General features: G+C 60.3%; 104 protein-coding genes, 1 other RNA gene and 4 pseudogenes (1 of these 109 only partly in view). 45 read left to right on the plus strand and 64 right to left on the minus strand.

What is annotated here, in order from left to right; genetic code table 11:
- The 7 genes and pseudogenes from AABM52_RS28895 to AABM52_RS28925 form a co-directional block, all read left to right on the plus strand.
- On the plus strand, positions 1 to 1,076 hold the 3' portion of the coding sequence (locus AABM52_RS28895; RefSeq protein WP_347909597.1) for an insulinase family protein. It extends 217 nt beyond the left edge of the window; 1,076 of the gene's 1,293 nt are visible here — the last part of the coding sequence; the start codon falls outside the window, past its left edge; it ends in the stop codon at positions 1,074 to 1,076.
- A 114-nt stretch (positions 1,077 to 1,190) separates the two neighbouring features.
- Positions 1,191 to 1,421, plus strand: a pseudogene (locus AABM52_RS28900) (insulinase family protein); the annotation flags it as partial.
- Positions 1,417 to 1,512: pseudogene (gene rsmD / locus AABM52_RS28905) on the plus strand (16S rRNA (guanine(966)-N(2))-methyltransferase RsmD); the annotation flags it as partial. The pseudogenes AABM52_RS28900 and rsmD, both read left to right, overlap by 5 nt.
- Positions 1,513 to 1,638: 126 nt before the next feature.
- Positions 1,639 to 2,985: a pitrilysin family protein gene (locus AABM52_RS28910; RefSeq protein ID WP_347909598.1), complete on the plus strand. Its 1,347-nt coding sequence runs from the start codon at positions 1,639 to 1,641 to the stop codon at positions 2,983 to 2,985.
- The gene (locus tag AABM52_RS28915; protein ID WP_347909599.1) at positions 2,978 to 4,423 is read left to right on the plus strand and encodes a pitrilysin family protein; all 1,446 of its coding nucleotides are present in this window, start codon (positions 2,978 to 2,980) and stop codon (positions 4,421 to 4,423) included. Before AABM52_RS28910 ends, AABM52_RS28915 begins: the two co-directional genes overlap by 8 nt.
- 97 nt (positions 4,424 to 4,520) lie before the next feature.
- The gene (locus AABM52_RS28920) at positions 4,521 to 5,516 is read left to right on the plus strand and encodes a hydrolase (protein ID WP_347912703.1); all 996 of its coding nucleotides are present in this window, start codon (positions 4,521 to 4,523) and stop codon (positions 5,514 to 5,516) included.
- 3 nt (positions 5,517 to 5,519) lie between these two features.
- Complete coding sequence (locus tag AABM52_RS28925; RefSeq protein WP_347909600.1) at positions 5,520 to 6,359, plus strand: AraC family transcriptional regulator; 840 nt, start codon at positions 5,520 to 5,522, stop codon at positions 6,357 to 6,359.
- Between the two features lie 34 nt (positions 6,360 to 6,393).
- Here AABM52_RS28925 and AABM52_RS28930 read toward each other — a convergent pair whose 3' ends face one another.
- Positions 6,394 to 7,248, minus strand: a complete 855-nt coding sequence (locus AABM52_RS28930) for a sulfurtransferase (protein ID WP_347909601.1) — start codon at positions 7,246 to 7,248, stop codon at positions 6,394 to 6,396.
- 32 nt (positions 7,249 to 7,280) lie between these two features.
- A complete protein-coding gene (locus tag AABM52_RS28935; RefSeq protein WP_347909602.1) occupies positions 7,281 to 7,952 on the minus strand; it encodes a TetR/AcrR family transcriptional regulator in 672 nt (223 codons plus the stop codon).
- A gap of 145 nt (positions 7,953 to 8,097) precedes the next feature.
- Between AABM52_RS28935 and AABM52_RS28940 the strand changes: the two genes are divergently transcribed.
- From AABM52_RS28940 to AABM52_RS28960, 5 genes are all read left to right on the plus strand, one after another.
- Entirely contained in the window at positions 8,098 to 9,528 is a 1,431-nt protein-coding gene (locus AABM52_RS28940; protein WP_347909603.1) for a coniferyl aldehyde dehydrogenase, read from the plus strand.
- Between the two features lie 28 nt (positions 9,529 to 9,556).
- Positions 9,557 to 10,102, plus strand: coding sequence for a twin-arginine translocation pathway signal protein (locus AABM52_RS28945; RefSeq protein ID WP_347909604.1), 546 nt, complete (start codon positions 9,557 to 9,559; stop codon positions 10,100 to 10,102).
- Between the two features lie 92 nt (positions 10,103 to 10,194).
- Positions 10,195 to 11,790, plus strand: coding sequence for a GMC family oxidoreductase (locus AABM52_RS28950; protein ID WP_347909605.1), 1,596 nt, complete (start codon positions 10,195 to 10,197; stop codon positions 11,788 to 11,790).
- A 115-nt stretch (positions 11,791 to 11,905) separates the two neighbouring features.
- The gene (coaD, locus tag AABM52_RS28955) at positions 11,906 to 12,385 is read left to right on the plus strand and encodes a pantetheine-phosphate adenylyltransferase (protein WP_046039203.1); all 480 of its coding nucleotides are present in this window, start codon (positions 11,906 to 11,908) and stop codon (positions 12,383 to 12,385) included.
- Positions 12,386 to 12,487: 102 nt separating this feature from the next.
- On the plus strand, positions 12,488 to 12,739 hold the full coding sequence (locus tag AABM52_RS28960; protein ID WP_003195146.1) for a YfhL family 4Fe-4S dicluster ferredoxin: 252 nt from the start codon (positions 12,488 to 12,490) through the stop codon (positions 12,737 to 12,739).
- Positions 12,740 to 12,874: 135 nt separating this feature from the next.
- Here AABM52_RS28960 and mutM read toward each other — a convergent pair whose 3' ends face one another.
- Both mutM and AABM52_RS28970 read right to left on the minus strand, forming a co-directional pair.
- Positions 12,875 to 13,687 carry a bifunctional DNA-formamidopyrimidine glycosylase/DNA-(apurinic or apyrimidinic site) lyase gene (gene mutM / locus AABM52_RS28965; protein ID WP_007995486.1) on the minus strand — a complete coding sequence of 271 codons (813 nt, stop codon included), beginning with the start codon at positions 13,685 to 13,687 and terminating at the stop codon, positions 12,875 to 12,877.
- A 42-nt stretch (positions 13,688 to 13,729) separates the two neighbouring features.
- Positions 13,730 to 14,599, minus strand: a complete 870-nt coding sequence (locus tag AABM52_RS28970) for an HDOD domain-containing protein (RefSeq protein ID WP_347909606.1) — start codon at positions 14,597 to 14,599, stop codon at positions 13,730 to 13,732.
- A gap of 153 nt (positions 14,600 to 14,752) precedes the next feature.
- Here AABM52_RS28970 and AABM52_RS28975 point away from each other — a divergent pair, with 153 nt between their 5' ends.
- The 3 genes from AABM52_RS28975 to ilvD all read left to right on the plus strand — a co-directional run bounded on the left by AABM52_RS28975 (position 14,753) and on the right by ilvD (position 19,523).
- A complete protein-coding gene (locus tag AABM52_RS28975; protein WP_046039197.1) occupies positions 14,753 to 15,949 on the plus strand; it encodes a class I SAM-dependent rRNA methyltransferase in 1,197 nt (398 codons plus the stop codon).
- 160 nt (positions 15,950 to 16,109) lie between these two features.
- Complete coding sequence (locus tag AABM52_RS28980) at positions 16,110 to 17,306, plus strand: MFS transporter (RefSeq protein WP_347909607.1); 1,197 nt, start codon at positions 16,110 to 16,112, stop codon at positions 17,304 to 17,306.
- 375 nt (positions 17,307 to 17,681) lie between these two features.
- Complete coding sequence (gene ilvD / locus AABM52_RS28985) at positions 17,682 to 19,523, plus strand: dihydroxy-acid dehydratase (protein ID WP_008048311.1); 1,842 nt, start codon at positions 17,682 to 17,684, stop codon at positions 19,521 to 19,523.
- Between the two features lie 621 nt (positions 19,524 to 20,144).
- Here ilvD and AABM52_RS28990 read toward each other — a convergent pair.
- The 4 genes from AABM52_RS28990 to AABM52_RS29005 form a co-directional block, all read right to left on the minus strand.
- Complete coding sequence (locus AABM52_RS28990) at positions 20,145 to 20,762, minus strand: hypothetical protein (protein WP_347909608.1); 618 nt, start codon at positions 20,760 to 20,762, stop codon at positions 20,145 to 20,147.
- The gene (locus tag AABM52_RS28995) at positions 20,759 to 22,231 is read right to left on the minus strand and encodes a PAAR domain-containing protein (protein WP_347909609.1); all 1,473 of its coding nucleotides are present in this window, start codon (positions 22,229 to 22,231) and stop codon (positions 20,759 to 20,761) included. Before AABM52_RS28995 ends, AABM52_RS28990 begins: the two co-directional genes overlap by 4 nt.
- Before the next feature lie 190 nt (positions 22,232 to 22,421).
- A complete protein-coding gene (locus AABM52_RS29000) occupies positions 22,422 to 22,706 on the minus strand; it encodes a DUF6124 family protein (RefSeq protein ID WP_347909610.1) in 285 nt (94 codons plus the stop codon).
- 473 nt (positions 22,707 to 23,179) lie between these two features.
- Positions 23,180 to 24,235, minus strand: a complete 1,056-nt coding sequence (locus AABM52_RS29005; RefSeq protein ID WP_347909611.1) for a haloacid dehalogenase-like hydrolase — start codon at positions 24,233 to 24,235, stop codon at positions 23,180 to 23,182.
- Between the two features lie 242 nt (positions 24,236 to 24,477).
- Here AABM52_RS29005 and AABM52_RS29010 point away from each other — a divergent pair, with 242 nt between their 5' ends.
- Positions 24,478 to 25,869, plus strand: a complete 1,392-nt coding sequence (locus tag AABM52_RS29010; RefSeq protein ID WP_347909612.1) for an L-cystine transporter — start codon at positions 24,478 to 24,480, stop codon at positions 25,867 to 25,869.
- Positions 25,870 to 25,968: 99 nt separating this feature from the next.
- On the opposite strand, the gene AABM52_RS29015 is transcribed toward AABM52_RS29010, so the two are convergent.
- Entirely contained in the window at positions 25,969 to 26,481 is a 513-nt protein-coding gene (locus AABM52_RS29015; RefSeq protein ID WP_347909613.1) for a dihydrofolate reductase, read from the minus strand.
- A gap of 85 nt (positions 26,482 to 26,566) precedes the next feature.
- Here AABM52_RS29015 and AABM52_RS29020 point away from each other — a divergent pair, with 85 nt between their 5' ends.
- Positions 26,567 to 27,937: a DUF2868 domain-containing protein gene (locus AABM52_RS29020; RefSeq protein ID WP_347909614.1), complete on the plus strand. Its 1,371-nt coding sequence runs from the start codon at positions 26,567 to 26,569 to the stop codon at positions 27,935 to 27,937.
- Positions 27,930 to 29,306, plus strand: a complete 1,377-nt coding sequence (locus tag AABM52_RS29025) for a GTPase/DUF3482 domain-containing protein (protein WP_347909615.1) — start codon at positions 27,930 to 27,932, stop codon at positions 29,304 to 29,306. The genes AABM52_RS29020 and AABM52_RS29025 overlap by 8 nt, the downstream gene beginning before the upstream one ends.
- 133 nt (positions 29,307 to 29,439) lie before the next feature.
- Here the strand turns inward: AABM52_RS29025 and AABM52_RS29030 are convergent, their stop codons facing one another.
- The 7 genes from AABM52_RS29030 to AABM52_RS29060 all read right to left on the minus strand — a co-directional run bounded on the left by AABM52_RS29030 (position 29,440) and on the right by AABM52_RS29060 (position 38,406).
- Positions 29,440 to 29,997 (minus strand): phosphonate degradation HD-domain oxygenase, encoded by a 558-nt coding sequence (locus AABM52_RS29030; RefSeq protein ID WP_347909616.1) that lies wholly within the window; start codon positions 29,995 to 29,997, stop codon positions 29,440 to 29,442.
- A complete protein-coding gene (locus tag AABM52_RS29035) occupies positions 29,997 to 31,130 on the minus strand; it encodes a TIGR03364 family FAD-dependent oxidoreductase (protein ID WP_347909617.1) in 1,134 nt (377 codons plus the stop codon). Before AABM52_RS29035 ends, AABM52_RS29030 begins: the two co-directional genes overlap by 1 nt.
- A gap of 117 nt (positions 31,131 to 31,247) precedes the next feature.
- The gene (locus AABM52_RS29040) at positions 31,248 to 32,273 is read right to left on the minus strand and encodes a putative 2-aminoethylphosphonate ABC transporter substrate-binding protein (protein ID WP_347909618.1); all 1,026 of its coding nucleotides are present in this window, start codon (positions 32,271 to 32,273) and stop codon (positions 31,248 to 31,250) included.
- A gap of 38 nt (positions 32,274 to 32,311) precedes the next feature.
- Positions 32,312 to 34,036 (minus strand): putative 2-aminoethylphosphonate ABC transporter permease subunit, encoded by a 1,725-nt coding sequence (locus AABM52_RS29045; protein WP_347909619.1) that lies wholly within the window; start codon positions 34,034 to 34,036, stop codon positions 32,312 to 32,314.
- A complete protein-coding gene (locus tag AABM52_RS29050; RefSeq protein ID WP_347909620.1) occupies positions 34,036 to 35,112 on the minus strand; it encodes a putative 2-aminoethylphosphonate ABC transporter ATP-binding protein in 1,077 nt (358 codons plus the stop codon). The genes AABM52_RS29045 and AABM52_RS29050 overlap by 1 nt, the downstream gene beginning before the upstream one ends.
- Before the next feature lie 152 nt (positions 35,113 to 35,264).
- Entirely contained in the window at positions 35,265 to 36,128 is an 864-nt protein-coding gene (locus AABM52_RS29055) for a LysR family transcriptional regulator (protein ID WP_347909621.1), read from the minus strand.
- Between the two features lie 16 nt (positions 36,129 to 36,144).
- Positions 36,145 to 38,406: a heavy metal translocating P-type ATPase gene (locus AABM52_RS29060; RefSeq protein WP_347909622.1), complete on the minus strand. Its 2,262-nt coding sequence runs from the start codon at positions 38,404 to 38,406 to the stop codon at positions 36,145 to 36,147.
- Between the two features lie 93 nt (positions 38,407 to 38,499).
- Between AABM52_RS29060 and cadR the strand changes: the two genes are divergently transcribed.
- On the plus strand, positions 38,500 to 38,949 hold the full coding sequence (gene cadR, locus AABM52_RS29065) for a Cd(II)/Pb(II)-responsive transcriptional regulator (RefSeq protein ID WP_007995512.1): 450 nt from the start codon (positions 38,500 to 38,502) through the stop codon (positions 38,947 to 38,949).
- Positions 38,950 to 39,072: 123 nt separating this feature from the next.
- Here cadR and AABM52_RS29070 read toward each other — a convergent pair whose 3' ends face one another.
- The 3 genes from AABM52_RS29070 to AABM52_RS29080 all read right to left on the minus strand — a co-directional run bounded on the left by AABM52_RS29070 (position 39,073) and on the right by AABM52_RS29080 (position 41,780).
- Positions 39,073 to 40,044 (minus strand): thymidylate synthase, encoded by a 972-nt coding sequence (locus AABM52_RS29070; RefSeq protein ID WP_347909623.1) that lies wholly within the window; start codon positions 40,042 to 40,044, stop codon positions 39,073 to 39,075.
- 49 nt (positions 40,045 to 40,093) lie between these two features.
- Entirely contained in the window at positions 40,094 to 40,900 is an 807-nt protein-coding gene (gene lgt, locus AABM52_RS29075; RefSeq protein ID WP_347909625.1) for a prolipoprotein diacylglyceryl transferase, read from the minus strand.
- A 97-nt stretch (positions 40,901 to 40,997) separates the two neighbouring features.
- Complete coding sequence (locus AABM52_RS29080; RefSeq protein ID WP_347912704.1) at positions 40,998 to 41,780, minus strand: sulfite exporter TauE/SafE family protein; 783 nt, start codon at positions 41,778 to 41,780, stop codon at positions 40,998 to 41,000.
- Positions 41,781 to 41,914: 134 nt separating this feature from the next.
- Here AABM52_RS29080 and AABM52_RS29085 point away from each other — a divergent pair, with 134 nt between their 5' ends.
- Complete coding sequence (locus tag AABM52_RS29085) at positions 41,915 to 42,661, plus strand: NRDE family protein (protein WP_347909627.1); 747 nt, start codon at positions 41,915 to 41,917, stop codon at positions 42,659 to 42,661.
- A 129-nt stretch (positions 42,662 to 42,790) separates the two neighbouring features.
- Here AABM52_RS29085 and ptsP read toward each other — a convergent pair whose 3' ends face one another.
- Positions 42,791 to 45,070 carry a phosphoenolpyruvate--protein phosphotransferase gene (gene ptsP, locus AABM52_RS29090; protein WP_347909628.1) on the minus strand — a complete coding sequence of 760 codons (2,280 nt, stop codon included), beginning with the start codon at positions 45,068 to 45,070 and terminating at the stop codon, positions 42,791 to 42,793.
- A gap of 22 nt (positions 45,071 to 45,092) precedes the next feature.
- Entirely contained in the window at positions 45,093 to 45,572 is a 480-nt protein-coding gene (locus AABM52_RS29095; RefSeq protein ID WP_003229203.1) for an RNA pyrophosphohydrolase, read from the minus strand.
- Between the two features lie 143 nt (positions 45,573 to 45,715).
- Between AABM52_RS29095 and AABM52_RS29100 the strand changes: the two genes are divergently transcribed.
- Complete coding sequence (locus AABM52_RS29100) at positions 45,716 to 46,372, plus strand: HAD family hydrolase (RefSeq protein ID WP_347909629.1); 657 nt, start codon at positions 45,716 to 45,718, stop codon at positions 46,370 to 46,372.
- A gap of 93 nt (positions 46,373 to 46,465) precedes the next feature.
- Here AABM52_RS29100 and AABM52_RS29105 read toward each other — a convergent pair whose 3' ends face one another.
- Entirely contained in the window at positions 46,466 to 46,891 is a 426-nt protein-coding gene (locus AABM52_RS29105) for a DUF2269 domain-containing protein (RefSeq protein WP_347909630.1), read from the minus strand.
- Between the two features lie 40 nt (positions 46,892 to 46,931).
- The gene (gene ilvA, locus AABM52_RS29110; RefSeq protein ID WP_223445192.1) at positions 46,932 to 48,446 is read right to left on the minus strand and encodes a threonine ammonia-lyase, biosynthetic; all 1,515 of its coding nucleotides are present in this window, start codon (positions 48,444 to 48,446) and stop codon (positions 46,932 to 46,934) included.
- 222 nt (positions 48,447 to 48,668) lie between these two features.
- Here ilvA and rpiA point away from each other — a divergent pair, with 222 nt between their 5' ends.
- Positions 48,669 to 49,343, plus strand: a complete 675-nt coding sequence (gene rpiA / locus AABM52_RS29115) for a ribose-5-phosphate isomerase RpiA (RefSeq protein ID WP_347909631.1) — start codon at positions 48,669 to 48,671, stop codon at positions 49,341 to 49,343.
- A gap of 146 nt (positions 49,344 to 49,489) precedes the next feature.
- Here the strand turns inward: rpiA and AABM52_RS29120 are convergent, their stop codons facing one another.
- The 4 genes from AABM52_RS29120 to AABM52_RS29135 form a co-directional block, all read right to left on the minus strand.
- Complete coding sequence (locus tag AABM52_RS29120; RefSeq protein WP_347909632.1) at positions 49,490 to 50,407, minus strand: SdiA-regulated domain-containing protein; 918 nt, start codon at positions 50,405 to 50,407, stop codon at positions 49,490 to 49,492.
- Positions 50,408 to 50,500: 93 nt separating this feature from the next.
- Entirely contained in the window at positions 50,501 to 51,427 is a 927-nt protein-coding gene (locus tag AABM52_RS29125; protein WP_347909633.1) for an SdiA-regulated domain-containing protein, read from the minus strand.
- Between the two features lie 202 nt (positions 51,428 to 51,629).
- Positions 51,630 to 52,295 carry a fumarylacetoacetate hydrolase family protein gene (locus AABM52_RS29130; protein ID WP_056726437.1) on the minus strand — a complete coding sequence of 222 codons (666 nt, stop codon included), beginning with the start codon at positions 52,293 to 52,295 and terminating at the stop codon, positions 51,630 to 51,632.
- A 38-nt stretch (positions 52,296 to 52,333) separates the two neighbouring features.
- Positions 52,334 to 53,728, minus strand: coding sequence for an FAD-binding oxidoreductase (locus tag AABM52_RS29135; RefSeq protein ID WP_347909634.1), 1,395 nt, complete (start codon positions 53,726 to 53,728; stop codon positions 52,334 to 52,336).
- 204 nt (positions 53,729 to 53,932) lie between these two features.
- Here AABM52_RS29135 and serA point away from each other — a divergent pair, with 204 nt between their 5' ends.
- On the plus strand, positions 53,933 to 55,162 hold the full coding sequence (gene serA / locus AABM52_RS29140; RefSeq protein WP_095945603.1) for a phosphoglycerate dehydrogenase: 1,230 nt from the start codon (positions 53,933 to 53,935) through the stop codon (positions 55,160 to 55,162).
- A 61-nt stretch (positions 55,163 to 55,223) separates the two neighbouring features.
- On the opposite strand, the gene AABM52_RS29145 is transcribed toward serA, so the two are convergent.
- Entirely contained in the window at positions 55,224 to 55,649 is a 426-nt protein-coding gene (locus tag AABM52_RS29145; protein WP_347909635.1) for a DUF4399 domain-containing protein, read from the minus strand.
- Positions 55,650 to 55,784: 135 nt separating this feature from the next.
- Here AABM52_RS29145 and AABM52_RS29150 point away from each other — a divergent pair, with 135 nt between their 5' ends.
- Positions 55,785 to 56,369 carry a transporter substrate-binding domain-containing protein gene (locus tag AABM52_RS29150; protein ID WP_347909636.1) on the plus strand — a complete coding sequence of 195 codons (585 nt, stop codon included), beginning with the start codon at positions 55,785 to 55,787 and terminating at the stop codon, positions 56,367 to 56,369.
- A gap of 139 nt (positions 56,370 to 56,508) precedes the next feature.
- Here AABM52_RS29150 and AABM52_RS29155 read toward each other — a convergent pair whose 3' ends face one another.
- Both AABM52_RS29155 and AABM52_RS29160 read right to left on the minus strand, forming a co-directional pair.
- Positions 56,509 to 56,994 (minus strand): DUF523 domain-containing protein, encoded by a 486-nt coding sequence (locus AABM52_RS29155; RefSeq protein WP_347909637.1) that lies wholly within the window; start codon positions 56,992 to 56,994, stop codon positions 56,509 to 56,511.
- A gap of 2 nt (positions 56,995 to 56,996) precedes the next feature.
- Positions 56,997 to 57,629: a 2OG-Fe(II) oxygenase gene (locus tag AABM52_RS29160; RefSeq protein ID WP_347909638.1), complete on the minus strand. Its 633-nt coding sequence runs from the start codon at positions 57,627 to 57,629 to the stop codon at positions 56,997 to 56,999.
- A gap of 108 nt (positions 57,630 to 57,737) precedes the next feature.
- On the opposite strand from AABM52_RS29160, the gene AABM52_RS29165 reads away from it, so the two are divergent.
- Entirely contained in the window at positions 57,738 to 58,490 is a 753-nt protein-coding gene (locus AABM52_RS29165) for a DUF2059 domain-containing protein (RefSeq protein WP_347909640.1), read from the plus strand.
- A gap of 59 nt (positions 58,491 to 58,549) precedes the next feature.
- On the opposite strand, the gene AABM52_RS29170 is transcribed toward AABM52_RS29165, so the two are convergent.
- Positions 58,550 to 59,497 (minus strand): alpha/beta hydrolase, encoded by a 948-nt coding sequence (locus tag AABM52_RS29170; protein WP_347909641.1) that lies wholly within the window; start codon positions 59,495 to 59,497, stop codon positions 58,550 to 58,552.
- A 96-nt stretch (positions 59,498 to 59,593) separates the two neighbouring features.
- Between AABM52_RS29170 and AABM52_RS29175 the strand changes: the two genes are divergently transcribed.
- A complete protein-coding gene (locus tag AABM52_RS29175; RefSeq protein WP_347909642.1) occupies positions 59,594 to 60,175 on the plus strand; it encodes a DUF6436 domain-containing protein in 582 nt (193 codons plus the stop codon).
- A gap of 103 nt (positions 60,176 to 60,278) precedes the next feature.
- Entirely contained in the window at positions 60,279 to 62,678 is a 2,400-nt protein-coding gene (locus AABM52_RS29180; RefSeq protein WP_347909643.1) for a penicillin acylase family protein, read from the plus strand.
- Positions 62,679 to 62,752: 74 nt separating this feature from the next.
- Here the strand turns inward: AABM52_RS29180 and AABM52_RS29185 are convergent, their stop codons facing one another.
- A complete protein-coding gene (locus AABM52_RS29185; RefSeq protein WP_347909644.1) occupies positions 62,753 to 63,718 on the minus strand; it encodes a GlxA family transcriptional regulator in 966 nt (321 codons plus the stop codon).
- A gap of 192 nt (positions 63,719 to 63,910) precedes the next feature.
- Here AABM52_RS29185 and AABM52_RS29190 point away from each other — a divergent pair, with 192 nt between their 5' ends.
- A complete protein-coding gene (locus AABM52_RS29190; RefSeq protein ID WP_347909645.1) occupies positions 63,911 to 64,552 on the plus strand; it encodes an HD domain-containing protein in 642 nt (213 codons plus the stop codon).
- Positions 64,553 to 64,694: 142 nt separating this feature from the next.
- Here the strand turns inward: AABM52_RS29190 and AABM52_RS29195 are convergent, their stop codons facing one another.
- The 7 genes from AABM52_RS29195 to AABM52_RS29225 form a co-directional block, all read right to left on the minus strand.
- Positions 64,695 to 65,585, minus strand: coding sequence for an ABC transporter permease subunit (locus tag AABM52_RS29195; RefSeq protein ID WP_057712854.1), 891 nt, complete (start codon positions 65,583 to 65,585; stop codon positions 64,695 to 64,697).
- Positions 65,582 to 66,502 carry an ABC transporter permease subunit gene (locus AABM52_RS29200; RefSeq protein ID WP_347909646.1) on the minus strand — a complete coding sequence of 307 codons (921 nt, stop codon included), beginning with the start codon at positions 66,500 to 66,502 and terminating at the stop codon, positions 65,582 to 65,584. Before AABM52_RS29200 ends, AABM52_RS29195 begins: the two co-directional genes overlap by 4 nt.
- Positions 66,499 to 67,641: a polyamine ABC transporter ATP-binding protein gene (locus AABM52_RS29205; protein WP_347909647.1), complete on the minus strand. Its 1,143-nt coding sequence runs from the start codon at positions 67,639 to 67,641 to the stop codon at positions 66,499 to 66,501. The genes AABM52_RS29200 and AABM52_RS29205 overlap by 4 nt, the downstream gene beginning before the upstream one ends.
- Before the next feature lie 71 nt (positions 67,642 to 67,712).
- Positions 67,713 to 68,810: a polyamine ABC transporter substrate-binding protein gene (locus tag AABM52_RS29210; RefSeq protein WP_347909648.1), complete on the minus strand. Its 1,098-nt coding sequence runs from the start codon at positions 68,808 to 68,810 to the stop codon at positions 67,713 to 67,715.
- A 187-nt stretch (positions 68,811 to 68,997) separates the two neighbouring features.
- Positions 68,998 to 70,110: a polyamine ABC transporter substrate-binding protein gene (locus AABM52_RS29215; protein ID WP_046039115.1), complete on the minus strand. Its 1,113-nt coding sequence runs from the start codon at positions 70,108 to 70,110 to the stop codon at positions 68,998 to 69,000.
- A gap of 188 nt (positions 70,111 to 70,298) precedes the next feature.
- Entirely contained in the window at positions 70,299 to 71,663 is a 1,365-nt protein-coding gene (locus tag AABM52_RS29220; protein WP_347909649.1) for an aspartate aminotransferase family protein, read from the minus strand.
- Between the two features lie 59 nt (positions 71,664 to 71,722).
- Positions 71,723 to 73,081 carry a glutamine synthetase family protein gene (locus tag AABM52_RS29225; RefSeq protein ID WP_046039112.1) on the minus strand — a complete coding sequence of 453 codons (1,359 nt, stop codon included), beginning with the start codon at positions 73,079 to 73,081 and terminating at the stop codon, positions 71,723 to 71,725.
- A gap of 666 nt (positions 73,082 to 73,747) precedes the next feature.
- Between AABM52_RS29225 and AABM52_RS29230 the strand changes: the two genes are divergently transcribed.
- Together AABM52_RS29230 and AABM52_RS29235 are read left to right on the plus strand one after the other, a co-directional pair.
- Positions 73,748 to 75,124: a glutamine synthetase family protein gene (locus tag AABM52_RS29230; RefSeq protein WP_223455869.1), complete on the plus strand. Its 1,377-nt coding sequence runs from the start codon at positions 73,748 to 73,750 to the stop codon at positions 75,122 to 75,124.
- A gap of 160 nt (positions 75,125 to 75,284) precedes the next feature.
- Positions 75,285 to 75,917 carry a TetR/AcrR family transcriptional regulator gene (locus tag AABM52_RS29235; RefSeq protein ID WP_347909652.1) on the plus strand — a complete coding sequence of 211 codons (633 nt, stop codon included), beginning with the start codon at positions 75,285 to 75,287 and terminating at the stop codon, positions 75,915 to 75,917.
- A 122-nt stretch (positions 75,918 to 76,039) separates the two neighbouring features.
- Here the strand turns inward: AABM52_RS29235 and AABM52_RS29240 are convergent, their stop codons facing one another.
- From AABM52_RS29240 to AABM52_RS29280, 9 genes are all read right to left on the minus strand, one after another.
- Positions 76,040 to 76,255, minus strand: coding sequence for a molybdopterin-binding protein (locus AABM52_RS29240; RefSeq protein ID WP_007967989.1), 216 nt, complete (start codon positions 76,253 to 76,255; stop codon positions 76,040 to 76,042).
- A 34-nt stretch (positions 76,256 to 76,289) separates the two neighbouring features.
- On the minus strand, positions 76,290 to 77,096 hold the full coding sequence (gene ssuB, locus AABM52_RS29245; RefSeq protein WP_347909653.1) for an aliphatic sulfonates ABC transporter ATP-binding protein: 807 nt from the start codon (positions 77,094 to 77,096) through the stop codon (positions 76,290 to 76,292).
- On the minus strand, positions 77,093 to 77,875 hold the full coding sequence (gene ssuC / locus AABM52_RS29250; protein WP_347909654.1) for an aliphatic sulfonate ABC transporter permease SsuC: 783 nt from the start codon (positions 77,873 to 77,875) through the stop codon (positions 77,093 to 77,095). Before ssuC ends, ssuB begins: the two co-directional genes overlap by 4 nt.
- Positions 77,876 to 77,884: 9 nt before the next feature.
- Complete coding sequence (gene ssuD / locus AABM52_RS29255) at positions 77,885 to 79,033, minus strand: FMNH2-dependent alkanesulfonate monooxygenase (protein ID WP_095057518.1); 1,149 nt, start codon at positions 79,031 to 79,033, stop codon at positions 77,885 to 77,887.
- Positions 79,034 to 79,058: 25 nt separating this feature from the next.
- Entirely contained in the window at positions 79,059 to 80,054 is a 996-nt protein-coding gene (locus AABM52_RS29260) for a sulfonate ABC transporter substrate-binding protein (protein ID WP_347909655.1), read from the minus strand.
- 89 nt (positions 80,055 to 80,143) lie between these two features.
- The gene (gene ssuE, locus AABM52_RS29265; protein WP_347909657.1) at positions 80,144 to 80,737 is read right to left on the minus strand and encodes an NADPH-dependent FMN reductase; all 594 of its coding nucleotides are present in this window, start codon (positions 80,735 to 80,737) and stop codon (positions 80,144 to 80,146) included.
- A gap of 289 nt (positions 80,738 to 81,026) precedes the next feature.
- Positions 81,027 to 81,665, minus strand: coding sequence for a peroxiredoxin (locus AABM52_RS29270; protein ID WP_347909658.1), 639 nt, complete (start codon positions 81,663 to 81,665; stop codon positions 81,027 to 81,029).
- 291 nt (positions 81,666 to 81,956) lie between these two features.
- Positions 81,957 to 83,300, minus strand: coding sequence for an OprD family porin (locus AABM52_RS29275; protein WP_347909660.1), 1,344 nt, complete (start codon positions 83,298 to 83,300; stop codon positions 81,957 to 81,959).
- Between the two features lie 411 nt (positions 83,301 to 83,711).
- Entirely contained in the window at positions 83,712 to 85,052 is a 1,341-nt protein-coding gene (locus AABM52_RS29280) for an OprD family outer membrane porin (RefSeq protein ID WP_347909661.1), read from the minus strand.
- 364 nt (positions 85,053 to 85,416) lie between these two features.
- On the opposite strand from AABM52_RS29280, the gene tauA reads away from it, so the two are divergent.
- A complete protein-coding gene (tauA, locus tag AABM52_RS29285) occupies positions 85,417 to 86,406 on the plus strand; it encodes a taurine ABC transporter substrate-binding protein (RefSeq protein ID WP_347909662.1) in 990 nt (329 codons plus the stop codon).
- A 52-nt stretch (positions 86,407 to 86,458) separates the two neighbouring features.
- Here tauA and argA read toward each other — a convergent pair whose 3' ends face one another.
- Both argA and argE read right to left on the minus strand, forming a co-directional pair.
- On the minus strand, positions 86,459 to 87,757 hold the full coding sequence (gene argA, locus AABM52_RS29290) for an amino-acid N-acetyltransferase (RefSeq protein ID WP_347909663.1): 1,299 nt from the start codon (positions 87,755 to 87,757) through the stop codon (positions 86,459 to 86,461).
- Positions 87,758 to 87,954: 197 nt separating this feature from the next.
- The gene (gene argE, locus AABM52_RS29295) at positions 87,955 to 89,106 is read right to left on the minus strand and encodes an acetylornithine deacetylase (protein ID WP_347909664.1); all 1,152 of its coding nucleotides are present in this window, start codon (positions 89,104 to 89,106) and stop codon (positions 87,955 to 87,957) included.
- Between the two features lie 157 nt (positions 89,107 to 89,263).
- On the opposite strand from argE, the gene AABM52_RS29300 reads away from it, so the two are divergent.
- Positions 89,264 to 90,631 (plus strand): CYTH domain-containing protein, encoded by a 1,368-nt coding sequence (locus AABM52_RS29300; RefSeq protein WP_347909666.1) that lies wholly within the window; start codon positions 89,264 to 89,266, stop codon positions 90,629 to 90,631.
- Positions 90,632 to 90,718: 87 nt separating this feature from the next.
- On the opposite strand, the gene AABM52_RS29305 is transcribed toward AABM52_RS29300, so the two are convergent.
- Positions 90,719 to 91,189 carry an Lrp/AsnC family transcriptional regulator gene (locus tag AABM52_RS29305; protein WP_007993158.1) on the minus strand — a complete coding sequence of 157 codons (471 nt, stop codon included), beginning with the start codon at positions 91,187 to 91,189 and terminating at the stop codon, positions 90,719 to 90,721.
- Between the two features lie 126 nt (positions 91,190 to 91,315).
- Between AABM52_RS29305 and AABM52_RS29310 the strand changes: the two genes are divergently transcribed.
- The 5 genes from AABM52_RS29310 to AABM52_RS29330 all read left to right on the plus strand — a co-directional run bounded on the left by AABM52_RS29310 (position 91,316) and on the right by AABM52_RS29330 (position 95,378).
- Positions 91,316 to 91,654, plus strand: a complete 339-nt coding sequence (locus AABM52_RS29310) for a hypothetical protein (protein ID WP_347909667.1) — start codon at positions 91,316 to 91,318, stop codon at positions 91,652 to 91,654.
- A gap of 90 nt (positions 91,655 to 91,744) precedes the next feature.
- Complete coding sequence (locus AABM52_RS29315; protein WP_347909668.1) at positions 91,745 to 93,529, plus strand: ATPase, T2SS/T4P/T4SS family; 1,785 nt, start codon at positions 91,745 to 91,747, stop codon at positions 93,527 to 93,529.
- Between the two features lie 84 nt (positions 93,530 to 93,613).
- On the plus strand, positions 93,614 to 94,534 hold the full coding sequence (locus AABM52_RS29320) for an SPFH domain-containing protein (RefSeq protein ID WP_046039079.1): 921 nt from the start codon (positions 93,614 to 93,616) through the stop codon (positions 94,532 to 94,534).
- 8 nt (positions 94,535 to 94,542) lie between these two features.
- Positions 94,543 to 94,992: an NfeD family protein gene (locus AABM52_RS29325; RefSeq protein ID WP_347909669.1), complete on the plus strand. Its 450-nt coding sequence runs from the start codon at positions 94,543 to 94,545 to the stop codon at positions 94,990 to 94,992.
- 68 nt (positions 94,993 to 95,060) lie between these two features.
- Positions 95,061 to 95,378 (plus strand): DUF2388 domain-containing protein, encoded by a 318-nt coding sequence (locus AABM52_RS29330; protein ID WP_347909670.1) that lies wholly within the window; start codon positions 95,061 to 95,063, stop codon positions 95,376 to 95,378.
- Positions 95,379 to 95,574: 196 nt separating this feature from the next.
- On the opposite strand, the gene gcvP is transcribed toward AABM52_RS29330, so the two are convergent.
- Positions 95,575 to 98,448 (minus strand): aminomethyl-transferring glycine dehydrogenase, encoded by a 2,874-nt coding sequence (gcvP, locus tag AABM52_RS29335; RefSeq protein ID WP_347909671.1) that lies wholly within the window; start codon positions 98,446 to 98,448, stop codon positions 95,575 to 95,577.
- A gap of 153 nt (positions 98,449 to 98,601) precedes the next feature.
- On the opposite strand from gcvP, the gene AABM52_RS29340 reads away from it, so the two are divergent.
- Positions 98,602 to 99,744 carry a DegT/DnrJ/EryC1/StrS aminotransferase family protein gene (locus AABM52_RS29340; protein WP_347909672.1) on the plus strand — a complete coding sequence of 381 codons (1,143 nt, stop codon included), beginning with the start codon at positions 98,602 to 98,604 and terminating at the stop codon, positions 99,742 to 99,744.
- Between the two features lie 54 nt (positions 99,745 to 99,798).
- Here the strand turns inward: AABM52_RS29340 and gcvH are convergent, their stop codons facing one another.
- The 9 genes and pseudogenes from gcvH to AABM52_RS29385 all read right to left on the minus strand — a co-directional run bounded on the left by gcvH (position 99,799) and on the right by AABM52_RS29385 (position 108,848).
- On the minus strand, positions 99,799 to 100,182 hold the full coding sequence (gene gcvH, locus AABM52_RS29345; protein WP_347909673.1) for a glycine cleavage system protein GcvH: 384 nt from the start codon (positions 100,180 to 100,182) through the stop codon (positions 99,799 to 99,801).
- Between the two features lie 48 nt (positions 100,183 to 100,230).
- Positions 100,231 to 101,313: a glycine cleavage system aminomethyltransferase GcvT gene (gene gcvT / locus AABM52_RS29350; protein WP_347909674.1), complete on the minus strand. Its 1,083-nt coding sequence runs from the start codon at positions 101,311 to 101,313 to the stop codon at positions 100,231 to 100,233.
- A 156-nt stretch (positions 101,314 to 101,469) separates the two neighbouring features.
- Complete coding sequence (locus AABM52_RS29355) at positions 101,470 to 103,086, minus strand: iron ABC transporter permease (protein WP_347909676.1); 1,617 nt, start codon at positions 103,084 to 103,086, stop codon at positions 101,470 to 101,472.
- 137 nt (positions 103,087 to 103,223) lie between these two features.
- Entirely contained in the window at positions 103,224 to 104,228 is a 1,005-nt protein-coding gene (locus AABM52_RS29360) for an extracellular solute-binding protein (protein WP_347909677.1), read from the minus strand.
- A gap of 144 nt (positions 104,229 to 104,372) precedes the next feature.
- Positions 104,373 to 105,590 (minus strand): 2-octaprenyl-3-methyl-6-methoxy-1,4-benzoquinol hydroxylase, encoded by a 1,218-nt coding sequence (locus AABM52_RS29365; protein ID WP_347912705.1) that lies wholly within the window; start codon positions 105,588 to 105,590, stop codon positions 104,373 to 104,375.
- Between the two features lie 9 nt (positions 105,591 to 105,599).
- Positions 105,600 to 105,704 (minus strand): annotated as a pseudogene (locus AABM52_RS29370) (tetrameric acyl-CoA thioesterase); the annotation flags it as partial.
- A gap of 40 nt (positions 105,705 to 105,744) precedes the next feature.
- Positions 105,745 to 106,932: a 2-octaprenyl-6-methoxyphenyl hydroxylase gene (gene ubiH, locus AABM52_RS29375; protein ID WP_347909678.1), complete on the minus strand. Its 1,188-nt coding sequence runs from the start codon at positions 106,930 to 106,932 to the stop codon at positions 105,745 to 105,747.
- Complete coding sequence (gene pepP, locus AABM52_RS29380) at positions 106,929 to 108,263, minus strand: Xaa-Pro aminopeptidase (RefSeq protein ID WP_150724960.1); 1,335 nt, start codon at positions 108,261 to 108,263, stop codon at positions 106,929 to 106,931. Before pepP ends, ubiH begins: the two co-directional genes overlap by 4 nt.
- Before the next feature lie 27 nt (positions 108,264 to 108,290).
- The gene (locus tag AABM52_RS29385) at positions 108,291 to 108,848 is read right to left on the minus strand and encodes a YecA family protein (protein WP_347909680.1); all 558 of its coding nucleotides are present in this window, start codon (positions 108,846 to 108,848) and stop codon (positions 108,291 to 108,293) included.
- Positions 108,849 to 108,882: 34 nt separating this feature from the next.
- Between AABM52_RS29385 and AABM52_RS29390 the strand changes: the two are divergent.
- The 5 genes and pseudogenes from AABM52_RS29390 to AABM52_RS29410 form a co-directional block, all read left to right on the plus strand.
- Positions 108,883 to 109,017 (plus strand): annotated as a pseudogene (locus tag AABM52_RS29390) (outer membrane lipoprotein carrier protein LolA); the annotation flags it as partial.
- A 25-nt stretch (positions 109,018 to 109,042) separates the two neighbouring features.
- A complete protein-coding gene (locus AABM52_RS29395) occupies positions 109,043 to 109,252 on the plus strand; it encodes a TIGR02449 family protein (protein ID WP_007982902.1) in 210 nt (69 codons plus the stop codon).
- Positions 109,249 to 109,566 (plus strand): cell division protein ZapA, encoded by a 318-nt coding sequence (locus tag AABM52_RS29400; protein ID WP_057712821.1) that lies wholly within the window; start codon positions 109,249 to 109,251, stop codon positions 109,564 to 109,566. Before AABM52_RS29395 ends, AABM52_RS29400 begins: the two co-directional genes overlap by 4 nt.
- Before the next feature lie 30 nt (positions 109,567 to 109,596).
- A non-coding RNA gene (gene ssrS / locus AABM52_RS29405) (6S RNA) lies at positions 109,597 to 109,775 on the plus strand.
- 86 nt (positions 109,776 to 109,861) lie between these two features.
- On the plus strand, positions 109,862 to 110,467 hold the full coding sequence (locus tag AABM52_RS29410; protein ID WP_046039060.1) for a 5-formyltetrahydrofolate cyclo-ligase: 606 nt from the start codon (positions 109,862 to 109,864) through the stop codon (positions 110,465 to 110,467).
- Between the two features lie 35 nt (positions 110,468 to 110,502).
- Here the strand turns inward: AABM52_RS29410 and AABM52_RS29415 are convergent, their stop codons facing one another.
- Positions 110,503 to 110,658: a hypothetical protein gene (locus tag AABM52_RS29415; protein WP_007982896.1), complete on the minus strand. Its 156-nt coding sequence runs from the start codon at positions 110,656 to 110,658 to the stop codon at positions 110,503 to 110,505.
- A 195-nt stretch (positions 110,659 to 110,853) separates the two neighbouring features.
- Between AABM52_RS29415 and AABM52_RS29420 the strand changes: the two genes are divergently transcribed.
- Positions 110,854 to 111,306 carry an EVE domain-containing protein gene (locus tag AABM52_RS29420; RefSeq protein WP_347909682.1) on the plus strand — a complete coding sequence of 151 codons (453 nt, stop codon included), beginning with the start codon at positions 110,854 to 110,856 and terminating at the stop codon, positions 111,304 to 111,306.
- Between the two features lie 70 nt (positions 111,307 to 111,376).
- Here the strand turns inward: AABM52_RS29420 and AABM52_RS29425 are convergent, their stop codons facing one another.
- The gene (locus AABM52_RS29425) at positions 111,377 to 111,787 is read right to left on the minus strand and encodes a flagellar basal body-associated protein FliL (RefSeq protein ID WP_347909683.1); all 411 of its coding nucleotides are present in this window, start codon (positions 111,785 to 111,787) and stop codon (positions 111,377 to 111,379) included.
- Positions 111,788 to 111,937: 150 nt separating this feature from the next.
- Here AABM52_RS29425 and AABM52_RS29430 point away from each other — a divergent pair, with 150 nt between their 5' ends.
- Positions 111,938 to 112,915, plus strand: coding sequence for an NADPH:quinone oxidoreductase family protein (locus AABM52_RS29430; protein WP_150724956.1), 978 nt, complete (start codon positions 111,938 to 111,940; stop codon positions 112,913 to 112,915).
- 46 nt (positions 112,916 to 112,961) lie between these two features.
- Here AABM52_RS29430 and AABM52_RS29435 read toward each other — a convergent pair whose 3' ends face one another.
- Positions 112,962 to 113,576, minus strand: a complete 615-nt coding sequence (locus tag AABM52_RS29435; protein ID WP_347909684.1) for an energy transducer TonB — start codon at positions 113,574 to 113,576, stop codon at positions 112,962 to 112,964.
- Positions 113,577 to 113,763: the final 187 nt, after the last annotated feature.

Below are 113,763 nucleotides of genomic sequence, written 5' to 3' on the forward strand. Positions count from 1 at the left end.
ATCAAGACAATCAAGACAATCAAGACAATCAAGATACAGCGTCACCCGATGCCTACGAACTTACTTCGTTTCATCGGGATGACTTTACGTCTTATATACAGCAGGTACTACCTTCCAGGTTAAATGAGGCTTTCAGCCGACACGCCACCATGATGGCAGCACCACAAATGACCGGCGAATCTTTGCAGACACACATAAAACTACGAAATAGCTATCGAGCCGAATGTGATGTTTTTATATCCAACCGCAGCACACCACAGGAAATCAACGAACTACTTTATCCTTTCAGTAGTTATTCCAATATGGCCGATGGCACGCCAACCAGCCTTTCAAACCTTGATATCAATCAATTGCACCAATGGCATCAGCGTTGGTACATGCCCAATAATGCAACACTGGTCGTTGTTGGCAATGTGAACGCAGCCAACGTATTCAAGTTGGCAGAACAGCATTTCTCTGCGATTCAACATAGACCTCTTGAGGTATTCAACTACCCCAAAGAAACTTCCGAACCGGGCAAGCGGCATATCGAACTACGCAAAAACACTAACGTGCCTTTTTCGGTCACAGGCTTCAATTTGCCTGACCGTAACTTCTTCAATGAAGACCCCAAGGCTTTCGGCGCCTTAGGCATCCTCGCGGAGCTTCTGACCAACTACTTCCTGCTAATTCCAGACGGGTGGGGCGTCGCAGGGGTACGATGCTACGAAAATGCGAGCCTTTTTTATCTGAGTGTTACGGCCCTGTCGGCGGATCAAACTCCAAGTCAGTTAGAGCAGGGACTGCACACTTACATAAATGAGCTAAAACGAAGTCCAATCGACACCAAAACCTTGGAACAGGCTCGTGAAAAGAGTCTCGCCCTCTGGGCCAAAAATGAGCAAGATCCTTGGGCTTTACCCGGCATCGTCACCAATTATCATCATTCAAAACTGCCTCTGAGTAACAGGGCGCAGGAATACCAAGCTTTGCTGAGCATCACAACCAAGGACATTCAAGACTTCGCCAACACTTACTTCACAGAGCAGCGAATGACAACAGCCCACATTTTCCCAATGGAAGGTTCGCTGGAATAACGCTCTTGTTCAATTTTCTAGCCTGCCACTGAATTGCAAACAGTGAACCAAGGGGTTGCTGAACCCGCACCGCTCGCAGCCCCACACTGTTCGTGCTCCCAAGCAAGCGAGACACAGTTTCCGTCCAAGCAGACCAACCTGATGCTCGCGCAACTGGGTATCGACCGCTACGCCCCGGACTACGCGGCGTTGTCCATGGGTAACCAGATTCTCGGTGGCGGCGGCTTCGGCACCCGGTTGATGAGCGAAGTGCGCGAGAGGCGTGGCCTGACTTACGGCGTGTATTCGGGCTTCACCCCGATGCAGGCGCGCGACCCGTTCCTGATCAACCTGCAGACCCGCGCCTTCGACCCTGGGCCTGCCGGAGAACTGGCGCCTGCACCGGGAGCAGAAATCCGGGCGTGTGTATTACTCGTTGTGGCAGCGCAGCGCCTGAAATTTTGGCGAGACAACCGCCCCCAAACCGGTTGTGAGGTGCACTACATAGTTACCGCCTGACGTCCTTACAGATCATCCACAGTGGGTTGCGCAATTAACTGCAAACCACTGAGGATGAACACGGATGAACATCTCCCGCAGCACATTTATGCTGCCCTTTATCGCTTGGCTGCCGCTCATGGCCAGCGCGGCGACACCCCCTGCGACGCAAGAATTCGTACTGGATAACGGCCTCAAGGTCGTTGTGCGCGAGGACCACCGCTCCCCCATCGTCACCGCCCAACTCTGGATCAAGGCCGGTTCAAGCTACGAACCACCCGGCCAGTCCGGCCTGTCCCACGCCCTCGAACACATGGTCTACAAAGGCAGCAGCAAGGCCTGCGCCGGCGAGTTCGCGGCGATACTGGATAAACTGGGCGCCCGCCAAAACGCATCTACCGGCACCGACTTCACGGTTTTTTACCAGACACTACCTTCCGGCCGCACAAGCGTCGCTTTCGAAATACTGGCCGATCTGATGAGTACGGCCGAGCTGGATGCACAGGACTTCACGCCGGAGCTCAAGGTCATTCAGGAGGAGCGCCGGATGTACGTTGATGATGAAATCACCGCATCGGCTCAAGAACGACTGAACAGCATTGCCTACCCAGCCAGCGGCTACCGCACCCCGACGATTGGCTGGATGCACGATCTGCAACGAATGAACGCCGTGCAATTGCAGCAGTGGTATCAGGCCTGGTATTCGCCAAACAATGCGACGTTGGTGGTCGTTGGCGATGTTGCACCTGAGCGGATCAAGGTCCTGGCACAGCAGCACTTCGGCCACCTTGAACGGCGCGCGACACCTGTGGCGCCTACCCCCGTCGAGCTGGCTTCTGCCGGTGAACGGTCACTGACCCTGCACGCACCGGTAGCCTCCCCGCGCCTGATCATGAGCTTCAACGCGCCCAGCCTGGCCACGGCACTGGATCGCCGGACCGCCCATGCGCTGCGCCTGCTTGATATGTTACTGGCCGGATCCAGTAGCGCGCGGATCAAACAGCAACTGCAACTGAGCGAGGCGATATTCACCGAGGCCCACTCAGAGTACGACGCCTTCAATCGCGGCGACTCGTTACTGACCATCAGCACACAACTCAACCCGGACAAGCTCAATGACGCTGACGAAGCCCTCGCCCGTCTTTGGCAAGTGATCGAATCACTGAAAAGCAAGGCTCCGGAACCGGCAGAACTGGAGCGCGCGAAAAACCTTGTGATCGCCAACTCGGTTTATGCGCAGGATGATCTGGAAAGGCAGGCCAACACCTTGGGCCTGCTGGAAACCATCGGCCTGGACTGGCGGCTGGCCGATCAGGATACGGATGAGTTGAACAAGGTCACGCCCCGGGAGATTCAAGAGGTCGCAAAGACGTACCTGACGCGTGAGCGCCTGAGTACCGCGAAAATCCTGCCGGAGAAAAACAATGGATAAGCTCAAAGGCCTCATCAATGGATTGATCCTGGCCGGCATGCTGTTGAGTGCACACGCATCTGCCGCTACAACCACGGCGACCCAGAAACCAGTGCTGCAATCGCTCAATGAAACACAGGCTCCGGCGACCCACCGCACACTGCCGATCAAAGGTTACAAAACCCTCAGCGGAACGAAGATCCTGTTCATCCGCACCCCTGGCCTGCCGATGTTCGATGCCCTTGTGAGCTTTGCCGCCGGCAGCGCCCACACCCCGCATCAACCCGGCCTGGCCGCGGTCACCTATAGCCTTTTGAATGAGGGCGTAGCCGGCAAGGACGTCAATGCCATACAGGCGGCGTTCGATAATCTGGGGGCAAGGATGGATATGGGTATCAGCCAGGACCGGACCTGGTTTTCCCTGCGTAGCCTGAGTGACGAATCACGGCGCACTCCAGCCCTGGAACTGTTTGCCCAGGTACTCGGCAAGCCGCTGTTGCCGCAAGAATCCCTGCCTGCGGTGAAATCCCAATTGCAGTACTTTCTGGACCGTGAAGATCAGTCCTCTGCCGCTCAAGCCCGACAAGCGAACCTCGGCCAGCTGTTTCCCGACCACGGTAATGCTCAGTCCCTCTACGGAACCCGGGCCGGGCTTGCCTCCATCACCCGCACCCAGGCTCAAGACTTTCATCGCGAGGCTTATGCCGCGGGCAATGCCCAGATCACACTGGTCGGTGATCTCACCGAGGAAGAAGCCCAGCGTATTGGTACGCAGATATCCGCTGCCTTGCCCCTGGGACCGGCCACTGCCGCGATCCAGCCAGTGACAAGTCCGACGGCCCCGAGCCTGCTGCGCATTGAGCGACCATCGACCCAGGCTTACCTGCGCCTTGCCCAGCCAAGTGACCTGCGGAGCGGTCCGGACTACGTCGCGCTGCAAATGGCCATGCGGGTTTTCACCAACCGGCTGACCAATGAACTCCGTGAACGCCGAGGCTTGACCTACCACGTTAAAGCCGACCTTTCAGCCCTTCAGGCACAAGGGTTACTGACCATTGAATTGCAGACCCGACCAGAGCAGGCCGACGCCGTGCTGGCCCATATCAAGACGATGTTCAGCGACTTTCTCGCCCAAGGGCCGACCCAACAGGAGCTCGAAGACAGCCAACAGCAACTGACCGGTAGCGCGCCGTTGAACAGCGCTACCAATATGCAGATTCTGAGACAGTTGTACGCCATCAGCGTGCACAATCTGCCGCTGGACCTCGACTTTGCCACGCAAGCAGCCTTGAAGCTGAGCCCCGTTTCAATCAAAAGCGCGCTCAATCGGCATCACCACGCCGACCAATGGCGCGTTGTCATCCTGGGGCCGAAGACAGAGCAGCAACCGCTGCCGGCTCCGAGTGAAAGTGCGACCAATGCCATGTGTCGCATGCCTGGCGAGATTGTGGCAAGTTAGACAACCATGATGACGCGGTCGCGGCGCTGCCCCGCCGCGTCTTCGGGCAGACTCATGAACACTTCCACCGAGAATGACTGTGCAACCGCACCCCGCACTGGCCCCACCGCCGTCCTTTACCCCCGCCTTCGGCCTCGGCAATCCGCACTTGCAAACCTTGTGGGGGCCGCTGTGGCGTAAAACCGTGCACATCGGCCGTGAACGCGAACGTCTGTGGCTTGAAGACGGCGACTTTCTCGACCTCGACTGGTACGGCCCGCACAGCGCCGACGCACCCTTGGTGCTGGTGTTGCACGGGCTCACCGGCTCGTCGAATTCACCTTATGTGGCCGGCATGCAAAAAGCCCTGAGCGACCGAGGCTGGGCCAGCGTCGCGCTGAACTGGCGCGGCTGTTCGGGCGAACCCAACCTGTTGCCGCGCAGCTACCATTCCGGCGCCAGCGAAGACCTGGCCGAAACCATCAGGCACTTGCGGGCTAAACGACCGCTCGCGCCACTGTATGCGGTGGGGTACTCCCTGGGCGGTAATGTCCTGCTCAAGCATTTGGGCGAAACCGGCAGCGACAGCGACTTGACGGGCGCCGTGGCGGTGTCGGTGCCGTTCCGCCTGGACCAGTGCGCCGACCGTATCGGCCAAGGCTTCTCCAAGGTTTACCAGGCGCATTTCATGCGCGAGATGGTTGCCTACATCAAGAACAAACAGCGACAGTTCCAGCACGACGGACACGAGGACGGCCTGGCAACCCTGGCGGCCCTCGGATCCCTGGAAAACATGCGCACGTTCTGGGATTTCGACGGTCGCGTCACCGCGCCACTGCACGGATTCGCCGATGCCGAGGATTACTATCGCCGCGCCTCCAGCCGCTATTTCCTTGGCGAAATTCGTACGCCGACCTTGATGATTCAGGCCGCCGACGACCCTTTCGTGTTTCCCCACAGCCTGCCGCACGTCGATGAGTTGTCCGCTTGCACGCAATTCGAACTGCAAGCCAAGGGCGGGCATGTCGGCTTCGTCGATGGCACGCTCAAGCAACCGGGTTACTACCTGGAGCGGCGCATCCCCGAGTGGCTGGCCGCCACAGGGCGCACTTGAATCATGGACGCTGACCAAGGCGAGTCAATCCACTTCTGGCAAACCCCGCCGCTGGCCGGGGTCGAGTTGTTGTCCGCCCGCTACATCGATCATCGTTTCGCCCCCCACGTGCATGACGGCTATGTGATCGGCATGATCATGGCCGGCGCCCAGCGTTATCGCTATCGCGGCGCCGAACACCTGGCAGGCAGCGGCACGCTGGTGCTGATCAACCCCGATGAACTGCACACCGGCCACAAAGGCACCGAGGATGGCTGGCTGTACCGGGCGTTTTATCCGGACAGCGGGCAGATAAATTCGCTGCTGGCCGAACTCGAACTGCCGACCCATCACTTGCCGGCCTTCGGCGCCACGCTGTATCGCGATCAGGATCTGGTGAACGGCTTCTGCCAGCTTCACCACCTGCTGGAAAGCCCCGCCACCGCATTGCAGCAACAAACGGTCTGGCGCGAACTGGTGCTGTCGCTGTTGCAGCGTCATGCGGCGGTGCCCGATGCCGGTAAACCTGGCAAGGAACACCGGGCCGTGAGCCGGGCCAAGGAATTACTGCACGCGCAACTGGCAGCACCGCCCTCACTGGAAGCGCTGGCGACAGCGGTCAACCTCTCGCCATTCCATTTCGCCCGGGTATTCCGCCGCGCCACCGGCATGCCGCCGCACACCTGGCTGATGCAACAACGCATCGCCCAGGCGCGGACGTTGCTGCAACGTGGTTGTTTGCCGCTGGAAGTCGCGATGCAACTGGGGTTTGCCGACCAGAGCCATCTGAGCCGGCAGTTCAAGCAGGTGTATGGGGTTGGACCGGGGGCGTATCGCACAGCCCGGCAGTTACCCGGATCTTGATGACGACGAAAATCCATTGTGGGTTATTGGGTGTTTATTCGCCCGTAGCAATGCCCCGCGCAGGCTCGTTGATCCACTCGCTCCAAGACCCGGCATACAGCGAGCCCAACGGATAACCGGCCAGACACAACGCAAACAGGTTGTGGCACGCCGTCACGCCGGAGCCGCAGTACGCCACAAGATCATTCGGCGAACGAACACCCAGTTTCGCGGCGAAACGCTGCTTGAGCTGATCGGCCGGCAGGAAGCGCCCGTCACTGCCCAGGTTGTCGGTAAACGCCGCACACTGGGCGCCGGGGATGTGCCCGGCAATCGGATCGATCGGTTCCACTTCACCCTTGAAACGTGGCAATGCGCGGGCATCGAGCAGGGTCAGTTCCGGCCGCGCAAGGCGCTTTTGCAGCTGCTCGGCACTGATCAGCAACGCTGTGTCAGGACTGCCGGTGAAGGAACCACGAATGATCGCCGGCGCATCCAGGCTCAGCGGCAGACCGGCCGCGTGCCAGGCCTTGAGACCGCCATCGAGGATGAATACACCATCGCGCTTGCCCAACCACGCCAGCAACCACCAGGCCCGCGCCGCATAGGCACCCGGGCCGTCGTCATACAAAACCACTTCGCTATCGGCATTGATACCCCAGGCTTGCAGGCGCTCGATCAGTTGCCCCGGCTCGGGTAACGGATGACGCCCGGTCACGCCCTTGACCACGGCGCCACTCAAATCACGCTCGAGGTCGGCATAGCTCGAACCGGCGATGTGCCCTTCGGCATAGCTGCGCTGACCGTAATCCGGGTCTTCGAGGGCAAAACGACAATCCAGAATCACCAGCCCCGGCTGGTCCTTTTTCAGGTCCAGGGCTTGCGGGCTGATCAGTTGCGCAATGGGCATAGCGGGCTCCCGTGATTAAGTCGGTCTTGATCCTACTGTACTTCTTCCAGTGCCTGGGCCAGGGGCACGTAAAACTCTTCGAACAAGGCGTTGACCGCATCGCGGGCCTCATCGGTGACGAACCCGGCTTCCAGCACCAGCACCTGATACACCCCGCGTTTAATGGCCTGCTCGCTCAAGTGGCTGGAGTTCTCCCGCGTGGTGCACAGGAAGCGTACCCAGGACGTGAGGATGATCCAGGCATTGAGCGTCAGGGACTCGATCTGCACCTTGTCCATCTTCAGGATACCGGCGGCGACAAAACCTTCGTAGATCGCCGAACCCTGGATCAGGCAGCGCTGGGAGAAGCGTCGATAGCGGTCGGCCAGGTCCGGATCGCTGTCGAGCAAATGTTCGAGATCTCGATGCAGGAAGCGGTAGCGCCACATCGCCGACAGCAGTTCCTTGAGGTAGAAACGTTTGTCTTCCACCGTGGCGGCGCGTCCCTGGGGCGGGCGCAGGAAGCTGTCCACCAGGCTTTCGTACTCGCTGAACAACACGGCGATGATCGCCTGCTTGTTCGGGAAGTGGTAGTACAGGTTGCCCGGGGAAATTTCCATGTGGGCAGCAATGTGGTTGGTACTGATGCTGCGCTCGCCCTGCTGGTTGAACAGCTCCAGGCTGTTCTGCACGATGCGCTCGCTGGTTTTGATCCGTGGGGCCATGGCTTGAGCTTTAATTCAGAGTGCGTTGACGGGCATCTTAGATCTATCCGCGAGCGGATAAAACAAAGCTGTTCCAGGATGTCATTTGACTTTTTAGAGTATAGGCTCTAAAAAATGCTGCATTACAATAAATCCGGAGCCGACCATGACTGCTGAAATTTCCTACCTGCAGAACCTACAGCAGCCGCTGGAAGAGCTTCAGGCCCTGTTCGACGCCCAGCGTGCCGCCTACGCCGCCAACCCGATGCCACCGGCCGCGCAGCGCCAGCAATGGCTCAAGGCGCTAAAGGATTTGTTGAACAATGAACGCCAGGCCCTGATCGATGCGATCAGCCAGGACTTCAGTAATCGCAGCGCAGATGAAACCCTGCTCGCCGAACTGATGCCCAGCCTGCACGGCATCCATTACGCCAGTAAACACCTCAAAGGCTGGATGCGAGCCTCGCGACGCAAGGTGGGCGCAGCCTTCCAGCCCGCTTCGGCCAAAGTGGTTTACCAACCGCTGGGCGTGGTCGGGGTCATCGTGCCGTGGAACTACCCGCTGTACCTGGCCATCGGCCCGTTGGTCGGCGCGCTGTCGGCGGGCAATCGGGTGATGCTCAAGCTCAGTGAGTCGACCCCCGCAACCGGCCTGCTGATGAAGCAACTGCTGGCGCGAATCTTCCCCGAAGACCTGGTTTGCGTGGTCCTGGGCGAGGCGGACATGGGCGTGGCGTTTTCACGCCTGCCGTTCGATCACCTGCTGTTCACCGGCGCCACCAGCATCGGCAAACACGTCATGCGCGCCGCCGCGGAAAACCTGACCCCGGTGACCCTGGAATTGGGTGGCAAGTCCCCGGCCATCGTTTCCCGGGATGTACCACTCAAGGACGCCGCCGAGCGCATCGCCTTCGGCAAAACCTTGAACGCCGGCCAGACCTGCGTGGCCCCGGACTACGTGCTGGTGCCGGAGGATCGCGTCGGAGGTTTCGTCGAAGCCTATCGCACAGCCGTCCGCGGGTTTTATCCGACGCTGGCCGACAACCCGGACTACACCGCGATCATCAATGAGCGACAACTGGCGCGTCTCAACGGTTACGTCAGCGACGCCACCAGCAAGGGCGCGCTGCTGATGCCGCTGTTCGACCAGGGCCAGGGCCGCCGCATGGGCCATAGCCTGCTGCTCAATGTCACGGACGAGATGACGGTGATGCAGGACGAAATCTTCGGGCCGCTGCTGCCGATCGTGCCGTACAAGGATCTGGACCAGGCATTTGCCTACATCAACCAGCGCCCTCGCCCACTGGCGCTGTATTACTTCGGCTACGACAAGCGCGAACAACAGCGCGTGCTGCACGAAACTCATTCCGGTGGCGTGTGCCTGAACGACACCCTGCTGCACGTCGCCCAGGACGACATGCCGTTCGGCGGCATCGGTGCCTCGGGCATGGGTCAATACCACGGCCATGAAGGGTTCCTGACCTTCAGCAAGGCCAAGGGCGTGTTGATCAAACAGCGGTTCAACGCCGCGAAGTTGATCTATCCGCCGTACGGCACATCCATTCAGAAGCTGATCCAGAAGCTGTTCATCCGCTAATGATCATCACCGTCGGGTAATAACAATAATGAACCCCAGCCTGTCCGATACACCCGCGCTGTCACGGCGCGGGTTGCTTAAATTCAGCCTCGGCGCCACAGCTTTCCTCGCCACCGCCGGGCTCGGAGCCAGCCTCAGCGGTTGTTCGTCGAGTGTGCCGGCCAATGGTTTCGTCACGTTACGCAGCGGCGACCTGCTGTTTTTGCGAGCGTTAATCCCGGTCATGCTCGAGGGTGCCGTGACCGCCGAACGGATGCCCGAGGCTGTCGAGGGCACGCTGAAAAGCCTGGATTACAACCTCGCCCACCTGTCGCCGGAAATGCTCAAGCTGACCCAGCAACTGTTCGATGTGCTGGGCATGGCCGTGACCCGCGGGCCGCTGACCGGGGTCTGGGGCAGTTGGGAAAACGCCAGCGCCAACGACATCCGGGCCTTTCTCGATCGCTGGGAAAACAGCTCGTTGAGCCTGTTGCGCATGGGCCACAGCTCCATGTTGCAACTGGTGATGATGGCCTGGTACGGCCGCAAGGAATCGTGGGCGCATTGTGGGTATCCCGGGCCGCCCACTGTTTAAAACTCTGCACAAAACCTGTGGGAGCGTGGCTTGCCCGCGATGGCGCCAGTCGCCTCACCACCGCATCCAAAATAATAAAGAGAACCTGAAAGATGCCCGTACCCGATCCGTTCCGCGAAGGCATGGCCCGAGGCTGGAAAACCTACAACGGCTCGCAACTGACCCAAGACCTGACACTCGAAGCGGACGTGGCGATCATCGGCAGCGGTGCCGGCGGCGGCACCACCGCCGAAATCCTCAGCGCGGCCGGCTACAAAGTGCTGCTGATCGAGGAAGGCCCGCTCAAGACCAGCAGCGACTTCAAGATGCTCGAAGACCAGGCCTACGCCAGCCTTTATCAGGAAGGCATCGGTCGCATGAGCAAGGATGGCGCGATCACCATCCTCCAGGGCCGGGCGGTGGGCGGCACCACGCTGATCAACTGGACTTCCAGTTTCCGCACCCCGGAGCCGACCCTGGAACACTGGGCCAAAGAGCACAACGTCAAGGGCCACAGCCCGGCGGAAATGGCGCCGTGGTTCGAGAAAATGGAGCAGCGCCTGGGCGTCGCGCCGTGGATGGTGCCACCCAACGCCAACAACGATGTGATCCGCAAGGGCTGCGAAGCACTGAATTACTCATGGCACGTCATCCCGCGCAACGTTCGCGGCTGCTGGAACCTCGGCTACTGCGGCATGGGCTGCCCGACCAACGCCAAGCAATCGATGATGGTCACCACCATTCCAGCGACACTGGAAAAAGGGGGTGAACTGCTTTACCTGGCCCGCGCCGAAAAACTTAACATCAGCGGCGACAAGGTCACCGGCCTGCAATGTTCGGCGATGGATGAACGTTGCGTCGCACCGACCGGGCGCACCATCACGGTCAAGGCGCGGCATTTCGTGCTGGCCGGTGGAGGCATCAACAGCCCGGCCTTGCTGATGCGCTCCGGAGCACCCGACCCGCACAAGCGCCTGGGGAAACGTACGTTCCTGCACCCGGTAAACATGTCCGCCGCGTTGTTCGACGAAGTGGTCAACCCCTTCTACGGCGCGCCGCAGTCGATCTATTCCGACCATTTCCAATGGCAGGACGGCACCACGGGCAAGATGTCCTACAAACTGGAAGTCCCGCCCCTGCACCCGGCGCTGGCCACGACATTGCTTGGTGGTTTCGGTCAGGAAAACTCGCAGCACATGGCCAATCTGGCCCATACCCACGCCATGCTGGCGTTGCTGCGGGACGGTTTTCACCCTGACAGCCCCGGTGGCAGCGTCGAATTGCGCAGCGATGACACGCCGGTGCTGGACTACCAGTTATCACCCTACGCCTGGGATGGATTGCGCCGGGCGTTCCATACCATGGCCGAGATCCAGTTTGCCGGTGGCGCCAAGGCCGTGATGCCGATGCACGCCGACGCCCGCTACGTGAAGACCCTCGCCGAAGCGCGCACACTGATCGACGGCCTGAGCCTGGAGTTGTATCGCACACGCCTGGGCAGCGCCCATGTGATGGGTGGTTGCGCCATGGGTGAAGACCCGACAATCGCGGTGACCGACAGCCTCGGCCGGCATCATCAACTGGGCAATCTGTCGATTCACGATGGTTCGCTGTTCCCCACCAGCATTGGCGCCAACCCGCAGCTGTCGGTCTACGGACTGACGGCGCAACTGGCGACATCTTTGGCCGAACGTTTAAAAAACCCATGAAAATAACGATAATTCCCATCGTCTATAGTGCTTTCTTACCCAACGGGCGACTTGGCCGACCGGGAAGGCTGCGATACCATCCGACTCCCCAACGGATTCCCGCCAGGACGACGCGATGAACCGAGTGTTGTACCCAGGTACCTTCGACCCTATTACCAAGGGCCATGGCGATCTGGTCGAACGCGCCTCGCGCCTGTTCGATCACGTGATCATCGCCGTCGCCGCGAGCCCGAAGAAAAACCCGCTGTTTCCTCTGGAACAACGGGTGGAACTGGCGCGCGAGGTCACTAAACATCTGCCGAACGTTGAAGTCGTCGGCTTCTCGACGCTGCTGGCGCACTTTGCCAAAGAGAAGAACGCCAATGTGTTCCTGCGCGGATTGCGCGCGGTGTCGGACTTCGAATACGAATTCCAGCTGGCCAACATGAACCGCCAACTGGCACCGGATGTGGAAAGCCTGTTCCTTACCCCGTCCGAGCGCTACTCGTTCATTTCCTCGACGCTGGTCCGTGAAATCGCAGCCCTGGGCGGCGATATCACCAAGTTCGTGCACCCTGTCGTGGCGGACGCACTGACCGAGCGTTTCAAGAAGTAAACACCGCTCAAGCGGCGCCCGCGTGCACTGCGGGCGCCAATGCGGCACAATTAGGCGCATTGGTTTATTGCGCCCGGGCTTGCCGCCCCGGCTGGAGTTAGCATGTCCCTGATCATCACCGACGATTGCATCAACTGCGACGTCTGCGAACCCGAGTGCCCGAACGCCGCCATTTCCCAAGGCGAAGAGATCTACGTGATCGACCCGAACCTGTGCACCCAGTGTGTCGGCCACTACGACGAACCGCAGTGCCAGCAGGTCTGCCCGGTGGATTGCATTCCACTGGACGAGGCTCATCCGGAGACTGAAGAACAGCTGATGGAGAAGTACCGGAAGATTACCGGCAAGGCTTGAGACTTCTGGCGCCTGTCAGGCCGCCATCGCGAGCAAGCTCGCTCCCACACTGGATCTGCGTCGTACACAAATCCCCTGTGGGAGCGAGCTTGCTCGCGAAGGCGTCATCAGCCTCGCTGAAAATCTAACTGACTTTCAACTCTGACAACGCGGGCAAAAAACGCTGGCGCGCTGCCCGAGCTTCACTTCCCGCAGCCCCGTGCCACAGACCTTGCAGTGTTCACCGCCACGGCCGTAAACGAACAGCTCCTGCTGGAAATAACCTGGCTGACCGTCACCACCGATAAAGTCCCGCAACGTGGTACCACCGCGCTCGATGGCGGCCGCCAGGATGCGCTTGATCTCGATGGCCAGCTTCAAGTAACGCGCACGGGAAATGCTCTTGGCTTCGCGGCGCGGGTCGATCCCGGCGGCGAACAACGCTTCGGTCGCATAGATATTGCCGACGCCCACCACCACCGCGTTATCCATGATGAACGGCTTGACCGCCATCGAACGTCCGCGGGACTGCTGGAACAATCGTTCGCCGTCGAACAGGTCGGTCAGCGGTTCCGGCCCCAGGCGAATCAGCAATTCGTGATTAAGCGGGTCGAGGCTCCAGAGCATTGCGCCGAAGCGCCGCGGGTCGGTGTAACGCAGTGCCAGGCCCGATTCCAGTTCGATGTCCACATGCTCATGCTTGGCCGCCGGTAGCCCGGCTTCCACCAGACGCAAATTGCCTGACATGCCCAAGTGGCTGATCAAGGTGCCGACTTCGGCATTGATCAACAGATACTTGGCACGCCGCTCCACCAGTACGATGCGCTGCCCGGACAACCGCACATCGAGGTCTTCGGGAATGGGCCAGCGCAAGCGCCGCTCACGCACGATCACCCGGCTGACACGCTGACCTTCCAGGTACGGCGCGATACCGCGACGGGTAGTTTCGACTTCTGGCAATTCAGGCATGGTGCTCTCGGCTCAGGCGCATGGCCAGTAAGGTTCCGACACTCAGCGATGAGTGCCGAGGTCGCGGATCGTCTGCTTGAGGGTCTCGAAGTCGTAGTCCGAGAGGCCGACATAATCGAGCACCAGCGGCGCGATGCTGTTCCACTCGTGATCTTCGGCCTGATTGCCCAGCACCCGGTACGACGCGCAAATGTGCTCGGCCATTTTCAGGATCGCCAGCAGGTTCTTCAGCGAACTGTTGCGCGAAGATTCATCGCTGAATACCGCCAACGCATTGTGATGATTGGCGATCGCCGCGCTCACGTGTTCTGGCAGGCGCCAGGACTTGGCCGTGTAATACCCGACCACCGAGTGATTGGTATTGAACACCTGATTCTCCGTATCCACCACCCGGCATTCGGCGCTGGCGTTGGCATAGGCCTGCTCCAGAACGCCCATATAGTCGGGGAAACGCTGGAGCATCAAGGGCACGCCGCAGTCGTGGAACAGGCCCAGGGCATAAGCTTCGTCGCCATTTTCAACGCCGATGCGCTTGGCCAGAGTCAGGCAGGTCATGGCCACGTCCTGAGCGGTGTCCCAGAAACGGTTCAGGGTGACAATGGTGTCGTCGTTCATCTCGCCCTTGATCGACTGCGCATTGATCAGGTTGATGATCGAACGACTGCCCAGCAGATTCACCGCGCGCTGGATCGAAGCGATCTTGTTGCTCAGCCCGTAATACGGCGAATTGACGATCTTCAGCAGGGAACCGGAAAGCCCCGGATCCTGGGAGATCAGTTTGGCAATGACTTCCAGATCCGGGTCGGGCATGTACTGCTCCATCTGCAAATCCACCATGATTTGCGGCTGGGCCGGTACGCTGATGCCCTGCAGGGCTTGTTGGATCTGTTCGGAAGTCAGCTCTTGGGACATTTGTGCACACTCTGGGTCAGACGGCGATTCTAACCCTTATGAAGTTGGATCCGACATACCAAATCGCAAGACAACCCTCGCCACATGTCCACTTGCAGGCCAATCCCGGGGCTCAACACGCTATACTCCCGCTCTTTTTTCCGGAGCGACGACATGTCCCTGCCTAGCCTGCGCCTCAAAGCCAACGCCGACCGTCGTCTGCGCAACGGTCACTTGTGGGTCTACAGCAACGAAATCGATGTAGCCGCTACACCTTTGCACGGTTTCAAGGCCGGCGACCAGGCGATCCTCGAAGCCGCCGGCGGCAAGCCGCTGGGCATCGTTGCCATGAGCCCGAACAACCTGATCTGCGCCCGCGTGCTGTCGCGCGACATCAAGTTGCCGCTGGACAAATCGCTGCTGGTGCACCGCCTGAACGTGGCCCTGTCACTGCGCGATCGCCTGTTCGACAAGCCGTTCTATCGCCTGGTCTACGGCGACTCCGACCTGCTGCCAGGCCTGGTGGTCGACCGTTTCGGCGACATCCTGGTGGTACAGATCGCCTCGGCGACCATGGAAGCCCATAAAGACGACGTGATTGCAGCGCTGACCCAAGTGCTCAAGCCAAGCGGCATCCTGTTCAAGAACGACTCCGCTGCCCGTGATGCCGAAGGCCTCACCCGCTACGTCGAAACCGTATTCGGCCTGGTGCCGGAGTGGGTTGCCCTCGAAGAGAACGGCGTGAAATTCGAAGCCCCGGTCATCCAGGGCCAGAAAACCGGCTGGTTCTACGACCACCGCATGAACCGCGCCCGCCTGGCACCCTATGCCAAGGGCAAGCGCGTACTCGACCTCTACAGCTACATCGGCGGCTGGGGCGTGCAGGCTGCCGCGTTCGGCGCCAGTGAAGTGTTCTGCGTCGATGCTTCGGCCTTCGCCCTCGACGGCGTCGAGCGCAACGCCGCACTGAACGGCTTCGCCGAGAAAATGACCTGCATCGAAGGCGACGTGTTCGAAGCCCTCAAAGAGCTGAAAGCCAGCGAAGAACGCTTCGACGTGATCGTGGCCGACCCGCCGGCGTTCATCAAACGCAAAAAAGACATGAAGAACGGCGAAGGCGCCTACCGCCGCCTGAACGAGCAAGCCATGCGCCTGCTCACCAAGGACGGCATCCTGGTCAGCGCATCGTGCTCGATGCACCTGCCGGAAGACGACCTGCAGAACATCCTGCTGACCAGCGCCCGCCACCTGGACCGCAATATCCAGATCTTGGAGCGTGGCGGTCAGGGTCCGGATCATCCGGTGCATCCGGCTATCGCTGAAACCCGCTACATCAAGAGCATTACTTGCCGGTTGCTGCCGAATAGCTAAAACGCAAACCTCTGTAGGAGCGAGCTCGCTCCTACAGAGGTTCCCGGCATCAAAACAGGAAGCCTCCTACAGCGCCTTTGATTGAACTCCCTGCGTCCCAGACTAGTATCGGTTTCTGGTTTCAAGCATGAACGCTTGATCACTCCGGAAAACAAAAACAATGTCTGAGTCCTCTTACCCAGCTCTAAGTGGCGACCTGAAACGCCAACGAGTCTCCCGCTTTATCCTGATTACCAATATCTCGTTAATCAGTTTTTTCCCGCTGAACATCCTCCTGCCTTCTTTTCCTGCCTTGGCCGCGAAGTTCGACAGTTCAACCGCTGACATCGCCCTTTCCATCAGTCTGTTCACGCTGGTTTTTGCGTTTTCTCAATTAATAACCGGCCCGCTTTCAGACAAGTGGGGACGCAAGGACGTTCTTCTTGGTTGCATCGTTGTTTCTACCCTCGGCTCGATAGGCTGCGCGTTGGCGACGGACTTCCCAAGCTTCCTGGCGTTTCGTGCAGTCCAAGCCATCGGGTGTGGTTTTTTTGTGCTGGGTCATGCACTGGTGGAGGATTTGTTCGACGAACAGGACAGGGCCCGGGTGCGCATTTATTACATGACGCTGAGCGGCTCCTTTGTTGCACTGGCACCGCTGATAGGCTCGTGGCTACAAACCACTTTCGATTGGCAGGGTAGTTTTTATGGTTTTGCGCTCATGGCGCTCGGCATGCTGATCCATGCCCAACTGATACTGCCTTCCAAGGCAGCCCTCACGGAAAAAACACCCGTTTCAGTCATCCGTACGCTGAAATCCATCGCTGGAAATCAAGACTTCATCCGCTATTGGTGGATAGCCGCGTTAGTGTTCGCTTGTTATTTCGCGTTGATCAGCGTGACACCGCTGATTTTCATGGATGAGTTGAAACTGTCCGAGTACCAGTACGCGTGGGTACTTATGGTGTATGGGGTCGCCTATTTCCTGGGTGGAGTCGTTGCTACCACCGTGCAGAAACATATCTCCCTCTCTGTGCAAATCAACATCGGCCTCGGATTACTGGGTGCCGCCGGCCTATTGTTGGCGTTGATCATCCGTTATGAGGCGATGACAACCATCACCCTGCTCATACCGATGGTGATCAGTGCTCTGGCGGTCACCCTGGTACGGCCTGCCGCCATTTCCGCAGCCATGTTGCTGTTCTCAAACAGCGCAGGGACGGCAGCATCCGCAGGCAACAGCATCATGTTCATTACCGCCGCCGTCAGCAGCGCCGTCCTCGCACAAACAGGGGACAATTTGCTGATGACCATTGCTGTCAGCTACATCGTGTTCAGTCTTTGGGGTTTGCTGACGAATGCCAGGATCGGGCGCTGACTGTAGGAGCGAGCTTGTTCGCGAAGAGCTTCAACGATAAAGCAGCGCGTCTGGTAGCCAGCGTTGTCTGTGGTTTTTTCGCGAGCAAGCTCGCTCCCACAGAAAATCGGTCCATGTGAAGTTCCGCAGGCCTGCCCGCACGTCTTGTGAATGCTGCCTCCGCGCTTGCAGCCATTCCCTCCAGCCGCCAGCCGTGTAGAATCGCGAACATTCATCGCCAGTCATCCCCGGCGGGTTTATGAGCTCAAGCTGAAGCGCGCGGCGATCCCGCAAAGTTATCGGCAACTTCCGGACACGCGGCCATTTCTGAGTGTTCCAGACGTCAATAGAAGCTCACTTCCCTTTTGATACCTGATTAGCCGCCCGGAGTGCTTCATGCCTGATTACCGCTCGAAAACATCCACCCACGGCCGCAACATGGCCGGCGCCCGCGCACTGTGGCGCGCCACGGGGATGAAAGATGACGACTTCAAGAAGCCGATCATCGCCATTGCCAACTCCTTTACCCAGTTCGTACCGGGCCACGTGCACCTCAAGGACCTGGGCCAACTGGTCGCCCGCGAGATCGAACGCGCTGGCGGCGTGGCGAAGGAATTCAACACCATCGCTGTCGATGACGGCATCGCCATGGGCCACGACGGCATGCTCTATTCGCTGCCGAGCCGCGAAATCATCGCCGACTCCGTCGAGTACATGGTCAACGCCCACTGCGCCGATGCAATCGTCTGCATTTCCAACTGCGACAAGATCACCCCTGGCATGCTGATGGCGTCCCTGCGCCTGAACATCCCGGTGATCTTCGTCTCCGGCGGCCCGATGGAAGCCGGCAAGACCAAACTCGCCTCCCATGGCCTCGACCTGGTCGACGCCATGGTGATCGCCGCCGACTCCAGCGCTTCTGACGAGAAAGTTGCCGAGTACGAGCGTAGCGCCTGCCCGACCTGCGGTTCGTGCTCCGGCATGTTCACCGCCAACTCGATGAACTGCCTGGTCGAAGCGCTGGGCCTGGCCTTGCCGGGCAACGGTTCGACCCTGGCCACCCACAGCGACCGCGAGCAGCTGTTCCTGCAGGCCGGCCGCACCATCGTCGAGCTGTGCAAGCGTTACTACGGCGAGAACGACGAGTCGGTATTGCCGCGCAACATCGCCAACTTCCAGGCGTTCGAAAACGCCATGACCCTGGACATCGCCATGGGCGGTTCCACCAACACCATCCTGCACTTGCTGGCCGCAGCCCAGGAAGCCGAGATCGATTTCGACCTGCGCGACATCGACCGTCTGTCCCGTCACGTGCCGCAACTGTGCAAGGTCGCGCCGAACATCCAGAAGTACCACATGGAAGACGTGCACCGCGCTGGCGGGATCTTCAGCATCCTCGGTTCGCTGGCCCGTGGCGGCTTGCTGCACACCCAGCTGCCGACCGTTCACAGCCGCAGCATGGAAGAAGCCATCGCAAAGTGGGACATCACCCAGACCAACGACGAAGCGGTGCACCACTTCTTCAAGGCCGGTCCTGCGGGCATCCCGACGCAAACTGCGTTCAGCCAGTCGACCCGCTGGGAAACCCTGGACGACGACCGTGAAAACGGCTGCATCCGCAGTGTCGAGCACGCTTACTCGCAAGAAGGCGGCCTGGCCGTGCTCTACGGCAACATCGCCCTGGACGGTTGCGTGGTGAAAACCGCCGGCGTCGACGAGTCGATCCACGTGTTCGAAGGCAACGCCAAGATCTTCGAAAGCCAGGACAGCGCCGTGCGCGGCATCCTCGCCGATGAAGTGAAGGAAGGCGACATCGTCATCATTCGCTACGAAGGCCCGAAAGGCGGCCCGGGCATGCAGGAAATGCTCTACCCGACTTCGTACCTGAAATCCAAAGGCCTGGGCAAAGCCTGCGCCCTGCTCACCGACGGCCGTTTCTCTGGCGGTACCTCCGGTCTGTCCATCGGCCACGCTTCGCCTGAAGCAGCTGCTGGCGGCGCGATCGGCCTGGTGCAGGACGGCGACAAGGTGCTGATCGACATTCCGAACCGCTCGATCAACCTGTTGGTCAGCGATGAAGAACTGGCTGCACGCCGAGTCGAGCAGGACAAGAAAGGCTGGAAACCGGTGGAAGTTCGTCCGCGTAAGGTGACCACGGCTTTGAAGGCTTACGCCCTGCTGGCTACCAGCGCCGACAAGGGTGCGGTGCGTAACAAGGCGATGCTTGACGGGCTGTAAGCGTCGGTTGCCTGAATAAAAATGCCCCGCCCAGTGCGGGGCATTTTTTTTGGATCAATTATTAGCCGATTACATCTAGCCTTGACTTTTCTAACTTGCCAACTCAAAACACTCGACATCAGGGAATCAAAGGCAAGAGTTCGTCATTCGTCGGAACAAGAGCACCGCGCAACTTGCCACAGATAGTGAAGTGCCAACAATGCGGGTCCCAGAACTACCGCACTAAACCACATCTTGCTGCCGGGGTGGGTTAGTGAAGTTATCAGCACAGGGAATATTACAACCAGTCCTATTATTAACATTACCGATATGACTGACCTGCTGCGCGCGCCGGAGGCACTGGGCCGGATTAGCGCCGCCAAAACAAGCCCGATGGTTCCCAACCATGCGAGTGTGCTGACCAATATGCCAAAGACGTCACCAAACATCGTAAAAAACAGGCTTAGCAGGGCCAAACCAAAGGCAGGCAGAACACCTCCAGCTATATAAACCGCTGACCGAAGAATGCATATCACCATGTACATCTACTCCATCAAAATAATTCTCAAGCTGAATAAACTATCGGGATACTGGATGATTGATAACGTAAACCCACCTTACCCAGGTCTTCGACGCGTGAACTCAAGGATTCACCCACGGCCTGGCAACTTGTAGCTTGATAAGATAACGTTCCTCTGTGGGACGCTTGTCGTCTCTGAAGCGATTGACCACCAGCATCACTTGATACTGATTACCCGCTTGCCAAGTAGACGTGCCGCCTTTGTTCACGTCTCGCAACCGAGCCCGCCATTCGGGAGTGTCAGCAAATGGTGGATCGTCGATGACCCGAATGGGTATCCAGCCACCGTGGCGCCACTGCTTCTGCAGGTTAAGAACTATTTCAAGCGTCTCATCGAGTAATAGCGGCTCGATTTGAGGGGACATACGGACACTTCTGACTAACTCATCACTATCAAAACTAACCGTGAAAAAACGAGCTAGTGGTGTCACGAATCCGAACTGAGGATCCAGGAAACGAAGACGAGCATCCGATCTCGGTAATCTCCCCCAAAAATGCCTAGGAATGGCCGGACCAATGGCCGCGCTTGAGCGCTGACGCATGACTTCCCAAGGCTCGCCAATCGCCAGGGCAATCTCCGGCTCATCCGATAGTGCTCGGACCGCTGCCACTATCAACAGAGTCGCCACTGCGAGTGACAATATCCTGCGTCGCCAATCTATACGTTGCAGCAGACTCATCGCACGCCCCGACCTGCGGCAATGTCGAGAATCGCCTGTTCAATCAGGTGGCGATCAGAGCGCCGCAGCAGCTCATCAAACTGTGTCGCGGCTTTGAGCACAAAGGGCATGCGCTGATGGATATCGGCTAGGTTGGCAAAGTAATCGCTGCTGAAGCCAACGGTCCGTCCGTCTTCGCTGGGAAGGCACTGGCTAGCCAGGGTCAGCTCGACGGCTGCAGCAGCGCCGGAGGGGAAGTTCGTGACATAGGCGAAATGATTGCCACGTAGCAGAAGTACCAGTTGCACGTCGCTGTACATTGCTGATTGCAGAATGTTCTGTTGTTCGTGCCAAGCCAGATGCGCAACGCTTTCGGCAATGTTGCCAGCCTCAATGGCCGCGAAGGCTTGAAGTATTTCCTCATGGTAAGTGCCAAACTCCAGTTTTTCCTGCTCGATCGGCCACAACACAGGTTGTTGTACATGCCCAAATATGTTTTTTCGTGAAGCGAGGCATGTCTTGAGCGCCGACAACCCACGCTCCTTGTAAAAAGCATGCAGCGGAAATACATCCAGAAACAGCGTGGTATTGCCCAGCGCCAGCATGTCGTGCACGTACTGGAGTTGCTTCTGCACGTACGACAATGATTCACCTTCGAACCTGGGACCGCTGGGCAGTGGGTTATTGCGGCTGGCTTGTTCGTATTCCTGTTGCGCTTGTTCACGACGTTGTGAGCTTTGCTGCCGTTCACGCTCGCGTCGCTTGTCGAACAACCCGGAGAATCCTCTGCGGATCGCATCCCTCCAGCGTAATTGCGCTTCATGTTCGGCCTGGATCTTGTCGATCGAATCAGCCGCATGCAGCAAGCCACATCCCACCTGCTTGGAGGCAAAGGCCGCGAGGCCGGCCCATTGGAAACGCTGATCCTCCAGCCACAATCGAGCGTACGCCGCATTGATCGCACGATTACGCACCTTTGGGTCGGCGATCAGGATGCCGCCCGGCGCCACGATAGCTTCGGCTCTTTGCTGATAGCTGCGCCAAAGATTCTGGCAGACCTGTCCCGACTGCTCGTTGTAGCTCGTTACAGGACGGCTTGGCGGCGGGGTGAAGCTGGAGGGGAGTGGCTCGGCTGTCGGTTGTCGTGCTTCGGCCGGCGTGGCGGGTTGGGCGGCAGCTCGGGCAGGTGGCGCAACATTGCCGGATTCTATCCGCTGGCTCCTGAAAGTCTGGTTGGCAATCAGCTTGGGCGGCGGGTCGCACTTGCACTTACACAGATCGTCGTGCAGGGCGGGCTTGCGTCCTTCCCACTCCTCCGACAGACGTGGACCGACGCAGATAATGGTCCCGGTGCTGTCGCATTCCGGGCATTTGACTTCATCGCCTTCGCGGGCCATGGCCTGGCCATTGATACTGCCGCGATGCCAGCCGCTGACGACGGTTCCCTTGACGGTGGTTTTGGCCCCGACGGTGATGTAGTAGCGCCTCATGCGAAATGTGTCCTTGTCAGATCGAAAGGACGCACGCTAGAAGAGGCGAAGTGGAGGAAAAATCAGACGCTTCTTTGATTGATGTAGGTCAATTCTGAAATGAGACTGGATATGGACGTCGGTGTGCTGGCGTTAACCGTCGAACATGAAAATGCCCCGCCAAGTGCGGGGCATTTTTTTGTCCGCGCTATTACTGCGGGTCGAGGTTATCCAACGCCTGATTCACCGCCAGCTCGCCCAGCATGATGACCTGAGCAATCCCCAGCATTGTGCTGCGTTGCGAGCCTTCCAGCAGTCCGGCGAAATCGCTGGCCATGACATTGGCCGAGGCGAGGGATTCGCAGGCGTGGGCCAACAGGGTTTCGGTGTCAAGGCCGGGCGCGATCACGAATGTTCGGCTGGGTTTGCGCGGGGTGGTGTTGATGTGGGCGGAGAGGTTGTCGGTTTTTGGGGGATCAGGGGTAATTTTCAGCATTGATGGAACTCCGGGTGAGAAAAAAGGAGCCATCACCCTCGCTACCAAACGATGGGTGGCGGCCATACGCAGGTTGGTAGACCGGTCACCAGGAACCCGGCGCGTCCGAAGATGCCCTGCGCATGGCCACCATATGAGCAGAGACAGAAACGAACCCTGCAAAGGGTGGCGCAATGCGCCGAGGTGAACACGGGCTACCAAACCCGATCACTGATGTTCAGTGACGCGGAAACGATAGAAGCCGCCCCCCAGGCGCACAAGCCGGCGGATTCTGGCGTAGTCGTAGTCCCTTACGCAAGAATGCGTAGGTTGCGACTGTCAGGAGATGTCGTTCAAGCGGAGGCTTTCATTGCACCGATTGGCCTCATCGCGAGCAAGCTCGCTCCCACGGGGGACCCGGGTGTTCACACAGTCTGTGTTTCACCCGAGATCTTTGTGGGAGCGAGCTTGCTCGCGATGGCGGCGCCGCAGTCTTACTGGATGTCTTCAGGCTTCACGATCACCCAGTTCTTGTCAGCCGTCACCGTCATCCCTTCCTTGGCCTGGGCCGCGGCGTTCTTGGCCATCATGCCCTGGATCTGGGTCATGTACTTGTCCTTGCGATTGACCCACAGGTGGATGCCGCCCTTGGCGACGTCAACACTGTGGAAAAGCATGTAGCCGTCGCTGCTAGGGGTATCGCCGCCAACCAGCACCGGTTTTTTCCACTCGTCGATGTAAGTCAGGATCGCCGCGTGCTTGCCGGCCATCCAGGTCGCCGGGGTCCACAGGTACGGGGTCAGTTCGAGGCCGAGGTTGGCCTTCTCGTCATACTTGCCGGCGGTGATCTGCTTGCGCGCGGTGGTCAGTTCGCCAGTCTTCGGGTCCTTCAGCAGCAGCGACACGCCGATCACGTTCTGCGGTTTGACGTTGTAGCCGTACTTCGGATCGGCCGCGACCATGCGCACCAGTTCTTCGGAGGCGGCGGTCATCACATAGACCTCGATGCCGTTCTCCATCAGCTTGTTGTACAGCTCTTGCTGGCCGGTGTAGATCTTCGGCGGGTTGACGTCGAGTTTCTTGACCACGTCGCCTTCGTAGTAAGTGGCCGGCACCGGTTTGCCGGACGCCATCATCTCGTCGACATAGCCCTTGAGCTCTGTGAGCGTAAAGCCGGAGAACACTTGGGCGACCCATGGATAGCAAACCATGTCGTCGACTTCGCAGAGGCGGTAGTAATAGCTGAACAGGCTTTCCTTGTGGTCGGCGGTGTCCTTGAACGGCATCAGCTTCAGGGAGGGATCGAGCTTGTCGCGGGTGATCAGGCCCTTGTTTTCCATGAACGGCAGCAACGACTCTTCGAGGTCGTAGCGGTAACTGGTGTTGTCCATGTCGAACACCGCGTAGTTACCTTTGTTGGCGTTGGCGGCGATCATCGCCTCCAACGCCTTGGCCTGATCGGCGGGCCAGTGTTTCAGATCCGTTGCAAGTACCTGGCCGGCGAGGCCCAGGCAAAGTGCTGCTGCCAGCAATTTCGGTGCGAACTTCATTGGCTTTCTCCCTGAATGTGAAAGACATCGACGCTAACAAATAAGTGTGACAGTCCTCGCCTGTCAGCGACCGCGCACGTCCCTTTCGCGCCAGTTGCATTTCTGACAGCGACACCCGCTTATTCCAAAAACGACGGAAACCATTCGTTTTTGATATTAATTCATTAGTTTTCAAGCTGTTAGGCTTGCCGGTTCGCAGCTGCCCCGGAAGGTAGCTGGTACAAGTCTGACTCGGAGTTCTCATGAATCTGCCGCTGATCCTCAATCTGCTGGTGTTCCTCGCCCTACTGCTGGGCCTGGCGCAAACCCGCCACACCACCTGGAGCCTGGCGAAAAAAGTCCTGCTCGCACTGGTGCTGGGTGTGGCGTTCGGCGTGGCCTTGCACACCGTTTACGGTGCCGGCAACCCGGTACTCAAAGCCTCGATCGGCTGGTTCGATCTGGTGGGCAACGGTTATGTGCAATTGCTGCAAATGATCGTGATCCCGCTGGTGTTCGCCTCGATCCTCAGCGCCGTGGCCCGCCTGCACAACGCCTCGTCGCTGGGCAAGATCAGCTTCCTGACCATCGGCACGCTGCTGTTCACCACGGCCATCGCGGCGCTGATCGGTATTGGCCTGACCAACCTGTTCGGCCTGACCGCCGAAGGCCTGGTGGCCGGCACCCAGGAAATGGCGCGCCTGCAAACCATCCAGACCGATTACGCCGGCAAGGTCGCCGACCTGAATGTGCCGCAGCTGTTGCTGTCGTTCATTCCGCAAAACCCGTTCGCCGATCTGGCGCGGGCGAAGCCGACGTCGATCATCAGCGTGGTGATTTTCGCGGCGTTCCTGGGTGTCGCGGCCTTGCAATTGCTCAAGGATGATGCCGAGAAAGGTCAGAAAGTGATCAACGCCATCGACACCCTGCAAGCCTGGGTGATGCGCCTGGTGCGCCTGGTGATGAAGCTGACCCCGTATGGCGTGCTGGCGCTGATGACCAAAGTGGTCGCCGGCTCGAACCTGCAAGACATCATCAAGCTCGGCAGTTTTGTCGTGGTGTCTTACATCGGCCTGGGCCTGATGTTTGTGGTGCATGGCGTGCTGGTGTCGGCCGCTGGAATCAATCCGCTGCGCTTCTTCCGCAAGATCTGGCCGGTGCTGACGTTTGCCTTCACCAGCCGCTCCAGCGCAGCGACGATTCCGTTGAGCATCGAAGCGCAGACCAGTCGCCTGGGCATTCCGCAGTCCATCGCCAGTTTTGCTGCCTCGTTCGGCGCGACCATTGGCCAGAACGGTTGTGCCGGTCTGTACCCGGCGATGTTGGCGGTGATGGTGGCGCCGACTGTGGGCATCAATCCGCTGGACCCATTGTGGATCGCGACGCTGGTGGCGATTGTCACGCTGAGTTCGGCCGGTGTGGCAGGTGTGGGTGGCGGCGCGACGTTTGCCGCATTGATCGTGCTACCGGCGATGGGCTTGCCGGTTTCGCTGGTGGCGTTGCTGATTTCGGTCGAACCGCTGATTGATATGGGGCGTACGGCGTTGAACGTCAGTGGGTCGATGACGGCGGGGGCGATTACCAGCCAGGTGATGCAGCAGACTGATAAAGAATTGCTGGATGCGGATGAGCATTCGGCGTTGGTGCAGGCTTAAGTAGCGCCTGACAGACCGCTATCGCGAGCAGGCTCGCTCCTACATTGGATCTGTGGTCGACACAAATCCCCTGTAGGAGTGAGCCTGCTCGCGATGCTTTTAGGCTTTTTCCCAGACTTCGAAGTTGTACGCCGGTTTGTCGCCTTCGGCCGGGTTCGGCACATTCGACACCAGTTTCCACTGGCTCAAATCAAACTCCGGAAACCACGCATCCCCTTCCGGGCTCAGCGCCACGCGGGTCAGGTACAACCGATCAGCCTGCGCCAGCCCTTGCGCATACAACTGCGCGCCACCAATCAGCATCAGCTCATCGACGCCCTGTTCTTTCGCCCATGCTTCGGCACGAACAACGGCAGCTTCCAGCGACGGATAAACCTCCGCGCCTTCCAGCACCAGATCCGCCTGACGGCTGACCACGATGTTCAAGCGGCCCGGCAGCGGGCGACCGAGGGAGTCCCAGGTCTTGCGGCCCATGATGATCGGCTTGCCAAGGGTGGTGGCCTTGAAATATTTGAAGTCCCCCGGCAAGTGCCAGGGCATGCTGTTGTCGACGCCGATCACACGGTTTTCACCGAGGGCTGCGATCAGGCTGAGGGGGAGTGATTTAGTCATGCCGGCGAGGATACCAGAGCCTCGCTTTCGCCGATAAGCGCCACAGCGGTTATGCTCACAGCTCAATTAAGCGACGGGATGCCGCGTGACTGAACTGAATAACCTCTGGCTGACAGAAACCATCCGCCTGCGCGAAGAGTACGCCGGCCCTCTGGAAGACCTTGAAGCCAACCGACTGGCCCGCAGCGCCGGCGGCGATTTGCCGTCGCGCATTCAACGCCGGGCACTGTGGCTGGCCGAGCGCGATGGACTGGCCGATGCTCTCAAGCACTGGTTGCAAGGCGCGCGACTGGCGCTGATCGTCATGGCGGTGCTGGCCGTGATTAGCGGCGCCGGTCTGGCCTTTGCTGCAATGGGCGATGGCCTGCACCCGGTGAATGTGTTCTGGGCCTTGGGCAGCCTGCTCGGGCTCAATCTGATCCTGCTGCTGAGCTGGGCCCTGGGCCTGGTATTTGCCGGCGAACACGGCGCCAGCCTCGGCCGCCTGTGGTTGTGGCTAAGTGAAAAATTCGCCCGGGATGCCAAAGCCGCACAACTGGCTCCGGCCCTGCTGCTATTGCTGCAACGGCAGAAACTCAATCGCTGGGCCATCGGCGTGCTGGTCAACGGCCTGTGGCTGTTGGCGATGCTCAGCGCGCTGGTGATCCTGCTGACGCTGATGGCGACCCGACGCTACGGCTTCGTCTGGGAGACCACCATCCTCAGTGCCGACACCTTTATTGCCGTGACCCAGGCCCTCGGCGCGCTGCCGGCCCTGCTCGGTTTCAGTGTGCCGACCGAGGAGATGATCCGCGCCAGTGGCGACGCCGCACTGAACATCGAAAGTGCCCGCCAAGCCTGGGCCGCCTGGTTGGTAGGTGTGTTGCTGGTTTACGGCGTGGTGCCGCGCCTGCTGCTCGCGCTGTTTTGCCTGTGGCGCTGGAAGACGGGCCAAACGGCGCTGCGTCTGGATTTGAACCTGCCCGGTTACGCACAGCTGCGCGAACGCTTGATGCCCACCAGCGAACGTCTCGGCATCAGCGATGCGGCGCCTGAGCAACTGCATCGCGTCGAAAGTGGCGTCAGCGAACAACAAAGTGATGGTGCCTTATTGGTCGCCATCGAGCTGGACGACGACCGTCCGTGGCCACCGCAATTGCCAAAAAACGTCAGCAACGCCGGCATCCTCGACAGCCGCGAATCGCGACACAAACTCCTCGAACAACTGAGCCGCTTTCCCCCGGCGCGCCTGGCCATTGCGTGCGATCCACGGCGCTCGCCGGATCGCGGCAGCCTGGCGCTGATCGCCGAACTGGCCCGCAGTGCCAGCGCCACCCGCGTGTGGTTGTTGCAGGCGCCTCCCGGTGAAGCGCTGGACGCCGAACGCCTGGGCGACTGGCACATGGCGCTGCAACAGCTTGAGTTGCCGTTTGCCGATTGTGCACCGATGAACTGGCTGGAGACGGGTCATGACTGACACCTGGAAGCAGCCGCTGAAACTCGCCGTGGTCGGCCACACCAACGTCGGCAAAACCTCGTTGCTGCGCACCCTGACCCGCGACGTCGGCTTCGGTGAAGTGTCCCATCGCCCCAGCACCACGCGGCACGTCGAAGGTGCACGGTTGTCGGTGGACGGCGAGCCCTTGCTCGATCTCTACGACACCCCGGGCCTGGAAGACGCCATCGCCCTGCTCGACTACCTCGAACGTCTGGAGCGCCCCGGCGAACGCCTCGACGGCCCGACGCGGCTGGCGCGTTTCCTCGATGGCAGCGAAGCCCGGCAACGCTTCGAACAGGAAGCCAAGGTACTGCGCCAGTTACTGGCGTCGCACGCCGGGCTCTACGTGATCGACGCCCGGGAGCCGGTGCTGGCCAAGTATCGCGACGAGCTGGAAGTACTGGCCAGTTGCGGCAAACCCTTGCTGCCGGTGCTGAACTTCGTCAGCAGCGCCAATCACCGCGAACCGGCCTGGCGTGAGGCGCTGGCGCGGCTGGGCTTGCATGCCTTGGTGCGCTTTGACAGCGTCGCGCCGCCGGAGGATGGCGAGCGTCGACTCTATGAAAGTCTCGCCCTGCTGCTGGAGTCTGCCCGGCCGCAACTCGAACACCTGATCGCCGATCAGCAAGCCCAGCGTCTGGCTCGCCAACAAAGCGCAGAGCGATTGATCGCCGAATTACTGATTGATTGCGCGGCTTGCCGGCGCAGCGTGGTCAGTGAAGCCGAACAGGAACAACAGGCGATCAGCGAACTGCGCAAAGCCGTACGCCAGCGTGAGCAGCGTTGTGTCGAGGCCCTGCTCAAGCTCTACGCCTTCCGCCCACAGGATGCCGCCGCCAGTGATTTGCCGCTGCTCGACGGCCGTTGGGGCGACGATTTGTTCAATCCGGAAACCCTGAAACAACTGGGCGTGCGGGTCGGTGGCGGAATCGCTGCCGGCGCAGCGGCCGGAGCCGGGGTCGATTTGCTGGTGGGTGGCATCACCCTGGGCGCGGCGGCATTGGCCGGAGCGATTGCCGGCGGCGCCCTGCAAACCGCCCGCAGTTATGGCAGCCGCTTGCTCGGCAAGCTCAAGGGCCAGCGCGAACTGACGGTGGATGACAACGTGCTGCGGCTGTTGGCGCTGCGCCAGCGGCAATTGCTGCAAGCGCTCAATGCCCGTGGGCATGCGGCGATGGACAGTATTCAGGTGGCGACGCCACAGGATAAAACCTGGCGCGAAGGCAAACTGCCCGAGGCGCTGAACAAGGCGCGGGCGCATCCGCAGTGGTCGTCGCTCAATCCTCATCCCAAGTTGAATCAGGCGGAGCGGCAGGAGCAAGTTGAAGTGTTGGCGCAGCAGCTGTAGTCACCTGAACATTTTTGTTGTTTGAACTGACGCCATCGCGAGCAGGCTCGCTCCTACAGGGGATTTGTGTCGATCCCAGATCCAGTGTGGGAGTGAGCCTGCTCGCGATGGCAGCAACTCGGTATCACTGGCTTTACGCCGCCAACAACCGCACCGCTTTGCCCTTCAACACCGCCAGATCTATCACCGGCACATGCATCTCTTTCGCCATTTCATCCCACCGGCGCATGCGCAAACTCACGGCACACAACGGGTCCTGCTCGAACGCCTCAGCCTCTTCAGCCGTCATCACCCCGCCCTGATATTCCAGGGTTCGGCGACTGGCTTCACTCAAGCGCTCGTAGTATCCCGCCTCCTTGAGCGTCAGGTAACGCTTGGCCTGCACGTGGTATTCGACCAGCCGCGCCATGCGCTCGCTGAATCCAGCGCGGCGCAGATAATCCGCGCCCAGGCGTTCATGGCTGACCACACCGAAACCGCCCATGTTCTCTGCGCTTTCGGTGCAGATATGCCCGATGTCGTGAAAGAACGCCGCCAGAATCACCTCATCATCGAAGCCTTCGGCCATGGCCAGCTCCGCCGCCTGGGACATGTGCTCGATCTGCGACACCGGCTCGCCGATGTAGTCGCTGTCACCAAAGCGCTCGTACAAACCGAACACCTCGGCAATCACCTGTTCATTACGCTCCATCAGATTTCCCCCAACACAGCTGCGATGTTTCGTTCAGCCATCGCCGGCCCGACGCTCATGCCGACACCGGTGTGCATCAACGCCACGCCCAGGCCTTTTGCCGGGCGCAAGAACGAGAACGGCCCCGGCCCCCGTGAACCATAGACCCCCTGCCAGCGTTCGACCACTTGCACCTTGCAGCCCAGGGTTTGCTCGGCCAGCTCGATCATCCAGTCGTCGACCTGCTCGGCATTGAAGGGTGACGGATCGCTGCCGTAATGGTGCGAATCACCAATGATCAATTCGCCATAGGGCGTCGGGCTGATCAGCAGGTGGATGCCGTTTTCGTGCAGGTGCGGCGCGTACCGCAGGATTTCTGCCTGTACAGCCGCGGCCTCCGGCAAATCGGCGAAGGCGCCGTAGTGCACACAACTCAAACCGGTGAGCAATGCGTGTTGCAGGTTGAGGTTGATTTGCGGGCGAGCGCGGAGCATTTGCAGGCGGCAGATTTGCGGCTCGAGCTCGGCGATCTGTTCGGCCAGCAGCGTCTGATAATCGTGGCCGGAGCAGACGATGATCTGCTCGGCACTGAAGCTGCCAGCGGTGCTGTGCAGGCGACCAGGCTCGATATCGCGCACCAGGGTGGAGAAGTGAAACTTGACGCCCAGGTCGCGACGCAGGAAGTCGATCAGCGCCGGAATCGCTTCACGGGAATACAGTTGCTGATCGTCCATACCGTGCAACGCAGCACGGTGATGGCGGAACTGGCCGCCGTACAAATCGCGCAATGCAGCACCGCGCAGCAGGTCGACACGATAACCGTGTTCAACCGCGCGACCGTCGCAGAAGGCTTCCAGCAACTGCTCTTCCGCTTCGGTGCGGGCGAACAGGTACGAGCCATTGCGCTTGAGTTGCAGGCCGGCGAGCTGTGCCCAGTCGCCCCAGATTCCGCGACTGGCGCGGGCCAGTTCCAGCATCGGTCCCGGCGGTTGGCCAGTGACCAGTGCCTGGCCGAAGTTACGCACCGATGCGCCAACAGGCGTTTCGCTGCGCTCGAAAACCGTGACCTTCAGACCGCGCTTGGCAGCGGCATACGCGTGGGACAAACCCAGGATGCCGGCGCCGACGATCAGCATGTCGTTGTGGTGTGTCATGGAGTTTTGTCCTGAATTCGAAACCGCCATCGCGAGCAGGCTCGCTCCCACAGGAGAACGCATTCCAATGTGGGAGCGACCCTGCTCGCGAAGAGGCCCTGTCAGCCGATGAAGACCTTACTTGGCCACCACTTTCTCGGACTTGCCGTCATAGCGCTTGCGCCATTCGGTCAGGATCTCGTCGCGGTTCTTCGAGGCCCAGGCAAAGTCGTTCTTGATCAGGCGCTGTTCGTAGTCGGCCGGCAGTTCGGTCTGTGGCTTGGCGATGCCAGGCTGTGCGAGTACGGCGAAGTTTTCTTTGTAGAGATCCATCGCCTCAGGGCTGGCGGAGAAGTCAGCCAGTTTCTTCGCCGCTTCTTCGTGGGCGGTGCCCTTGATCACCGCAGTCGCTTCGATCTCCCAGCCCAGGCCTTCCTTCGGCAGGATGATGTCCAGCGGTGCACCCTGGCGTTTCAGCTGAACCGCCGGGTATTCGAAGGAAATACCGATCGGGAATTCGCCAGCCGCCGCCAGTTTGCAAGGCTTGGAGCCGGAGTGAACGTACTGGCCGATGTTCTGGTGCAGGCCGTCCATGTAGGCCCAGCCCTGCTTCTCGCCGAAGGTTTGCAGCCAGGCGCTGACATCGAGGAAACCGGTGCCGGACGAGGCCGGGTTGGGCATGACGATCTTGCCTTTGTACTCAGGCTTGGTCAGATCTTGCCAGCTCACAGGCTTGGTCAGGCCCTGTTTTTCGGCTTCGACGGTGTTGAAGCAAATGGTCGCGGCCCAGACGTCCATGCCGACCCAGGCTGGCGGGTTGGCAGCGTCGCGGTAGTTGGCGCCGATCTTGCCCAGGTCTTTCGGTGCGTAGCTTTGCAGCATGCCTTGCTGATCGAGAATCGCCAGGCTTGAAGCGGCCAGGCCCCACACGGCGTCAGCCTGCGGGCGGGCTTTTTCGGCCAGCAGTTTGGCGGTGATGATGCCGGTGGAATCGCGCACCCATTTGATTTCGACGTCCGGGTTGGCCTTTTCGAAAGCCTCTTTGTAGGTCTTCAGTTGTTCGGCTTCGAGGGCGGTGTACACCGTCAACTCGGTTTTCGCCGCAAAGGCGTTCAGGCTGAAAGCGGTGAGGACAGCGGCGGCCAGGGCCATAGGCTTGAACATGATCTTTTCCTGTTTTTGAGTTGAGGGGTTGTGCAGATTCAATGACCGGGCGCGGTCTGCCGCCAGGCCTGGGAGCGGCGCAGCAAACCGCGCGAGGTCCAGGCCAGCAGCAGGGACACGCCCGCCGAGGTAATCAGGATCAGGGTCGACATCGCTGCCGCACCGCCGACGTTGCCGGCGTCGTCCATGTTCAGCACCGCCACCGCCGCGAGGATGGTGTCGGGGCTGTAGAGAAAGATCGCCGCCGAGACGGTGGTCATGGCCGAGACGAACAGGTAGCGCACGATGTCCAGTAGCGCCGGCAGGCAGATCGGCACGGTGACCCGCAGGTAGTGGCGGTACAGCGGCGCCTTGAGCGACAGCGCGGCGGCTTCAAACTCGGCGTCGAGCTGACGCAGCGCGGTGGTCGCGGTCATTTGCGCGGTGGTCAAATAGTGAGCGATGGTGCAGACGATCAGCAGGGTCATCGTGCCGTAGAGCACATGCAGCGGGTTGCCGGTGAGGTTGAAGAAGAAGACGTAACCCAGCCCCAGCACCAGGCCCGGCACCGCCATCGGTACGAAACTGAGCATACGCAAGGTCAGGTTCAGGCCGCGCTGGCCCTTGGTTTTTTCCATCAGGTAGGCGCCGGTGAAAATCAGCAGGCTGCCAATCAGCGCCGTGCCCAAGGCCATCTTCAGGCTGTTGCCGTAGGCCAGCCAGCCACCGCCGGCGGTTTCGTTGAACTGGTAATGGTTGAGCGACAGCGACAGGTTGTACGGCCAGAACTTCACCAGGGACGAGAACACCGCCATGCCGAACACCAGCAGCAACGCGGCGCAGATCAGCAGGACGATGGTCAGGTAGCAACCGTCGCGCAGCTTCGACGGCGCGGGCTTGAACACCTGGGCGCGACCGCTCATGGAGTCGCCGTGGCGTCGACGCAACCAGGCATCGACCCCGAAACTGAACAGTGCCGGCAGTAACAGCACCATGCCGATCAACGCGCCACGACCGAACTGTTGCTGGCCAACCACAGCCTTGTAGGCCTCCAGCGCCAACACCTGATAGTCGCCACCGACCACCACGGGCACGCCGAAATCGGTGATGGTCAAGGTGAACACCAGGCAGAATGCGGCGAACACGGCCTGACGCGTCGCTGGCCAGGTGATGCTACGAAAGGCCTTTGCAGGACTCGCGCCCATGCTGGAGGCCGCATCGAACAGTCGCGCATCGGCCAGGGACAGGGCCGACAGAAGAATCATCAAGGCGTGCGGGAAGGTGTAGATGACTTCGCCGAGCACAATGCCCCAGAAGCCGTAGATGTTGTCCGAGAGCAGGCCACGCAGCATGCCCTGGTTGCCGAACAGGTAAACCAGCGCAATCCCTGGCAGCATCGACGGCGCCATCAATGGCAGCAGCGAAATACCGCGCCAGATGCCCTTGGCGGGAATCAAGGTGCGTTGCAGCGCGTAGGCAAACAGGTAGGCCAGCGGTACGACAATCGCCGCGACGCTGAGGGAAACCTTCAGGCTATTACCGAGCAACCAGTGAAAGTTCTCGCTGGTCACCAGCTCTTTCGCTGCGACCCAGCCACCGCCCTGCCCGGCCTCGGCGCTGAAGCCGCGCCAGAAGATTGCCAGCAACGGCATCAATACGGCAACACCCAACAACACCAGCATGAGGACCTTGCCGCCGACCACGAACAACCGGTCACCGACCTCGGCGCGGGTGGTCTGCCGAACCTGCTTGTGCGGCAGCGGCAGCGCGATATTCGCGCTCATCAGGCAAACACCTGCAGGCTGCGCGGCGGCAAGGCGACCATGATCTGCTGGGCGCCAAGGCGCGGCATGGCTTCCGGTGCCAGCTCCGCCAACAATGCATGCCCCGGCAATTGATCGAGTTCAAAGCTCATGCGGCAGCGGTTGCCGAGGAAGGTGATTTCACGAACCTTGGCCGGGAACAGGTTTTCCTCGTGCACCAGCGGGTTGACGTTGATCGCTTCCGGACGGCAGAACAATCGGCCCGACGCGGTCTTGGCGCTGCCATCGGCCAGGCGCATGTTCAGCCCGCCGACCTGGGCGTGGCTGTCGCTGCTGCGCTGGAACGGTAACCAGTTACCCTGGCCGACGAACTCCGCCACGAATGGCGTGGCCGGGCGGTTGTAGATTTCCTGCGGCGTGGCGTATTGCTCGACCTTGCCGTTATTCATCACGGCGATGCGGTCGGCCATCAGCATGGCCTCGTCCTGATTGTGAGTGACCATCAGGGTGGTGATGCCGAGGCTGCGTTGCAGCTGGCGCAGTTCGGTGCACAGATGCTCACGCACCCGGGCATCGAGGGCCGACATCGGCTCGTCGAGCAGCAACAGAGAAGGTGCCGGAGCCAGGGCGCGAGCCAGTGCCACACGTTGCTGCTGACCACCGGACAACTGGCCCGGGTATTTTTTCTCGCTGCCGGTCAGGCCGACCAGTTCCAGCATCTGGCCGACACGACGGCGCACTTCGTCGCGACCACTGCCGGCGAGGCCGTAGGCAATGTTCGCTTCGACAGTAAGATTGGGGAACAACGCGTAGGACTGGAACAAAATGCCGTAGTCCCGCGCCTGGGGCGCCAGGTGGGAAACGTCGCGATCACCCAGGTACAACTCGCCGCTGTCCTGTTTTTCCAGACCGGCGATGCATCGCAGCAAGGTGGTCTTGCCACAGCCCGATGGGCCCAGCAGACACACCAGTTCACCGGCCGCCACGTCGAGTGAGACGTTGTCCAGCGCGGTGAAGGCGCAAAAACGCTTCTGTACACCGCGCACCTTCATCGGTGCGCCGGGGTTGGTCAGGGCAGTTGCGATCGAGTTGTTCATGGACGGACCTCATCTAGCAGATGGGGCCATCCTAGAGTTGTAATGAGTCCGTCATATGGCAGTAAGGCAAAAACTGCCGATAGTGGTATTCAAGGATTTGGGTACTCCTGTGCTGACTGCTCGCGATGAGGCCGGGACAGGCAAAGAAGATCTCAAGCCGGGGCCATTTCCTGCGCCAACCCCAGGAACGCCGCCGGCAGCCGCGCGTTTTTGCGTTCCTTGAGGCAGTACAGGTATTCGGGAATCTGTGGCGCATTCTCGATGGTCAGCACCCGCAGTTGCGGATCATGGGGCACTTCCTGGCGGGCAATGATGCTGATGCCGATGTTGCGCAGCACTGCTTCGCGGATCGATTCGCGGCTGCCGATTTCCAGCAGCGGACCGAAACACACGCCGGCGCTGGCCAGCAACTCTTCGGTCAGGCGACGGGTGGTTGAGCCCGGTTCGCGCATCAGCAGGGTGTGCCCGGCCAGGGCGCCGAGCGGCACGTGATCGTGAACCGCCAGCGGATGATTGCGATGCACTGCCAGCACCAGCGGATCGCTGCCGAGCACCCGTCGAACCAGTCGCGCGTCATCGAGCAACTGCGACGACGCCGCGACATCGACCCGGTAATCCTCCAGCGCTTCGAGCACTTGCTGGGAGTTGCCGATCTCCACCGAAACTTCGACCAGCGGCAGGCGCTCGCGGAAGGTTTTCACCAAGTCGAGGATGTAATACGGCGCCGTGGCAGCTATGCGCAACGTGCCCTGGATCTGGCCGCAGTTACGCAGGAAAAACTCGATATCGGCTTCCTGCTGCATCAGCACCTTGACCATCGGCAGCAGCCGCGCGCCCTCCTCGCTGACGCTGAGACGCCGGCCGCCGCGGTAGAACAGCTCGACCGAATACTGGCTTTCGAGGTTGCGGATCTGCGTCGTCACCGTCGGCTGGCTCAGGCCGAGCTTTTTGGCAGCCTGGGTAATGCTGCCCAGGCGGGCCACCATGTAAAACGCCTTCAGCTCCGCACTCAGCACAACCGTCCCTCATCCTTTACTTGCGCAGCAGGCGCAAACCGTTGAACACCACCAGCAGACTCACGCCCATGTCGGCGAACACTGCCATCCACATGGTAGCGACCCCGGCGAAGGTTACCCCAAGAAAGATCGCCTTGATGACCAAAGCCAGGGCAATGTTCTGTTTGAGGATGCTCGATGTCTGCCGCGACAGGCGGATGAATGCCGGGATTTTGCGCAGATCGTCGTCCATCAGGGCGACATCGGCGGTTTCAATGGCGGTATCGGTGCCTGCGGCCGCCATGGCGAAGCCGATCTCCGAACGCGCCAGCGCCGGGGCATCGTTGATGCCATCGCCGACCATGCCGACCCGATGCCCTTGGGCATAAAGAGCCTCGACAGCCTGCAATTTGTCCCCCGGCAACAGGTCGCCCCTGGCCTCGTCGATGCCGACTTGCGCGGCAATGGCCTGCGCGGTGTGGACGTTGTCGCCGGTGAGCATCAGGGTCTTGATGCCCAGATCATGCAACTGCCGGATAGCCTCGCGGCTCGATTCCTTTACCGTGTCCGCTACGGCAAACAGCGCCAACGGACCAGACGAATCAAGCAGCAGCACCACCGACTTGCCCTGTTTTTCCTGGGCAAACAGCTTTTCTTCCAGCGCTGGCGAACACAGGCCCAGATCCTCCACCAGACGATGGTTGCCCAGATGGTAGAGCTGGCCATTGATCTCGCCGCGCACCCCGCGCCCGCCCAAAGCTTCGAAGTTATCCACAATCAGCGTCGCGGTCTGGTTATCCACAGCCGCTTTGGCGATGGCCAGGGAAACCGGGTGATCCGAGCGCCCGGCCAGCGCAGCGGCAATGGCGGGCGCCGAGTCGTCGGCGGTCGGGTCCAGCGACAGGTAATCGGTCTGGACCGGTTTGCCGTGGGTGATGGTGCCGGTCTTGTCCAGGGCCAGGTAGTCGAGCTTGTAACCGCCCTCCAGATAGACGCCGCCCTTGACCAATATGCCTTTGCGCGCCGCCGCCGCGAGGCCGCTGACGATGGTCACCGGCGTGGAAATCACCAGCGCACAGGGGCAGGCCACCACCAGCAGCACCAGCGCCCGGTAGATCCAGTCGAACCACAACGCGCCCATGAACAATGGCGGGATCACCGCCACGGCCAGGGCCAGGATGAACACTGCCGGGGTGTAGATTTTCGAAAAGCTGTCGACGAAGCGCTGGGTCGGCGCCCGCGCCCCTTGGGCCTGCTCGACGGCGTGGATGATGCGGGCCAGGGTCGAGTTATCCGCCGCGGCGGTCACCCCGTACTCCAGGGAACCGGCCTGATTGATGGTGCCGGCGAAGACTTTGTCGCCGACGATTTTTTCCACCGGCAGGCTTTCACCGGTGATTGGCGCCTGGTCGATGGTGGAGCGACCGGACAGCACTTCACCGTCCATGCCGATACGCTCGCCGGGACGCACCCGTACCCGCGCGCCGAGCCCGATGTTTTTGACATCCTGCTCAAGCCAGCTCCCGTCAGCCTGCAACACCGTTGCCGTGTCCGGGGTCATCTGCATCAGGCCGCCGATGGCATTGCGCGCGCGGTCGAGGGACTTGGCTTCGATCAACTCGGCCACGGTGAACAGGAACATCACCATCGCCGCTTCCGGCCACTGGCCGATCAGCACCGCGCCGGTCACGGCAATACTCATCAGGGCGTTGATGTTCAGGTTGCGGTTTTTAAGGGCGATCCAGCCTTTTTTGTAAGTACCGAGGCCACCACTGAGGATCGAGACCAGCGCGATAACCGCCACCACCCAGTTCGGCGCGAAACCGGTGAAGTGGATAACTTCTGCCAGCAATGCACCAACACCGGACAGAGCCAAGGGCCACCACGGTTTTTTCCGGGGCACCGGCGTTGGGGTTTCAGCCCCCTGATCCATCGGTTCGGCTTGCATGCCCAAGGACTTGATGGCCTCGACGATTGGCTCGATACCGGGCAAATCGTGGGTCACGCCGAGCACCCGATTAATCAGATTGAACTCAAGCTGCTGTACGCCGGTCAGTTTGCTTAGCTTGTTCTGGATAAGTGCCTGCTCGGTCGGGCAGTCCATTGCCTCGATGCGAAAACGACTCAGCCGAGCGCCAATCGTCGGCGATTCGCTCAGTTTTACCCGCGCAGGCGCTGCCGCTTTAGATGAGCAACAGGCGTCGCCGTGACTGCCGTGGTCATGTTTTTGCACGGGTTTGAGCTTGTGGCTGTGCTCGTGCTCAGCCTCGGGTTTGTGGGAATGCAGGGAATCGCTCATTGGTTGCGTCCATAAGAGTGCCTGTTGCCAAGTAAAGACCCTGTAGCCACTATAGGGTCAAGCACCCATTCTGGAGTTTTGGAGATTGGCGTCATGAAAATTGGAGAGTTGGCAAAACTCACGGACTGCGCCGTGGAAACGATCCGCTACTACGAGCGCGAGAACCTGCTGCCGGAACCGGCCCGCAGTGATGGCAATTATCGCGTCTACACCCAGGCCCACGCCGAGCGCCTGACCTTCATCCGCAACTGTCGCACCCTCGACATGACGCTCGAAGAAATCCGCAGCCTGCTGGCGTTTCGCGACAGTCCGCAGGACCAGTGCGAAAGCGTCAACGCGCTGATCGACGAGCACATCCACCACGTCAAGGCGCGGATCGACGGCTTGCTGGCCTTGCAGACGCAACTGCTCGACCTGCGCCAACGCTGCGGCGAGGGGCCGGGGGTCGATCAGTGCGGGATCTTGCAGCGGTTGGAAGTGAGCGGCGGGGTTGTGGCGACGGAGGTGGAGCATTCCCATGTGGGCCGTAGTCACGGCCACTAAGAACAACACAAAACCTTGTGGGAGCGAGCTTGCTCGCGATGGCGTCTGTTCAGCCAACATGGATGTCGACTGATACACCGCTATCGCGAGCAAGCTCGCTCCCACAGGGTCGGTGGTGGTTTTTTAGACCGCCATCGGGGCAGTCATCGGCGCGTGGTGTTCGTAGCCTTCCAGTGAGAAATCGCCCGGCTCCACCAGCTCCAGCCATTCCGGCTGGTAAACACCCGTCTTGGCAAACTCCGGCACACGGTCGGAAATCACCAGTTTCGGCATCGGGAACGGCTCGCGCTTGAGCTGTTCGTTGAGCATGTCCAGGTGGTTTTCGTAGACGTGGGCATCACCGATGAAATAGGTGAACCAGCGCGGCGTGTAGCCGGTCAGGCGACCGATCAGGCTCAGCAGCGCAGCACCTTCGGTGAGGTTGAACGGCGTGCCCAGGCCCAGATCGTTGGAGCGGATGTAGAGGGTCAAGGAAATCTCCTTGGTCTCGACATTCGGATGGAACTGGTACAGCAGGTGGCACGGCGGCAAGGCCATTTCATCGAGCTGGGCGCAGTTCCAGCCGTGGAACAGGATGCGGCGGCTGCCCGGGTCCTTGATGATGGTGTCGACGCACTGGCGAACCTGGTCGATGGCCTTGTACAGCACCACGTAGACCTGGCCGTCCTCCTCGCCTTCGGCAATCTGGAGGTAGCCTTGCTTCAGGGTCTGCTCGATAGCGGCCGGGTTGCTGACCGGGATCTGCTTGTACGCCGGCCATTTGCGCCATTGCACGCCGTAGATTTCGCCGAGGTCATCTTCGCCCTGGCGGAACGGGTTGGCCAGCCACTGGGCGTTTTCGTTGGCGTTCTGGTCCCAGACCTTGCAACCCAGGGCGCGGAATTCGGCAGCGTTGTTCACGCCGCGCAGGAATCCGCACATTTCGCCGATGGCCGATTTGAACGCCATCTTGCGCGTGGTGATCGCCGGGAAACCTTCCTGCAGGTCATAACGCAGCATCGCACCTGGAAAACTGATGGTGTTCACGCCGGTACGGTTGGCCTGCTTGGTGCCGTTCTTGATGACGTGGGCGACCAGTTCGAGATATTGCTTCATGAATTACCTGTGTCCTTGAACCCGCAACCATCGCTGCGGGGTTCGAATTTTATACGGCTGCCGCTGGAGCCGCCGGGGCGCGGTGATACGCCAGCCAGATCAGGAACAGCCCGCCGACGATCATCGGCACGCACAGCACCTGGCCCATGGTCAGCCAGTTCCAGGCCAGGTAGCCCAGCTGGGCGTCCGGTACGCGGACGAACTCGACGATGAAACGGAAGATGCCATAGAACAGCGCGAACATCCCCGATACCGCCATGGTCGGCCGTGGTTTGCGCGAGAACAACCAGAGGATGGCGAACAGTGCCACGCCTTCCAGCGCGAACTGGTACAGCTGCGACGGGTGACGCGCCAGTTGCGCCGGATCGGTCGGGAAGATCATCGCCCACGGCACATCGGTTGCCTTGCCCCACAACTCGGCGTTGATGAAATTGCCGATACGTCCGGCGCCCAGGCCGATCGGCACCATCGGCGCAACGAAATCCATCAGCTGGAAGAACGACTTGTTGTTCTTTTTACCGAACCACAACGCCGCCAGCATCACGCCGATGAAACCGCCGTGGAACGACATGCCGCCCTTCCACACTTCGAAAATCAGCGTCGGGTTGGCCAGGTAAGCGCTCAGGTCGTAGAACAGCACATAACCCAGACGTCCGCCGACGATTACCCCCATCGACATCCAGAACACCATGTCGGAGAGCTTCTCCTTGGTCCAGGTCGGGTCGAAGCGGTTCAAGCGGCGGGACGCCAGCAGCCAGGCGCCGCCGATGCCGATCAGGTACATCAGACCGTACCAGTGGATTTTCAGCGGACCGATGGCCAGGGCCACCGGGTCGATCTGCGGGTAAGGCAGCATTGCGACTCCTCGTTAGAGTTCAAATCTTAAAAATTCCCGGGCGACGCTGCCACCTCAGGATTAAGCCAGGATTGCGCTGCCCGTCAGAGCAGATGCTTCAGACTAGAAAGTTCAGACCGACGCAGAACAGCAAAGCGGCAAACAGCCGTTTCAGCAACTTCGGCGACAACCTGTGAGCCAATCGCGCGCCCAAGCGGGCGAACACCATGCTGGTCAGGGCAATGCCCAGCAACGCCGGCAAATAAATGAAACCGAGACTATGGGCCGGGAGCAACGGATCGTGCCAGCCCAGAATCATGAAACTTAATGCACTGGCCAGGGCAATCGGCAGACCGCAGGCCGATGAAGTGGCCACCGCTTGCTGCATCGGCACACTGCGCCAGGTCAGGAATGGCACGGTCAACGAACCGCCACCAATGCCGAAAATCGCCGAAGCCCAGCCAATCACGCTACCGGCCACGGTCAGACCGAGTTTGCCCGGCACGGTTCGGCTGGCCTTGGGTTTGACCTCCAGCGCCAGCTGAGCGGCGATCACCAGAGCGAATACACCAATGAGCTTCTGCAGGTTGGGGCCGGAAATCGCTTCGGCCGTCAGCGCGCCGAACCCGGCACCGACCAGAATGCCGACGGTCATCCATAGAAAGATCGGCCAACGAACGGCGCCACGGCGGTGATGCTCACGTACCGCGTTGACCGAGGTAAAGATGATCGTCGCCAGGGAGGTACCCACTGCCAGGTGCGTGAGGATCGACGGATCGAACCCTTGGGCCTTGAAGCTGAACACCAGCACCGGGACGATGATGATCCCGCCGCCCACGCCAAACAGCCCGGCGAGCACACCTGCACAGGCGCCGAGCGCCAGATAGAGCAGAAATCCCATGGTCGTCCCGCTCGCCTCTCCAAAACCGGAGCGGCATGGTAACGGATGCATGGCCTCAAGCTCCACTGTGCAAGGCGATGGATCGATGAGCGATGTCTGCGTAGAGTGGGCAAAAAACACACAAGGACAACCTTATGTGCCTGATTGTTTTTGCCTGGAGACCGGGTCATGCCCTGCCGCTGGTCGTGGCAGCCAATCGCGATGAATTCTACGCCCGCCCCAGCCTGCCCCTGGCGCCATGGCCCGAAGCGCCGCATGTGCATGCGGGGCGCGACCTCGAGGCCGGTGGCACCTGGCTCGGTGTCGGTGCCAACGGACGTTTTGCGGCGCTGACCAATATTCGCGATCCCCATCGACCGCCGGGGCGCAAGTCTCGTGGGGAACTGGTCGCGCGATTCCTCGAGGGCGATTGCTCGATTGATGACTATTTGGCCGACGTTGTCAGACGTTCGCCTGAATATGGCGGGTTCAATCTACTGGTTGGCAACAAAAACGAGCTCTGGCACTTCAATGCCCGGGAGACAGAAGCGGTGATGCTGCAACCGGGTGTCTACGGCGTGTCGAACGCCGGACTGGATACGCCGTGGCCAAAGCTGCTCAAGGCCAAGGCTGCATTGAGCGAGGTGCTGGATGATCCGCAACCTCAGGCGCTGTTGGCGTTATTGAGCGATGCGCAGACCGCGCCGTTTGCCGAGTTGCCGGATACCGGTGTGGGGCTTGCCACTGAAACGCTGCTGTCGAGCGTGTTCATTGCCAGCCAGAGCTATGGAACGCGGGCGAGTACGGCGTTGATTGTGCAGGCGGATGGGGCGCTGCATATGGTCGAAAGGAGTTTCGGGCCGTATGGCGGGCATCTTGGGGAAGTGGAGATCAGGCTGTAGTTGTGTGTTGTCTGGACTGGCCCCATCGCGAGCAGGCTCGCTCCCACAAGGATCTCCAGTGAACACAAATTTTGTGAGCACCAGAGATCCTGTGGGAGCGAGCTTGCTCGCGATGGGCGCGCCGCAGATCTAGAGTGGCTTTATCGCCGCCGGATTGATCATCCGCGCCAACCCGAGGTTCTTCAGCGCCAGCTGCAACGAGCTGTGAATCACCTGCGGGTTGTCGATGGTCATCAGCTCAGCCAGCAATTCCTTGGCCTTGCTCAGGTTGATCTGGCGCAGCATCCACTTCACTTTCGGCAAGTTGGTGGCGTTCATCGACAAACTGTCGAACCCCATCGCCATCAACAGCACCGCCGCCGCCGGATCACCGGCCATTTCACCGCAGATGCTCACTGGCTTGCCTTCGGCGTGGGCATCACGCACCACGTTCTGCAGCGCCTGGAGCACCGCCGGGTGAAGGTAATCGTAGAGGTCGGCCACCCGCGGGTTGTTGCGGTCCACAGCCAACAGGTACTGGGTCAGGTCGTTGGAGCCGACCGACAGGAAGTCCACTTGCCGCGCCAGTTCCTTGGTCTGGTACACCGCCGCCGGAATCTCGATCATCACGCCAATCGGCGGCATCGGTACGTCGCAGCCCTCGTCACGCACTTCGCCCCAGGCACGGTGGATCAGGTGCAGGGCTTCCTCCAGCTCGTGGGTGCCGGAAATCATCGGCAGCAGGATGCGCAGGTTGTTCAAGCCTTCACTGGCCTTGAGCATGGCGCGGGTCTGCACCAGGAAAATTTCCGGGTGGTCGAGGGTGACACGGATGCCGCGCCAGCCGAGGAACGGGTTGTCTTCCTTGATCGGGAAGTACGACAGCGCCTTGTCACCGCCGATGTCCAGGCTGCGCATGGTCACCGGTTGCGGGTGGAACGCGGCCAGTTGTTCGCGGTAGATCGCCAGTTGTTCCTTTTCGCTCGGGAAACGCTGGTTGATCATGAACGGCACTTCGGTGCGGTACAGGCCCACGCCTTCGGCACCGCGTTTCTGCGCGCGCGCCACATCCGCCAGCAGGCCGGTGTTGACCCACAGCGGCATGCGGTGGCCATCGACCGTCACGCACGGCAGATCGCGCAGTGCATCCAGCCCCAGGGCCAGTTGCTTCTCTTCCTCGACCACCTCGGCGAACTGCTTGCGCAGCACTTCACTCGGGTTGGTGTAGACCTCGCCGTGGTAGCCGTCGACGATCATCTGGATGCCGTCGACCTTGGAGTACGGCAGGTCGACCAGGCCCATCACCGTCGGGATGCCCATGGCGCGGGCCAGGATCGCGACGTGGGAGTTACCGGAGCCGAGTACCGAAACCAGGCCGACCAGCTTGCCTTCCGGCACCTCGCCGAGCATCGCCGGCGTCAGTTCTTCGCTGACCAGAATGGTGTTGTCGGGGTAGACCAGGGTTTGCTGACGCTCTTCCTGCAAATAGGCGAGCAGTCGGCGACCGAGGTCTTTGACGTCCGACGCACGCTCGCGCAGGTAAGCGTCGTCCATCAATTCGAAACGGTTGACGTGATCGGTGACCACCTGGCGCAACGCGCCCTGGGCCCACTGTCCGGTCTTGATCACGGTGGTGACTTCGTTGCCCAGCGCGGCATCGTCGAGCATCATCAGGTAGACGTCGAACAAGGCCCGCTCTTCGGGGCGCAACTGCGTAGCAAGCTTGGCGGATAACGCGCGCATGTCGGCGCGTACGCCTTCGATGGCGGTCTTGAACAGCTTGAGCTCGGCGTCGATGTCAGCGATGGCCTTGTCCGGCACCACGTCCAGATCGGCCGGTGGCAGCATGACCACCGCCGTACCGACCGCCGCACCCGGCGAACCCGGCACGCCGACGAACTTGGCTTCCTGGATGCCTTTGCCCTGACGACCGAGGCCACGGATCGAACCGGTAGCTTCGGCGTGGGCGATAACACCGGCGAGCTGCGCGCTCATGGTCACGAGGAAGGCTTCTTCCCCTTCATCGAACTGGCGACGTTCTTTTTGCTGGATGACCAACACGCCGACGACGCGGCGGTGGTGAATGATCGGCGCACCGAGGAACGAGGCGTAGCGCTCTTCACCGGTTTCGGCGAAGTAGCGGTAGCGCGGGTGGTCCGCGGCGTTTTCGAGGTTCAGGGGTTCTTCACGCGTGCCGACCAGACCCACCAGACCTTCGTTGGGGGCCATGCTGACCTTGCCGATCGAGCGCTTGTTCAAGCCCTCGGTGGCCATCAGCACGAACCGGTTGGTCTCCGGATCAAGCAGGTAGACCGAGCAGACCTGGCTGCCCATGGCCTCTTTGACGCGCAACACAATAATCCCCAACGCCGCCTTGAGATCCTTGGCGGAGTTAACTTCCTGGACGATCTTGCGCAGCGTATTGAGCATGGCTCGGGGTCGAACTCCGTCGTCAGTCGCGCGCTAAAAGGCGCGGGGCAAGCTCTTTGAGAGCGCGTCGATACACCTCGCGCTTGAATGTCACCACCTGGCCCAACGGATACCAATAGCTGACCCAGCGCCAGCCATCGAATTCCGGTTTACCGGTCAAATCCATCCGCACCCGCTGCTCATTGGAGATCAGGCGCAGGAGAAACCATTTCTGTTTCTGGCCGATGCACAGCGGTTGGCTGTGGGTACGTACCAGACGTTGCGGCAAACGATAGCGCAACCAGCCCCGGGTGCAGGCGAGAATTTCAACATCTTCGCGCTCCAGGCCCACCTCTTCGTTCAACTCGCGGTACAAGGCGTCTTCCGGCGTCTCTTCGGGGTTGATTCCCCCCTGCGGAAACTGCCAGGCATCTTGATTGATTCGGCGAGCCCATAGCACCTGGCCGGCGTCATTCGTCAGAATGATCCCGACATTGGGGCGAAAACCATCGGGGTCGATCACGGCAACAACCTCGCAAACGCATGTCGCCGCATTGTTCCACAAAGGTTGTGAAGGCGGCAACGAAGGTTCCTACCTTATGTGCACTCTTGTGAAAAGACCGTATTCTTGTCGCCTTTTTACTGACTTTTCAGCGGGTAACTGTAATGCGCCTGGCTTTATTCGATTTGGACAACACCCTTCTGGGCGGTGACAGCGATCACGCCTGGGGCGATTACCTGTGTGAACGCGGCTTCCTCGATGCCGTCGCCTACAAGGCTCGCAACGATGCGTTCTACCAGGATTACCTGGCTGGCAAACTGGATAACGCTGCTTACCTGAACTTTTGCCTGGAAGTGCTCGGCCGCACCGAAATGACCACGCTCGATCAATGGCACAGCGATTACATGCGCGACTGCATCGAACCGATCATGCTGCCCAAGGCCATCGAGTTGCTGGCCAAGCACCGCGCGGCCGGCGACAAACTGGTGATCATCACTGCGACCAACCGCTTCGTCACCGGGCCGATTGCCGAGCGTCTTGGTGTCGAAACCCTGATCGCCACCGAATGCGAGATGCTCGACGGCCGCTACACCGGGCGCAGCACCGACGTGCCGTGCTTCCGCGAGGGCAAGGTGACGCGCCTGAATCGCTGGCTGGAGGAGACCGGGTTTACGCTGGAAGACAGCTACTTCTATAGCGACTCGATGAATGATTTGCCGTTGCTGGAGCAGGTGACTCATGCGGTGGCGGTTGATCCGGACCCAAATCTGCGGGCCGAGGCCGAGAAGCGGGGTTGGCCGGTAATTTCGTTGCGCGACTAAAATTGCTATCACGAGCAGGCTCACTCCTACATTGGAATGCGTTCCCCTGTAGGAGCGAGCCTGCTCGCGATGGGGTCGACCGGGTTTCAAGCCTTAAACAGGCTTGGCCCCCATCAACCCGGCAATGGCCACAAGACAGACAAAACTGAACAGTGCCAAGGCAAAGGTGAATTTCCCCACGCCACCCGGCGTCTTGCGCAGTTTGTTCAGCCGCACCAGCAGCCAGAACCACGCCAGTGCCGCCACGGTATAAAGCACGCTGGATGCCAGCAACCAGGTCTGCCCCAGCGACCAGCCCACCAGATGCACCATCCACCAGCCGGTGAACGGCATGCTCAGCAGCGCCAGGCCCATCAGCAGCCAGACAAACACCCTTGGCCGCTGCAAGGTGCGACTACCCGCCGTCGCATCACCCTTGCGCCGCGCAAGCAAAACCCAGACTCCAAGCCCCAGCGCACAAGCCAGCAGTACAACCGTTGCTACCATGTGCGCCGCTTTCAGGGCAGTTAACGTTTCCATTGTCAGATTTCCTTATAGCCTTGCCCGAAAGCGTAGCCGTTCAGCCAAGAAACAGTTGATAGGCCGGGTTGTCGCTTTCGTCCCAGTACGGGTAACCGATTTCTTCCAGCGCCGCCGGCACCAGGTGGCGCTCGTCGTGGGGCACTTGCAGGCCCGCGACGACCCGGCCGTCGGCCGCGCCATGGTTGCGGTAGTGGAACATCGAGATGTTCCAGCGCCCGCCCAGCTTGTTGAGGAAGTTGAACAGCGCGCCCGGACGTTCCGGGAATTCGAAACGCAGGATCACTTCATCGACCACATGCGCCGCACGCCCGCCGACCATGTGGCGGATGTGCAGCTTGGCCAGTTCGTTGTCGGTCAGGTCCAGCACCGGGAAACCCTGCTCGCTCAGGCTGGCGATCAACGCGCTGCGCGGGTCGTTTTCCGGGTGGGTCTGCACGCCGACGAAGATGTGCGCTTCGCTGCCGGTGTTGTAGCGGTAGTTGAATTCGGTGATCTGGCGCTTGCCGATGGCCTCGCAGAACGCCTTGAAGCTGCCCGGCTTCTCGGGAATGGTCACGGCGATGATCGCTTCGCGGCCCTCACCCAGCTCCGCTCGCTCGGCGACGTGGCGCAGGCGGTCGAAGTTGACGTTGGCCCCGGAGTCGATGGCCACGAAGGTCTGGCCGCTGACGCCGCGCTGCTCGACATATTTCTTGATCCCGGCCACGCCCAAGGCGCCGGCAGGTTCGGTGATCGAGCGGGTATCGTCGTAGATATCCTTGATGGCCGCGCAGATCTCGTCGGTGCTGACGGTGATCACCTCATCGACATAGTCTTTGCAGATATCGAAGGTGTGCTGACCGATCTGGGCTACCGCAACGCCGTCGGCGAAGAGGCCTACTGTCGGCAGTACCACTCGCTCGCCGGCCGCCATGGCCGCTTGCAGACAATTGGAATCATCCGGCTCGACACCGATGACCTTGATGTCCGGGCGCAGGTACTTCACATAAGCCGCGATGCCGGCGATCAGGCCGCCGCCGCCCACCGGGACGAAAATCGCATCCAGTGGCTGCGGGTGCTGGCGCAGAATCTCCATCGCCACGGTGCCCTGCCCGGCAATGGTGTGGGGATCGTCATACGGGTGAATGTAGACGTAGCCTTTTTCGTCGACCAGTTTCAGCGAGTAGGCCAGGGCTTCCGGGAACGAATCGCCGTGCAGCACCACTTTGCCGCCACGGGAGCGCACGCCTTCGACCTTGATCTCCGGGGTGGTCTTGGGCATGACGATGGTCGCTTTCACGCCCAACACCTTCGCCGCCAGGGCCAGGCCCTGGGCATGGTTGCCCGCCGACGCGGTGACCACACCGCGAGCGCGTTCTTCGTCGCTTAACTGGGTCAACTTGTTGTAGGCGCCGCGAATCTTGAACGAGAACACCGGCTGCAAGTCTTCGCGCTTGAGCCAAATGCTGTTGCCCAGCCGCTCGGAGAGCTGGCGAGCAGTCTGCAGCGGGGTTTCTACGGCAACGTCATAAACGCGCGAGGTGAGGATCTTTTTGACGTACTGTTCAAGCATCGGAAAGCATCACTGAGCGGGTTGGGCAGGACCAAGGAGTCTAACCCGCATTTTGGGCGGGCGACCACACTAAACAGGTGGTTTTAAGCCCGCGAAAAGATCGCAGCCTTCGGCAGCCCCTACAGGTGCGATCTTTTGACCTGCCAATCGGGCAATGACCTTCCCCGCCCCGAAGCCTATAATGCCGGCCTTTCGTCCCCTCCTCGGCACCCCGGAGCCCGCATGAACCAGGATCAACTCAAACAGGCAGTGGCTCAGGCCGCCGTCGACTTCATCCTTCCGAAACTCGACGACAAGAGCATCGTCGGGGTCGGCACCGGCTCCACCGCCAACTGCTTCATCGACGCGCTGGCCAGGCACAAGGGCGCATTCGATGGCGCCGTCGCCAGTTCCGAAGCCACCGCCGCGCGCCTCAAGGACCACGGGATTCCGGTGTACGAACTGAACACCGTCAGCGACCTGGAGTTCTATGTCGACGGCGCCGATGAAAGCGACGAGCACCTGAACCTGATCAAGGGCGGCGGCGCGGCCCTGACCCGCGAGAAGATTGTCGCGGCCGTGGCCAAGACCTTCATCTGCATCGCCGATGCCAGCAAACTGGTGCCGGTCCTCGGTAATTTCCCGCTGCCGGTGGAAGTGATCCCGATGGCCCGCAGCCACGTGGCCCGTGAACTGGTGAAGCTCGGCGGCGACCCGGTTTACCGTGAAGGCGTGCTGACCGACAACGGCAACATCATCCTCGACGTGTTCAACATGCAGATCACCAATCCGGTGGAACTGGAAACGCAGATCAATGCGATCGTCGGCGTGGTCACCAACGGTTTGTTTGCGGCACGTCCGGCGGATCTGTTGTTGCTGGGTACGAGCGAAGGTGTAAAAACCCTGCGCGCCGAGTAACCAAGACCGCCCACATTTTTGTGGGCAGATGAAAAAACCTGTGGGAGCGAGCTTGCTCGCGAAAGCGGTCTGTCAGTTGATATCCCTGTCGACTGACACGACCCCTTCGCGAGCAAGCTCGCTCCCACAGTGTTTTGTGGTGTTGGCTAGAGTTGCGCTGGCTTCTTGAACACGTAAAACAGGTTCGGCTCGCTCACCAGGTACAGCGTCTCGTCGTCTCCCATGGCGATCCCCTCCGCCTGCGGCACGGTTTTTTGCAGGCCCTGGTGCCCCTTGCTCAATGACATTGTGCTCAGCGGACGCCCGTCCACATCCAGCTCCAGAATCAATCGCGACTCATCCGACAGTGCCAGCAAATGCCCGCTGCGCTCGTCGTATTGCAGGCTCGACAGATCCCGCACAAACATCCCGGCATCACGCTTTGGGTCGTTGATCACGTGTACCGAGTAGGATTCTTCAGGGTTGAAGCGCGGAAAACCGTGCACCTCGTAGATCAGCATCGGGTTGCGCTCCTTGGCGACGAACAGGCGCTTGCCCACCGAATCGTAAGCCAGCCCTTCGAAGCCCTTGTTGCTGCCCATGTGTACGCCAATGGTCATCTGCTCGGCGTCTGCCGCATCGACGAAGGTGGTGTCCTGCTCCAGACGAATCTTGATCAGCCGCTGCTGGCTTTCATCAGTGACCACATAGATGTCCTCACTGATGAACTCCACCGCCTCCGGATCACCGAAACCGACCAAAGCAACGCGACGCAAGATCCTGCCGTCGAGGGACAACTCGATCAGCTCGCTCCGTTTGTTGGTGACGGTGAACAGGCTTTTGCGTATCGGGTCGTAGGTCAGCGCTGAAACGTTGTCAGCCAGGCCATCGATCACCTGCGCCTCGGTCACGACCTGGTACTGATCCAGCCCCATGGACCGGGAACTCACCGGCTGCCACAGCGCATGCAGATTGAACCAGGTGCGCTCGAACAGGCGCATGTACTGGGCGATCGCCATCAACGCGATCAGCAAGACCACCGACAGGATCAGAATCAGGGATTTGGGGCGGGCAAATCGACGCATTCGGGTGGGCTCGGATCAGAACAGGCGGATGAAATATCACGCCCGTCTGAACTGAAGCTTAATGGCCGCGGGCCTTTTACGTACAGGCGCTGATTACTTCTGTTTTTCGAAGCGATAAAACAGGTTCGGCTCACTCACCATGTACAGCGTGCCCGCTTCATCCATGGTGACGCCTTCTGCGCGCGGAATGGTATTTTTCAGGCCGTTGAAGCCACGCAGCAGGGCGATGAAACTGACCTGTTCACCCTGCTTGTCCAGCTCCAGCAACAGGTGCGAGTCGGCAGACAACACCAGCATGTGGCCGGTCCGAGGATCTACGGCCAGGGCAGACAGGTTGCGCATGTCCAGCGCATGGCTGGCCAGCTTCAGCTTGTCGCCGGTCAGGACCTTGCCGTCACCTTTCCAGGCAAACAATGCCGGCGGGCGCTCTTCGCCCAGCAGCAGTTGCTGATTGCGCGGGTCCCAGGTAACACCCTCGAAGGCCTTGTTCTGGTCTTTGGAAGGCCCGAGGTCGTAAGTCGGGAAGTCGGCGATATTCAGTTCACGGGTATCGGCATCGACCTTGACGATAGCGATCAGATGCTCGCGCTCATCGACAATGGCCAGCCGGCCGTCGCCCAGCACGGTGACGCCCTCAGGATTGCTCCAGCCGACCAACGGCATTTTGCGCAGTACATCGCCCTGCAATGTCAGCTCGACCAGGAACGGGTTCTTGCCCATGACCGAAAACAGGGTCTTGGTCTGGGGGTCGTACGACAGGTCTGACGCTTCGTCCTTTTCCATGCCCGGCAACGGTTTGGCATCGATCACCGCCCGGTAGTCCGGCAGCCAGATACTGGCCTGACGCTCGGCCGGGCTTTTGAATTGCTCTTTCACCCAGAGCACGCCCCGCGAATCCCACTGCATGGCAAATGCGACACCGTAGGCGACAACGGCCACAAACAGCAGCCAGATGTACCAACGCAAGGCGAAGCGCGAGCGGCGGACAGGTTCATGCGTGGAAAGCGGAGGAGTGGCCATCGGAGATGCGTTCCAGAAATTCAGGCTAGGGGTAATAGCACAGTTTGGGGCCGGCTCAGAGGCCAACAGCCCTGAAATTATCCAGACTGGATGTGAAAAAAACGGGAAATGACAGGGTGGAACTGTGTGGAATCCGGACTTCAGCCCACCAAATACTACTGTGGGAGCGAGCTTGCTCCCACAGGGTTTGGCGGTATCTGGACTAGCGAACGCTGCTGGTGAAACTGCTGGCGCCCGGCAATTCCAGAACGATCTCGTCACCGACGTTCAGCGGACCAACGCCCACTGGCGTGCCGGTGAGGATCACGTCCCCGGCCTGCAGCGAGAAGCAGCCGGCCATGTGCTGGATCATCGGCACGATCGGGTTGAGCATCGCACTGCTGTTGCCGTCCTGACGCACTTCACCGTTGATGGTCAGGCGGATACCAATGTCGGTCAGGTCGGCAAAGGTGCTGCCGGACACGAACGGAGCAAGCACTGCCGCACCATCGAAGGACTTGGCGATTTCCCAGGGTAGGCCCTTGGATTTCAGCTCGGCCTGCTTGTCGCGCAGGGTCAGATCCAGGGCCGGGGCGAAACCGGAGATGGCGTCGAGCACTTCTTCACGGCTCGGCTTGGTCGACAACGGCTTGCCGATCAACACCGCGATTTCCGCCTCGTAATGCACCGAACCGCGCTCGGTCGGAATGCTGAAACCGCCTTCCAGCGGCACCACACAACTGCCCGGCTTGATGAACAGCAGTGGTTCGGTCGGCACCGGATTATCCAGTTCCTTGGCGTGTTCGGCGTAGTTACGGCCGATGCACACCACTTTTCCCAGGGGGAAGTGAATGCGCGTACCGTCGACATACTGGTGCTGATAGCTCATTACCGACTCCTGCTTCGTTGGCTCTTAAAGTTCGAAAATCAAACAGCGAAAATCTTGCCCGGGTTCATGATGCCGTTCGGGTCGAACACTGCCTTGACCGCTTTCATGTACTCGATCTCGACCGGCGAGCGGCTGTAGGTCAGGTAGTCACGCTTGGTCATGCCCACGCCGTGCTCGGCGGAGATCGAACCGTTGTACTTCTCGACGGTTTCGAACACCCACTTGTTGACGGTGGCGCATTTGGCGAAGAACTCGTCCTTGCTCAGGTTATCCGGCTTGAGGATGTTCAAGTGCAGGTTGCCGTCGCCGATGTGGCCGAACCAGACGATTTCGAAGTCCGGGTAGTGTTCGCCGACGATCGCGTCGATTTCCTTCAGGAATGCCGGAACTTTCGATACGGTGACCGAGATGTCGTTCTTGTACGGCGTCCAGTGGGAAATGGTTTCGGAGATGTATTCGCGCAGTTTCCACAGGTTCTGCAGCTGGGTTTCGCTCTGGCTCATCACGCCGTCCAGCACCCAGCCCTGCTCGACGCAGTGCTCGAAAGTTTCCAGGGCGTGGTTGGCCACTTCTTCGGTGGTCGCTTCGAATTCCAGCAGCGCGTAGAACGGGCAGTCGGATTCGAACGGCGCCGGTACATCGCCACGGGCCATGACTTTGGCCAGGGCTTTGTCGGAGAAGAATTCGAAGGCGGTCAGGTCAAGCTTGCTCTGGAAGGCGTGCAGCACCGGCATGATCGAGTCGAAATCGGCGGTGCCGAGAACCATCGCGGTGAGGTTTTTCGGGGCGCGGTCCAGGCGCATGGTCGCTTCGACCACGAACCCGAGGGTGCCTTCAGCGCCGATGAACAGCTGACGCATGTCGTAGCCGGTGGCGTTCTTGATCAGGTCGCGGTTCAGTTCCAGTACGTCGCCCTTGCCGGTGACCACTTTCATGCCAGCGACCCAGTTACGGGTCATGCCGTAGCGAATAACCTTGATCCCGCCGGCATTGGTGCCGATATTGCCGCCAATCTGGCTCGAGCCGGACGATGCGAAGTCCACCGGGTAGTACAAGCCTTTTTCTTCAGCGACGTTCTGCAATTGCTTGGTGACCACGCCCGGCTGGCAAACGGCCGTGCGGTCAGTGAGGTTCACGTCGAGGACCTGGTTCATGTAGTCGAACGATACGACCACTTCGCCATTGGCCGCCACCGCTGCTGCGGAAAGACCGGTGCGACCACCAGACGGCACCAGCGCCACCTTGTGTTTGTTGGCCCACAGGACAATGGCCTGGACCTGCTCGGTGGTCTTGGGGAACACGATGGCGGTCGGGGCCGGGGCGAAATGCTTGGTCCAATCCTTTCCGTAAGCATTCAGGGAGTCGGCATCGGTCAGCACCTTGCCAGGCTCAACCAGGGTCTTCAGCTCTTCAATCAGGGCAGGATTGGTCATCGACAGAACTCTCGAACAATTCATGGTCATCCTGAGAACGCTTCACGTCGCAGGAATGAGTGTTTAGCGGGGTGCATATGCTAGCATAACGACCCCGCAGGATAGTGCCCAACGGCTGTTCTGCGGCGACGGCTTTCTTGCCGTCGGGGTCAGCGTCTGTTGACCATTTCCTGCCATTTTTCTCCGGGATACAGGTTTACGCAGATGAGCAAGACTTCTCTCGATAAGAGCAAGATCAAGTTCCTTCTTCTCGAAGGCGTCCACCAATCGGCTGTCGACGTCCTCAAGGCGGCGGGCTACACCAGCATCGAGTACCTCACTGGTTCTCTGCCGGAAGCCCAGCTCAAGGAAAAGATCGCTGACGCTCACTTCATCGGCATTCGCTCCCGCACTCAACTGACCGAAGAGATCTTCGATCACGCGAAGAAGCTCGTGGCTGTAGGGTGTTTCTGCATCGGCACCAACCAGGTCGACCTGGACGCTGCCCGCGAACGCGGCATCGCGGTGTTCAACGCACCGTACTCCAACACCCGTTCCGTAGCGGAACTGGTGCTGGCCGAAGCGATCCTGCTGCTGCGCGGCATCCCTGAGAAGAACGCTTCCTGCCACCGTGGCGGCTGGATCAAGAGCGCGGCCAATTCCTTCGAGATCCGCGGCAAGAAGCTGGGCATCGTCGGCTACGGCTCGATCGGTACTCAACTGTCGGTCCTGGCGGAAGGCTTGGGCATGCAGGTGTACTTCTACGACACCATCACCAAACTGCCATTGGGTAACGCTACTCAGGTAGGCAACCTGCACGAACTGCTGGCGATGTCCGACATCGTTTCGCTGCACGTACCGGAAACCGCCGCCACCCAGTGGATGATGGGAGAGAAGGAAATCCGCGCTATCAAGAAAGGCGGCATCCTGATCAACGCCGCCCGCGGCACCGTGGTCGAACTGGACCACCTGGCGGACGCGATCAAGGACAAGCACCTGATCGGCGCGGCCATCGACGTATTCCCGGTGGAGCCGCGCTCCAACGACGAAGAGTTCGAAAGCCCGCTGCGTGGCCTGGACAACGTGATCCTGACCCCGCACATCGGCGGTTCCACCGCTGAAGCCCAGGCCAACATCGGTCTGGAAGTGGCAGAAAAACTGGTCAAGTACAGCGACAACGGTACTTCGGTATCGTCCGTGAACTTCCCGGAAGTAGCCCTGCCGGCTCACCCTGGCAAGCACCGCCTGCTGCACATCCACGAAAACATCCCGGGCGTGCTCAGCGAGATCAACAAGGTCTTCGCCGAAAACGGTATCAACATCTCCGGTCAGTTCCTGCAGACCAACGAGAAAGTCGGCTACGTGGTAATCGACGTCGACGCCGAATACTCGGACCTGGCGCAAGAGAAGCTGCAACACGTCAACGGCACCATCCGTAGCCGTGTGTTGTTCTGATCACGACCTGAGCGACAAAAAAGGGAGCCTTCGGGCTCCCTTTTTCATTCACGCAACAACGTTACTTGACGTTGACGGTGATCTTCTCGGAAACGATCGGCGGATCGAACGGCATGTGGTTGCTATCGCCCAGTTCAAGCTGCAAGGTGTGTTTACCCGGCGTGAGTGTTATTTCAGCCTGGGTCTGCGCACCGCCGAAGTGCAGGTGGTTGGCATCCTTGGGGATCGGCGCACCGGCGGCTGGCAGCTCATCGACGTCGATCAGCACGTGGTGATGACCGGTGTTCTTGGTGGTATCGCCCGCCGGTGCCAGGGCAATGTTCTCGACCGCGAACTTGACGACGACTGTCTGTGGAATCGTCGCACCGTCCTCGGGAGACACGATGGACACTTCGGCGCCTTTCGGAGCCGGCGTTGCAGCACTGGCCAGCACAGAAACACCCATCAACAGGCCAGCCAAAGCAGCACGTGACATAAAGGTTTTCATTCTCTTCTCCAGTTTTTCCGTAAAATCCGCATGACCATGACAACTTCATGGCCAATTGTTGTCGAAGGCACTCGACAACCATAGCAAAGCGAGCCTGAATCAGAGGGTCGCGATAATAAATTCAAAGGAGTGACCATGCGCTTTCTGCCTGGCCTGATCTGCCTGCTACCCCTTTTGAGCCCTTTGGCTCATGCCGAACTGATTGATGACGTCAACGACCGGGGCGAATTGCGCATTGCCGTTGAAGCCAACACTCCCCCATTCAATTTCAAGGATGACGACAAGCTCACCGGCTTCGAAGTCGAGCTGGGCCAACTGCTGGCAAGTGAACTCGATGTCCGGGCCGACTTCGTCGTCACCGACGGCAGCGATCTGCTGACCGGCGTCGAAAGCGGCAAATACGACATCGCTATCAACCACATAGCAGTGACCCCGGATCTCAAGGATCGTTTCGATTTCAGCGAGCCTTACACTCAAACCCATGCGCAATTGATCGCGCAAAAAGAAGAGCCGCGCTCCATCTTGCTGGTGCAGTCGCTGACGGAAGAGAAGCCCAAATCCAACCCGGCCGTGAGCCTGGCGATTCCGTTTCAGAAGGGTAATCCGGCGTTCCATGCCAGCCTGGAGAACGCGTTGCAGCGGATCAAGGATGACGGGCGCCTGCAAGCGCTGGAACAGAAGTGGTTGGGGGCGGGTGTGGATGTGGCGCCGAAGCCTTGAGGTTGTTGCAGGTCTGAAGTGAAAGCTGATCCTGTAGGAGCGAGCCTGCTCGCGATGGCGGCCTGACATTCAACATCAATGTTGACTGGGCTGGTCTCATCGCGAGCAAGCTCTCTCCCGCAGTGCCTTGTATCGCTCGTTAATCGAGTGCTGCCAACGTCAGCGCCGCTTGCGGCAACTCCAGCTCACTGAACACCTGCACCCCGTGGCGTTTGAGCAGCGCCGCCGTCACGCCCTCGCCACTGACCTTTACACCGCTGAACGTCCCGTCATAGGTTAGCAAATTGCCGCAGGACGGGCTGTTGGCCTTGAGGACGGCGATGCGGATGCCATGCTTTTGTACCAGCTCCAATGCCTGATACGCCCCCGACAGAAACTGCGCACTGACGTCTTCACCCTCAGTGGTGACCACCAACGCCTGGCCATCGAGGACTTGCGCGCCCTGCCCGCCTGGAATTTCCGCCGCCGCCCGAGGTGTTGGCAAACCACCGGCCACCTCCGGGCACAGCGGCACGACCCGACCTTCATCAAGCCACTGCTGAAGCTGATCGAACGGCCCGCTGGCCCCGCCGTCGTAACGAACCCGGTGACCCAAGAGGCAGCGGCTGACGAGAATTTTCCGCATGATCAGAACGGCTCGTTGCCGCGCCGGCGGAACCAGCCGGTCAGCGACAGGCGATCGCGGGTCGCGGGCAGGACTTCGTGGGGAACCTCTCCGGAGAGAAACACCACCAGGCAGCCGCCGATAGGTTGCACGTCCTGGACACGATCATTGTCGAGGTACATGCGCAACTGGCCGCCGTGTTCGGGAAGCCAGGCGTCATTGAGGTAAACCACCGCCGAAACCATGCGCCGGTCGTCATCGCGAAAGCGGTCGACGTGCTTCAGGTAGAAGGCTCCGGGCGGGTACATCGCAAAATGGCTTTCGAAATCCTCCAGGCCGAGAAACAGACCGCGATTGATCGCCTCGCGCAGGCTGTTCATCAAACTCAGATAGCTGTCGCACGCCTCGGCTTGGCCGGGGTCGATCCACTGAATATGGTCGCCACGAATCCCTTCGCGAATCTCCGAAAACGGCCCACGGCCCACGGCGGCCGGAGCCAGTTCCCCCTCAGCAGCACGCTTGCGACACTCGGCCGCCAGCGCTCGGGTCAGATCCAGAGGCAGGAAAATATTCTGCTGCGACCAGCCGTGCTCGGCCAGGTCGTCGACGATTCGTAGCAGCAGCGGGTGATCAGAGGATATTTGCATGGCGCGCATAGTATTCCTGTGCCCGGAAATCCGACAGAGCCGCGCAGCGGGTTGATACGAATTCTCGACAAGCAGGGGTGCCGCACGGAGAATAGTCGCCTGCTGACAGGAGTCCCTATGCGCCGTTTGCTTTTATCACTGCTGATGTTCTGCGTTTTGCCCGCCTGGGCAGACAGCCACGACCAGTTGTACAAGGTCGCCGGTTGGCCGGAACAACGCGCGCATTTCAGTGACGCCCTCTCGGCCGCACAGCAACGCTACCAAGGCAGCCTTCCACCGGCAGTGTTTCAGGCACTGGTCAATAACAGCAATCAGCGATTTTCCGCCCAGGCCGTGGACCAGCGCGCCGAAGCGCAATTGCGCAAGAAGCTCACCGACCCCAAACCCGCGCTGACGTTTTTCCAATCGCCCCTGGGCAAGAAAATCGTTGCCGCCGAGCTGCTGGCGACCCGACGCGACCAACTGGCGAAAAACGCCAAGGGCCTGCCGAAGATGCAGGCCAGCAACAGCCGCATGCTGATCATCGGCCATTTGGCACAAGCCCTGCCCGCACGCGAGGCTGGCGCGGAAGTCAGCCTGGCGATTGCCGGCGTCGCCGCCGACAGCTTGAGTTCGATGATCCCGGGGTTGCTCGGTTCCGGTCAGGCCCAAGGCATGCTCAACGGCCAGCGCCAGCGCCTGATGGACCAGATCGGCAGCGACCTGAACAACACGCTGCTGTATGTCTATCGCGACCTCTCGGACAACGAACTGGAAGAGTTCGCGACCTTTGCCGAATCTTCGGAAGGCCAGGCTTATTATCAGGCGGCGTTGGCCGCGATTCGGGCGGGGTTGGCGGTGGGGCAGAGCAATTCGAACCTGACCCAGTGATCCTCACCAACTGATAGACCGCTATTGCGAGCAGGCTCGCGATAGGGCTGGAACTGGCGCTAAGGATTCCGACCCTTGATCCGCCTGGTCAAAAACCCGAAATACTCCTCCCGCATCACCAGTGTTTCATTCGCCAGATGATGCCGTGCCTCGGGCAGCATCAGCACCTGCGGCCGATCAAATTTGCCCCGCAACACTTCCAGGTTGTGCTCCCAATCCACCGTCATGTCGGCCTGCCCCTGTACGATCAACGGCCGACGGGCACTCACGGGAGCGGCCTCGATGCGCTTGATCCAGCGCGCCAATGCGCCCACCCAGGCTGTCGGCAGGCGCAGCGGCTGCAATGGATCGGCTTGCAGGAACGGCAGAAAGGCCGGGTCGTTGGAGTTCTCGCTGAAACGCCGGGCGATGGCTTTGACGAAAGGCTTGAGCACGTAATAACTCAGTTGCGACCAACCCCACGCCCGCGGCCGAACCAGCGGCGACAGCAGAATCACCTGGCCCTGGGCCGGACTGTTCGCTCCCGCATTCAACACATGATCGATCACGATCGCCCCGCCGGTACTCTGCCCGCACAGGTGCCACGGCTGCGGCAAGCCGAGGGATTGCGCCTCACTGAACAAGCCTTGCAACGCGTCCTGATACTCAGCGAAATCCTTGATGCTCGCCCGTTCGCCACTGGACAGTCCATGCCCCGGCAAGTCGCAGGCAATCACCGCAAAGCCTTGGTCCAGCGCCCATTCGATCACATGCCGGTAGAGCCCGGTGTGGTCGTAGAAACCGTGGATCACAAACAGCGTCGCCTTTGCTCGCTCGGGCCACCAGAACTGGCTGACCAGCTCATAACCGTCGACCTCGAATCGCCCAAGGCCGCTGCGCACCTGACGCGGGGCAAAATCCAGCCCGTAGAAACGCTGGTAAGCCTGCGCCTGCGCCGACAACGGCTGCCCGGCCACCAGTGGCAGCAGACTTGCACGTAGAAGATCGGGGTCGAAAGTAGCCGGCATGGACGATTCCAGAACGTGAAACGGACTTTATAGGCCTGCGATATTCTTCTGTCGCGGCAAGCATGGCAAGCTAGCCGACCTTCGAGGATCGAACCGATGCGCCCGCCCCTTCGCGCCACCCTGTTTGCCAGCCTGCTCGCCGTGGTGTGTGCCGGCGTATTGTGGGCGGCCTACGACTGGTTCCAGGGGCGTTACCTGCGGGCGTTCAGCGAGCACACGGCAATGTTTTCCGGTGACCCGCTACGCCTTCCCGAATCCCTCGCCGGCCCTGGCGCCATCCGCCTGGTGCACTTCTGGGACCCGGCCTGCCCGTGCGATGTCGGCAATCAACAACACCTGACCGAACTGGTCGAGCACTACGCTCCCCATGGCGTGGAATTCTATGCCGTGCAAAAGCCCGGTAGCCACGGCCAACTGCCGAGCACCTTGAGCAGCCTCAAAACCATCGCCATCCTGCCCGGTTCCGAACAGGTCCCCGCCAGCCCGGCCGTGGCGATCTGGGATCGCAGCGGCAAACTGGCGTACTTCGGCCCCTACAGCGAAGGCCTGACCTGCAACTCCAGCAACAGCTTTATCGAACCGATCCTGCAAGCGCTGGATGAAGGCCGCGCGGTGAGTGCCACGCACACACTGGCCGTGGGGTGTTACTGCCCGTGGCCTGTCGAGCCAACCAAGTAGGGAAAGACGCGGTAATACGAATCCCTCCTACGGGCGATGCGCCAAATCGGCGCGCCGTGTTACACAGTGGCGCCAGGAATCACAATAACAACAAGGAGTCTCCATGAAACGCAGCCTGACCGCTCTCGCTCTGCTGATCGTCGTGCTGGCCGCGGGGGCCGGCTGGTACCTCTACAGCAAGCAGCCGTCACGCCAGGGCATGGTGGAACTGCAACACCTGCAAGGCTCCGTCAGCGTGCGCTACGACGAGCGCGGCGTCCCGCACATCCGCGCCGACAACGAAACCGACCTGTACCGCGCCCTCGGCTATGTGCATGCCCAGGACCGCCTGTTCCAGATGGAAGTCCTGCGTCGCCTGGCCCGTGGCGAACTGGCCGAAGTATTGGGGCCGAAACTGCTCGATACCGACAAACTGATGCGCAGCCTGCGCATTCGCGAACGCGCCGAAACCTACTTCGCGAATCTCGACAAACAGTCGCCCTCTTTCATCGCCATGCAAGCCTATCTGGACGGCATCAACCAGTATCAGGACAGCCACGCCAAACCCGTGGAGTTCGATGTGCTGGGCATTCCAAAGCGCCCGTTCACGGCCCAGGACACCATCAGCATCGCCGGCTACATGGCCTACAGTTTCGCTGCGGCATTTCGTACCGAACCCTTGCTGACATTCGTGCGCGATCAACTGGGGCCCGAATACCTGAACATCTTCGATCTCGACTGGCAGCCCAAGGGCGTGCTCAATGGGGCCGGCACCACTTTGGCCAGCGCCGACTGGAAAGACCTCAACGCCCTCGCCCGCCTGAGCGAACAAGCCCTGGCTGACAACGGCCTGCCACAGCTCGAGGGCAGCAACGCCTGGGTTGTCGCAGGCAGCCGGACCCAAAGCGGCAAGCCGCTGCTGGCGGGTGATCCGCATATCCGTTTTTCCGCGCCGTCGGTGTGGTACGAAGCGCAACTTTCGGCGCCGGGCTTCGAACTCTACGGCCACTATCAGGCGCTTATGCCGTTTGCGTCGCTGGGCATGAACCGCGACTTCGGCTGGAGCATCACCATGTTCCAGAACGACGACCTCGACCTGATCGCCGAGAAGGTCAACCCCGACAACCCCAATCAGGTCTGGTATCGCGGCAAGTGGGTGGACATGACGACCAGCGAGCAGCAGATCGCGGTCAAGGGCCAGGCGCCGGTCACTCTGGTGCTGCGCCAGTCGCCCCACGGCCCGATCGTCAACGACGCCTTGGGCAGCGGCGCCGGCAAAACGCCGATTGCCATGTGGTGGGCGTTTCTCGAAAGCCAGAACCCGATCCTGGAGGGCTTCTACCAGCTCAATCGCGCCGACACCCTGACCAAGGCCCGTGGTGCCGCGGCAAACATCCAGGCTCCGGGCCTGAACGTTGTCTGGGCCAATGCCAAGGGTGACATCGGCTGGTGGGCGGCGGCGCAATTGCCTAAACGCCCGGCGGGTGTGCGCCCGTGGTTCATCCTCGACGGCAGCACCGCCGAGGCGGACAAGGACGGCTTCTACCCGTTCACGGCCAACCCTCAGGAGGAAAACCCCGCGCGGGGCTACATCGTCTCGGCCAACTTCCAGCCGGTGTCGCCCACCGGCATGGAGATTCCCGGCTACTACAACCTTGCCGATCGCGGCCAACAACTCAATCGCCAACTCAGCGACAAAGCGGTCAAATGGGACCTGGAAAACAGCCAGAAACTGCAACTGGGCACCACCACCGCCTACGGCCCGCGCCTGTTGGCACCGCTGTTGCCGGTGTTGCGCGAAGTGGTGAGCGATCCCGCCGAGCTCAAACTGGTGGAGCAACTGGCCCAGTGGCAAGGCGATTACCCCCTCGACTCAACCAGCGCCACGCTGTTCAACCAGTTCCTGTTCAACCTGGCTGACGCGACGATGCGCGATGAGCTGGGTAACGACTTCTTCGAAACGCTGCTCTCGACCCGGGTGATCGACGCCGCGCTCCCCCGCCTGGCCGCCAGCGCCGATTCACCGTGGTGGGACAACCGCAGCACCCTCGGCAAGGAAACCCGTGCCGACACGGTGAAATCCGCCTGGCAAGCCAGCCTCGCGCACCTCAAGAGCACCCTCGGCGTAGACGCCTCGCAATGGCAGTGGGGCAGTGCGCACACGTTGACCCACGGCCATCCGCTGGGGCAGCAAAAGCCACTGGACCTGTTCTTCAATGTCGGCCCCTTCGCCGCACCCGGCACCCATGAAGTGCCGAACAACCTCTCGGCGAAAATCGGACCGGCACCCTGGCCCGTCACCTACGGCCCCTCGACCCGACGCCTGATCGACTTCGCCGACCCGGCCCACAGCCTGACCGTCAACCCGGTCGGCCAGAGCGGAGTTCTGTTCGACAGTCACTATGATGATCAGGCCGAGGCCTACATCGAGGGGATGTACTTCCAGGCGCATCTCAATGATGAAGAAGTCATTGCTAATACCCGCAGTACCTTGAAGCTGTTGCCGGCGCGGGCTGCGCCATAGATTTTTGCTGGCTGGGCTGGCCTCTTCGCGAGCAGGCTCGCGAAGAGGCCCTCACAGACAACAAAAATGTCAGTTCAAACCATCGCCGCAAAATTCAGCCTGAACTGCTGAGGCGTCACCCCCAATCGGCGATTGAATACACTGCGCATGTGCTGGGCATCGCGAAAACCGCATTGATAGGCCACGGTCTTGAGCGGCGCGCGAGTGCTTTCCAGCAGCGTCCTCGCCGCATCGACCCGTGCGCGCTCGACGAACTCGGCCGGGGTGATTTTCGCTTCTCTGGCGAACACCCGGGAGAAGTTGCGCGCGCTCATGTTGGCGGCATTGGCCAGGTCGGCGATGGTCAGGTCGCCCGTCAGGTTGGCCAGCACGTAATGCTGCACCATCGCCACTGCCGAATCCGGTTCGGCGTGGGGCGTGAGGAACGGGCTGAATTGCGATTGCCCGCCCGAACGCTGGGTGAACACCACCAGCCGCTTGGCGACATGCAGCGCCACTTCCGGCCCGTGATCCCGGCCCAATAGATACAACGACAGATCGATCCCCGCTGTGACCCCCGCCGAGGTGAACAGCTCACCGTCCTCGACATACAGTCGATCCGCCTCCACCCGGGACGAGGGGCACAGCGCCGCCAGATCCGATGCGTCCTGCCAATGCGTAGTGACCGTGCGCCCCTCCAGCAATCCGGCCCGGGCGAGCATGAACGCGCCGTTGCAGATCGAGCCGAAGCGCTTGGCCCGGGCGCAGGCATCGCGCAACCAGCCATCGAATGCCCTGCCGAAATCCATGAACGGCAACTGCGGCCCGCCGGCCACCAGCAACAGGTCATACGGCTCCAGCGCTTCGCTGAAATGTCGATGGGCATTGAGTGCCAAACCGTTGGAGCACGCCATCACCCCGCGCTCGACGCCGACCACCTCCAGACGATAGTGATCCTGCGGGGCAAGGAAGCGATTGGCCTCGGAAAACACATCCATGGGGCCGGTGACATCCAGCGACTGGACGCCGGCGAACACCACGATGGCTACGGTTTTACTCATGGTTCAAAACGCCTCTCATGGCACTGATTGCAACGCTCCTACAGGGTCTGCATGCACCCTAGCCAATCCAGGTCCAACAAGCGAGGTTGGCGCGATATGCACGCTCATTGGCCGGGATCGCAGCCATGGATCGATTGTCCGGTTTCGGGGGCCGGAACAGACTGAAACCCTCATCACGACGAGGAAAACTCCATGGGCATCACCATCGCCGGCATCAGGATCCCCGACAGCGCACTGGCCAAGGCCACCACCGAATACATCCGCGACATCGAGTCCGACCTGCTCTACCACCACTCGCGCCGGGTCTTCCTGTTCGGCGCACTGAGCGGCGAGCGCAAGCAACTGGCCTACAACCCGGAGTTGCTGTACGTCGGCGCGATGTTCCATGACCTGGGCCTGGTGCAAGGTCATCGCAGCGACAACGAGCGCTTCGAAGTCGATGGTGCCAACGCGGCAGCAGCGTTCCTCAAGCCTTACGGATTGAGCGATGAGGACATCGAACAGGTCTGGCTATCGATTGCCCTGCACACCACACCGGGCGTGCCTCAGCACTTGCGGCCCACCGTGGCACTGGTCACGGCTGGCGTCGAGATGGACGTGCTGGGCATGGACTACGCGGCGTTTTCCAGCGTGGAGCGTGAAGCAGTGGTGCATGCGCATCCACGGGGCGAGGGGTTCAAGGAGTGCATCATCTGCGCGTTTGCCGACGGCTTGCGCCATCGTCCGCAGACCACGTTTGGCAACGTGAAGACTGATGTGCTGGTGGATCAGGAGGCGGGGTTCACGCCGATGAACTTCGTCGAGGTCATTCGCAAATCCCCTTGGGTCGCCTAAAACCAATGTAGGAGCGAGCCTGCTCGCGATAGCAGTGTGTCAGGCAACAATTAAGTCGACTGACACTCCGTCATCGCGAGCAGGCTCGCTCCTACATTTTGGACTTGGGTTGAACTCGATCATAAGTTCAACCCGGCATTGCTCAAGCCGCTTCCGGTGCCTGCGCGCGACGCACGTCCGGTTGCTTCCACGAGTCGGCTGCCGCTTCCTCGATCGCCTGCTGGATCGCACGACGACGGCTTTCTTCAGCACGACGGCTGAAGAACCAGACCAGGAAAGTCACGATCGACACCGCCAACAGGATCAGGCTGGCCACGGCGTTGATCTCGGGCTTGACCCCCAGACGCACCGCCGAGAACACTTCCATCGGCAGGGTCGTGGAACCCGGGCCGGACACGAAGCTCGCCAGCACCAGGTCATCGAGGGACAACGCGAACGACATCATGCCGCCCGCTGCCAGCGATGGCGCGATCATCGGGATGGTGATCAGGAAGAACACCTTCCACGGCCGCGCCCCCAGGTCCATGGCGGCTTCTTCGATGGACAGGTCCAGCTCACGCAAGCGCGCCGAGACCACCACCGCCACATAGGCCGCACAGAACGTGGTGTGGGCGATCCAGATGGTGACGATGCCGCGTTCCTGCGGCCAGCCGATCATCTGCGCCATGGCCACGAACAGCAGCAACAGCGACAGACCGGTGATCACCTCAGGCATGACCAGCGGCGCGGTAACCAGGCCACCGAACAGGGTACGGCCCTTGAAGCGCGTAATGCGCGTCAGGACGAACGCCGCCAATGTACCCAGAGCCACCGCCGCAATCGCGGTGTAGCAGGCGATTTCCAGCGAGCGCACCACCGAGCCCATCAACTGGCTGTTATCGAGCAGGCCGACGTACCACTTGATCGACCAGCCGCCCCACACCGTTACCAGTTTGGAGGCGTTGAACGAGTAGATCACCAGGATCAGCATCGGCAGGTAGATGAACAACAGACCCAGTACCAGCATCAGGCTGGAGAAACGGAAGCGCTTCATTCTTTACCCTCCATTTCCTTGGCCTGACTGCGGTTGAACAGGATGATCGGCACAATCAGGATCGCCAGCATCACCACCGCCAGGGCAGACGCCACCGGCCAGTCACGGTTGTTGAAGAACTCTTGCCAGAGCACCTTGCCGATCATCAGGGTTTCCGGACCGCCGAGCAGTTCCGGGATCACGAACTCGCCCACTACCGGAATGAACACCAGCATGCAGCCGGCGATGATGCCGTTTTTCGACAGCGGCACGGTGATTTTCCAGAAGCTGTTGAAGGTGCTCGAACCCAGGTCCGATGCAGCTTCCAGCAGGCTGTGATCATGCTTCACCAGGTTGGCGTACAGCGGAAGGATCATGAACGGCAAGTAGGAATAAACCACGCCGATGTAGACCGCCAGGTTGGTGTTGAGGATCTGCAGCGGTTCGTTGATCCAGCCCATGCTCATCAGGAAACCGTTGAGCAGGCCGTTGTTGCTGAGGATGCCCATCCACGCATAAACGCGGATCAGGATCGCGGTCCAGGTCGGCATCATGATCAGCAGCACCAGCACCGTTTGCATTTCCTTGCGTGCAACGGAGATGCCGTAGGCCATCGGGTAGCCGATCAGCAGGCAGAGGATGGTGCTGAACAACGCCATCTTCAACGAGCCGAGGTAAGCGGCGATGTACAGCTCGTCACCGCCCAGCATCACGTAGTTGCCCAGGTTAAGCAGCAGTTGCAGCTTCTGTTCGGCGTAGCTGTAGATTTCGGTGTACGGCGGAATGGCCACGTCTGCTTCGGCGAAGCTGATCTTCAGAACGATGAAGAACGGCAGCATGAAGAACAGGAACAGCCAGATGAATGGAATGCCGATGACCACCTGACGGCCACCGGGAATTATTCGATTGAGACGGCGTTTCAATTTGCGCATGTTCATGAGCGAAGCACCACGCCGCTGTCGTCTTCCCAGTACACGTAGACCTGATCACCCCAGGTCGGACGCTGCCCGCGACGTTCGGCGTTGGCCACGAACGACTGCACCAGCTTGCCGCTTGGCAGTTCGACGTAGAACACCGAGTGCCCGCCGAGGTAAGCGATGTCGTGCACCTTGCCGCTGGACCAGTTGTACTGGCAGGTCGGCATGTCGGCGGTGACCAGCAGTTTTTCCGGACGGATCGCGTAGGTGACCGACTTGTCCTGCACCGAAGTGCTGATGCCGTGGCCGACGTAGATCTGGCGGTCCAGGTCCTTGCAGGTGATGGTTGCGTGGCCTTCGGCATCGTCGATCACTTCGCCTTCGAAGATGTTGACGTTACCGATGAATTCGCAGACCAGGCGGCTGGTCGGGGTTTCGTAGATGTCGATCGGGCTGCCGATCTGGGCGATCCAGCCCAGGTGCATGATCGCGATGCGCTCGGCCATGGTCATGGCCTCTTCCTGGTCGTGGGTCACCATGACGCAGGTTACGCCGACGCGCTCGATGATCTCCACCAGCTCCAGCTGCATTTGCGAACGCAGCTTCTTGTCCAGTGCACCCATCGGTTCGTCGAGCAGCAAAAGCTTCGGACGCTTGGCCAGGGAACGGGCCAGGGCCACACGCTGACGCTGGCCACCGGACAACTGATGCGGCTTGCGCTTGGCGTATTGGCTCATCTGTACCAGCTTGAGCATGTCGGCCACGCGGGCGTCGACTTCAGCCGCCGGGATCTTGTCCTGCTTGAGGCCGAAGGCGATGTTCTGCGCCACGGTCATGTGCGGGAACAAGGCGTAGGACTGGAACATCATGTTGATCGGCCGCTCGTAGGGCGGCATGTCAGTGATGTCTACGCCATCGAGAAAGATCCGTCCCTCCGTGGGCCGTTCGAAACCTGCGAGCATGCGCAGCAAAGTGGATTTGCCCGATCCCGAACCGCCGAGCAGGGCGAAAATCTCGCCTTTCTTGATTTCCAGGGACACATCGTCCACGGCAATCGTCTCGTCGAACTTCTTCGTGACCCGGTCGATTTTGACCAGCACCTGTTTAGGTGACTGGTCGCCCTCGAGGGCTTTCTTATAGGCGCCGGAGGCAACTGCCATTTACGAAACTCCCAGAAAAAAGAGTGCAGTTCGCTCAAGGTGAGCCAACCTGGATAGTTTGAGCCTTGAAACTATTTACCCGTCTTGACCGTGGTCCAGCTGCGGGTCATCAAGCGTTGAACATTCGGCGGTAGCTCGATGGACACATAGGTCTTGTCGAGAACCTCTTGCGGTGGATAAACCGCTTCGTCGGTGCGAATGGACTGTTCCATCAGTTTGTCCGACCCCGGGTTAGGGTTGGCATAGCCGACGTAATCACTGACCTGGGCAATCACCTCAGGCTTCAGCAAATAGTTGATGAAGGCGTGGGCCTCTTTGACGTTTTTCGAGTCCTTGGGAATCGCCAGCATGTCGAACCAGAGCGCGCCGCCCTCTTTCGGGATCGAGTAGGCGATGTTCACGCCTTTCTTGGCTTCTTCAGCACGGTGCTTGGCCTGGAAGATGTCGCCGGAGAAACCGATCGCCACGCAAATATCGCCGTTGGCCAGATCCGCGATGTACTTGGAGGAATGGAAGTAGGTCACGTAAGGGCGCACAGCGAGTAACTTGTCAGTGGCCTTTTTATAATCTTCAGGGTTGGTGCTGTTGGCATTCAGGCCCATGTAATTGAGCACGGTTGGCATCATTTCATCGGCGGAGTCGAGGAACGCGACGCCACAGCTGTGCAGCTTCTTGATGTTTTCCGGCTCGAACAACACGCCCCAGGAATCGATCTTGTCGACGCCCAACACAGCCTTGACCTTGTCGACGTTGTAACCGATGCCGTTGGTGCCCCACAGGTACGGCACGGCGTACAGGTTGCCCGGATCGTTCTGCTCCAGGCGCTTGAGCAGCACCGGGTCGAGGTTCGAATAGTTCGGCAACTGCGACTTGTCGAGCTTCTGGAATGCCCCGGCCTTGATCTGTTTGCCGAGGAAGTGGTTCGACGGCACGACCACGTCGTAGCCGGTACGCCCGGCCAGCAATTTACCTTCCAGGGTTTCGTTGGAATCGAAGACGTCATAAACCGGCTTGATACCGGTCTCTTTCTGGAAGTCGGCCAGGGTGGTCTCGCCGATGTAGTCCGACCAGTTATAAATATGCACGGTACCGGCGGCCTGGACACTGACAGCAATCGTCAGCCCGACAGCCACCAGCATGGCATTGCGCAACATAGAAAAAATAGGCAAGTGGAGGTCCTCTGAAATTAGTTGGGCCCAAGTTGCCCCGCGCTACATGACAACCGTGGTTGCCCGGCAACAAAACCGGCGCGCAACTTACCCTCGAAAAACCGTTCCAGCAAAACTTTTGTCATTTTATTCAACCTGTTGCCGCTATCGCCTCGATGGCGACAACAGGTTGTTGCATCAAACCGGCTTATTTACCGGATTTGATCTTGGTCCAGCTGCGGGTCATGATCCGCTGGGTCGCGGCCGGCAAGTCGGCAATCGCGTACAGCTTGGCCAGCACGTCCGCCGGTGGGTAAACGCCCGGGTCGCTGGTGATGTCTTTATCCACCAGTGGCGTGGCAGCCGCGTTACCGTTCGGGAAACGCACGGCGTTGGTGATTTCAGCCATGATTTCCGGCTTCTGCAGGAAGGTCATGAACTTGTAGGCGCCTTCGACGTTTTCGGCATCTTTAGGGATGGCGACCATGTCGTAGAAGCTGCCTGCACCTTCTTTGGGAATGTTGTAGCTGACTTTCACCTTGTCACCGGCTTCGGCAGCACGGGACTTGGCCTGGTAAATGTCACCCGAGTAACCCACGGCCACGCAGATGTTGCCGTTGGCGAGGTCGGAGATGTACTTGGACGAGTGGAAGTAGGCGATCGAAGGACGGACCTTCATGATCAGCGCTTCAGCCTTGTCGATGTCTTCTTTCTTCTGGCTGTCGGTTGGCAGGCCCAGGTAGTGCAACGCCACCGGAATCATCTCGGTTGGCGAGTCCAGCAAGCTGATACCGCACGATTTCAGTTTGGCGGCGTTTTCAGGCTTGAAGATCAGGTCCCAGGAATCGACCGGTGCATCGGCACCCAGTGCAGCCTTGACCTTCTCGGCGTTGAAGCCGATACCGATCGAACCCCACATGTACGGGAAAGCGTGCTCGTTGCCCGGGTCGCTCACGGAAACGGCTTTGAGCAGGTCGGTGTTCAGGTTTTTCCAGTTAGGCAGCTTGGACTTGTCCAGCTTCTGGTAGACTCCAGCCTTGATCTGCTTGGCCAGGAAGTTGTTCGACGGTACAACGATGTCGTAACCGGACTTGCCTGCCAGCAACTTGGCTTCCAGGGTTTCGTTGCTGTCGAAGACGTCATAGACAACCTTGATGCCCGACTCGTCTTCAAACTTCTTGACGGTGTCCGGTGCGATGTAGTCGGACCAGTTGTACACGTGCAGTACTTTGTCATCGGCCTGAACCGCGCCCGCCATCAAGCCCATCACGGACATGGCAAGCAGAGTCTTGCCAGCGAGCTTTTTACCTAGTGCCTTCATGCGTAATGCTCCAAATTTTTCTTTTTTGAACCACTTGTTCAGCGACCGAACCCGGGCAACTGGAACCGCGGCTAGTCTGGCAAGATCCACATCAGTCTTTCAAGGAAACGGCCACGCTTTCTGACAGTTCTGAGCGAAAGTTCCTACTTCATATACAGAACTTTGGACTTCCGCTCAGAGCCTAGCACTTAGCCCTGCAATGCACTCAGGGTCAGGTCAAGACACTTGCGAGCCTTGGTCACCAGCTCATCGATTTCCGCCGGTGTAATCACCAGTGGCGGTGCGATGATCATGGTGTCGCCGACAGCACGCATGATCAGGCCGTTATCGAAGCAGAACTGGCGGCAGATCATGCCGACGCCCTTGCCCTCGTAACGCTTGCGCGTGGCCTTGTCCTGAACCAGTTCGATGGCCCCCAACAGACCCACCCCACGAACTTCACCCACCAGCGGGTGATCGTTCAGTTCCCGCAGACGCTTTTGCAAATACGGTGCCGTTTCTGCATGTACGCGCTCGATAATTTTCTCGTCGCGCAGGATGCGGATGTTTTCCAGCGCCACCGCAGCGGCAACCGGGTGACCGGAGTAGGTGAAGCCGTGGTTGAAGTCACCGCCCTCGTTGAGCACGTCCACCACTTCATCACGCACGATCAGGCCGCCCATCGGGATGTAGCCCGAGGTCAGGCCCTTGGCGATGGTCATCATGTCTGGCTTGAGGTCGTAGAAGTCGGCACCGAACCACTCGCCGGTACGACCGAAACCGCAAATCACTTCGTCAGCCACGAACAGGATGTCGTACTTGGCGAGGATTTCCTTGATGCGCGGCCAGTAAGTCTCTGGCGGAATGATCACGCCGCCGGCGCCCTGGATCGGCTCGGCAATAAAGGCACCGACGTTGTCGACGCCGACTTCCAGAATCTTTTCTTCCAGCTGGTTGGCCGCCCAGATACCGAATTCTTCCGGGGTCATGTCGCCGCCTTCGGCGAACCAGTACGGCTGGGCAATGTGAACGATGCCCGGGATCGGCAAGTCGCCCTGTTCGTGCATGTACGTCATGCCGCCCAGGCTCGCGCCGGCCACGGTGGAACCGTGATAGCCGTTCTTGCGGCTGATGATGACTTTCTTGTTCGGCTGGCCCTTGATCGCCCAGTAGTGACGAACCATACGCAGCATGGTGTCGTTGCCTTCGGAGCCGGAACCGGTGAAGAACACATGGTTCATGCCCTCCGGCGCGATGTCGGCGATAGCCTTGGCCAGTTCCAGTACCGGTGGGTGCGCAGTCTGGAAGAACAGGTTGTAGTAAGGCAGTTCGCGCATCTGTTTACTGGCGGCATCGGCCAGTTCATCGCGACCATAACCAATCGCGACACACCACAGGCCGGCCATACCGTCGAGGATCTTGTTGCCTTCGCTGTCCCAGAGGTAAACGCCCTTGGCGTTGGTGATGATCCGCGGACCTTTCTCTTTCAGCTGCTTGAAATCGCTGAACGGAGCCAGGTGGTGATCATTGCTCAGGGTTTGCCATTCACGGGTTTGCGGATTGTTGCTGGTCATACGAATCTCCTAAAACAATCAGGTGAAGGCGCCGCCAGACAGCGGCGGCGCCCGGCGTATCAGACGGCAAAGAGCAGGAATTCCCTTTCCCACGAACTGATCACGCGCTTGAAGTTTTCATGCTCGGCCCGCTTGACCGCAACGTAGCCAGTGATGAAATTTTTGCCCAGGTACCGTTCGACGGTTGCGCTGTTTTCCATACGCTCCAGCGCGTCTTCGATGGTCAGCGGCAGGCGCAGGTTGCGGCGCTCATAACCACGACCCACCACCGGCGCACTCGGGTTCAGGCCTTCGACCATACCGATGTAACCGCAGAGCAGGCTCGCGGCAATCGCCAGGTACGGGTTGGCATCGGCGCCCGGCAGACGGTTTTCCACCCGACGGTTTTGCGGCCCCGCATCCGGCACCCGCAGGCCCACGGTGCGGTTCTCTTCGCCCCACTCCACGTTCACCGGCGCCGAGGTATCCGGCAGGAAGCGGCGGAACGAGTTGACGTTGGGTGCGAACAGCGGCAACAGCTCGGGAATGAGTTTCTGCAGGCCACCGATGTGGTGCAGGAACAGCTGGCTCATGGTCCCGTCTTCATTGGAGAAGATGTTCTTGCCGGTCTCGATGTCGATGATGCTCTGGTGCAAGTGCATGGCACTGCCCGGCTCGCCGGTCATCGGCTTGGCCATGAAGGTCGCAGCGACGTTGTGCTTGAGCGCGGCCTCGCGCATGGTGCGCTTGAACACCAGGATCTGGTCGGCCAGAGACAGGGCATCACCGTGACGGAAGTTGATTTCCATCTGCGCCGTGCCGTCCTCGTGGATCAGCGTATCGAGGTCAAGGTCCTGCAGTTCACACCAGTCGTAGACGTCTTCGAACAGCGGATCGAATTCGTTCGCCGCTTCGATGGAGAACGACTGACGACCGGTTTCCGGACGACCGGAGCGACCGATCGGCGGTTGCAGCGGGTAGTCCGGGTCGTCACTGCGCTTGGTCAGGTAAAACTCCATTTCCGGCGCCACGATCGGCTGCCAGCCTTTGTCGGTATAGAGTTTCAGGACTTTCTTGAGCACGTTGCGCGGCGACAGCTCGATCGGGTTGCCTTGTTTGTCGTAGGTATCGTGGATGACGATGGCGGTCGGCTCGATGGCCCACGGCACCAGGTACACCGCGCTCTGGTCGGGACGGCAGATCATGTCGATGTCGGCCGGGTCGAGCAGTTCGTAATAGATGTCGTCTTCGACGTAATCGCCGGTCACTGTCTGCAACAGAACGCTTTCTGGCAGGCGCATGCCTTTTTCGGCGATGAATTTGTTGGTCGGCGAAATCTTGCCCCGGGTAATCCCGGTCAAGTCGGCGATCATGCATTCGACTTCTGTGATCTTGTGGTTTTTCAACCAATCGGTGAGCTGGTCGAGGTTGTTACTCATAAATGCCTCTAGGCTTGAGTTGTCTGACCCTTGTAAGGTCAGGCGTTGTTTGACGCATCGGCGTCGCGTTGTAGAGCGTTTGCGCGGCAGATTATCGTGCTTGCCGACCCGCTGCAGAGGCCGGGCGTGCAGAATCGCGAGCGGTGCCCTGAACGATGGTCAGGCCGCTATTGTGAATCGGTTCTATATTGAATGGAGTAACCGTAATGGGGGTGCCATCGCGACCGTCCAGAATATCGGACGGGGACGGTCGAACCGTCACGGATGGGAGGATCACCAGAACCGCTGAGGCCACGGAACGGACGGACGTGTCATCACTGATGTGATAAACATGCCGACCGACCTGTCTTGAGCAGTCGGTGACGCCGATTATCGGCAGGCGAGACATGAAGCACCCCGGTATTATTGCTGTTATGGGTTTGATTCGAGCTTAGCCTTGTTCATTTTTTTACACAACACCCCCGTAAAAAATACAACACGGCCCGCTCAAGCCTGCGGGCGCCATAGAGGCCAAAGGCATAAAAACGCCCCAAAGTGCCTCAAAAAAGCCACACGGGCGCTTTTTTAGGGCAAAAAAGGCCTCGCTTGACTTCGGCATGCCGTTCGGGTTGACTGGAATCCGAAAAGATCAATGATTGATATTTTTAACAACAAAGGTGTTGCATCATGTCGGTACCCCCGCGTGCCGTTCAGCTTAACGAAGCGAACGCGTTCCTTAAGGAACATCCTGAGGTTCTGTACGTTGACCTTCTGATTGCGGATATGAATGGTGTGGTGCGCGGCAAGCGCATTGAACGCACCAGCCTCCACAAGGTTTACGAGAAAGGCATCAACTTGCCGGCCTCTTTATTTGCTCTGGATATCAATGGCTCGACGGTGGAAAGCACCGGCCTGGGCCTGGACATCGGTGATGCTGACCGAATCTGCTATCCAATCCCCGATACCCTATGCAACGAGCCATGGCAGAAGCGCCCGACCGCGCAACTGTTGATGACCATGCACGAACTCGAAGGCGAGCCATTCTTCGCCGACCCGCGTGAAGTGCTGGCCAATGTGGTACGCAAGTTCGACGAAATGGGCCTGACCATCTGCGCCGCGTTCGAACTGGAGTTCTACCTGATCGACCAGGAGAACGTGAACGGTCGTCCGCAACCACCTCGCTCGCCGGTTTCCGGCAAACGTCCGCACTCGACTCAGGTCTACCTGATCGACGACCTCGACGAATACGTCGACTGCCTCCAGGACATTCTGGAAGGTGCAAAAGAGCAAGGCATTCCGGCCGACGCCATCGTCAAGGAAAGTGCCCCGGCGCAGTTCGAAGTGAACCTGCACCACGTGGCTGACCCGATCAAGGCCTGCGACTACGCGGTCCTGCTCAAGCGTCTGATCAAGAACATCGCCTACGACCATGAAATGGACACCACCTTCATGGCCAAGCCTTACCCAGGCCAGGCGGGTAATGGTCTGCACGTCCACATCTCGATTCTCGACAAAGACGGCAAGAACATTTTTGCCAGTGAGGATCCCGAGCAGAACGCCGCACTGCGTCACGCGATCGGCGGTGTGCTCGAGACCCTACCGGCGCAGATGGCCTTCCTCTGCCCCAACGTCAACTCCTACCGTCGTTTTGGCGCACAGTTCTACGTGCCGAACTCGCCGTGCTGGGGCCTGGATAACCGTACCGTGGCGATTCGCGTACCGACCGGTTCCTCCGATGCCGTACGTATCGAGCATCGTGTAGCCGGTGCCGATGCCAACCCGTACCTGCTGATGGCTTCGGTTCTGGCAGGCGTGCACCACGGCCTGACCAACAAGATCGAGCCTGGCGCTCCGGTCGAAGGCAACAGCTACGAGCAGAACGAGCAGAGCCTGCCAAACAACCTGCGTGATGCACTGCGCGAGTTGGACGACAGCGAAGTCATGGCCAAGTACATCGATCCGAAATACATCGATATCTTCGTGGCCTGTAAAGAGAGCGAACTGGAGGAGTTCGAACACTCCATCTCCGACCTCGAGTACAACTGGTACCTGCATACCGTTTAATCGGTTGCAGTAAATAAACGCCGCCGGCTGTAAAAGCCTGCGGCGTTTTTTATGGCCGAAGTTAAACCCTGTGGCGAGGGGGCTTGCTCCCTCGCCACAGGGGGATATGGAACATCTGCCCGCTCTGCGTACAATGCCCGCTGCCCCGCAGGAGACTCCAATGACACGCGTAGCCACCCCCCGCAAACCCCGCGCAACCAGCCAGGCCCGGATCGATTCGATACTCGATGCGGCCCGCACGCTGTTGGCCGCCGAGGGCGTGGCCAGTCTGTCGATCTACAGCGTCGCCGAGCGCGCAGAGATTCCGCCCTCCTCGGTCTACCACTTCTTCGCCAGCGTGCCCGCCCTGCTCGAAGCCCTGACCGCCGATGTCCACGCGGCCTTCCGCGCCTGCCTGCAAGCCCCCATCGACCACCTCGCCTTGAGCGGCTGGCGCGACCTGTCGCGACTGGTGGAGCAACGCATGCTCGACATCTACGCCGAGGATGCCGCCGCCCGCCAACTCATTCTGGCCCAGCACGGCCTGACCGAAGTCACCCAGGCCGACCGCCAGCACGACATCGAACTGGGCGACCTGATGCACAAGCTGTTCGACCATCACTTCGAGCTGCCGACACTACCGAGTGATGTCGATGTGTTCGCCCTGGCCATGGAACTGGGCGACCGGGTGTATGCGCGCTCGGTGCAGCAGCACGGGCAGATCACGCCGCGCATGGCCGAGGAAGGGATGCGGGTGTTTGATGCTTATGTGGGGTTGTATTTGCCACCGTATCTGCCCAAGCGGAAGCTCTAGCGCGCTCACTGACCTCATCGCGAGCTTGCTCGCGATGGCCGCACCGCTCAGCTCAAGACAAGCACACATGAAAAAACCCCGAAGGGCTCAAACCCTTCGGGGTTGTTGTTTACGCATGTGCCTTACAACTTGGCGATCGACACCTCGGTGGATTTCACGAATGCGATCACTTCACTGCCGACCGCCAGCTCCAACTCTTTCACCGAGCGCGTGGTGATCACCGAAGTGACGATGCCGGATGCGGTCTGCACGTCGATTTCCGACAGCACGTCGCCGAGGACGATTTCCTTGATGGAGCCTTTGAACTGGTTACGAACGTTGATGGCCTTGATTGTCATGATGTTGATTCCTGTCGTTTGGATGAGGCTTGAGTTATTGAGCCCAACGCAACTGCGTGGGCAAGGGTGAAACAGGTTCCGGTTCCGGCGGTTGGCCAGGCAGCGCCAGCACGCGATTGAGGACTTCGGTTTCCAGCGCCGCCAGCCGATGGGAACCGCGCACGCGAGGGCGCGGCAGTTCCACGTGCAGGTCGAGGCCGACTTCGCCGTCTTCGATCAGGATCACCCGATCGGCAATCGCCACCGCTTCACTGACGTCATGGGTCACCAGCAACACCGTGAAACCGTGCTGTTGCCAGAGCCGTTCGATCAGTTGCTGCATTTCAATTCGGGTCAGGGCATCCAGCGCACCCAAGGGTTCGTCGAGCAACAGCAGGCGCGGCTGATGAATCAACGCACGGGCCAAAGCCACGCGTTGCTTCTGTCCACCGGACAGCGCGGCCGGCCACTCGTGGGCGCGATCGGCCAGGCCCACCGCTTCCAAGGCTTCAAGCGCTTGCGGCCGCCAGTTGCCCTTGAGGCCCAGGCCGACGTTGTCGATGATCTTTTTCCAGGGCAGCAAACGCGCGTCCTGGAACATCAGCCGCGTGTCTTCCCGCGCCTCACTCAATGGCGCGGCACCGGCGAACAACTCACCGCCAGTTGGCTGATCGAGACCAGCGAGCAAACGCAGCAAGGTACTTTTGCCGCAGCCGCTACGACCGACCACGGCGACAAACTGGCCCGCCGGAATGTGCAGATCGATCTCACGCAGCACCTGCCGAGCACCGAAGGTTTTTTGCAACTGGCGCACCACCAGCGGAGTCCCGCGTAGCAGGCGTGGAGGTTGTTGGGCAGTCATACCGAACCTCCTCTGGCAACCTGATACGCCGGGTGCCAGCGCAGCCACACGCGCTCAAGTCCACGGGCCGCGAGGTCGGCCAGTTTGCCGAGTACCGCGTACAACAGAATCGCCAGCACCACCACGTCGGTCTGCAAGAATTCCCGGGCATTCATTGCCAGATAGCCGATGCCGGAACTCGCGGAAATGGTTTCCGCGACGATCAACGTCAGCCACATGAAGCCCAGAGCGAAGCGCACGCCAACCAGAATCGAAGGCAGCGCCCCCGGCAGAATCACCTGCCAGAACAGACCGAAACCAGACAAGCCATAACTGCGCGACATCTCCACCAGCGCCGGATCAACGTTGCGGATGCCGTGATAGGTGTTGAGGTAGATCGGGAACAACGTACCCAGCGCCACCAGAAAAATCTTCGCCGACTCGTCGATACCGAACCACAGGATCACCAGTGGAATCAGCGCAAGGTGCGGCACGTTGCGGATCATTTGCACCGAACTGTCGAGCAGGCGCTCGCCCCACTTTGACAGTCCGGTGATGAAGCCAAGGGTCAGGCCGATGCCGCCACCGATGGTGAAGCCCAGCGCGGCACGCCAGCCACTGATCGCCAGGTGTGTCCAGATTTCGCCACTGCGCACCAGGCTCACGCCGGCCTCGATGACGGCGATGGGAGCCGGCAGGATCCGTGTCGACAACCAACCCGCCGACACACTCAACTGCCACACCGCCAGCAACAACACCGGCAACGCCCAAGGCGCAAGGCTGTGGATGATTTTCTTCATGACCGCGCCTCAGCTCTGGGACGCGGCTTTGGGCAGAATGTCGTTGGCGACCATCTCGCCGAACGGGCTGACATAGCCGGCACTTTTCGGTAGCTCAGGACGCTCGACATCGAGGTGCGGGAACAGCAACTCGGCCACCCGGTACGACTCTTCCAGGTGTGGATAACCGGAGAAGATGAACGTATCGATGCCGAGGTCCGCGTACTCCTTCACGCGGGCGGCCACGGTCGGACCATCGCCCACCAGCGCCGTACCGGCACCGCCGCGCACCAGACCGACACCGGCCCACAGGTTAGGGCTGACTTCGAGGTTGTCGCGGCTTCCGCCATGCAATGCAGCCATGCGTTGCTGGCCGACAGAATCGAAACGTGCCAGCGAAGCCTGGGCACGAGCGATGGTCTCGTTGTCCAGATGCGAAATCAGTTTATCCGCCGCTTGCCAGGCTTCGGCGTTGGTTTCACGCACGATCACATGCAAGCGAATGCCGAAGCGCACGGTACGACCGAGCTTGGCGGCCTTGGCACGGACCTGTTCAATTTTTTCCGCCACGGCGGCCGGTGGCTCGCCCCAGGTCAGGACCATTTCCACCTGTTCGGCGGCCAGATCCTGCGCGGCTTCCGAGGAACCGCCGAAGTACAGCGGCGGACGCGGCTGCTGGATCGGCGGATAGAGCAACTTCGCCCCTTTCACGCTGATGTGCTGGCCGTCGTAATCGACGGTTTCGCCTTCCAGCACCCGTCGCCAGATGCGGGTGAATTCCACCGAGGCCTGATAGCGCTCTTCGTGGCTCAGGAACAGACCATCGCCCGCCAACTCTTCCGGATCACCGCCCGTCACCAGATTGAACAACGCACGACCACCAGACAGTCGATCCAGGGTTGCGGCCTGACGCGCCGCCACCGTCGGGGAAATGATCCCGGGGCGCAGGGCAACCAGGAACTTCAAGCGCTGGGTCACCGGAATCAGCGATGCAGCCACCAGCCACGAATCTTCGCAGGAGCGACCGGTAGGGATCAGCACCCCGCCGAACCCCAGGCGATCCGCTGCCTGTGCCACTTGTTGCAGGTAACCGTGATCGACAGCGCGTGCGCCTTCGGCGGTGCCAAGGTAATGGCCGTCACCGTGGGTAGGCAGGAACCAGAAAATATTGAGGCTCATGGAGTGGTCTCCTTGGGGAATCGAATTATTGGGCTTTGGTTACTGAGCCTTGGGCAACGGCAGCCGGCGGCGTCCAGATCACGTCTTTGATGCTCAACTGCTTGGGAATCAGCTTGAGCTGGTAAAAGCTGTCGGCGATTTTCTGCTGCGCAGCGACCACTTCCGGGGTGAGGAACAGCGCGCCATAGCCCTGGCGTTTCACCGAGGTCAGGGTGATGTCCGCCGGCAGGCCGAGCAGCGGTGAAACCTGTTGGGTCACCTCTTGCGGGTTAGCCTTGGACCACTGGCCCACCGCGCGCACCTCTTCCACCAGGGTCTTGATCACCTCGGGATTTTTCTGCGCATAAGGTTTGGTCGCCAGGTAGAACTGATGGTTGTCGACGATGCCCTGGCCGTCGCGCAGGGTGCGTGCTTGCAGCTGTTGTTCGGCGGCGGCCTGGTACGGGTCCCAGATCACCCAGGCGTCGACGCTGCCACGCTCGAACGCGGCGCGAGCATCGGCCGGCGGCAGGAACACGGTCTGGATGTCGGTGTATTTGAGACCGGCGTCTTCCAGCGCACGCACCAGCAGGTAGTGCACGTTGGAGCCTTTGTTCAGGACGACTTTCTTGCCCTTGAGATCCGCCACCGATTGGACCGGAGAGTCCTTCGGCACCAGGATCGCTTCGCTGTGCGGCGCTGGCGGTTCATAGGCGACATAGAGCAAATCGGCACCCGCTGCCTGGGCAAACACCGGAGGCGTTTCGCCGGTGACACCGAAGTCGATGGAGCCGACGTTCAGGCCTTCAAGCAGTTGCGGGCCGCCGGGGAACTCAGTCCATTGCACGTCCACGCCTTGGGCGGCGAGGCGTTTTTCCAGGGTGCCCTTGGCTTTGAGCAGCACCAGGGTGCCGTATTTCTGATAGCCGATTCGTAGCACGCCTTCCTGGGTAGAAAGCGCCTGAGCTTGAGTAATGGCGCCGAAGGTCAAAGCCGCAGCAAACAGAGCGACCAGACCGCGACGCAAAATGACAGGGCGCATGGCGCTCTCCTTTTTGCAGTTGGGTTTTGGCTGCACCTGCTTGCCCGTTGGCGGGCGAGTAAGGCCAGTACTTCAATTTTCGGTGAGGCTCAAATGCTCCAGCGAGCACTCAACAAGCGATCATTCAACAAGTTCGGATCGAGCGGCTTGGGCCGTCGCGCCATGGCGCTGAAAAACTGCTCCAGCGATTCATTCAGTCGTTGTTCCAGCTCCGGCGCCAACTGCGCCAGGGCACTGCCTTCGCCGTAGGCGATCTGGCTGTCGACGGCGAAAATACCTTGCAGCATTTCCTGAGCCTTCAATGCCGACAGCACCGGCTTGAGCGAGTAATCCACCGCCAGCATGTGGGCGATGCTGCCGCCAGTGACCACCGGAAGAACCACCTTGTGGCTCAAGGCTCGTTCGGGCAGCAGATCCAGCACGACTTTCAGTGCTCCGGAAAACGATGCCTTGTAAATCGGTGTGGCGATCAGCAGGCCATCGGCGTTTTCAATCTGTTGCAGCAGGTCAACCACCTTGGGGCTGTCGAAGCGTGCGTGCAGCAAGTCCTCGGCCGGGAAGTCCCGCACCTGATAACTCACCACTTCCACGCCCTGCCCTTGCAACCAACACCGGGAGCGATCCAGCAGCACCCCGGAACGAGAGCGCTGACTGGGACTGCCACTGAGTGAGACAACCAACATTCAGACGACTCCTTGCATGGTGTTGGCGATTCGCGGCTTGCGATCTCGCGTTGATGGAGTGACCTTAACAGCTGATTCATATATCCATAAATCATATTTATTCATTTGGTTATGCGTTATGGAAATATATAAACAGATTTCTTCCAGGCAAAAAAACAGGCCGTCGAAACGACCTGAAATCCCCTGCTTTGTGGGTACACATCTTGAATTCCGTTGCGCCTGATACGCCGCCATCGCGAGCAAGCTCGCCCCCACAAGGGTCCGCAGCGGCGCCAAAAATGCTGAAGACTTACCGGTTCGGCTGCGGCGTCAGGCGCAGGTAAGGCTTGACCGCCCGATAGCCCTTGGGAAAGCGCTGTTTGATTTCGTCTTCATCCTTGAGCGACGGCACGATCACCACCTCATCACCGTCCTGCCAGTTGGCCGGTGTGGCCACCTTGTAGTTGTCGGTGAGTTGCAGCGAGTCGATCACCCGCAGGATCTCATTGAAGTTGCGGCCGGTGCTCGCCGGGTAGGTAATCGTCAGCCGGACCTTTTTCTTCGGGTCGATCACGAACAGACTGCGCACGGTCAGGGTGTCGTTGGCGTTGGGGTGGATCAGGTCGTAGAGGTCCGAGACCTTGCGGTCGGCGTCATCCAGGATCGGAAAGTTGACCACCGTGGCCTGGGTTTCGTTGATGTCCTCGATCCACTTGTGGTGCGACTCCACCGGGTCCACCGACAAAGCGATGGCCTTGACGCCGCGCGCTGCGAACTCGTCCTTGAGCCTGGCAGTGAAGCCCAGTTCAGTGGTGCACACCGGCGTGAAGTCCGCCGGATGGGAAAACAGCACGCCCCAACTATCGCCCAGCCACTGATGGAAACGGATGGTGCCGGCGCTGGAGTTCTGTTCGAAATCGGGGGCGATATCGCCAAGTCTGAGGCCCATGGTGCTGCTCCTTGTGAGTGCTTGATGGGTTCAACTGTGCCTGTGTTTTTTATCTATTAAAAAGAATAAATATCGATTTATTTAGATCATAGAGAAATATTAAATATCTGTTCACTGGACGCGCCCGCGCAACCGGCCGAACATCGGCCCCAAGGTTCGAGAAGGCCTTGAGTTGCTGCAAAGAGGGACGTTCAAGGCGGGATTACGGGGGTGAACCCGTCTTGAAAAAGCGAAAGCCCCGCCCGGTGCAATACCGGGTGGGGCTTTTTTGTCTCTGTTACCCGGGCGCTATTACAACAGCGGGATCGAGTAGCTGACGACCAGACGGTTTTCGTCCTGGGAACGAGTGTTCGGCAGATCGGTACGCCACGTGGCGTTTTTCCACATCAGGCCGAGGTTCTTCAGCGCGCCGGACTGAACGACGTAACCCACGGTCAGGTCGCGTTCCCACTCGGAAGCTCCATTGGCCGCCTCGCCACCCTTGGCGTTAACGGTATCGATATTGTCACCGTGCAGGTACACCAGACCCGCCGTCAGGCCGGGTACGCCGACCTTGGCGAAGTCAAAGGAGTAGCGTGCCTGCCAGGTACGCTCGCCGGCACGGCCGAACTTCTGGATTTGCGAGTCGGTAATGGTGTAGTTCGACGAACCGTCGCCCTGGTTCAGCCAAGGGAAATCGCTGCTGCCGTTGCTGACCTGATAACCGCCACCGAAGGTATGACCGGCAACGGAGTACAGGAACAAACCGCTGTACAGGTTGTTGTCGACCTTGCCCTTGCCGTTGACTGCGCCGCTGTAGTTGCCAGTGGTGAAGTACAGTGGGTCGTGACCGTTGGCACCGTCGTCGGAGCTGTTGAAGTAACGGAAGTCAGACTTCAACACGCCAGGGCCGATGGCCCAGTTGTGCACCAGACCCAGGAAGTGTTGTTTGTAGAACTCCTCCAGGTTGCCGTAGTAGTACTGGGCAGTCAGGTCCTTGGTGATCTTGTAGTCGCCACCGGCATAAATGAATTTGTTGCTGTCGCGGCCTGCAGCGGAACGGCTGTTGGCGCCGGAGATAGACAACTGTTCGTTGTTGCTCGAGTTACGACCTTTTACCTGCTCGATCTGACCGCCGATCAAGGTCAGGTCCTTGATGTCGTTCGAGGCGATCTGGCCACCCTGCCAGGTTTGCGGCAACAGACGACCGTCGTTGGTCACGATCACCGGCAGCTTTGGCTGCAAGGTACCCAGCTTCAGCTCGGTCTGGGAGATCTTGGCTTTGGCAGTCAAACCCAGACTGGAGAAGTCATCAACCGCTTCGCCGTTGGACTTGCTCGGAAACACGGTGCCGCCGTACGAGTTGTTGCTCGCGCCGTTGGTGCCGCCACCGGAATCCAGTTTGACGCCCAACAGGCCGATCGCATCGATACCGAAGCCGACGGTGCCCTGGGTGTAACCCGAGATGAAACGCAGATCGAAGCCTTGGCCCCATTCTTCGTTTTTGTTCGGGCCAGTGCCGTCACGGTAATCGGTGTTGATGTAGAAGTTACGCAGCCCCAATGTTGCCTTGCTGTCTTCGATAAAACCCGCGGCGCTTGCCTGCTGGGTCAAAACCCCGACGGCCACAGCGATGGCCAAGGTGGACTTGTTCATGTTTCGCTCCTCTCGTTTCTAATTCTGATGTTCATGGTCCCGAATCGATTGCCCGGGATCCTGAATGCATAAATTCGCGGAAAACCGTCTAGGCCGGTCATTTGGCGGGCCGCAGGATACATGGCCTTAAAGCCAAAAAGAACTTTCTGATATTTTTTAATATCGCTTAGGAATATGACTTCCCGCGACAGATCCGAGGTATCGGCGGTGAGGCCGACGCCTGAACCTGATCTATTGTCGAGGGACGAAATGGCTGAATCCGAGCTCAGGGATGAGTGTCGGACAGGCGCACTTTAAGCGGGATGAATAGAAACTAAAAAGAATAATAAATAATCAGCAAAGATCTTTTTGGAATATTAAAAAGCAGGCAAAAAAAACCCCGCCAGCGAGCGGGGCTTTTTCTTGTGGCTGTTACATGAAGCTGTAGGTGTAGTTGAAGATCAGACGGGTCTGGTCTTGATCGAGGGTGCTGGTGTTGCCACGGTAGGTACCGTGACGCAGCGTCGTACCAAAGCCTTTCAGTGCGCCCGTTTGAATCACGTAATCAATGCGCGCGTCGGTCTCGTGCTCACTCAGGTCTTTACCAACACCGTTGGTAGCCTTGATGTCCTGGCCATTCAAGTAAGCAATCGAAGCTTTCAAGCCTGGCACGCCCAGGGAGGCGAAGTCATAGGAGTACTGACCGAACGTGGTGTTTTCACCGGCACGGATGAAGCTGCCAACTGTGGCATCGGTAAACGAGTAGAAGCTCGCGCCGCCGGCACCTTCAGGATTTCCGTTGCCATCGACAAGGTTGCCTTGGTTCAAGAAAACGAAGCCGCCGTCATCGTTGACACGCTGATGCCCGATCAGGAACGCGTTGCCACCCAGGGTATAGGTGAACATGGCGCTCCAGGTCTTGTTATCAATCTCACCCGGGGTCTTGGCGAAACCGTTGTTGTTGTTGAAACGGAAACCCGGATCGCCGTTCTTGCCGTCGGAGCTGCTATCGAAATAACGGATATCTGTCTTGAACGACTGATTGGCCGCGATCGGGTAGACGTGTACCAGACCGAGGAAGTTCTGCTTGTAGAAGTCTTCCAGGTTCGCATAGTAGTACTGCAGCAAGAGGTCTTTGGTGACCTTCCAGTCAGCACCGCCGTAGAGGAATTTGTTGCTGTCCTGAGTAGCGCCAGCCACAGACAGGCCAGTGGAGTTCGAGGAGGCACGACCCGATGCGTGCTCCAGTTGACCAAAGTTGAAGGTCACGTTGTCGATTTCTTTGGAGGTGATGGTGCCACCTTCAAAGGTCTGCGGCAGCACACGGCTGTCGTTCGCGATCAGGATCGGCAGGTTAGGTGCCAGAGCGCCACCCAGGTGGGCTTCGGTCTTCGAGAAGCGCGCCTTGACGTTGCCATCCAGACGGCTCCACTCGTCGGCCGCTTCCTTGCCATCGCTAGGGAAGAAGGAGTTGCTGTTACCGGTCGGGTGATGTCCCTTGCCGCCATCCAGGTGGATACCCATCACAGCCTGGGCGTCGATACCAAAACCTACGGTACCTTGGGTGAAACCGGACAGGTAATCGAACTTCAGACCTTCAGCGGTTTCGCGCTGACGGTTGGCAGGAGTGCTCGCACCTTCACGCATATCGGCGTCGTAATACATGGTGCGAGAGCTGATGGAAGCCTTGCTGTCTTCCAGGAAACCTGCGGCGCCTGCCTGCTGCGCCATAACCCCAACGGCCACGGCCAAAGCCAAGGTGGACTTGTTCATTGTGTAGCTCCTCTCGATTCTAATTCTTGTGTTCCTGGTCTCGAGTCGACGCCCGAAATCCTAAGATGCGCGATTAGCGCCAGAGCGTGACCCACAAGTCAATCGTAACTGTATGTGTCTACGACCATAGTCTAATCCCCGATTTTTTGGTCCCTGCCGGGTCATGAATTCGTCATGAACCTGAAAAGAATTACCTAATTCTTTTCTAATACCGTTTAGGAATTTAGCTCCCCACTGCGCGACCACCACAGAATAGAAGGTTTGGCTCATAAGCTAATTCCTAATCGGTATTTATTTTCGCTTTTTTAGATCGATTAGTTTCTGACGCAATTCGGAAACAAATCCTTTACCGAAAGGCAGACCCATGACGACCAAACGCGCACTATCCGGATCAATTGTTACAGTTTGTGTATCGTTCGCATTTTCTTTCGCCGCCCAGGCGGCGAACCTCACCGTCGGCTATCAAACCGGAATAGACCCCAGCAAAGTCCCCCAGGCCGATGGTCTTTACGAAAAAACCATCGGCCAGCCCATCGACTGGCGACGCTTCAACAGCGGCCCGGAAGTGGTCACGGCGATTGCCTCTGGCGATGTGCAAATCGGCAATCTCGGCTCCAGTCCGCTGGCCGCTGCAGCCTCGCGCAACCTGCCGATTGTCGCGTTCATCGTCTCGGCCCAGATCAATGCCGCCGAAGCGCTGGTGGTGCGCAATGGCAGCGGCATCGAAAAACCGCAAGATCTGATCGGAAAGACCATCGCCACGCCTTTCGTTTCAACCTCCCACTACAGCCTGCTTGGCGCGCTGAAGCACTGGGGCCTGGACAGCTCGAAAGTCAAAGTGGTGAACCTGCAGCCGGCGGAAATCGCGGCAGCCTGGAAGCGTGGTGATATTGATGGCGCGTTTGTCTGGTCGCCCGCATTGGGGGAAATCCGCAAGAGTGGCAAGACCCTGACCGACGCTGCACAGGTAGGCCAATGGGGTGCGCCCACCTTTGAGGTCTGGGTGGCACGCAAGGATTACGCCGAGAAGCACCCGGAGGTGGTGGCCGGATTCGCCAAGGTCACCCTCGACGCCTTTGCTGATTACGCAGCGCATAAAGCCAACTGGACTGCCGACTCGGTACCAGTGCAGAAAATCGCCAAACTGACCGGTGCCAATGCCGCCGATGTTCCCGAGTTACTGGCCGGTTCCGCATTCCCGGATGCCAAGGCGCAACAGAGCGCCGCGCTACTGGACGGCGGCACAGCCAAGGCCATTGGCGAGACGGCGAAATTCTTGAAGGAGCAAGGGAAGGTGGAGACGGTGCTGCCGGATTATTCGCCGTATGTCAGCGCGAAGTTTGTCCAGGAGTAACGTGAACCCTGTGGCGAGGGAGCTTGCTCCCTCGCCACAATAAGCTGCTGGATTACAGGGTTTTTTCGAAGATCTTCGAATTACGCTGATAGTTGTACAGCGACGCCCGCGCCGACGGCAGGCGGTCAACGCTGCTCGGCACAAAACCACGTTCGCGGAACCAGTGAGCGGTGCGGGTGGTAAGGACGAATAAAGTCTTCAAACCCTGGGCCCGGGCGCGGGTTTCGATGCGCTCCAGCAACTCATCACCGCGACCGCCATGGCGATACTCCGGGTTCACCGCCAGGCACGCCAGTTCACCGGCATCCGAATCGGCAATCTGATACAGCGCCGCACAGGCGATGATCATTCCTTCGCGCTCGACCACGCTGAACTGTTCGATCTCGCGCTCCAGCACCTCGCGGGAACGGCGCACCAGGATGCCCTGCTCTTCCAGCGGGCTGATCAAATCCAGCAATCCACCGACGTCTTCAATGGCCGCTTCGCGCACGACTTCGAACTGCTCCTGGGCCACCAGGGTGCCGCCACCGTCGCGGGTGAACAGTTCGGTCAGCAGTGCACCGTCTTCGGCGTAGCTGACGATATGGCTGCGGGCCACACCGCCACGGCAAGCTTCGGCCGCGGCATCCAGCAATTCCGCCTGATAATTACTGCCCAACCGCTGCAGATGCGCCGGCACTTGCTGCGGACGCAATTCACGCACCAGGCGCCCGTGTTCGTCGATCAGACCCAGGTCGGCGCCGAACAGCAGCAGTTTGTCCGCACCCAGGTCGATGGCCGCGCGGGTGGCGACGTCTTCGCAGGCCAGGTTGAAAATCTCCCCGGTCGGTGAATAACCCAGCGGCGACAGCAGCACGATGGAGCGCTCGTCCAGCAGACGGTTGATGCCCTTGCGGTCGACCCGGCGCACTTCGCCGGTGTGGTGATAGTCGACGCCTTCAAGCACGCCGATCGGCCGCGCCGTCACCAGGTTGCCGCTGGCCACCCGCAGGCGCGAGCCCTGCATCGGCGACGAAGCCATGTCCATCGACAGGCGAGCTTCAATGGCAATGCGCAACTGGCCGACCGCGTCGATCACGCACTCCAGGGTCGCGGCATCGGTGATGCGCATGCCGTGGTGGTAATGCGGGGTCAGGCCACGGGCCGCGAGGCGCGCTTCGATTTGCGGGCGGGAACCGTGAACCAGCACCAGACGCACGCCCAGGCTGTGCAACAGCACCAGGTCGTGGACGATATTGCCGAAATTCGGGTGTTCAACGCCGTCGCCGGGCAGCATGACGACAAAGGTGCAATCGCGGTGGGCGTTGATGTAAGGCGAAGCGTGACGAAGCCAATTGACGTATTCGGGCATGAACCTGGGCCTGTAATAAATAGCAGCCGAAAAAAGGGCGAATCTGAAAACGCACAGCGGGCTGATGGTTATCGTCGGAACAGGCTTGGCGACACGCGCGCTCTCCTCATGAATACGGGTTTGGGTACCGGCAATTTATACGGCTTGTCAGGCAAATCACAGACCCTGTGGGAGCGAGCAAGCCCGCTCCCACATGATCAAGTTGCCGGTGTCAGGCAATAGTGTTCGATCAGTTGCCTTAATAGATGCACCGTAGGCTGCAAACGTGACATTTCGAGGTATTCCCCCGGTTGGTGGGCGCAGGCGATATCACCCGGGCCAAGCACCAGCGTTTCACAGCCAAGGCGCTGAAGATAAGGTGCTTCGGTGCCGAACGCCACTGCTTCGGCGCTGTGACCGGTGAGCTTTTCGGCAAGGCGCACCAGCTCGGCGTCCTCGGCCTGCTCGAACGGAGGCACTTCGGGGAACAACGGCGCGTAATCGATCTTGACCTGATGTCGCTCGGCAACCGGCTTGAGCTTCTGCAGGATCTCGGCGCGCAGGACCTTGGGGTCCATGCCGGGCAGCGGCCGCAAATCGAACTCCAGCGAACACTGGCCGCAGATGCGATTGGGATTGTCGCCGCCATGGATGCAGCCGAAATTCATCGTTGGCATCGGCACGCCAAACTGTGGATTGCGGAATTCGCGCTGCCACAACAGGCGTAGGCCACGCAGTTCACCGATGGCATCGTGCATGGCCTCCAGGGCGCTGTGGCCCAGGCGCGGGTCGGAGGAATGACCGCTCTGCCCGAGGATGTCGATGCGCTCCATCATGATGCCTTTGTGCATGCGGATCGGCTTGAGCCCGGTCGGCTCGCCGATCACCGCCGCCCGCCCCAGCGGCCGCCCCGCTTCGGCCAGCGCGCGGGCACCGGACATCGAACTTTCTTCATCACAAGTGGCGAGAATCAGCAACGGCTGTTTGAACGGCTGATCGAGCAGCGGTTTGACCGCCTCGATGGCCAGGGCGAAAAAGCCCTTCATGTCGCAACTGCCCAGGCCAACCCAACGACCGTCGACTTCAGTCAGCTTCAGCGGGTCGGTTTGCCACAGCGCGCCGTCGAACGGCACGGTGTCGCTGTGCCCGGCCAGCACCAGGCCGCCGGGGCCGGAGCCGAAACTGGCCAGCAGGTTGAACTTGCCAGGGCTGACCTGCTGGATCTCGCAGGTAAAACCCAGCTCACCGAGCCACGTCGCCAGCAGATCGATGACCGGGCGGTTGGTTTGATCGAGACTGGGCTGGGTGCAACTGACCGACGGTGCGGCGATCAACGCAGCGAATTGTTCTTTCATCGACGGCAATGGCATCGCTGACTCCCGGCACCCGAATTGAGTTCCATCATAGAACCAACCGATGGCAGGAATAAACCGTCGCGACGCGGACTAACCTTGAGTCCTGTACACTGCACGACCTTGGCAGCCACACATTCCCCCGGCTGCGCTCCCGATCCTGGATTTTCCGGCCATGCAGAAAGAAACCGAAATCAAACTCCGCGTCAGCCGCGAAACCCTCGCCGCCCTGCGCGAGCACCCGCTACTGAAAAAACGCAACAAAAGTGGCTGGGAACGCCGTGAGTTGATGAACCAGTACTTCGACACGCCCGAGCGCGATCTGGCCCAGGCCAAAGTCGCCCTGCGCCTGCGCAAGGATGGCGAAGAAGTGATTCAGACCCTCAAGACCCGCGGCCAGAGCATCGCCGGCCTGTCCGTTCGTAACGAGTACGACTGGAACCTGCCCAAAGCCAAGCTCGACCTGAAGAAGCTCGACGGCGAATGTTGGCCCGAGGAACTGGCCGAGCTCGACAAGAAGACCCTGAAGCCGATCTTCACCACCGACTTCGTCCGCGAACGCGCGGAAATCGCCTGGGGTCGCGGCAAGACCAAAGTGGTCATCGAAGCCGCGCTGGACCTGGGTCACGTCGTGGTCGGCAAGCAGAAAGAAGAAATCTGCGAGCTGGAACTGGAACTGCGCGAAGGCGAGCCGGCGGCCCTGCTGGAACTGGCCGCCGAGCTGGCCGAGAAACTGGCCCTGATGCCGTGTGACATCAGCAAGGCCGAGCGCGGTTATCGCCTGTACGACGCCCACAGCTATTCGTTGAGCCTGCCGGCGCCGCAGATCACCGCCGAAACGCCGCTGGACGACGCGTTCGCCGCGCTGAGCTGGCATTTGCTGGGCAGCAGCCAGCGACTGGCCGAGCAGTATCGCTTCAACGGCCACTGGCGCCTGTTGCAGGACTGGGTCGAATGCCTCGCGGAAATGCGCGCGCTGATCAGCAGCCTGGGCCAGGCCGCACCACGTCAGTCGACCCACGATCTGCGTATCGCCCTCGATGCCTTGCTGGAAGACTGGCGCCCGCTGGTACAAGCAGGCCTGGAAGATGAAGACGTGCGCAAAGCCGCGCCCGAGCAATTCCTCGAAGAACTCGAAGACCCACGCTGGGGCCTGTTCTCCCTGACCACCTCGCGCTGGCTGCTGGCCCGCACCTGGGCCGCCGACCGCAACACCCGTGGCAATCGCCAGGGCGCTGCGCAACTGGGCAGCTGGTTGCCCCGCCTGCTGGGCGAAGAAGCCACTTCGTTGCAACTGCAACGTTACCAGCAACAACCGGAAGACCTGGCCGAGCAACTGCCGCGCATCGAACGCATCCAGGTCTGGCTGCACCATGCGCGCAACGTGCTGGAGATCCCGGAAATGGATCGCCTGTACGGCGAGCTGAACAAGCTGGCGCAGCTGGCCAACGAATCGATCACCGACGAAGTCCTGGATGCGCGCAAGCAGCAGGCGATTGCGGTGTATCAGAACCGTGCCTGGAAGATGTTGTTGCGTCTGTAATACCCAAAAGATCGCAGGCTTCGCCAGCTCCTATAGCTGTACTCCATCCGAGTGTAGGAGCTGCCGCAGGCTGCGATCTTTTTTGCTTTATCGCACCACCGGCAAACTGGTGGTCGACTTGATCTCCGACAACGCCACGATCGAATTCACCTCCTGAATCCCCGGCACCATCGACAACTTCTCGAAGAAGAAGCGCTCGTACGCCTCGATGTCTGCCGTGACAATGCGCAGCAAGAAATCCACCGCCCCCATCAGCACGTAACACTCCAGCACCTCCGGAAAACCGCGAATCGCCTCGGTGAATTCGGTGAAGTTCGAACGCCCGTGGGCATTGAGTTTCACCTCCGCGAAGATCTGCGTGTTCAGGCCGATTTTCTTGCGGTCGAGCAAGGTCACCTGGCCGCGAATGATGCCCTCCTCTTTCATCCGCTGAATCCGCCGCCAGCACGGCGATTGCGAGAGACCCACCTGCTCGGCGATCTGTGCGCTGGAAAGCGAAGCATCCTCTTGCAGCAAGGCGAGGATTTTGCGGTCGTAGCTATCCAGTTCACTTTGCATAAAAAAACCCTAAACCGATTAACAAATGAATTGATTGATTCTTCATTTGTGCAATACAGCCAATCATAGAGAAGAAATACCCGACACAGGATGTAAATATTTCTCCAATGATTTTGGAGCCTGACCATGCCGTATCTCGAAGCCGTGAACACCCCACCTGCCCGTGCCGATGTCTGGAGCGTCGGCAACGCCCACTGCCGGGTTCGCTATCAAATGCTGGCTGAGGCAGAACCGGACCTGTTGTGCCGCGCGCTCAACTTGTTCGCCTTGCAATTGCTCACGCCGGAGCAGGTCAACGCGCAGCGCCAGGACGACTGGCTGAACATCGAGATCGTCATCGACGGTTTGAGCTGGCACCGTGCGCAAGTGATTGCGGAAAAACTTCGTAACCTGATCAGCGTCTGCTCGGTGGAGTTGCAAGAAGCTGACTCCCCATGGGCTGAAGCGGTTCAAGCGGCGGGCTGAAAAACTCCGAAACGGCTTCATCGGGTAGTGGCCCAGCGGTCAGCCTGGCCACGGCTATCCTTTGCGCACTGTCGTTCAAAAGGAGCCCGCATGTCCGTACAACTCGCCCTTCAGGACCGCTGGCTGGATCTCAATGACCTGCTGCGCGAACTGGTCGCCCAGGGCCTTATCAGTCAGGATTCGGCCGAACACGCGCTCAATGCCCGCCGCCGCAACGCCTCACTTGGCCAGATGCATCCGCTGGAGTTCATTGCCAGCCAACAGCTGGACGATCTCAGCCGTCCCGGCAAACCGCTGGACCTCGAGAGCCTGACCCTGTGGCTGTCCCGGCAGGCCGGCCAGCCTTACCTGCGCATCGACCCGTTGAAAATCAATGTCGCTGCCGTGACCCCGCTGATGTCCTATGCCTTCGCCCAGCGCCACAAGATCCTCGCGGTAGCGATCGACCGCGAGGCGGTCACCGTGGCCAGCGCCCAGCCTTATGTCAGCGGCTGGGAGGCTGACCTGACCCACGTGCTCAAATTGCCGATCAAGCGCGTGGTGGCCAACCCGGTGGACATCCAGCGCTTCAGCGTCGAATTCTTCCGCCTGGCCAAATCGGTCACCGGGGCGAACAGCGGCGACCCGCAAGTCAGCACCCTCGGCAATTTCGAGCAGTTGCTCAACCTCGGCGCCAGCGACCAGGAGCCGGACGCCAACGACGCACACATCGTCAACATCGTCGACTGGCTGTTCCAGTACGCGTTCCAGCAGCGCGCCAGCGACATCCACATCGAGCCCCGGCGCGAGCAAGGCACGGTGCGCTTTCGCATTGACGGTGTGCTGCACAACGTCTATCAATTCCCGCCCCAGGTCACCATGGCCATCGTCAGTCGTCTGAAAACCCTGGGGCGCATGAACGTCGCCGAGAAACGCAAACCCCAGGACGGCCGGGTGAAAACCAAGACCCCGGACGGCGGTGAAGTTGAACTGCGCTTGTCGACACTGCCCACGGCCTTCGGCGAAAAAATGGTCATGCGGATCTTCGATCCGGAAGTATTGCTCAAGGACTTCGACCAGCTTGGTTTCTCCGCCGACGACCTGCGCCGCTGGCAAGACATGACCCGCCAGCCCCACGGCATCATCCTCGTCACCGGGCCGACGGGTTCGGGCAAGACCACCACCCTCTACACCACCCTGAAAAAACTGGCGACGCCGGAGGTCAACCTCTGCACCATCGAAGACCCGATCGAAATGGTCGAGCCGGCGTTCAACCAGATGCAGGTCCAGCACAACATCGACCTGACCTTCGCCGCCGGCGTGCGCGCGCTGATGCGGCAAGACCCGGACATCATCATGATCGGCGAGATCCGCGACCTCGAGACCGCAGAGATGGCGATCCAGGCGGCGCTCACCGGGCACCTGGTGCTGTCGACCCTGCACACCAACGATGCACCCAGCGCCATCAGCCGCCTGCTGGAGCTCGGCGTACCGCATTACCTGATCAAAGCCACAGTGCTCGGCGTCATGGCCCAGCGACTGGTGCGAACCCTGTGCCCGCACTGCAAGGCGCCGCTGACGCTGGGCGAGGATGACTGGCAAACCCTGACCCGTCCCTGGCAAGCACCCTTGCCGACCAATGCCCAGCGCGCCATCGGTTGCGTGGAATGCCGCGACACCGGTTATCGCGGTCGCGCCGGGGTCTACGAAATCATGCAGCTGAGCGATGGTATCAAAGCGTTGATAAGCCCCGACACCGACCTGCTGGCCGTGCGGCGCCAGGCATTCAAGGAAGGAATGCGCAGCCTGCGGCTGTCAGGAGCGCAAAAGGTCGGCGCCGGGCTGACGACCATCGAGGAGGTTCTGCGCGTGACACCCCAGAGCGAGCAGAACTGAGCCCGGCTGTACTTATCCGGCATCGGCACAGCTACACTCCAGCGATTGCAACTCCACAGATCCACACATCAACAAGGAATCGTTATGCAGATCGGTAGTGTGCTTTTGCTTTTTGTCGGCCTGGTGGTCGCCATTCTGTTCATGGGTTTCAAGGTCGTGCCCCAAGGCTTTGAATGGACCGTCGAGCGCTTCGGTCGCTACACCAACACGCTCAAGCCGGGGCTGAACGTTATCATTCCGGTCATGGACCGCATCGGCCGCAAGATGAATGTGATGGAAAGCGTGCTGGATATTCCGCCGCAGGAAGTCATCACCTCCGACAACGCCACGGTGCAAATCGACGCCGTGTGCTTCTTCCAGGTGGTCAACACGGCCCAGGCGGCCTACGAGGTCAACAACCTCGAACACGCCATCCGCAACCTGCTGCAAACCAACATCCGCACCGTGCTCGGCTCGATGGAACTCGACGCCATGCTCAGCCAGCGTGACGGCATCAACGAAAAACTGCTGCGAACCGTCGATGAAGCGACCGCTCCGTGGGGCATCAAGATCACCCGGATCGAGATCAAGGACATCAGCCCACCCGCCGACCTGATGGCGGCGATGTCGGGGCAGATGAAAGCCGAACGGATCAAGCGTGCACAGATCCTCGAGGCCGAAGGTCTGCGTGCCGCAGCGATCCTGACCGCCGAAGGCAAGAAGCAGGCGCAGATCCTCGAAGCCGAAGGCAGTCGCCAGGCCGCCTTCCTGGAATCCGAAGCCCGCGAGCGGCAAGCCGCGGCGGAAGCCCAGGCGACCAAAGTGGTGTCCGAAGCCATCGCCAGCGGCAACGTGCAGGCGGTCAATTACTTCGTGGCGCAGAAGTACATCGATGCGCTGGGCAAGCTGGCTTCGGCCAACAACAGCAAGGTGATCCTGATGCCGCTGGAGGCCAGTTCGATGATCGGCGCGGTGGGCGGCATTGGCGAAATCGTCAAGGCCACTTTCGATAACAAGAAAGCCTGAGGCGCGCCATGTGGGCATTTTTGCAGCACCTTTCGTTCTGGGACTGGTTGGCGCTGGGCACGGTGCTGTTGATTCTCGAAGTTTTCGGCGCCGGCGGTTACCTGTTGTGGATCGGCATGGCCGCGGCAGCCGTAGGCGTCTTGACCTTCCTGCTGCCGGACCTGTCCTGGGAATGGCAGTTTCTGTTGTTCGGCCTGCTGTCGATCACCACCGCGTTGTACTGGTGGCGGCGTCAGCGCACGGCGATGCGTCCGAGCGATCAGCCGCACCTGAATCTGCGAGGTCAGGAGCTGATCGGCAAAACCTTCGTGGTGCATGAAGCGATTGTCGACGGTCGCGGCAAGATCAAGGTGGCCGACGGCGTGTGGATGGCCCGCGGGCCGGACGCTGCCATTGGCAGCCGCGTACGGGTGGTCGGGCAGCAAGGCGCGATCCTGCTGGTCGAAGCGACGAATTAGGCAAACACGGAACTCGATTGGGGGTTGGCAATCCAACCGCGTAGTCAACCCAGTGGAGTCACCCTGTCATGCGTTTCAAACTTGCTGTCGCTACCGTCGCGCTGCTGTCTTTGCCTGTCGGTTCGGCGATGGCCGATACTTTTTGGCGTAACATTCTTACCTCCGGTGCAACCACCGGTTCGAGCTATCTGACATCCAAGGATAACAAGCTGGTCGTCGCGGCTCAGGACGATGCCAGCAGCTTCGTCGCCAGTGATGGCAGTATCCGCGGTCCATACCTGGAAGCGGCCATGCAGAAAGTCCGCGCCGACAACCCGGGCCTGCAGGCCACGGATATGGAACTGGCGAACGCGATCCTGGCGAAGAATGCCGTGGCTTCGAAGTAAGCGTTGCGAATGAAAAATGCCGCTCAATTGAGCGGCATTTTTTTGCCTTGCGAACACAAGCCCCATGTTCACCGAGCCCCCCCCTGTGGGAGCGAGCTTGCTCGCGATAGCGGTGGATCAGTAAAAACTTCATTGACTGTCACACCGCATTCGCGAGCAAGCTCGCTCCCACAGGGGGTATGTGCAGACTGAAATGTCAGCGGTAATCATCCACCGGCACACACGCGCAAAACAGGTTCCGGTCCCCATACACATTGTCCACCCGGTTCACCACCGGCCAGTATTTGTGAGCCTTGGTGTGCGCGTCCGGCGTGACCGCTTGCACGATGCTGTACGGCCGCTCCCACACGCCGGTGATATCGGCCAACGTATGCGGCGCACCTTTCAACGGGTTTTCTTCAGCCGGCCAGTTACCGTTTTGCACCTCGTTGATTTCCGCGCGGATGCTCAGCATCGCCCCGATAAAGCGGTCCAGTTCCGCCTTCGATTCGCTTTCGGTCGGTTCGACCATCAGCGTCCCCGGCACCGGAAACGACATGGTCGGGGCATGGAAGCCGTAGTCCATCAGGCGCTTGGCCACGTCCTCTTCGGTAATGCCGGTCAACGCCTTGAGCGGTCGCAGGTCGAGGATGCATTCGTGGGCCACCCGCTCGTTGCGCCCGGTGTAGAGCACAGGGAAAGCACCGGACAAATGCCGCGCCAGGTAATTCGCAGCCAGGATCGCCACTTCGCTGGCGTCCGCCAGTTGCGGCCCCATCATCGCGATGTACATCCAGCTGATCGGCAGAATGCTTGCGCTGCCCCAGGGCGCTGCGCTGACGGCGCCATTTTGCGGATGCGGGCCGTCGATCGGCACCACCGGATGGTTGGCCACGAACGGTGCCAGATGCGCCCGAACACCGATCGGCCCCATGCCCGGCCCGCCGCCACCATGCGGAATACAGAAGGTCTTGTGCAGGTTCATGTGCGAGACATCGGCGCCAATATCGGCTGGCCGCGCCAGCCCAACCTGAGCATTGAGGTTGGCGCCATCCATGTACACCTGCCCCCCGTGCTGGTGGATCACTTCGCAGATTTCGCTGATGCCTTCCTCATACACGCCATGGGTCGAAGGATAGGTCGCCATCAGGCAGGCGAGTTTGTCTGCGGCCTGCGCGGCTTTTTCCTTGAGGTCCTCCAGGTCGACGTTGCCCGCCTCGTCACACTCGACGATCACCACGCGCATCCCGGCCATTTGCGCCGACGCGGGGTTGGTGCCGTGAGCCGACGACGGAATCAGGCAGATATCGCGACCGCCCTGTTGCCGGCTCTCATGGTATTTGCGGATCGCCAGCAGCCCGGCGTATTCGCCCTGGGCACCGGAGTTGGGTTGCATGCAGATCGCGTCGAAACCGGTGATCGCACACAACCAGCGCTCCAGTTCTTCGATCATCAGCCCATAACCGGCGGCCTGTTCCTTGGGGACGAACGGGTGCAGGTTGGCGAACTGCGGCCAGGTAATCGGGATCATCTCGCTGGTGGCGTTGAGCTTCATGGTGCAGGAGCCCAGCGGGATCATCGATTGATTGAGCGCCAGGTCCTTGTTTTCCAGTTGCTTGAGGTAGCGCAGCATCTCGGTTTCGCTGTGATGGGCGCTGAACACGGGATGGCGCAGATAAGGCGAAGTTCGCGCCAGCCCTTCGGGAATTCCGCCAGGCAAGACCTCGGCATCCAGGTCATCGATGCTGAGCCCGTGATCGGCACCCAGGAACACGTCGAACAACTTCGCCACGGTGCCTTCATCGCAGGCCTCGTCGAGGCTCAGGCCCAGTTGTCCGCGCCCGAGAATCCGCAGGTTGATCTGCGTGGCCCGGGCACTTTCGATGATGGCGGTCTGGGTTCCGCCGACTTCCAGCGTCAGGGTGTCGAAGAAGTGCCGGTTGACCCGGGTGATACCGTTGCGCCCAAGCCCGGCGGCCAGGATGCAGGTCAGCCGGTGTACCCGCTGGGCGATCCGCTTGAGCCCTTCGGGGCCGTGGTAGACCGCATAGAAACTGGCGATATTGGCCAGCAGCACCTGGGCCGTGCAGATATTGGAGTTGGCCTTCTCCCGGCGGATATGTTGCTCGCGGGTTTGCAGGGCCATGCGCAGGGCAGTGTTGCCCCGGGCATCTTTCGAAACTCCGATGATCCGCCCCGGAATCGCTCGTTTGTATTCATCGCGGCTGGCAAAAAATGCCGCGTGGGGCCCGCCGTAACCCATGGGCACGCCAAATCGCTGGGACGAGCCGAACACCACATCGGCACCCAGTTCACCCGGCGGGGTCAGCAACAACAGGCTCAGCAAATCCGTGGCGACACAGGCCAGGGCCTGTTGCGCGTGCAGATGATCGATCAGCGGCCGCAGGTCGTGGATTTCACCGTGGGTGTCGGGGTATTGCAGCAATGCGCCGAACACCTGGTGCTGCTTCAAGTTATCCACAGCGTCGACGATGAGCTCGAAACCGAAACCTTCAGCGCGGGTCTGCACCACGGAAATGGTTTGCGGGTGGCAGTTTTCGTCGACAAAGAACAGGTTGCTTTTGGACTTGGCGACCCGCTTGGCCAGGGCCATTGCCTCTGCCGCGGCGGTGGCTTCATCGAGCAGCGAGGCATTGGCCAGCTCCAGGCCCGTCAAATCGATGGTCAGTTGCTGGAAGTTCAGCAGCGCCTCGAGCCGCCCTTGGGCGATCTCTGGCTGATAGGGGGTGTACGCGGTGTACCAGCCGGGATTTTCCAGCACGTTACGCAAAATGACGCCCGGTGTAAGGGTGCCGTGGTAGCCCATGCCGATCAGGCTGGTCCAGACCTGGTTCTGCTCGGCATAACCGCGCAGCTTGGCCAGCGCGGCCTCTTCATCAAGTGCCGGGGGCAGGTCCAGCGCCCGGTTGAGGCGGATGCCCGGCGGTACCGTCTGCTCGATCAATTCGACCCGACTGCCCAGGCCGAGGCTGTCGAGCATCGCCTGTTGCTCGGCGGCATCGGGCCCGAGGTGGCGGCGCAGAAAGGCATTGGGGTCGCGTAACTGGCTCAGGGACGGCAACTGGGACATGACGGGCTCTCTCTTGACTGGCGCTCAGCGTCGATGCAACACGGTCAAACCAGCATAGCAGTCGATCTCCCGGTGGATGACGTGGCGCGCTCGAGCAATCCGGATCATCATGTCCGCCGCCAACTTAATGTCCGCTGATCGGTGACTGTATCCATGAGCCAACTGCCTTTCCTGCCGTTTTCCAAACCCACTATCGATGAAGCCACGATTGCCGCCGTCGGCGACGTATTGCGCTCGGGCTGGATCACCAGCGGCCCCAAGGTCCAGGCCTTCGAAGCGCAACTCTCCGAGTATTTTGGCGGGCGCCCGGTGCGCACCTTCAACTCCGGCACCTGCACCATGGAAATCGCCCTGCGTATTGCCGGGGTCGGGCCGGGCGATGAAGTGATCACCACGCCGATTTCCTGGGTCGCCACCGCCAACGTCATCCTGGAAGTCGGCGCCACCCCGGTGTTTGCCGACATCGACCCGGTGACCCGCAACATCGATCTGGATCAACTGGAAGCGGCAATTACCCCCCGCACCAAAGCCATCATCCCGGTGTACCTCGCCGGATTGCCGGTGGACATGACGCGCTTGTACGCCCTGGCGCAAAAGCACGGCCTGCGGATTGTGGAAGATGCAGCCCAGGCGCTGGGTTCCAGCTGGAACGGCCAGCGCATTGGCTCGACGGGGGACTTCGTGTCTTTCAGTTTCCAGGCGAACAAAAACGTCACCTCCTCCGAGGGCGGTTGCCTGGTGCTGAATACGGCCGAAGAAGTACGACTGGCTGAGAAATACCGGCTGCAGGGCGTTACCCGCAACGGCTTCGATGGCCTGGACGTCGACGTGCTGGGTGGCAAGTTCAACATGACCGACGTTGCCGCAGCCATTGGCCTGGGGCAATTTGCTCATATCGAAGCCATCACCGCTCATCGCCGTGACCTGGCCCGGCACTATTTCGCCTGTTTTGGCGCGGATTTCGAAGCGCAGTACGGGGCGCAACTGCCGCCAGCGGATTTCGAGAACAGTAACTGGCATCTGTTCCAGCTGGTATTGCCGGAGCGCAAGGATGGCAAACCGGCGCGGGCGACCTTCATGGAGCAGATGCAGGCATTGGGTGTCGGGATCGGCTATCACTACCCGCCGATTCACCTGTTGAGCCTTTACCGCGAGCGCGGTTTTAAGGAAGGCATGTTCCCGGTCGCTGAGCGGGTCGGTCGGCTGATTGTCTCGCTGCCGATGTTCACGGCGATGAGCAAAGCGGATGTCGAGCGTTCGGTGACGGCGGTGAAAGCGGTTTTGTGCGACGCCTGAGCCCGCAAATGAAAAAGCCCCGACGGATCGGGGCTTTGGGATGCTGCGTCAGGCTTATTCGCCGATGGCAGCCTTGTAGCCGGCGGCATCCAGCAGTTTTTCCAGATCGGCAGTGTTGCTTGGCTTGAGCTTGAAGATCCAAGCGCCGTACGGATCGGTGTTGAGCAATTCTGGCGAACCACCCAGTTCTTCGTTGATCGCAATCACTTCGCCGCTGATCGGGGCGTAAATGTCGGAAGCGGCTTTAACCGACTCCACCACACCGGATTGATCACCGGCGGCGAAGACTTTACCGACTTCAGTCAACTCGACGAACACCACATCACCCAGCGCTTCCTGCGCGTGATCGCTGATGCCCACGGTGACGGTGCCATCGGCTTCCAGACGTGCCCATTCGTGACTTTCGGCAAAACGCAGGTCGGCAGGGATATCGCTCATGTTCTTTGTCCTCAGGAAATGGTCGGCGGGCATGCCCGCCAGAAAAGATTAGATCAAGGTTTTGCCGTGGCGTACGAAGGTCGGTTTGACAACCCGGACCGGGTACCACTTGCCACGGATTTCCACTTCAGCGCGGTCGGCTGTTGCCATCGGCACGCGCGCCAGTGCAATCGACTTGCTTAGCGTAGGAGAGAAACTACCACTGGTGATCTCCCCTTCGCCAACATCGGCGATGCGGACCACCTGATGAGCGCGCAAAACACCGCGCTCCTCAAGGACCAGTCCTACCAGTTTTTGCTGTACGCCGGTGGCCTGTTCGGTTTCCAGCGCCTTGCGCCCGATGAACTGCCGGGTGGCAGGTTTCCAGGCAATGCTCCAGGCCATATTGGAGGCCAAAGGTGAAATATCCTGCTGGATGTCCTGACCGTAAAGGTTCATGCCGGCTTCGACCCGCAAGGTATCCCGCGCGCCAAGGCCGATGGGAGAAATCCCGGCTCCGACCAGATCGTTGAAGAAGCCTGGCGCCTGATCAGCCGGCAGAATGATTTCCAGGCCGTCTTCGCCGGTATAACCGGTGCGCGCGATGAACCAGTCACCATCGGGCAGGCCTTCGAAAGGCTTGAGGAGCTGGATCAGGTTGCCGCGGGACTGGCTGACCAGTTCGGCGATTTTTTGCCGGGCGTGAGGGCCCTGGATGGCCAGCATCGCCAACTCGGAACGCTCGCGAAGTTGCACGTCGAAACCGTCGAGATGCGCTTGCATCCAGGCCATGTCCTGATCGCGGGTGGAGGCGTTGACCACCAGACGATAACCCTCGTCGAGACGGTAGACGATCATGTCGTCGACGATGCCGCCCTGCTCGTTGAGCATGGTGCTGTACAACGCACGGCCGGGGCTGTGCAGGCGTTCGACATCATTGGCCAGCAAATGCTGGAGCCAGGCTTTGGCCTGGGAGCCGCCGACATCGATTACGGTCATGTGGGATACATCGAAGACACCGCAATCGCGGCGCACCTGATGGTGTTCCTCGACCTGCGATCCATAATGCAGAGGCATGTCCCAACCGCCAAAATCGACCATCTTCGCGCCGAGTGCGAGATGAAGGTCATACAGAGGCGTACGCTGTCCCATGGGTTTCTCCTTCCGGGCGTGGCGAAGGCGCGGGCAAGTGCTGCACGGACTGAATGCCTTGAAACAAAGGGCCTTCAGCCGATTTCAGCCACCTGGTCTGTCAGACGGACCGCACCGAATGCCGCGCATTGTAGCCGCAAGGTGTAGGACTGACACCTAGCTGTTTCGATGTGCCGAGCGTCGGATCAATCCGATGACCGGTAACAGCCCGACCAGCACCAGGGTCAAGGCCGGCAAAGACGCCCGCGCCCATTCACCTTCGCTGGTCATTTCGAAGATTCGCACCGCCAGCGTGTCCCAGCCAAACGGGCGCATCAGTAGGGTCGCGGGCATTTCCTTGAGTACATCGACGAACACTAGCAGCGCGGCGCTCAACGTGCCGGGTAGCAATAATGGCAGATACACTTTGAAAAACAGTCGTGGCCCACTGACGCCAAGGCTACGTGCCGCTTCGGGCAAAGATGGCCGTATACGCGCCAGACTGCTTTCCAGCGGCCCGTAGGCCACTGCAATGAAGCGCACCAGATAGGCCAGCAACAACGCCGACAGGCTACCCAACAGCAGCGGCTTGCCCGCGCCACCGAGCCAGCCCGAGAGCGGGATCACCAGCTCGCGATCCAGGTAACTGAACGCCAGCATGATCGATACCGCCAGTACCGAACCGGGCAAGGCGTAGCCCAGGTTGGCCAGACTGACCCCGGAACGAATGACCCGGGTGGGTGCCAGTCGTCGGGCAAACGCCAGTAACAAGGCGACGCTGACGGTGATCAACGCCGCCATCGCCCCCAGGTACAAGGTATGGACGATCAACCCGGTGTAGCGCTCGTCGAGATCGAAGCGCCCGCGCAGCCAGAACCACACCGCCAATTGCAGCATCGGGATTACGAAAGCGCAGGCGAACACCAGACCGCACCACGTCGTGGCTGCCAATGCCTTGAGGCCTCGCAGGTGATACAGCGCCTTGACCCGTGGTCGCTCGTTGCTCGCCCGATTGGCCCCACGGGCACGCCGCTCGCCGTAGAGCACGAGCATTACCACCAACAGCAACAGGCTGGCCAGTTGCGCGGCGGATGACAGGCTGAAAAAACCGTACCAGGTCTTGTAGATGGCCGTGGTGAAGGTATCGAAGTTGAACACCGACACTGCGCCGAAGTCCGCCAGGGTTTCCATCAAAGCCAATGCCACGCCCGCACCGATGGCTGGCCGCGCCATGGGCAATGCCACCCGCCAGAACGCTTGCCAGGGCGATTGGCCAAGGACCCGCGCGGCTTCCATCAGGCCTTTGCCCTGGGCGAGGAAGGCGGTGCGCGCCAGCAGATAGACATAGGGATAGAAGACCAGGACGAGCACGACGATCACGCCACCCGTAGAGCGCACGCGCGGCAGCCGCAGACCACTACCGAACCACTCGCGCAGCAGGGATTGCACGGGCCCGGCGAAATCCAGCAGGCCGACGAAGACGAAGGCCAGCACATAGGCCGGGATCGCGAAGGGCAGCATCAATGCCCAGTCCAGCCAACGCCGACCGGGGAATTCGCACAGGCTGGTGAGCCAGGCCAGGCTGACACCCAGGACTGTCACGCCGACACCGACGCCTAGCACCAGGGTCAGGGTATTGCCCAGCAAACGCGGCATCTGTGTGTCCCAGAGATGGGACCAGATCTGTTGATCGATGGTTTGCCAGGAAAGCAGCAGGACGCTCAGGGGCAACAGGACCAGCGCAGCGATGGCGAAGACGACTGGATACCAGCGGCGTTGGGCGGGATGGGCCAAGGAAAATCTCTCGCGAAATTTTGAAGTGTAGAGAAACGCAAAAAGACCGCAGCCTCCGGCAGCGCCTACATTGGGTTGGTGATCAACCTGTAGGAGCTGCCGAAGACTGCGATCTTTTGACCTTTAAAACAGCAGGCTCAGTTCCAGCCAGCCTTGTCCATCAGGCGAATCGCCTCAGCCTGACGCTTGCCGGCAATTTCCACAGGCAAGGTATCAGCGATGAACTTGCCCCATGCGGCGACTTCAGCCGATGGCTGCACGGTAGGGTTCGCCGGGAACTCCTGGTTCACGTCGGCAAAGATTTTCTGTGCTTCAGGGGTAGTCATCCACTCCACCAGGGCCTTGGCCGCTTCCGGGTGTGGCGCGTGTTGTGTCAGGCCGATACCCGACAGGTTGATGTGTACGCCACGGTCAGCCTGGTTCGGCCAGAACAACTTCACCGGCAGGTCTGGCTTCTGCTTGTGCAGGCGGCCGTAGTAGTAGGTGTTGACGATACCGACGTCGCACTGGCCGGCGTTGATCGCTTCCAGCACGGCGGTGTCGTCGGAGAACACGTCAGTGGAGAGGTTCCTGACCCAGCCCTTGAGGATTTCCTCGGTCTTCCCGGCGCCGTGCACTTCGATCATGGTCGCGGTCAGGGACTGGTTGTAGACCTTCTTCGCCGTGCGCAGGCACAAGCGGCCTTCCCATTGCTTGTCGGCCAGCGCTTCGTAGGTGGTCAGTTCACCCGGCTTCACCCGATCAGTGGAGTAGGCAATGGTCCGCGCACGCAGGCTCAGGCCGGTCCAGGCGTGTGAGGCGGCCCGGTATTGCAGCGGAATGTTGGCGTCGATGGTTTTCGAGGTGAACGGCTGGAGGATGCCCATCTGCTCGGCTTGCCAGAGGTTGCCGGCATCGACGGTGAGCAGCAGGTCGGCCGGCGTATTCGCGCCCTCGGCCTTGAGCCGCTGCATCAGTGGCGCTTCCTTGTCGGTGATGAACTTCACCTTCACGCCGGTCTTGGCGGTGTAGGCATCGAAGACTGGCTTGATCAGCTCGTCGATTCGCGAGGAGTAGACCACCACCTCGTCAGCGGCCTGGGCGGCTGTACTGCCGATCAGGGTCAAGGCCAGTGCAGTCAGTAGACGCTTCGGTGCCAACATGGGAGCGGTCTCTCGATTGAAAAATGAGGGCAAATGATAAGGACTCACATTTAGCTTCTCAATCGAACCTTGCCGTGGAGGAGTTACCGGATGTTGCACAGGCCGAAGTTGAGGGCGAAGAGGCCATCAGCCTCAATAGAGAAGTCAGGCCTTGGCGAGCGCCGGCAAATCCCCGGTCAACCCCAGCGCTTCACGCACGAACAAAGCCTTGGCTTCCGGCATCCTCTCAACCATTTTCAACCCGGTATTACGCAACCAGCGCACCGGCAACGGATCGGCCTGGAACAAGCGCTCGAAGCCTTCCATCGCCGCCATCAGCGCCAGGTTGTGGGGCATGCGTCGACGCTCGTAACGGCTGAGGACTTTCACATCCGCCAGGCGTTCGCCACGTGTTGTCGCTTGCAGCAACACTTCGGCCAGCACGGCGGCATCGAGGAATCCGAGATTCACGCCCTGCCCGGCCAACGGGTGAATGGTGTGGGCCGCGTCGCCGATCAATGCCAGGCCTTCAGCCACATAACGCTTGGCATGCCGCTGGCGCAGAGGCACACACAGGCGCGGGTCGGCGCTAAGTACCTCGCCGAGTCGACCTTCAAAGGCCCGCTCCAGCTCCTTGCAGAAACCTTGTTCATCCATTGCCATCAGGCGTTCGGCTTCGCCGGGTGTGGTCGACCAGACGATCGAGCACCAATCCTGTTGGCCGTCCCGCTCCAGCGGCAGGAACGCCAACGGACCGTTATCGGTGAAGCGCTGCCAGGCCGTCATCTGATGCGGCTTGGCGCAACGCACGCTGGTGACGATGGCATGGTGCAGATAATCCCATTCGCGGGTCGCCACACCGGCCAGGCGTCGCACCGCCGAGTTGGCGCCATCCGCCGCGATCACCAGCGGCGCGCGCAGGGTGCGGCCGTCGGCCAGGGTCAGCAGCCAGTCATCGCCGGAGCGGCGCATCTGCTCCAGGCGAGCATTGGCCAGCAGCCCCAGGTCGCAATCGTGCAGGCGTTCGAGCAAGGCATCCTGAACCACGCGGTTCTCGACGATATGCCCCAGCACCTCGGCATGCACACTGGCCGCCGAGAAGTGGATTTGCCCGGTGCCGCTGCCATCCCAGACCTGCATGTCGGTATAGGGGCTGCTGCGCCGCCCGGCGATGCCGTCCCACACGCCCAGGCGTTCGAGAATCCGCTGGCTGGCGGCCGACAAGGCGCTCACCCGCGGTTCAAACGCAGCCTGAGCGTTGAACGGTTTGACACTCATGGGGCTGCCGTCCAGCAACAGGACTTCCAGCCCGCTGTCCTGCAACGCCAGCGCCAGGGCGCTGCCGACCATTCCGGCCCCGACAATCAGCAGATCTGCGCGCATTTCCATGCTTTAAGCCTGTCTCTCTTGCGGCTTGAGCCGCACGTAAAGGGTTTTCCCGACCCGCGCCACCAGTTGGCAGGAGCCGTCATGAAGGTCGAACCTGCAGGCAGGTATTTTTATCAATCGCGCCTTGCCAAATCGGCGGATCAGCCAGTCACGCATCTGGACGGGTACCCAGCCCCATCGCCTGCCGGGCAAACCAGCGTTTGGCCGGTGGCAGCAGATCGAGGCCGAGCAAGCCGATGTTGCGCCCCAGGGACACCAGCGGCTGGGTGCTGCCGAACAGGCGCGTGACCTGATCGGAGAAGCCCACGGTGAGGTCCTGATCGAGACGCTGGCGTTCGCGATAGGCCTGCAACGTGGCGAAGTCGCCCAATGGTTTTTCGCTGGCGAGCAAGGCATCGGCCAGGGCCTGGGCATCGCGCAGGGACAGGTTGAACCCCTGGCCGGCAATCGGATGCAGGCTGTGCGCCGCGTTGCCGAGAATCGCCAGATGCGGGCGCACCTGTTCTTCGGCTTCGACCAGTGTCAGCGGATACAGATGCCGCGCACCCACCTGCTTCAATGTGCCGAGACGATAACCGAACACACCCTGCAACTCGCTGAGGAAGCTGCGCTCATCAAGGGCCGCCAGGCGTTGCGCGTCCATGCCCAGGCGGGTCCAGACCAGTGCGCAGCGATTATCCGGAAGCGGCAGCAACGCCATCGGGCCTTCGTCGGTGAAACGCTCGAAGGCCATGCCGTTGTGGGCTTCGCTCGGGGTGATGTTGGCGATCAGCGCGCTCTGGTTGTACGGACGCTTGCGGATGCCGATCCCCAGTTGCTCGCGCAGGCCGGAGCGGCCGCCATCGGCGAGCACCGCGAGGTCGCATTCCAGGGTGGTTTCATCGTTGAGGGTCAGGCGGTAGCCATCGGTCAGCGGCTCCATGCGGGTGACCTCCGCCGGGCAGCGCCAACTGATTATATCCTTGTCCAGACCTTGCCACAGGCATTGGCCGAGCCAGGCGTTTTCAACGACATAACCCAGCGCAGGAACACCCTCTTCCATCGCCGACAACCGCGCCGTCGAGAACCGACCACGGTCGGAAACATGAATTTGCTTGATCGGCTCGGCGCGGCGCGAGACTTCCTGCCAGACGCCCAGCCGCTGATAGATCTGCCGCGAGCCGAAGGAAAGCGCCGAAGAACGGGCATCGTAACTCGGTTGATAGCTGTCGCCAGGGGCGAACGGCTCGATCAACACGATCTTCCAGCCTCGGGCCTTGGCCCCGGCCTGAAGCGCCAGCGCCAGGCTTGCACCGACCAGCCCGCCACCGATAATTGCCAGGTTGATTCGACTCATGCTGCCTGTGTCCGCGCGGCGGCCATCAGGGCCTCGATCTCGGCGACGGTTTTCGGCACGCCGTTCGTCAATATTTCACAGCCGGTTTTGGTGACCACTACGTCGTCCTCGATGCGCACGCCAATGCCGCGCCATTTCTTCGCAACATTCTGGTTGTCCGGGGCGATATAGATCCCCGGCTCCACGGTCAGCGCCATGCCGACTTCCAGCACGCGCCACTCGCCGCCGACCTTGTATTCGCCAACGTCATGCACATCCATGCCCAGCCAGTGGCCGGCGCGGTGCATGTAAAACGCTTTGTAGGCTTCGCTGGCGATCAATTCGTCAACGTCGCCCCGCAGCAGACCCAGCTTGACCAGCCCGGCCGTGATGACCCGGACCGTGGCCTCGTGTGCCTGATTCCAGTGCTTGTTCGGGGCGATTTCGGCAAAGGCGGCTTCCTGGGAGGCCAACACCAATTCGTAAATCGCTTTCTGTTCCGCTGAATACTTGCCGCTGACCGGAAAGGTCCGGGTGATGTCGCTGGCGTAGCAGTCGATCTCGCAACCGGCGTCGATCAGCACCAGGTCACCGTCCTTGAGCAGCGCGTCATTCTGCTGGTAATGCAGGATGCAGCTGTTGCGCCCCGCCGCGACGATCGACCCGTAGGCTGGCATCTTCGCCCCGCCCTTGCGGAACTCGTAATCGAGCTCGGCTTCCAGGCTGAATTCGTGCAACCCGGCGCGACAGGCCTGCATTGCCCGTACGTGCGCCTGGGCGGAAATCCGCGCCGCTTCGCGCATCACTTTCACTTCTGCCGCCGATTTATACAGGCGCATGTCGTGCAGCAGATGATCCAGGGCAACGAATTCGTTCGGCGGCTGGGCACCGAGGTTGGCCTTGGAGCGGATCACGTTGATCCATTCCATCAGGTGGCGGTCGAATTCGGGGTTGCTGCCCATGGCCGAATACACCCGGTCACGGCCTTCGATCAGGCCCGGCAGGATGTCGTCAATATCCGTGATCGGAAAGGCGTCGTCGGCGCCGAAGTCGCGAATCGCGCCTTCCTGCCCGGCACGCAGGCCATCCCACAGCTCGCGCTCGGCGTTGCGTTCGCGGCAGAACAGGATGTATTCGCCATGCACGCGCCCCGGCATCAGCACCAGTACGGCCTGGGGCTCGGGAAAACCGCTGAGGTACTGGAAGTCGCTGTCCTGGCGGTAGACGTGCTCGACGTCGCGATTGCGAATGGCCACCGCGGCGGCGGGCAGGATGGCGATGCTGTTGGGTTCCATCTGCGCCATCAGGGCCTTGCGGCGACGGCTGTATTCCGATTTCGGGATATGGATCATGGGCAGATGGTTTTCCCTTTCTTACGATTAATGCAAAGACGGTTTGGCGGCGGCCGGCACGTCTTTTTTGGTCTCGGAGAACAGCAGCAGCGGTGCGACGCGCAGGTACTCCATGACTTCCATGTAGTCGTTTTCGCCGTCGTCGGACTCTTCCAGGGCATCTTGCACCTGGGAAATGGCCGCCAGATCCTGCAGCACCTCGGTGGCCTCGGTGCTCAGGGCGCTGCTGTCACGGCAGTTCAGGCCAAAGCCGCTGAGGAAACCCTGGCACCATTGGCCCAGTGCGATGGCACGCTCGGTGAGCGGGGCGTCGTCGGTCGGCAACAGCAGAACGACGGTCACGTCATCGCCGGTGAGCTCGCCTTTAACCATCTCTTGCAAGCCGATCAGGGCGTTGCGAACGTTGTCCTGCGGCTCGCTTTCGAGCAATTCGGCGGCGTCGATCAGCCAGCCTTCGGCGTCGAAACCCGCGCCGGCGCAGCTGCGGCCGAGCAACAGGCCGTGCAGTTCGGCAGGCGAGACGTTGTGACCGCTGGAAGTCAGCAGGGTGGCGAAGGCTTGGTACGGGGAATTCTGAATGGTCATGGGCAGCTAGGCGCCAGACGGCGCTATGTCTAGAATGAAGGCCTTGTATCCTACATCGACTACCCCTGTAGGAGCGAGCTTGCTCGCGATGGTCGTCAACGATAACGCTGGGTACCTGACACCCCGCGGCGTTCTCGGGTTCATCGCGAGCAAGCTCGCTCCTTCAGTCCGACCCCCATCAGACAGTGAAGACAATGGAAGACACCGATCTGCAAGCGCTGATGGCCAGACTCGAGCTACTGATTACCCGAGTCGAGCAACTTAAGAGTCAAAACGGACTCTTACTAGCTCAGGAAAAGACCTGGCGCGAGGAACGCGCGCACCTCATTGAAAAAAACGAAATCGCCCGGCGTAAGGTCGAATCGATGATTTCGCGCCTCAAGGCCCTGGAGCAAGACTCATGAGTTCAAGCAATAGCGTCACCGTGCAGATCCTCGACAAAGAGTATTCGATCATCTGCCCTCAGGAAGAGCGCAGCAATCTGATCAGCGCCGCCCGTTATCTGGACGGCAAAATGCGCGAGATCCGCAGCAGCGGCAAAGTCATCGGCGCCGACCGTATCGCCGTGATGGCCGCGCTGAACATCACCCATGACCTGTTACATAAGGAAGAACGGCCGGATATCCAGGCCAGCGGTTCGACCCGCGAACAGGTGCGTGACCTGCTCGATCGCGTCGATCTGGCACTCGCCACCGATCCGGACGTCACCAAAGGCTGATTCGCGTCGCCGCTTGCGGTATAATCCCCTCACTCCCTGGGGTGCTTGCCAGTTGGCGATGTCCCTGAGCCGATTTGCTATACCCTGGAGGTTGCACGTTGGGCTGGTGTGCATGTCCGCTAGACGGAAAGCCTTAAAGCCTACTGCATCTTCCACCTTGAACTTTCGGGTTCAAGGGCTAAGTCGACAGCGGCACATTCGGGGAGCCTGATTCCAGTCCAATGCCGGTTTTGATACCGGCATTGGCGTTTTTACGGGTACGCTTCACGTATCCGCATTGCTGAAGCCCGAATACATGACCGAACCTGCGCTGCTCCCCCGCCCGCAACTTCGACGCATGCTGCGCAAGGCCCGCCGCGCACTGACTCCCAGTCAGCAGCGCCAGGCCGCTCGCGGGCTGTACAAGCAATTGGCCCAGCAACCGCTGTTCCGCCGCGCCAGACACATCTCGCTCTACCTGCCCACCGACGGTGAAATCGATCCGCGCCTGTTGCTGCGCGCCGCGCAACGCCGGGGCAAGGCCACCTATCTACCGGTGCTGAGCGCCTGGCCGCGAACCAAAATGGTTTTCCAGCGAATCCGTCCCGGGGAAAAACTCAAACCCAACCGCTTCCGCATTCTCGAACCACGGGCCAACCTCGCCCGGCAGCGCAAGATCTGGGCGCTGGACCTGGTGCTGTTGCCATTGGTGGGTTTTGACGATGTCGGCGGACGCCTGGGGATGGGCGGTGGCTTCTACGACCGGAGCCTGGCCTACCTGGCGCGACGAAACGACTGGCGCAAGCCGACGCTGCTGGGGCTGGCCCATGAATGTCAGAAAGTGGAGCGATTGGCTCAGGCGAGCTGGGATGTGCCGCTGCAAGGAACGGTGACGGACAAGGCCTGGTATTACGCAGGCTAGGCGCCACTTCGATCAGCGGCGCCGAGGCAACAGGGTCAGCGCTTGAAGGCGGTCGACTGTTGCTGCAATTGGGCGAGTTCGACCGGCGCATCGGTCTTGTTGGCCCACAGGCTTTGGGCATAGCCAGTGGTCACGACGCCAAGGCCAAACAAAATGACCAAAATCCATAGTAAATCCGGTTTGCGTTTCATCGATTGCCCCCCAAAGGCACATCAACACGATGACAGCAGCGGTTTCCGTTTGTAGGCCGTGCAGCAGCGTCAAGCTCTAAAGGCCGGCATTTTGCGACAACGCGAACCGCTGCGCAAATGCTGACGTCAACCGACCGTCGGTTTGTCATAAAATCGTCGACAAGCTGCTCAATAACCACGCAAGGAGCAACAGACATGGCCTATTGGCTGATGAAGTCCGAGCCCGACGAACTCTCGATCAAGGGGCTGGAAAAGCTCGGCAAAGCGCGCTGGGACGGGGTTCGCAACTATCAGGCACGCAATTTCCTGCGGGCCATGGCGGTGGGGGATGAGTTCTTTTTCTATCATTCCAGCTGCCCTGAGCCGGGCATCGCCGGAATCGGCAAGATTGTCGAAGCCGCGTACCCGGACCCGACGGCGCTGGAGCCGGAAAGCCATTATTTCGACCCGAAGGCCACCCCGGACAAAAACGCCTGGAGCGCGATCGATGTCGCGCATGTCGAAACGTTTGCCCGGGTGCTGAAACTGGATTACCTGAAGCAGCAGACGGCCCTGGCCGAGTTGCCGCTGGTGCAGAAAGGCTCGCGGCTTTCGGTGATGCCGGTGACGGCGGAGCAGTGGGCGGCGGTGATTGTTTTAAAACCTTGAGTCATTTATCGCCAAGACTGGCCTAATCGCGAGCAAGCTCGCGATTAGGCCGGCAGGAGCAGCGAAAACCTTACTGAATGATCAAGTTGTTGAACAACAAGTCCTCAACCACCGGCTTACCGGTTTCGTCGTTCATCACCTGCTGGGTCTGCTTCAACGCTTCCTGACGCAGCTTTTCCTTGGCCTCGACGTTGTTCATCGTCTCGGTGGTCTGCTGGGCGAACAGCGCGACCAATTGATTGCGGATCAACGGCTCATTGGCCTTCACCGCCTTGGCGGCCTCGTCACCGGTCACCCGCAACGCCACGTCGGCCTTGTAGACCTTGAGTTTCGGCGTGCCGTCCAGCCCATAGTTGCCCACGAACGGCGGGCTCAGGGTGATGTAACTGACCTTCGGCGCAGTTTCACCTTCTTTGGCTTCTTCGGCCACCGCTGCCACAGGCAGAGACAGGGCCAGCATCAACATGATCCACGCTTTCAAAATTCGCTCCTTATCCGGTTTGCGGCCTAGCATAACGACCCGCCGCGCAAGCACAAGCTTATGGCTGACTATCAGGGCCGGGCATGCTCGTTGACCCATCGACCCACACACCTACACTTATCGGCCATCACTCCCAAAGGAATAGCCCTGATGAAAGCCGTGCTGTGCAAAGCCTTCGGCCCTGCCGAATCGCTGGTGCTGGAAGACGTCGCCAGTCCTGTCGCGAAGAAGAACGAAATCCTGCTGGACGTGCACGCCGCCGGGGTGAATTTCCCCGACACCTTGATCATCGAGGGCAAATACCAGTTCAAGCCGCCCTTCCCGTTTTCGCCGGGTGGTGAAGCGGCCGGCGTGGTCAGCGCCGTGGGCGAAAAGGTCAGCCACCTGAAAGTCGGTGACCGGGTCATGGCCCTGACCGGCTGGGGCAGCTTTGCCGAGCAGGTCGCCGTGCCGGGCTACAACGTGCTGCCGATCCCGCCATCGATGGACTTCAACACCGCTGCCGCCTTCAGCATGACCTACGGCACCTCGATGCACGCCCTCAAGCAGCGCGGCAACCTGCAACCGGGCGAAACCCTGCTGGTGCTTGGTGCCTCCGGCGGTGTCGGCCTGGCGGCGGTGGAAATCGGCAAAGCCATGGGCGCCCGGGTGATCGCCGCGGCCAGCAGCGCAGAGAAACTCGCCGTGGCCAAGGCCGCCGGCGCCGACGAACTGATCAACTACAGCGAAACCAGCCTGAAGGACGAAATCAAGCGCCTGACCGACGGCCAGGGTGCCGACGTGATCTACGACCCGGTCGGCGGCGACCTGTTCGACCAGGCGATCCGCGCCATCGCCTGGAACGGCCGCCTGCTGGTGGTCGGTTTCGCCAGCGGGCGCATTCCCGAGCTGCCGGTCAACCTGGCCCTGCTCAAGGGCGCGGCAGTGCTCGGCGTGTTCTGGGGCTCGTTCGCCCAACGCCAGCCACAAGACAACGCGGCGAACTTCCAGCAACTGTTTGGCTGGTTTGCCGAAGGCAAGTTGAAGCCATTGGTTTCGCAGGTATATCCGCTGAGCAATTCAGCCCAGGCGATCAATGATCTTGGCCAGCGCAAAGCGGTCGGGAAAGTGGTGGTTCAGGTTCGCTGAGTCTCTATCTGCAATAAAGGCGCGGTCACGCTGCCGCGTTTTTTTTTCATAACAGCGCCCTTATCTCTTGCGGAAGAAACCGCACGTATCGGCCCGCGGGGTAGGTATTACAGCGCCTGACTATTGATGGGACGCTTTTGTTGAGTTTGGCAATCAGCGCCAAACGCTTCTCTTCCGGCAATTGCGTCGGCGAGAGGGAGTGGGTCAGGTAACTGCGGGTCCAACTGAACACCGGCAGGTCTACCCAAGAAGTGTCTGCGATGTTCAGCGCTGCCCGTCCGATGTCACCACACATGAGCCGCTCCAGCGTCTTGTTGACGTGAATGGGCTGTCCCTGGTCCAGCCTGTAATCCATGGGTGCTACCACGATGATTTGCGCTGGCTGATCCTCGGTAACTGTCCACGGCTTGAATCGCCATTGGCTGACTGCGGCCAATGACGCCTCATCGAGTCCGGGATGTGCACTTTGCGCAATCACGGCATTACTGACTGATCCATCGGCCTTCACAGTCATGCTGACCCGCACCATGCCGGTGACACCCGCCCGATGCAGCGCCACCGGATAAACCGGCTTCGGATTATTCTCGGGTATCAGGTACACCTCCCCGGCCCTGACATCCATGGACGCCACCAACAAAAGCACGCATACCCACCACCGCATGTCCCTCTCCCTTCGCCTGCAACGCCAGACCTGGCAACAGCACCAAGGTTAAAGCGCCGGGGCATTCGGCATAACGCCATGACTTCTGCTTTAAACGAAGGACCTTTCCTAAAGACCTGCCTTATTTCAGGTACATCAAGCGCCTGCTAACCAAACAGGTAACGCTTCCTACAACGCCTCTCACTTA

This window comes from Pseudomonas grandcourensis, from assembly GCF_039909015.1.
Taxonomy (GTDB): Bacteria; Pseudomonadota; Gammaproteobacteria; order Pseudomonadales; family Pseudomonadaceae; genus Aquipseudomonas; species Aquipseudomonas grandcourensis.

Coding starts and splice junctions, on each gene's coding strand:
- lgt (WP_347909625.1), bottom strand. CDS start 40,900: ATGCTGCCTTACCCGCAGATCGACCCGGTGGCCCTGGCCATCGGTCCG.
- tauA (WP_347909662.1), top strand. CDS start 85,417: ATGACGACCAAACGCGCACTATCCGGATCAATTGTTACAGTTTGTGTA.
- pepP (WP_150724960.1), bottom strand. CDS start 108,263: ATGATCCATATCCCGAAATCGGAATACAGCCGTCGCCGCAAGGCCCTG.
- AABM52_RS28910 (WP_347909598.1), top strand. CDS start 1,639: ATGAACATCTCCCGCAGCACATTTATGCTGCCCTTTATCGCTTGGCTG.
- AABM52_RS29000 (WP_347909610.1), bottom strand. CDS start 22,706: ATGCTGAAAATTACCCCTGATCCCCCAAAAACCGACAACCTCTCCGCC.
- serA (WP_095945603.1), top strand. CDS start 53,933: ATGAGCAAGACTTCTCTCGATAAGAGCAAGATCAAGTTCCTTCTTCTC.
- AABM52_RS29135 (WP_347909634.1), bottom strand. CDS start 53,728: ATGACCAATCCTGCCCTGATTGAAGAGCTGAAGACCCTGGTTGAGCCT.
- AABM52_RS29300 (WP_347909666.1), top strand. CDS start 89,264: ATGCAGAAAGAAACCGAAATCAAACTCCGCGTCAGCCGCGAAACCCTC.
- AABM52_RS29270 (WP_347909658.1), bottom strand. CDS start 81,665: ATGGGCCTCAGACTTGGCGATATCGCCCCCGATTTCGAACAGAACTCC.
- AABM52_RS29235 (WP_347909652.1), top strand. CDS start 75,285: ATGACACGCGTAGCCACCCCCCGCAAACCCCGCGCAACCAGCCAGGCC.
- AABM52_RS29195 (WP_057712854.1), bottom strand. CDS start 65,585: ATGAAGCGCTTCCGTTTCTCCAGCCTGATGCTGGTACTGGGTCTGTTG.
- AABM52_RS29225 (WP_046039112.1), bottom strand. CDS start 73,081: ATGAGTAACAACCTCGACCAGCTCACCGATTGGTTGAAAAACCACAAG.
- AABM52_RS29030 (WP_347909616.1), bottom strand. CDS start 29,997: ATGGAGCGTAATGAACAGGTGATTGCCGAGGTGTTCGGTTTGTACGAG.
- AABM52_RS29025 (WP_347909615.1), top strand. CDS start 27,930: ATGACTGACACCTGGAAGCAGCCGCTGAAACTCGCCGTGGTCGGCCAC.
- AABM52_RS29015 (WP_347909613.1), bottom strand. CDS start 26,481: ATGACTAAATCACTCCCCCTCAGCCTGATCGCAGCCCTCGGTGAAAAC.
- AABM52_RS28990 (WP_347909608.1), bottom strand. CDS start 20,762: ATGAGTCTGCTGCAACGTATAGATTGGCGACGCAGGATATTGTCACTC.
- AABM52_RS28950 (WP_347909605.1), top strand. CDS start 10,195: ATGCCCGTACCCGATCCGTTCCGCGAAGGCATGGCCCGAGGCTGGAAA.
- rpiA (WP_347909631.1), top strand. CDS start 48,669: ATGAACCAGGATCAACTCAAACAGGCAGTGGCTCAGGCCGCCGTCGAC.
- AABM52_RS29365 (WP_347912705.1), bottom strand. CDS start 105,590: ATGCGCGCAGATCTGCTGATTGTCGGGGCCGGAATGGTCGGCAGCGCC.
- AABM52_RS28925 (WP_347909600.1), top strand. CDS start 5,520: ATGGACGCTGACCAAGGCGAGTCAATCCACTTCTGGCAAACCCCGCCG.
- AABM52_RS29060 (WP_347909622.1), bottom strand. CDS start 38,406: ATGAGCGATTCCCTGCATTCCCACAAACCCGAGGCTGAGCACGAGCAC.
- ssuB (WP_347909653.1), bottom strand. CDS start 77,096: ATGACTGCCCAACAACCTCCACGCCTGCTACGCGGGACTCCGCTGGTG.
- AABM52_RS29175 (WP_347909642.1), top strand. CDS start 59,594: ATGCGCCCGCCCCTTCGCGCCACCCTGTTTGCCAGCCTGCTCGCCGTG.
- AABM52_RS29170 (WP_347909641.1), bottom strand. CDS start 59,497: ATGCCGGCTACTTTCGACCCCGATCTTCTACGTGCAAGTCTGCTGCCA.
- AABM52_RS29340 (WP_347909672.1), top strand. CDS start 98,602: ATGAGCCAACTGCCTTTCCTGCCGTTTTCCAAACCCACTATCGATGAA.
- AABM52_RS28940 (WP_347909603.1), top strand. CDS start 8,098: ATGACTGCTGAAATTTCCTACCTGCAGAACCTACAGCAGCCGCTGGAA.
- AABM52_RS29315 (WP_347909668.1), top strand. CDS start 91,745: ATGTCCGTACAACTCGCCCTTCAGGACCGCTGGCTGGATCTCAATGAC.
- AABM52_RS28935 (WP_347909602.1), bottom strand. CDS start 7,952: ATGGCCCCACGGATCAAAACCAGCGAGCGCATCGTGCAGAACAGCCTG.
- ilvD (WP_008048311.1), top strand. CDS start 17,682: ATGCCTGATTACCGCTCGAAAACATCCACCCACGGCCGCAACATGGCC.
- AABM52_RS29010 (WP_347909612.1), top strand. CDS start 24,478: ATGAATCTGCCGCTGATCCTCAATCTGCTGGTGTTCCTCGCCCTACTG.
- AABM52_RS29160 (WP_347909638.1), bottom strand. CDS start 57,629: ATGCGCGCCATGCAAATATCCTCTGATCACCCGCTGCTGCTACGAATC.
- mutM (WP_007995486.1), bottom strand. CDS start 13,687: ATGCCTGAATTGCCAGAAGTCGAAACTACCCGTCGCGGTATCGCGCCG.
- AABM52_RS29275 (WP_347909660.1), bottom strand. CDS start 83,300: ATGAACAAGTCCACCTTGGCCATCGCTGTGGCCGTCGGGGTTTTGACC.
- AABM52_RS29150 (WP_347909636.1), top strand. CDS start 55,785: ATGCGCTTTCTGCCTGGCCTGATCTGCCTGCTACCCCTTTTGAGCCCT.
- gcvT (WP_347909674.1), bottom strand. CDS start 101,313: ATGGGACAGCGTACGCCTCTGTATGACCTTCATCTCGCACTCGGCGCG.
- cadR (WP_007995512.1), top strand. CDS start 38,500: ATGAAAATTGGAGAGTTGGCAAAACTCACGGACTGCGCCGTGGAAACG.
- AABM52_RS29155 (WP_347909637.1), bottom strand. CDS start 56,994: ATGCGGAAAATTCTCGTCAGCCGCTGCCTCTTGGGTCACCGGGTTCGT.
- AABM52_RS29005 (WP_347909611.1), bottom strand. CDS start 24,235: ATGAAGTTCGCACCGAAATTGCTGGCAGCAGCACTTTGCCTGGGCCTC.
- AABM52_RS29100 (WP_347909629.1), top strand. CDS start 45,716: ATGCGCCTGGCTTTATTCGATTTGGACAACACCCTTCTGGGCGGTGAC.
- AABM52_RS29130 (WP_056726437.1), bottom strand. CDS start 52,295: ATGAGCTATCAGCACCAGTATGTCGACGGTACGCGCATTCACTTCCCC.
- AABM52_RS29190 (WP_347909645.1), top strand. CDS start 63,911: ATGGGCATCACCATCGCCGGCATCAGGATCCCCGACAGCGCACTGGCC.
- AABM52_RS29360 (WP_347909677.1), bottom strand. CDS start 104,228: ATGTTGGCACCGAAGCGTCTACTGACTGCACTGGCCTTGACCCTGATC.
- AABM52_RS29415 (WP_007982896.1), bottom strand. CDS start 110,658: ATGAAACGCAAACCGGATTTACTATGGATTTTGGTCATTTTGTTTGGC.
- AABM52_RS29120 (WP_347909632.1), bottom strand. CDS start 50,407: ATGCGTCGATTTGCCCGCCCCAAATCCCTGATTCTGATCCTGTCGGTG.
- gcvP (WP_347909671.1), bottom strand. CDS start 98,448: ATGTCCCAGTTGCCGTCCCTGAGCCAGTTACGCGACCCCAATGCCTTT.
- AABM52_RS29145 (WP_347909635.1), bottom strand. CDS start 55,649: ATGAAAACCTTTATGTCACGTGCTGCTTTGGCTGGCCTGTTGATGGGT.
- AABM52_RS29180 (WP_347909643.1), top strand. CDS start 60,279: ATGAAACGCAGCCTGACCGCTCTCGCTCTGCTGATCGTCGTGCTGGCC.
- AABM52_RS29200 (WP_347909646.1), bottom strand. CDS start 66,502: ATGAACATGCGCAAATTGAAACGCCGTCTCAATCGAATAATTCCCGGT.
- AABM52_RS29185 (WP_347909644.1), bottom strand. CDS start 63,718: ATGAGTAAAACCGTAGCCATCGTGGTGTTCGCCGGCGTCCAGTCGCTG.
- AABM52_RS28970 (WP_347909606.1), bottom strand. CDS start 14,599: ATGTCCCAAGAGCTGACTTCCGAACAGATCCAACAAGCCCTGCAGGGC.
- AABM52_RS29385 (WP_347909680.1), bottom strand. CDS start 108,848: ATGACCATTCAGAATTCCCCGTACCAAGCCTTCGCCACCCTGCTGACT.
- coaD (WP_046039203.1), top strand. CDS start 11,906: ATGAACCGAGTGTTGTACCCAGGTACCTTCGACCCTATTACCAAGGGC.
- AABM52_RS29260 (WP_347909655.1), bottom strand. CDS start 80,054: ATGCGCCCTGTCATTTTGCGTCGCGGTCTGGTCGCTCTGTTTGCTGCG.
- AABM52_RS29105 (WP_347909630.1), bottom strand. CDS start 46,891: ATGGAAACGTTAACTGCCCTGAAAGCGGCGCACATGGTAGCAACGGTT.
- AABM52_RS29040 (WP_347909618.1), bottom strand. CDS start 32,273: ATGTTCAAGCCTATGGCCCTGGCCGCCGCTGTCCTCACCGCTTTCAGC.
- gcvH (WP_347909673.1), bottom strand. CDS start 100,182: ATGAGCGATATCCCTGCCGACCTGCGTTTTGCCGAAAGTCACGAATGG.
- AABM52_RS28980 (WP_347909607.1), top strand. CDS start 16,110: ATGTCTGAGTCCTCTTACCCAGCTCTAAGTGGCGACCTGAAACGCCAA.
- AABM52_RS29085 (WP_347909627.1), top strand. CDS start 41,915: ATGTGCCTGATTGTTTTTGCCTGGAGACCGGGTCATGCCCTGCCGCTG.
- AABM52_RS28945 (WP_347909604.1), top strand. CDS start 9,557: ATGAACCCCAGCCTGTCCGATACACCCGCGCTGTCACGGCGCGGGTTG.
- AABM52_RS29410 (WP_046039060.1), top strand. CDS start 109,862: ATGACCGAACCTGCGCTGCTCCCCCGCCCGCAACTTCGACGCATGCTG.
- ssuC (WP_347909654.1), bottom strand. CDS start 77,875: ATGAAGAAAATCATCCACAGCCTTGCGCCTTGGGCGTTGCCGGTGTTG.
- AABM52_RS29125 (WP_347909633.1), bottom strand. CDS start 51,427: ATGGCCACTCCTCCGCTTTCCACGCATGAACCTGTCCGCCGCTCGCGC.
- argA (WP_347909663.1), bottom strand. CDS start 87,757: ATGCCCGAATACGTCAATTGGCTTCGTCACGCTTCGCCTTACATCAAC.
- AABM52_RS28975 (WP_046039197.1), top strand. CDS start 14,753: ATGTCCCTGCCTAGCCTGCGCCTCAAAGCCAACGCCGACCGTCGTCTG.
- AABM52_RS28915 (WP_347909599.1), top strand. CDS start 2,978: ATGGATAAGCTCAAAGGCCTCATCAATGGATTGATCCTGGCCGGCATG.
- AABM52_RS29280 (WP_347909661.1), bottom strand. CDS start 85,052: ATGAACAAGTCCACCTTGGCTTTGGCCGTGGCCGTTGGGGTTATGGCG.
- AABM52_RS28995 (WP_347909609.1), bottom strand. CDS start 22,231: ATGAGGCGCTACTACATCACCGTCGGGGCCAAAACCACCGTCAAGGGA.
- AABM52_RS29165 (WP_347909640.1), top strand. CDS start 57,738: ATGCGCCGTTTGCTTTTATCACTGCTGATGTTCTGCGTTTTGCCCGCC.
- AABM52_RS29045 (WP_347909619.1), bottom strand. CDS start 34,036: ATGAGCGCGAATATCGCGCTGCCGCTGCCGCACAAGCAGGTTCGGCAG.
- AABM52_RS29330 (WP_347909670.1), top strand. CDS start 95,061: ATGCGTTTCAAACTTGCTGTCGCTACCGTCGCGCTGCTGTCTTTGCCT.
- AABM52_RS29215 (WP_046039115.1), bottom strand. CDS start 70,110: ATGAAGGCACTAGGTAAAAAGCTCGCTGGCAAGACTCTGCTTGCCATG.
- AABM52_RS29430 (WP_150724956.1), top strand. CDS start 111,938: ATGAAAGCCGTGCTGTGCAAAGCCTTCGGCCCTGCCGAATCGCTGGTG.
- AABM52_RS29400 (WP_057712821.1), top strand. CDS start 109,249: ATGAGTTCAAGCAATAGCGTCACCGTGCAGATCCTCGACAAAGAGTAT.
- ubiH (WP_347909678.1), bottom strand. CDS start 106,932: ATGAGTCGAATCAACCTGGCAATTATCGGTGGCGGGCTGGTCGGTGCA.
- ilvA (WP_223445192.1), bottom strand. CDS start 48,446: ATGCTTGAACAGTACGTCAAAAAGATCCTCACCTCGCGCGTTTATGAC.
- AABM52_RS28960 (WP_003195146.1), top strand. CDS start 12,488: ATGTCCCTGATCATCACCGACGATTGCATCAACTGCGACGTCTGCGAA.
- AABM52_RS29035 (WP_347909617.1), bottom strand. CDS start 31,130: ATGACACACCACAACGACATGCTGATCGTCGGCGCCGGCATCCTGGGT.
- AABM52_RS29305 (WP_007993158.1), bottom strand. CDS start 91,189: ATGCAAAGTGAACTGGATAGCTACGACCGCAAAATCCTCGCCTTGCTG.
- AABM52_RS29325 (WP_347909669.1), top strand. CDS start 94,543: ATGTGGGCATTTTTGCAGCACCTTTCGTTCTGGGACTGGTTGGCGCTG.
- AABM52_RS29435 (WP_347909684.1), bottom strand. CDS start 113,576: ATGCGGTGGTGGGTATGCGTGCTTTTGTTGGTGGCGTCCATGGATGTC.
- AABM52_RS29320 (WP_046039079.1), top strand. CDS start 93,614: ATGCAGATCGGTAGTGTGCTTTTGCTTTTTGTCGGCCTGGTGGTCGCC.
- AABM52_RS28930 (WP_347909601.1), bottom strand. CDS start 7,248: ATGCCCATTGCGCAACTGATCAGCCCGCAAGCCCTGGACCTGAAAAAG.
- AABM52_RS29050 (WP_347909620.1), bottom strand. CDS start 35,112: ATGAACAACTCGATCGCAACTGCCCTGACCAACCCCGGCGCACCGATG.
- ssuD (WP_095057518.1), bottom strand. CDS start 79,033: ATGAGCCTCAATATTTTCTGGTTCCTGCCTACCCACGGTGACGGCCAT.
- ssuE (WP_347909657.1), bottom strand. CDS start 80,737: ATGTTGGTTGTCTCACTCAGTGGCAGTCCCAGTCAGCGCTCTCGTTCC.
- AABM52_RS29420 (WP_347909682.1), top strand. CDS start 110,854: ATGGCCTATTGGCTGATGAAGTCCGAGCCCGACGAACTCTCGATCAAG.
- ptsP (WP_347909628.1), bottom strand. CDS start 45,070: ATGCTCAATACGCTGCGCAAGATCGTCCAGGAAGTTAACTCCGCCAAG.
- AABM52_RS29395 (WP_007982902.1), top strand. CDS start 109,043: ATGGAAGACACCGATCTGCAAGCGCTGATGGCCAGACTCGAGCTACTG.
- AABM52_RS29240 (WP_007967989.1), bottom strand. CDS start 76,255: ATGACAATCAAGGCCATCAACGTTCGTAACCAGTTCAAAGGCTCCATC.
- argE (WP_347909664.1), bottom strand. CDS start 89,106: ATGCCATTGCCGTCGATGAAAGAACAATTCGCTGCGTTGATCGCCGCA.
- AABM52_RS29310 (WP_347909667.1), top strand. CDS start 91,316: ATGCCGTATCTCGAAGCCGTGAACACCCCACCTGCCCGTGCCGATGTC.
- AABM52_RS29220 (WP_347909649.1), bottom strand. CDS start 71,663: ATGACCAGCAACAATCCGCAAACCCGTGAATGGCAAACCCTGAGCAAT.
- AABM52_RS29070 (WP_347909623.1), bottom strand. CDS start 40,044: ATGAAGCAATATCTCGAACTGGTCGCCCACGTCATCAAGAACGGCACC.
- AABM52_RS29205 (WP_347909647.1), bottom strand. CDS start 67,641: ATGGCAGTTGCCTCCGGCGCCTATAAGAAAGCCCTCGAGGGCGACCAG.
- AABM52_RS29230 (WP_223455869.1), top strand. CDS start 73,748: ATGTCGGTACCCCCGCGTGCCGTTCAGCTTAACGAAGCGAACGCGTTC.
- AABM52_RS29080 (WP_347912704.1), bottom strand. CDS start 41,780: ATGGGATTTCTGCTCTATCTGGCGCTCGGCGCCTGTGCAGGTGTGCTC.